The organism is Rossellomorea sp. YZS02 (assembly GCF_033963925.1).
Taxonomy (GTDB): domain Bacteria; phylum Bacillota; class Bacilli; order Bacillales; family Bacillaceae_B; genus Rossellomorea.
Window position 1 is genome coordinate 1 of record NZ_JAXBLY010000022.1, and the last position, 98,603, is coordinate 98,603.

108 protein-coding genes and 2 pseudogenes are annotated in these 98,603 nt (G+C 40.8%); 22 read left to right on the forward strand and 88 right to left on the reverse strand.

The window, feature by feature from the left end:
• Positions 1 to 99 precede the first annotated feature (99 nt).
• Together SLH55_RS19035 and SLH55_RS19040 are read right to left on the reverse strand one after the other, a co-directional pair.
• A complete protein-coding gene (locus tag SLH55_RS19035) occupies positions 100 to 672 on the reverse strand; it encodes a 3D domain-containing protein (RefSeq protein ID WP_219170049.1) in 573 nt (190 codons plus the stop codon).
• Between the two features lie 287 nt (positions 673 to 959).
• Entirely contained in the window at positions 960 to 1,772 is an 813-nt protein-coding gene (locus SLH55_RS19040) for a 3D domain-containing protein (RefSeq protein WP_219170050.1), read from the reverse strand.
• 374 nt (positions 1,773 to 2,146) lie between these two features.
• Here SLH55_RS19040 and SLH55_RS19045 point away from each other — a divergent pair, with 374 nt between their 5' ends.
• Complete coding sequence (locus tag SLH55_RS19045; RefSeq protein WP_320324245.1) at positions 2,147 to 2,302, forward strand: hypothetical protein; 156 nt, start codon at positions 2,147 to 2,149, stop codon at positions 2,300 to 2,302.
• 46 nt (positions 2,303 to 2,348) lie between these two features.
• Here the strand turns inward: SLH55_RS19045 and SLH55_RS19050 are convergent, their stop codons facing one another.
• From SLH55_RS19050 to SLH55_RS19090, 9 genes are all read right to left on the reverse strand, one after another.
• Positions 2,349 to 3,635: a globin-coupled sensor protein gene (locus SLH55_RS19050; protein WP_320324246.1), complete on the reverse strand. Its 1,287-nt coding sequence runs from the start codon at positions 3,633 to 3,635 to the stop codon at positions 2,349 to 2,351.
• 314 nt (positions 3,636 to 3,949) lie between these two features.
• Positions 3,950 to 4,693, reverse strand: coding sequence for a type I methionyl aminopeptidase (gene map / locus SLH55_RS19055; protein ID WP_219170056.1), 744 nt, complete (start codon positions 4,691 to 4,693; stop codon positions 3,950 to 3,952).
• Between the two features lie 109 nt (positions 4,694 to 4,802).
• Positions 4,803 to 6,089, reverse strand: coding sequence for a DUF2254 domain-containing protein (locus tag SLH55_RS19060; RefSeq protein ID WP_320324247.1), 1,287 nt, complete (start codon positions 6,087 to 6,089; stop codon positions 4,803 to 4,805).
• Between the two features lie 64 nt (positions 6,090 to 6,153).
• Positions 6,154 to 6,840, reverse strand: a complete 687-nt coding sequence (locus SLH55_RS19065; RefSeq protein WP_219170060.1) for an LrgB family protein — start codon at positions 6,838 to 6,840, stop codon at positions 6,154 to 6,156.
• Positions 6,824 to 7,204: a CidA/LrgA family protein gene (locus SLH55_RS19070; RefSeq protein ID WP_320324248.1), complete on the reverse strand. Its 381-nt coding sequence runs from the start codon at positions 7,202 to 7,204 to the stop codon at positions 6,824 to 6,826. The genes SLH55_RS19065 and SLH55_RS19070 overlap by 17 nt, the downstream gene beginning before the upstream one ends.
• 131 nt (positions 7,205 to 7,335) lie before the next feature.
• On the reverse strand, positions 7,336 to 7,989 hold the full coding sequence (locus SLH55_RS19075; protein ID WP_319003593.1) for a type 1 glutamine amidotransferase domain-containing protein: 654 nt from the start codon (positions 7,987 to 7,989) through the stop codon (positions 7,336 to 7,338).
• A gap of 156 nt (positions 7,990 to 8,145) precedes the next feature.
• A complete protein-coding gene (locus SLH55_RS19080) occupies positions 8,146 to 10,308 on the reverse strand; it encodes a DNA topoisomerase III (protein WP_320324249.1) in 2,163 nt (720 codons plus the stop codon).
• A gap of 132 nt (positions 10,309 to 10,440) precedes the next feature.
• Positions 10,441 to 10,884, reverse strand: coding sequence for a DUF6376 family protein (locus SLH55_RS19085; protein ID WP_219170067.1), 444 nt, complete (start codon positions 10,882 to 10,884; stop codon positions 10,441 to 10,443).
• Positions 10,885 to 11,023: 139 nt separating this feature from the next.
• The gene (locus SLH55_RS19090; protein ID WP_320324250.1) at positions 11,024 to 12,121 is read right to left on the reverse strand and encodes a Xaa-Pro peptidase family protein; all 1,098 of its coding nucleotides are present in this window, start codon (positions 12,119 to 12,121) and stop codon (positions 11,024 to 11,026) included.
• Positions 12,122 to 12,382: 261 nt separating this feature from the next.
• Here SLH55_RS19090 and SLH55_RS19095 point away from each other — a divergent pair, with 261 nt between their 5' ends.
• Complete coding sequence (locus SLH55_RS19095) at positions 12,383 to 12,478, forward strand: putative holin-like toxin (protein WP_224940763.1); 96 nt, start codon at positions 12,383 to 12,385, stop codon at positions 12,476 to 12,478.
• Between the two features lie 218 nt (positions 12,479 to 12,696).
• On the opposite strand, the gene SLH55_RS19100 is transcribed toward SLH55_RS19095, so the two are convergent.
• From SLH55_RS19100 to SLH55_RS19150, 11 genes are all read right to left on the reverse strand, one after another.
• Positions 12,697 to 13,140 (reverse strand): DUF4064 domain-containing protein, encoded by a 444-nt coding sequence (locus SLH55_RS19100; protein WP_219170069.1) that lies wholly within the window; start codon positions 13,138 to 13,140, stop codon positions 12,697 to 12,699.
• A 34-nt stretch (positions 13,141 to 13,174) separates the two neighbouring features.
• A complete protein-coding gene (locus SLH55_RS19105; protein WP_219170071.1) occupies positions 13,175 to 13,612 on the reverse strand; it encodes an NUDIX domain-containing protein in 438 nt (145 codons plus the stop codon).
• Positions 13,613 to 13,731: 119 nt separating this feature from the next.
• On the reverse strand, positions 13,732 to 14,580 hold the full coding sequence (locus tag SLH55_RS19110) for an oxidoreductase (RefSeq protein ID WP_219170073.1): 849 nt from the start codon (positions 14,578 to 14,580) through the stop codon (positions 13,732 to 13,734).
• Between the two features lie 268 nt (positions 14,581 to 14,848).
• On the reverse strand, positions 14,849 to 15,409 hold the full coding sequence (locus SLH55_RS19115) for a hypothetical protein (protein WP_219170074.1): 561 nt from the start codon (positions 15,407 to 15,409) through the stop codon (positions 14,849 to 14,851).
• A gap of 108 nt (positions 15,410 to 15,517) precedes the next feature.
• Positions 15,518 to 17,182 (reverse strand): glycerol-3-phosphate dehydrogenase/oxidase, encoded by a 1,665-nt coding sequence (locus SLH55_RS19120; RefSeq protein ID WP_219170075.1) that lies wholly within the window; start codon positions 17,180 to 17,182, stop codon positions 15,518 to 15,520.
• 168 nt (positions 17,183 to 17,350) lie between these two features.
• Complete coding sequence (gene glpK, locus SLH55_RS19125) at positions 17,351 to 18,841, reverse strand: glycerol kinase GlpK (protein ID WP_226674627.1); 1,491 nt, start codon at positions 18,839 to 18,841, stop codon at positions 17,351 to 17,353.
• An 18-nt stretch (positions 18,842 to 18,859) separates the two neighbouring features.
• Positions 18,860 to 19,690, reverse strand: coding sequence for an MIP/aquaporin family protein (locus tag SLH55_RS19130; protein WP_219170078.1), 831 nt, complete (start codon positions 19,688 to 19,690; stop codon positions 18,860 to 18,862).
• Positions 19,691 to 20,021: 331 nt separating this feature from the next.
• Positions 20,022 to 20,579, reverse strand: a complete 558-nt coding sequence (locus SLH55_RS19135; RefSeq protein WP_219170079.1) for a glycerol-3-phosphate responsive antiterminator — start codon at positions 20,577 to 20,579, stop codon at positions 20,022 to 20,024.
• 199 nt (positions 20,580 to 20,778) lie between these two features.
• Entirely contained in the window at positions 20,779 to 21,159 is a 381-nt protein-coding gene (locus tag SLH55_RS19140; protein ID WP_320324293.1) for a DUF805 domain-containing protein, read from the reverse strand.
• Positions 21,160 to 21,425: 266 nt separating this feature from the next.
• A complete protein-coding gene (locus SLH55_RS19145) occupies positions 21,426 to 22,667 on the reverse strand; it encodes an aminopeptidase (RefSeq protein ID WP_320324251.1) in 1,242 nt (413 codons plus the stop codon).
• 11 nt (positions 22,668 to 22,678) lie between these two features.
• On the reverse strand, positions 22,679 to 23,110 hold the full coding sequence (locus SLH55_RS19150) for an HIT family protein (RefSeq protein WP_219170083.1): 432 nt from the start codon (positions 23,108 to 23,110) through the stop codon (positions 22,679 to 22,681).
• A 123-nt stretch (positions 23,111 to 23,233) separates the two neighbouring features.
• On the opposite strand from SLH55_RS19150, the gene SLH55_RS19155 reads away from it, so the two are divergent.
• The gene (locus SLH55_RS19155) at positions 23,234 to 23,737 is read left to right on the forward strand and encodes a GNAT family N-acetyltransferase (protein ID WP_320324252.1); all 504 of its coding nucleotides are present in this window, start codon (positions 23,234 to 23,236) and stop codon (positions 23,735 to 23,737) included.
• A gap of 219 nt (positions 23,738 to 23,956) precedes the next feature.
• Here the strand turns inward: SLH55_RS19155 and SLH55_RS19160 are convergent, their stop codons facing one another.
• The 5 genes and pseudogenes from SLH55_RS19160 to SLH55_RS19180 all read right to left on the reverse strand — a co-directional run bounded on the left by SLH55_RS19160 (position 23,957) and on the right by SLH55_RS19180 (position 28,180).
• On the reverse strand, positions 23,957 to 24,457 hold the full coding sequence (locus tag SLH55_RS19160) for a CBO0543 family protein (RefSeq protein ID WP_219170086.1): 501 nt from the start codon (positions 24,455 to 24,457) through the stop codon (positions 23,957 to 23,959).
• An 82-nt stretch (positions 24,458 to 24,539) separates the two neighbouring features.
• Positions 24,540 to 25,556 carry a serine hydrolase domain-containing protein gene (locus SLH55_RS19165; protein ID WP_320324253.1) on the reverse strand — a complete coding sequence of 339 codons (1,017 nt, stop codon included), beginning with the start codon at positions 25,554 to 25,556 and terminating at the stop codon, positions 24,540 to 24,542.
• Entirely contained in the window at positions 25,553 to 26,098 is a 546-nt protein-coding gene (locus tag SLH55_RS19170; protein ID WP_320324254.1) for a GNAT family protein, read from the reverse strand. Before SLH55_RS19170 ends, SLH55_RS19165 begins: the two co-directional genes overlap by 4 nt.
• A gap of 15 nt (positions 26,099 to 26,113) precedes the next feature.
• Positions 26,114 to 27,016 (reverse strand): annotated as a pseudogene (locus SLH55_RS19175) (alpha/beta fold hydrolase).
• A gap of 150 nt (positions 27,017 to 27,166) precedes the next feature.
• Entirely contained in the window at positions 27,167 to 28,180 is a 1,014-nt protein-coding gene (locus SLH55_RS19180) for an LD-carboxypeptidase (protein ID WP_320324255.1), read from the reverse strand.
• 278 nt (positions 28,181 to 28,458) lie between these two features.
• Between SLH55_RS19180 and SLH55_RS19185 the strand changes: the two genes are divergently transcribed.
• Both SLH55_RS19185 and SLH55_RS19190 read left to right on the forward strand, forming a co-directional pair.
• Complete coding sequence (locus SLH55_RS19185) at positions 28,459 to 29,772, forward strand: D-alanyl-D-alanine carboxypeptidase family protein (RefSeq protein ID WP_219170092.1); 1,314 nt, start codon at positions 28,459 to 28,461, stop codon at positions 29,770 to 29,772.
• Positions 29,773 to 29,876: 104 nt separating this feature from the next.
• Complete coding sequence (locus SLH55_RS19190) at positions 29,877 to 30,269, forward strand: SET domain-containing protein (RefSeq protein WP_219170093.1); 393 nt, start codon at positions 29,877 to 29,879, stop codon at positions 30,267 to 30,269.
• A 148-nt stretch (positions 30,270 to 30,417) separates the two neighbouring features.
• On the opposite strand, the gene SLH55_RS19195 is transcribed toward SLH55_RS19190, so the two are convergent.
• The 12 genes from SLH55_RS19195 to SLH55_RS19250 all read right to left on the reverse strand — a co-directional run bounded on the left by SLH55_RS19195 (position 30,418) and on the right by SLH55_RS19250 (position 44,105).
• Positions 30,418 to 31,239 carry an EcsC family protein gene (locus SLH55_RS19195; RefSeq protein ID WP_219170094.1) on the reverse strand — a complete coding sequence of 274 codons (822 nt, stop codon included), beginning with the start codon at positions 31,237 to 31,239 and terminating at the stop codon, positions 30,418 to 30,420.
• A gap of 69 nt (positions 31,240 to 31,308) precedes the next feature.
• Entirely contained in the window at positions 31,309 to 32,577 is a 1,269-nt protein-coding gene (locus SLH55_RS19200; RefSeq protein WP_219170095.1) for a hemolysin family protein, read from the reverse strand.
• Positions 32,578 to 32,619: 42 nt separating this feature from the next.
• Positions 32,620 to 33,030, reverse strand: a complete 411-nt coding sequence (locus tag SLH55_RS19205; RefSeq protein WP_219170097.1) for a MerR family transcriptional regulator — start codon at positions 33,028 to 33,030, stop codon at positions 32,620 to 32,622.
• A gap of 104 nt (positions 33,031 to 33,134) precedes the next feature.
• Positions 33,135 to 33,614, reverse strand: coding sequence for a YjdJ family protein (locus SLH55_RS19210; RefSeq protein ID WP_320324256.1), 480 nt, complete (start codon positions 33,612 to 33,614; stop codon positions 33,135 to 33,137).
• Between the two features lie 115 nt (positions 33,615 to 33,729).
• Complete coding sequence (locus SLH55_RS19215) at positions 33,730 to 34,476, reverse strand: YdcF family protein (RefSeq protein WP_219170101.1); 747 nt, start codon at positions 34,474 to 34,476, stop codon at positions 33,730 to 33,732.
• Between the two features lie 25 nt (positions 34,477 to 34,501).
• A complete protein-coding gene (locus tag SLH55_RS19220; RefSeq protein WP_320324257.1) occupies positions 34,502 to 35,098 on the reverse strand; it encodes a nucleotidyltransferase family protein in 597 nt (198 codons plus the stop codon).
• Positions 35,099 to 35,231: 133 nt separating this feature from the next.
• Positions 35,232 to 35,396 (reverse strand): hypothetical protein, encoded by a 165-nt coding sequence (locus SLH55_RS19225; RefSeq protein ID WP_206848917.1) that lies wholly within the window; start codon positions 35,394 to 35,396, stop codon positions 35,232 to 35,234.
• A gap of 82 nt (positions 35,397 to 35,478) precedes the next feature.
• Positions 35,479 to 36,708 carry a type III PLP-dependent enzyme gene (locus SLH55_RS19230; protein WP_320324258.1) on the reverse strand — a complete coding sequence of 410 codons (1,230 nt, stop codon included), beginning with the start codon at positions 36,706 to 36,708 and terminating at the stop codon, positions 35,479 to 35,481.
• A gap of 3 nt (positions 36,709 to 36,711) precedes the next feature.
• On the reverse strand, positions 36,712 to 37,923 hold the full coding sequence (locus SLH55_RS19235; protein WP_320324259.1) for an MFS transporter: 1,212 nt from the start codon (positions 37,921 to 37,923) through the stop codon (positions 36,712 to 36,714).
• Complete coding sequence (locus tag SLH55_RS19240) at positions 37,920 to 39,896, reverse strand: IucA/IucC family protein (protein ID WP_219170104.1); 1,977 nt, start codon at positions 39,894 to 39,896, stop codon at positions 37,920 to 37,922. Before SLH55_RS19240 ends, SLH55_RS19235 begins: the two co-directional genes overlap by 4 nt.
• Positions 39,862 to 41,763, reverse strand: coding sequence for an IucA/IucC family protein (locus tag SLH55_RS19245; protein ID WP_320324260.1), 1,902 nt, complete (start codon positions 41,761 to 41,763; stop codon positions 39,862 to 39,864). Before SLH55_RS19245 ends, SLH55_RS19240 begins: the two co-directional genes overlap by 35 nt.
• Before the next feature lie 218 nt (positions 41,764 to 41,981).
• On the reverse strand, positions 41,982 to 44,105 hold the full coding sequence (locus SLH55_RS19250) for a peptidoglycan D,D-transpeptidase FtsI family protein (protein WP_219170311.1): 2,124 nt from the start codon (positions 44,103 to 44,105) through the stop codon (positions 41,982 to 41,984).
• Positions 44,106 to 44,463: 358 nt separating this feature from the next.
• Between SLH55_RS19250 and SLH55_RS19255 the strand changes: the two genes are divergently transcribed.
• Positions 44,464 to 44,859, forward strand: a complete 396-nt coding sequence (locus SLH55_RS19255) for a sporulation protein (protein ID WP_320324261.1) — start codon at positions 44,464 to 44,466, stop codon at positions 44,857 to 44,859.
• Positions 44,860 to 44,917: 58 nt separating this feature from the next.
• On the opposite strand, the gene SLH55_RS19260 is transcribed toward SLH55_RS19255, so the two are convergent.
• From SLH55_RS19260 to SLH55_RS19270, 3 genes are read right to left on the reverse strand one after another with little or no spacing between them, the layout of a single operon-like run.
• Positions 44,918 to 45,628 (reverse strand): nucleotidyltransferase domain-containing protein, encoded by a 711-nt coding sequence (locus SLH55_RS19260; RefSeq protein ID WP_320324262.1) that lies wholly within the window; start codon positions 45,626 to 45,628, stop codon positions 44,918 to 44,920.
• The gene (locus SLH55_RS19265) at positions 45,625 to 46,371 is read right to left on the reverse strand and encodes an HAD family hydrolase (protein ID WP_320324263.1); all 747 of its coding nucleotides are present in this window, start codon (positions 46,369 to 46,371) and stop codon (positions 45,625 to 45,627) included. The genes SLH55_RS19260 and SLH55_RS19265 overlap by 4 nt, the downstream gene beginning before the upstream one ends.
• Positions 46,372 to 46,425: 54 nt before the next feature.
• Positions 46,426 to 46,596, reverse strand: coding sequence for a tRNA U-34 5-methylaminomethyl-2-thiouridine biosynthesis protein (locus SLH55_RS19270; protein ID WP_219170112.1), 171 nt, complete (start codon positions 46,594 to 46,596; stop codon positions 46,426 to 46,428).
• Positions 46,597 to 46,797: 201 nt separating this feature from the next.
• Between SLH55_RS19270 and safA the strand changes: the two genes are divergently transcribed.
• Complete coding sequence (gene safA / locus SLH55_RS19275) at positions 46,798 to 47,427, forward strand: SafA/ExsA family spore coat assembly protein (RefSeq protein ID WP_219170118.1); 630 nt, start codon at positions 46,798 to 46,800, stop codon at positions 47,425 to 47,427.
• 89 nt (positions 47,428 to 47,516) lie between these two features.
• Here safA and SLH55_RS19280 read toward each other — a convergent pair whose 3' ends face one another.
• Complete coding sequence (locus tag SLH55_RS19280; RefSeq protein WP_219170120.1) at positions 47,517 to 47,702, reverse strand: hypothetical protein; 186 nt, start codon at positions 47,700 to 47,702, stop codon at positions 47,517 to 47,519.
• 132 nt (positions 47,703 to 47,834) lie between these two features.
• On the opposite strand from SLH55_RS19280, the gene SLH55_RS19285 reads away from it, so the two are divergent.
• Complete coding sequence (locus tag SLH55_RS19285) at positions 47,835 to 48,398, forward strand: transposase (RefSeq protein WP_320324264.1); 564 nt, start codon at positions 47,835 to 47,837, stop codon at positions 48,396 to 48,398.
• 5 nt (positions 48,399 to 48,403) lie between these two features.
• Positions 48,404 to 49,228, forward strand: a complete 825-nt coding sequence (locus SLH55_RS19290; RefSeq protein WP_320324294.1) for an IS3 family transposase — start codon at positions 48,404 to 48,406, stop codon at positions 49,226 to 49,228.
• 48 nt (positions 49,229 to 49,276) lie between these two features.
• Here SLH55_RS19290 and SLH55_RS19295 read toward each other — a convergent pair whose 3' ends face one another.
• Both SLH55_RS19295 and SLH55_RS19300 read right to left on the reverse strand, forming a co-directional pair.
• A complete protein-coding gene (locus SLH55_RS19295) occupies positions 49,277 to 49,912 on the reverse strand; it encodes an FMN-dependent NADH-azoreductase (protein WP_206848884.1) in 636 nt (211 codons plus the stop codon).
• A 192-nt stretch (positions 49,913 to 50,104) separates the two neighbouring features.
• Positions 50,105 to 50,530: a DUF1801 domain-containing protein gene (locus SLH55_RS19300; protein WP_320324265.1), complete on the reverse strand. Its 426-nt coding sequence runs from the start codon at positions 50,528 to 50,530 to the stop codon at positions 50,105 to 50,107.
• Between the two features lie 339 nt (positions 50,531 to 50,869).
• Between SLH55_RS19300 and SLH55_RS19305 the strand changes: the two genes are divergently transcribed.
• Together SLH55_RS19305 and SLH55_RS19310 are read left to right on the forward strand one after the other, a co-directional pair.
• Positions 50,870 to 51,007, forward strand: coding sequence for an FbpB family small basic protein (locus tag SLH55_RS19305; RefSeq protein ID WP_219170125.1), 138 nt, complete (start codon positions 50,870 to 50,872; stop codon positions 51,005 to 51,007).
• Positions 51,007 to 51,393 carry a sporulation protein gene (locus SLH55_RS19310; protein ID WP_219170127.1) on the forward strand — a complete coding sequence of 129 codons (387 nt, stop codon included), beginning with the start codon at positions 51,007 to 51,009 and terminating at the stop codon, positions 51,391 to 51,393. The genes SLH55_RS19305 and SLH55_RS19310 overlap by 1 nt, the downstream gene beginning before the upstream one ends.
• A 35-nt stretch (positions 51,394 to 51,428) precedes the next feature.
• On the opposite strand, the gene SLH55_RS19315 is transcribed toward SLH55_RS19310, so the two are convergent.
• From SLH55_RS19315 to SLH55_RS19360, 10 genes are all read right to left on the reverse strand, one after another.
• Positions 51,429 to 51,566, reverse strand: coding sequence for a hypothetical protein (locus tag SLH55_RS19315; RefSeq protein ID WP_219170128.1), 138 nt, complete (start codon positions 51,564 to 51,566; stop codon positions 51,429 to 51,431).
• Positions 51,567 to 51,590: 24 nt separating this feature from the next.
• Positions 51,591 to 51,842 (reverse strand): hypothetical protein, encoded by a 252-nt coding sequence (locus SLH55_RS19320; protein WP_320324266.1) that lies wholly within the window; start codon positions 51,840 to 51,842, stop codon positions 51,591 to 51,593.
• 52 nt (positions 51,843 to 51,894) lie between these two features.
• On the reverse strand, positions 51,895 to 52,023 hold the full coding sequence (locus SLH55_RS19325; protein ID WP_257475186.1) for a hypothetical protein: 129 nt from the start codon (positions 52,021 to 52,023) through the stop codon (positions 51,895 to 51,897).
• An 87-nt stretch (positions 52,024 to 52,110) separates the two neighbouring features.
• Positions 52,111 to 52,575 (reverse strand): GNAT family N-acetyltransferase, encoded by a 465-nt coding sequence (locus SLH55_RS19330; RefSeq protein ID WP_320324267.1) that lies wholly within the window; start codon positions 52,573 to 52,575, stop codon positions 52,111 to 52,113.
• A gap of 23 nt (positions 52,576 to 52,598) precedes the next feature.
• Positions 52,599 to 53,429 (reverse strand): alpha/beta hydrolase, encoded by an 831-nt coding sequence (locus SLH55_RS19335; protein WP_320324295.1) that lies wholly within the window; start codon positions 53,427 to 53,429, stop codon positions 52,599 to 52,601.
• Between the two features lie 53 nt (positions 53,430 to 53,482).
• Positions 53,483 to 53,677 (reverse strand): hypothetical protein, encoded by a 195-nt coding sequence (locus SLH55_RS19340; protein ID WP_219170132.1) that lies wholly within the window; start codon positions 53,675 to 53,677, stop codon positions 53,483 to 53,485.
• Between the two features lie 249 nt (positions 53,678 to 53,926).
• Positions 53,927 to 54,796, reverse strand: coding sequence for a cation diffusion facilitator family transporter (locus SLH55_RS19345; protein ID WP_308807587.1), 870 nt, complete (start codon positions 54,794 to 54,796; stop codon positions 53,927 to 53,929).
• A gap of 398 nt (positions 54,797 to 55,194) precedes the next feature.
• Positions 55,195 to 55,746: a hypothetical protein gene (locus SLH55_RS19350; RefSeq protein ID WP_320324268.1), complete on the reverse strand. Its 552-nt coding sequence runs from the start codon at positions 55,744 to 55,746 to the stop codon at positions 55,195 to 55,197.
• A gap of 362 nt (positions 55,747 to 56,108) precedes the next feature.
• Positions 56,109 to 57,791 (reverse strand): acyl-CoA dehydrogenase family protein, encoded by a 1,683-nt coding sequence (locus tag SLH55_RS19355; RefSeq protein ID WP_219170138.1) that lies wholly within the window; start codon positions 57,789 to 57,791, stop codon positions 56,109 to 56,111.
• Entirely contained in the window at positions 57,788 to 58,171 is a 384-nt protein-coding gene (locus SLH55_RS19360) for a MerR family transcriptional regulator (RefSeq protein WP_219170139.1), read from the reverse strand. Before SLH55_RS19360 ends, SLH55_RS19355 begins: the two co-directional genes overlap by 4 nt.
• A gap of 144 nt (positions 58,172 to 58,315) precedes the next feature.
• Between SLH55_RS19360 and SLH55_RS19365 the strand changes: the two genes are divergently transcribed.
• Complete coding sequence (locus SLH55_RS19365) at positions 58,316 to 59,272, forward strand: nucleoside hydrolase (RefSeq protein WP_264185986.1); 957 nt, start codon at positions 58,316 to 58,318, stop codon at positions 59,270 to 59,272.
• A gap of 140 nt (positions 59,273 to 59,412) precedes the next feature.
• On the opposite strand, the gene SLH55_RS19370 is transcribed toward SLH55_RS19365, so the two are convergent.
• Entirely contained in the window at positions 59,413 to 59,964 is a 552-nt protein-coding gene (locus SLH55_RS19370; RefSeq protein WP_219170142.1) for a 2'-5' RNA ligase family protein, read from the reverse strand.
• A gap of 239 nt (positions 59,965 to 60,203) precedes the next feature.
• Between SLH55_RS19370 and guaC the strand changes: the two genes are divergently transcribed.
• Positions 60,204 to 61,187 carry a GMP reductase gene (gene guaC, locus SLH55_RS19375; RefSeq protein ID WP_219170143.1) on the forward strand — a complete coding sequence of 328 codons (984 nt, stop codon included), beginning with the start codon at positions 60,204 to 60,206 and terminating at the stop codon, positions 61,185 to 61,187.
• A 62-nt stretch (positions 61,188 to 61,249) separates the two neighbouring features.
• On the opposite strand, the gene SLH55_RS19380 is transcribed toward guaC, so the two are convergent.
• Positions 61,250 to 61,798, reverse strand: coding sequence for an STM3941 family protein (locus SLH55_RS19380; protein ID WP_320324270.1), 549 nt, complete (start codon positions 61,796 to 61,798; stop codon positions 61,250 to 61,252).
• Positions 61,799 to 62,011: 213 nt separating this feature from the next.
• Between SLH55_RS19380 and SLH55_RS19385 the strand changes: the two genes are divergently transcribed.
• On the forward strand, positions 62,012 to 62,338 hold the full coding sequence (locus SLH55_RS19385) for a hypothetical protein (RefSeq protein WP_320324271.1): 327 nt from the start codon (positions 62,012 to 62,014) through the stop codon (positions 62,336 to 62,338).
• Positions 62,339 to 62,682: 344 nt separating this feature from the next.
• A complete protein-coding gene (locus SLH55_RS19390; protein ID WP_219170148.1) occupies positions 62,683 to 62,883 on the forward strand; it encodes a twin-arginine translocase TatA/TatE family subunit in 201 nt (66 codons plus the stop codon).
• 117 nt (positions 62,884 to 63,000) lie between these two features.
• Here the strand turns inward: SLH55_RS19390 and SLH55_RS19395 are convergent, their stop codons facing one another.
• Together SLH55_RS19395 and SLH55_RS19400 are read right to left on the reverse strand one after the other, a co-directional pair.
• A complete protein-coding gene (locus SLH55_RS19395; protein ID WP_320324272.1) occupies positions 63,001 to 63,801 on the reverse strand; it encodes a class I SAM-dependent methyltransferase in 801 nt (266 codons plus the stop codon).
• Positions 63,802 to 63,979: 178 nt separating this feature from the next.
• Positions 63,980 to 67,057, reverse strand: a complete 3,078-nt coding sequence (locus SLH55_RS19400; protein ID WP_320324273.1) for a GNAT family N-acetyltransferase — start codon at positions 67,055 to 67,057, stop codon at positions 63,980 to 63,982.
• A gap of 276 nt (positions 67,058 to 67,333) precedes the next feature.
• Between SLH55_RS19400 and SLH55_RS19405 the strand changes: the two genes are divergently transcribed.
• Positions 67,334 to 67,669 (forward strand): DUF3889 domain-containing protein, encoded by a 336-nt coding sequence (locus SLH55_RS19405; RefSeq protein ID WP_320324274.1) that lies wholly within the window; start codon positions 67,334 to 67,336, stop codon positions 67,667 to 67,669.
• A gap of 375 nt (positions 67,670 to 68,044) precedes the next feature.
• Here the strand turns inward: SLH55_RS19405 and SLH55_RS19410 are convergent, their stop codons facing one another.
• Positions 68,045 to 68,599 (reverse strand): helix-turn-helix domain-containing protein, encoded by a 555-nt coding sequence (locus SLH55_RS19410; RefSeq protein ID WP_320324275.1) that lies wholly within the window; start codon positions 68,597 to 68,599, stop codon positions 68,045 to 68,047.
• Positions 68,600 to 68,916: 317 nt separating this feature from the next.
• Between SLH55_RS19410 and SLH55_RS19415 the strand changes: the two genes are divergently transcribed.
• The gene (locus tag SLH55_RS19415; protein WP_219170157.1) at positions 68,917 to 69,744 is read left to right on the forward strand and encodes an STAS domain-containing protein; all 828 of its coding nucleotides are present in this window, start codon (positions 68,917 to 68,919) and stop codon (positions 69,742 to 69,744) included.
• A 155-nt stretch (positions 69,745 to 69,899) separates the two neighbouring features.
• Complete coding sequence (locus tag SLH55_RS19420; protein ID WP_219170159.1) at positions 69,900 to 70,904, forward strand: DUF3231 family protein; 1,005 nt, start codon at positions 69,900 to 69,902, stop codon at positions 70,902 to 70,904.
• An 81-nt stretch (positions 70,905 to 70,985) separates the two neighbouring features.
• Here the strand turns inward: SLH55_RS19420 and SLH55_RS19425 are convergent, their stop codons facing one another.
• The 20 genes from SLH55_RS19425 to SLH55_RS19520 all read right to left on the reverse strand — a co-directional run bounded on the left by SLH55_RS19425 (position 70,986) and on the right by SLH55_RS19520 (position 90,282).
• On the reverse strand, positions 70,986 to 71,771 hold the full coding sequence (locus SLH55_RS19425; RefSeq protein WP_320324276.1) for a serine hydrolase: 786 nt from the start codon (positions 71,769 to 71,771) through the stop codon (positions 70,986 to 70,988).
• 11 nt (positions 71,772 to 71,782) lie between these two features.
• Positions 71,783 to 72,787: an ABC transporter ATP-binding protein gene (locus tag SLH55_RS19430; RefSeq protein WP_219170163.1), complete on the reverse strand. Its 1,005-nt coding sequence runs from the start codon at positions 72,785 to 72,787 to the stop codon at positions 71,783 to 71,785.
• Positions 72,784 to 73,707: a C40 family peptidase gene (locus tag SLH55_RS19435; RefSeq protein WP_257475188.1), complete on the reverse strand. Its 924-nt coding sequence runs from the start codon at positions 73,705 to 73,707 to the stop codon at positions 72,784 to 72,786. The genes SLH55_RS19430 and SLH55_RS19435 overlap by 4 nt, the downstream gene beginning before the upstream one ends.
• The gene (locus tag SLH55_RS19440; protein WP_320324277.1) at positions 73,704 to 74,804 is read right to left on the reverse strand and encodes a dipeptide epimerase; all 1,101 of its coding nucleotides are present in this window, start codon (positions 74,802 to 74,804) and stop codon (positions 73,704 to 73,706) included. The genes SLH55_RS19435 and SLH55_RS19440 overlap by 4 nt, the downstream gene beginning before the upstream one ends.
• Positions 74,801 to 75,739 (reverse strand): LD-carboxypeptidase, encoded by a 939-nt coding sequence (locus SLH55_RS19445; protein ID WP_320324278.1) that lies wholly within the window; start codon positions 75,737 to 75,739, stop codon positions 74,801 to 74,803. Before SLH55_RS19445 ends, SLH55_RS19440 begins: the two co-directional genes overlap by 4 nt.
• Before the next feature lie 95 nt (positions 75,740 to 75,834).
• A complete protein-coding gene (locus tag SLH55_RS19450; RefSeq protein WP_320324279.1) occupies positions 75,835 to 77,460 on the reverse strand; it encodes a peptide ABC transporter substrate-binding protein in 1,626 nt (541 codons plus the stop codon).
• A gap of 42 nt (positions 77,461 to 77,502) precedes the next feature.
• On the reverse strand, positions 77,503 to 78,513 hold the full coding sequence (locus tag SLH55_RS19455) for an ABC transporter ATP-binding protein (RefSeq protein WP_219170169.1): 1,011 nt from the start codon (positions 78,511 to 78,513) through the stop codon (positions 77,503 to 77,505).
• A 5-nt stretch (positions 78,514 to 78,518) separates the two neighbouring features.
• Entirely contained in the window at positions 78,519 to 79,472 is a 954-nt protein-coding gene (locus tag SLH55_RS19460; RefSeq protein WP_320324280.1) for an ABC transporter permease, read from the reverse strand.
• Positions 79,472 to 80,404 (reverse strand): ABC transporter permease, encoded by a 933-nt coding sequence (locus tag SLH55_RS19465; RefSeq protein ID WP_320324281.1) that lies wholly within the window; start codon positions 80,402 to 80,404, stop codon positions 79,472 to 79,474. Before SLH55_RS19465 ends, SLH55_RS19460 begins: the two co-directional genes overlap by 1 nt.
• A gap of 14 nt (positions 80,405 to 80,418) precedes the next feature.
• Positions 80,419 to 81,243 carry a M55 family metallopeptidase gene (locus SLH55_RS19470; protein WP_219170174.1) on the reverse strand — a complete coding sequence of 275 codons (825 nt, stop codon included), beginning with the start codon at positions 81,241 to 81,243 and terminating at the stop codon, positions 80,419 to 80,421.
• Between the two features lie 895 nt (positions 81,244 to 82,138).
• Entirely contained in the window at positions 82,139 to 82,324 is a 186-nt protein-coding gene (locus tag SLH55_RS19475; RefSeq protein ID WP_219170177.1) for a hypothetical protein, read from the reverse strand.
• Between the two features lie 119 nt (positions 82,325 to 82,443).
• A complete protein-coding gene (locus SLH55_RS19480) occupies positions 82,444 to 82,980 on the reverse strand; it encodes a histidine phosphatase family protein (RefSeq protein WP_320324282.1) in 537 nt (178 codons plus the stop codon).
• Between the two features lie 67 nt (positions 82,981 to 83,047).
• Positions 83,048 to 83,179, reverse strand: coding sequence for a hypothetical protein (locus SLH55_RS19485; RefSeq protein ID WP_320324283.1), 132 nt, complete (start codon positions 83,177 to 83,179; stop codon positions 83,048 to 83,050).
• A gap of 163 nt (positions 83,180 to 83,342) precedes the next feature.
• On the reverse strand, positions 83,343 to 84,515 hold the full coding sequence (locus SLH55_RS19490) for a TraB/GumN family protein (protein WP_219170315.1): 1,173 nt from the start codon (positions 84,513 to 84,515) through the stop codon (positions 83,343 to 83,345).
• 327 nt (positions 84,516 to 84,842) lie between these two features.
• Complete coding sequence (locus SLH55_RS19495) at positions 84,843 to 85,532, reverse strand: hypothetical protein (RefSeq protein ID WP_219170186.1); 690 nt, start codon at positions 85,530 to 85,532, stop codon at positions 84,843 to 84,845.
• A gap of 199 nt (positions 85,533 to 85,731) precedes the next feature.
• Positions 85,732 to 86,805 (reverse strand): nitronate monooxygenase, encoded by a 1,074-nt coding sequence (locus SLH55_RS19500; protein WP_320324284.1) that lies wholly within the window; start codon positions 86,803 to 86,805, stop codon positions 85,732 to 85,734.
• A 134-nt stretch (positions 86,806 to 86,939) separates the two neighbouring features.
• On the reverse strand, positions 86,940 to 87,614 hold the full coding sequence (locus SLH55_RS19505) for a serine/threonine protein kinase (protein ID WP_320324285.1): 675 nt from the start codon (positions 87,612 to 87,614) through the stop codon (positions 86,940 to 86,942).
• Positions 87,615 to 87,811: 197 nt separating this feature from the next.
• The gene (locus SLH55_RS19510) at positions 87,812 to 88,087 is read right to left on the reverse strand and encodes a helix-turn-helix transcriptional regulator (protein WP_219170192.1); all 276 of its coding nucleotides are present in this window, start codon (positions 88,085 to 88,087) and stop codon (positions 87,812 to 87,814) included.
• A gap of 774 nt (positions 88,088 to 88,861) precedes the next feature.
• Positions 88,862 to 89,536, reverse strand: coding sequence for an HAD family hydrolase (locus tag SLH55_RS19515; RefSeq protein ID WP_320324286.1), 675 nt, complete (start codon positions 89,534 to 89,536; stop codon positions 88,862 to 88,864).
• A complete protein-coding gene (locus SLH55_RS19520) occupies positions 89,536 to 90,282 on the reverse strand; it encodes a class I SAM-dependent methyltransferase (protein ID WP_320324287.1) in 747 nt (248 codons plus the stop codon). Before SLH55_RS19520 ends, SLH55_RS19515 begins: the two co-directional genes overlap by 1 nt.
• Before the next feature lie 244 nt (positions 90,283 to 90,526).
• On the opposite strand from SLH55_RS19520, the gene SLH55_RS19525 reads away from it, so the two are divergent.
• Positions 90,527 to 90,709: a DUF1272 domain-containing protein gene (locus tag SLH55_RS19525; protein WP_320324288.1), complete on the forward strand. Its 183-nt coding sequence runs from the start codon at positions 90,527 to 90,529 to the stop codon at positions 90,707 to 90,709.
• Positions 90,710 to 90,840: 131 nt separating this feature from the next.
• On the opposite strand, the gene SLH55_RS19530 is transcribed toward SLH55_RS19525, so the two are convergent.
• Together SLH55_RS19530 and SLH55_RS19535 are read right to left on the reverse strand one after the other, a co-directional pair.
• On the reverse strand, positions 90,841 to 91,026 hold the full coding sequence (locus SLH55_RS19530) for a hypothetical protein (RefSeq protein ID WP_320324289.1): 186 nt from the start codon (positions 91,024 to 91,026) through the stop codon (positions 90,841 to 90,843).
• 20 nt (positions 91,027 to 91,046) lie between these two features.
• Positions 91,047 to 91,499: an NUDIX domain-containing protein gene (locus tag SLH55_RS19535; protein ID WP_219170202.1), complete on the reverse strand. Its 453-nt coding sequence runs from the start codon at positions 91,497 to 91,499 to the stop codon at positions 91,047 to 91,049.
• 233 nt (positions 91,500 to 91,732) lie between these two features.
• Between SLH55_RS19535 and SLH55_RS19540 the strand changes: the two genes are divergently transcribed.
• A complete protein-coding gene (locus SLH55_RS19540) occupies positions 91,733 to 92,776 on the forward strand; it encodes a serine hydrolase domain-containing protein (protein ID WP_320324290.1) in 1,044 nt (347 codons plus the stop codon).
• Between the two features lie 203 nt (positions 92,777 to 92,979).
• Here the strand turns inward: SLH55_RS19540 and SLH55_RS19545 are convergent, their stop codons facing one another.
• Complete coding sequence (locus SLH55_RS19545; protein WP_219170206.1) at positions 92,980 to 93,273, reverse strand: hypothetical protein; 294 nt, start codon at positions 93,271 to 93,273, stop codon at positions 92,980 to 92,982.
• 268 nt (positions 93,274 to 93,541) lie between these two features.
• On the opposite strand from SLH55_RS19545, the gene SLH55_RS19550 reads away from it, so the two are divergent.
• The gene (locus SLH55_RS19550; protein ID WP_219170208.1) at positions 93,542 to 94,027 is read left to right on the forward strand and encodes a sigma-70 family RNA polymerase sigma factor; all 486 of its coding nucleotides are present in this window, start codon (positions 93,542 to 93,544) and stop codon (positions 94,025 to 94,027) included.
• A gap of 92 nt (positions 94,028 to 94,119) precedes the next feature.
• Here the strand turns inward: SLH55_RS19550 and SLH55_RS19555 are convergent.
• The 5 genes and pseudogenes from SLH55_RS19555 to SLH55_RS19575 all read right to left on the reverse strand — a co-directional run bounded on the left by SLH55_RS19555 (position 94,120) and on the right by SLH55_RS19575 (position 97,668).
• Positions 94,120 to 94,568: pseudogene (locus tag SLH55_RS19555) on the reverse strand (GNAT family N-acetyltransferase).
• A gap of 123 nt (positions 94,569 to 94,691) precedes the next feature.
• The gene (locus SLH55_RS19560; protein ID WP_219170212.1) at positions 94,692 to 95,435 is read right to left on the reverse strand and encodes an ABC transporter permease; all 744 of its coding nucleotides are present in this window, start codon (positions 95,433 to 95,435) and stop codon (positions 94,692 to 94,694) included.
• 17 nt (positions 95,436 to 95,452) lie between these two features.
• On the reverse strand, positions 95,453 to 96,364 hold the full coding sequence (locus tag SLH55_RS19565) for an ABC transporter ATP-binding protein (RefSeq protein WP_219170214.1): 912 nt from the start codon (positions 96,362 to 96,364) through the stop codon (positions 95,453 to 95,455).
• Between the two features lie 151 nt (positions 96,365 to 96,515).
• Complete coding sequence (locus SLH55_RS19570; RefSeq protein ID WP_320324291.1) at positions 96,516 to 96,860, reverse strand: DoxX family protein; 345 nt, start codon at positions 96,858 to 96,860, stop codon at positions 96,516 to 96,518.
• 160 nt (positions 96,861 to 97,020) lie between these two features.
• Positions 97,021 to 97,668 carry a pentapeptide repeat-containing protein gene (locus SLH55_RS19575; protein WP_219170218.1) on the reverse strand — a complete coding sequence of 216 codons (648 nt, stop codon included), beginning with the start codon at positions 97,666 to 97,668 and terminating at the stop codon, positions 97,021 to 97,023.
• 206 nt (positions 97,669 to 97,874) lie between these two features.
• Between SLH55_RS19575 and SLH55_RS19580 the strand changes: the two genes are divergently transcribed.
• Positions 97,875 to 98,381 (forward strand): GNAT family N-acetyltransferase, encoded by a 507-nt coding sequence (locus tag SLH55_RS19580; protein WP_320324292.1) that lies wholly within the window; start codon positions 97,875 to 97,877, stop codon positions 98,379 to 98,381.
• Positions 98,382 to 98,603: the final 222 nt, after the last annotated feature.

The following is a 98,603-nucleotide window of genomic DNA, read 5'->3' on the forward strand; positions in this document are numbered from 1 at the left end:
AGAAGAATTTACGCAAGAAAATTAAAAAAGGTGAATTTGAGCACGCTCAAATTCACCTTTTTTTCTATTAGAGACTAGTTTTGTCCCAGCCTCTTTTACTTATTCTTTTATGATTTTCACTTTCACATCTCTGACTCCATATTGAAGTGCATCTTTTTCTTTCTCCATATAGATATCGATGCGGTTACCTTTAATGGCCCCACCTGTATCTTCCGCCCGTGCATAACCATATCCTTCAATATAAACCTTTGATCCCAACGGTATGACGCTTGGGTCGACCGCAATGACTCTGGCATCAGGGTTCTTGATTAAATCTACGCCTGTCTTGGTAATACCGATACAACCTTCACAATGGGCCGTATATGCAGTTGCTGTGATGTTTAGTTCTTTGACAACTTTATCGTCCGTATTATTTGTTGTCTTCGCTGCTTTCACTGCTTGTACGCCTTCTGCTTCATCACTTGCAGAATATCCTTCTTCTAACAATTGTTTGCGGGTTCCAACCTCATCGATTGAAACATGATATCGATTAGCGATTTCCCAAAGAATATCGCCTTCTTCTATATTATGATAATCATTGATAGCAGTCTCATCGCTCTCTGCTGATGCAGATGCAAGTCCGATTGAAAGAAAAACAGTGAAGGAAAAAATGGAAAATAATACTTTTTTCATCTTGTTAAATTCCTCCTTTTGTGATTGGTTAAGAAACCAACAGTTGAAATAGTAACATAGACTTACCTCAGGTACATAACAAACTGTTTATAAACCAATAACAATTAGATGACAGACGTCTAATATTTCCGTTATTCTGGTAATTAGGATTCATATGATGACATGTATTTCTTCTAAAGGAGAATATTGTTGACAGTGAACCCTAGTTTAATGGTTGGTGGAGGAAAAAAATGAAAGCAAATAAAAAAACCACCGAGGTTTTATCCTCAGTGGTTAATGCTTTTCTATTATTTCGTTTCAAGAATTTTTACATTAACTGTTTTTCTACCAAAATCAACTGCTTGATCTTTTGAAGGAAGGAAAACGTCAATACGGTTTCCTTTGATTGCTCCACCTGTATCTTCTGCAGTCGCGTAGCCATATCCTTCTACATATACTTTTGATCCCAGTGGAATGACATTCGGATCCACTGCAATGACTTTGGCATCAGGATTTTCTTTTAAATTCACGCCAGTTGCTGTAGTACCTGAGCATCCATCACAATTCGCCGTATATGCGGTAGCTTCTACAGTAATTTCCTTCACAGCTTGTTCTTCAGCTGCAGGTGCTGCCTGTGCTGGCTCCGCTTTCTCTGTTTCTGCTGCAGGCGCTTCAGCTTCTGGAGCTACTTCTGCTTTTTGTTCTGGAGCAGGCGCTGAGGCTGTCTCAGAAGTATGTGCAGCAGCTGAAGATGTTTTATCGTCTAAGTTGATGACTAATTCCTGTCCAGGGACAATAAGGTCACTTTCAAGTGCGTTCCAGCCAATGAGGCTATCCACAGAGATTCCATATAGAGAAGAGATTCCCCAGAGTGTATCACCTTTTTTAACCGTATAGTATTCTTTTGAAGAAACCTGGAGTTCCTGATCAGGATAGATTACGGATGAACCTAAATTGTTCCATGTCATTAGCTGATCAACTGATGTTCCATACTCTTGGGCCAGTCCCCAAAGTGTGTCGCCTTTTTTTACTTCTATGTTTTGTGCTGAAGCGCTAGCTCCACCAGACACTGCAAGTGTTGTAAATGCAGCCACAGAAATAATCGATTTTTTTAGTTTCATTGAAAAATTCCTCCTTATGTAGCTAGCGGTTTATTTATTTTTGCTAACAGGGAAAATACTAACATAGTAAAATCTCATTTCAATAACAGGAACTTTAACATCGTGCGTCAAGAATATTTCACTATTGTAATAGAAAACGTTTTCCTGTATAAACTATCATATAGAGGAATACCTTGGAAAAAATAAAGGAAAATGATTGTTGTAAAGGGTTTATATGGAATATTTGAGTGTTTTGTATCCCTATGATTTTCAACAATGAAATAAACGCTGTAAGGACAAAAAATTCGCTGATCGTGTCGATTTATTCTTAACAAGCCGATTTGTTCCATCTATACTATAGAAAGAAGTTTGATTTGTATTGGAGGAAGAGTGAATTGGATAAACCAGAAGAAGTGGTGGTACTTTATAAAGATGATCCCGACGAGCATAGTGGCCGTTGCGAATGTGGAAACAATATATTCAAATCTCGGGTGCTTGATGGTAAGTTTTATCGAAAGTGCCAAGAGTGCGGAAAAACGAAAATTGTATAATAATATGGAAGGGACACCGATTGATTTACGGTGTCCCTTTTGTTTTCTATTTGTTCATTTTCTGAATGATGGTGGACGCGAATTGAACCAAGTCGTCCGTTGTAAGATTGATTTTCCTAATGGCTTCTACTATATGATTTAACTCCGTCTGGTTTCGTTTGAACATCTCCATATAGTTCTCCATTTCCATTTGAACCGTCATGATCCCGCTTTGGACATTCCCGATTTCCCTGCGTGAGTTCTCTGTAAGGTCAGTCATATTACTTACACGGGTTGAGACAACTCCGATTTGCTTATTACTTTCGTTTACGAGCTGATGGATGGATGTGCTCAATTCTTTTGAATCCTCCGCAAGCTTTCTTACCTCTGACGCAACGACTGCAAATCCCCTTCCCTCATTACCTGCACGGGCTGCCTCGATAGACGCATTCAATGCCAGGAGATTCGTTTGCTCCGCAATCTGCTGGATTGAGTTAGAAAGCGGTGTGATCTGTTCGGCAATATTCTTGACACCTTGGATTTCTCTGAGGAGGGTTTCAATTTGTTCTGTGATGACCCCGAAGCTGTCAATCATATGGTCTGTTTGATCTTTGTTCATTTTAGAAAGCTGAAGAAGGTTTTTACTGCTTTTTTCAGTATTTTCCGATTCTGCACGGATTCTTTCCGCTTTTATCGCTGTCTCATTCAGGCTTTGTTCCGTTTGACTCAGAGATGAACCTAGTTCTGTATTCATATTGAGCATCTCCAATTGAAGGGCCTGGTTTTCCTGATGAAGTTTTTCAAGTTCGTCCATTCGGCTCTGGATGTAATATTCTGAGACGATACTCGCGTCTAAATGGATACCGTGATCAATCGCAACCAGTACAGAGGCGAGTTTGGAAGGGTCGTTTTGATATAATTCCACAATCTTTGGAATTAACAGGTGCTGAATTGTGGTATAAGTGGAAATAAACCAATCGATTGTCACTCCATTTCGATTATGGGTTTTCCCCATCCTCTCTCTCATGGCAAAATACTCATCGTCCAGCTTCCCTGAGAATAATGATTGGAAGTAGTCATGAAAGACGGCTTTTAATCGTTCCCTGCTTGAATGATTCACCGCGATTTCGACTAAGCTGGGATGCTTGTACAGGTGATCAAGGACAGTATCGAGGATAGTATCCGATAATTGGTCATAAATCGGTAGTATTTCATTCAATTCCTGTAAGTGGTGTTCTTGAAACTGCATATAATGAAGTCTTTCATTCAGTTTCTTGTCTTTGAGGACAATGGTATTTGATTCGCGAACCACAATCGGTTCTGTCTTTGGTTTTCTAGAGAATAGTACAGCCATTAGGGGGGTTCCTCCAATAATATTGTTATTTTTTGGTCAGTATGTATAATTTTTGTACAACATCAATATCTTTACTTTACCCCAACTAATTTCCTATGACAATCTTTTTGTCTGAAAAATGTAAAAAACTCTCTATTGCTTGATACTATTAGAGATTTTTAGAATTAAGAAATTTAATGCAAGTAATGAAAAGATTATTAGTACCTCTCTCCTGAATCACTTTTGTGCCAGTAGTTATACAAAACGTGTACAAAAAGGGACGGACCTTGACTCCTAGGAGTAGCTCCTAGGAATCGAGGTCCGTCCCTCACAGTTTATTCAGTTATGATGATAGGTTCGTTTTGGGTGATGATGATCGTGTGTTCGATTTGGGCGACGTGGCTGTTGTCTGGTGTGATGTAGGTCCAGCCGTCGCCTTTTTCGACTACGTTTTGAGCTTTGGTAGAGATGAACGGTTCAAATGCAATGACCATTCCTTCCTTTAATAGGGCGTTATCCCATGGGTCGAAATAATTCAGGATATGGTCCGGTTTCTCATGCAGAGAACGGCCGATGCCGTGACCGGTCAAATTCATGATAACCGTATATCCATTTTTCCTGGCTTCATTGTTTACGGCTTTTCCGATACCATTTTGTTTAGATCCGGCTCTCGCCTTTTTGAGTCCCGCCTGAAATGATTTCAATGCAGCATCACATAAATCCGTCAATTTTGGATCGCCTTCCCCTGCGACGAATGAAATGCCTGTATCTGCATAATAACCATTTTTCGAGCCTGATACATCAATATTGACAAGATCCCCGGAATGTATGACCCTTTCACCGGGAATGCCGTGGGCAACCTCTTCATTTACACTGATGCATGTAAATCCAGGGAAGTCATATTCTCCTTTTGGTCCGGATATTGCACCATTTTCCTCAAACATTCTTCCTGCAACGTCGTCCAATTCCTTCGTCGTTACTCCAGGTTTTGTCTGAGCGCGTAATTCATCCCGTATACTGGCGACGATACGCCCGATTTCTTTTAATGCCTGTAGATCTTCATCAGTTTTGACAATCATAATATCTTCCTTCTCTAATTGAATTTCCTTCCCTTACTATACAGAAAGATCCTCCATTTTTAAAGGGAAAGCCCCTGTTGTAATGAGTGAATACAAAATTGCACACCATTCATTCTTTTGGGGCTATTGGTTGATCAGGTTTCAGTGTTTCAATTTTTTCATTTAAATAATATAGATCCCATTCCTGCATTTGATCCATTTCCATCCCATGGATAACATATTTATGAAAATCGTAAACAATGTGTTTACGTTTCGTATTTACTTCTCGGTCTATCATAATAAGTGAGTCCATGATCGCCAGGATGACAGAGATATCGCCTTTTCCATAATGTACAATCTGATAATAGGTGTTATAGAGAATATGGTTGAATGAGAATAACGTCACCTTTAGACGGGGGTGTCTGTCTTCGTCGTGCATCGTTATGACGCCGTCCCGGATTAGGTGAGTTTCACTCAGGATCAGTCCTAAATATTTGATGGAATCCCTCGCTGTATTGGGATCATTTATACCTGGGGATATGGCTCTTAAGGCAACTTCAACGATTTTTTGGAGGGAATAAGCAAGGTCATACTCACCCATCCGTTCTCTGCCGATGAATATGAATGGGCTTAAATCTTCCTTATAATCATGGTGACTATGAATGTAGAAAAGGGTTTCTTCTTCTTTGACAAAATCGCCTATACCTTTGACGAAATTTATAAGAACATTATGTTCTGAAGCGGTATTCACCAATCCTGAAAAATCTATATACTGAATGAACCCTGATTGATGAGAAGGGTATTCCTTTACCTTTTCGTATTGAACCGGTATGGTTTTATACGGGTGCACTTTTTGATCTTTCTGGATGCCGTGATAATAGTCAATCACTTTCAACGCTTCTTCCTCCAAACGCTCGATCAACCGGCTGATTTGAATGGAAGTTGCAATATGGTGAATGAAGTAGGCGAAAAACGCGAGACACACAATCGCATAAAGTACACCTACAAATGCAGAAGAGACAAGGTGTTCTTCAAGGCTTTGTCTCATAAATAGAAGTGAAATGATGGAATAAATAAAGCCCCCCAGGAAAATTCCCAGCCCCCGCATCGTCGTTTTGTCTCGAACAAAATTTTGGAGAGTCCTTGGTGAGAATTGAGATGAGTAGGTCGTCAACACAACCATCACCGTGGAAAACGTAAAAGTAGTCATCGTAAGTAAGGAAGATGCAATGGCGCTTAAAACCGTTTGAGCAAGGTCGATGCTTGTCAACATCATGACAGGTAAAAAAGGTTCGACTTTATGTATCCAATAGGTATCCAAAGAGACAGTGATGATGGCTAATGCTAATGAAGCGGAACTGTAAAGAGCGGGGACGACCCAGATCCCTTTCCGGATTTTCATCAGTAATTGTTTCACAGCTGCACTCTCCTTTGATTATTAAGGGTGCGTTCCTTCATTAGCTTCTCCCTTCGACCATGTTTCAAACCAGAAGAAAAAGCAAAGGAATGACAAAGGACATGATGGTTGCCGTTAATGCCATAGCAGCACCACTTACTGCCCCCTCTCTCTCTCCTTCTTTAATAGCCTGTGCTGTACCGACCCCGTGGGAAATGACCCCGAATGGCAACCCTTTTGCAATAGGATGCTTGATGTCCATCCATTTCAGGATCGTCGGTATGATCATTGCTCCTAACATCCCCGTAACGATGACAACCGTAGGAATGATTTCGATCTTAGCCCCGATGGTATGGCCGATGTCTACAGCCACTGGGGTTGTTATCGTTTTAATTAATAAGGAGCGATTCCAGTCTGTCGGGATGTCAAACCACAAGCTGAGGCAAAAGGATACACTCATGGATAATCCACTTCCGGACAGAATGCCAATGAGGATAGGCTGAACGTTTCTCCTGAGTAATTGTCGATGTTGATATAGGGGATACGCCAGGGCCACAGTCGCAGGACCAAGTAAATAAGTGATGAAGGAAGTGTCATGTGCATATTGTTTGTATGGGATATCCAACACAAGTAATGTGACAACGATACCGATTGTACTTAAGAAGATGGGGATCGTTATTGGGCTTGGCCAACGTTTGTGAACCTTGACCCCCAAGGAAAAATATAGGAGTGTAAGGCCGATCGTAATTATGGGATTAATGAGACCTGTCATAGTTCTTTTTCTCCTTCCATCTAATAAAACGTTCTGTTGATACAGAAGTGGCCAAAAAGCCTATCAGCCCACTGGCTACTAGAATAACGACCAGTTTCCATCCAAATTCAATGAAGTAGGGCCCAAGGACGATGGCGCTAACAGATAAAGGGAGGAAAAAGAAAGAGAAATGTCGCAAGAAGAAACTCGAACCGTCCAATAATAACCGTTCATTCATTAATCCGGTTGATAATAAGAGAAATAATAACAGCATCCCGATGATGCTCCAGGGTATAGGTATGTGAAAAAGATTCGTCAACCATCTGCCTGTTTCGAAAAAAAGGCAAAGAATGGACACTTGTATGATGGCCCGAATGGCTTGCATATGTCTCTCCTCTCCAACGCCTTCTTCTCCCGATTTTATCACAAATGAAGGTCCATTGGAGGATATTGTATAGGAGAAACAAAAAGAGCATGGGTCGGCCCCATGCTCTTTCCTCATGCGATAAATCGTTTTTATAACACTTTAACAAATGCTTCCGCAGCTGACTGACTGGATTGTGGATTTTGACCGGTCACGAATTTACCGTCGGTGATCACATGATTACTCCATGCTTCTGATTTTTCAAATTGAGCACCCTGCTCCCTTAATTTTGTTTCTAATAAGAATGGCATCAGAGAGTCTAGACCTGTTTGCTGCTCCTCTTCGTTCGTGAATGCGGTTAAGCTTTTTCCCTCAACCAGCCATTTGCCATTAGATAGTTTCGTACCGACAAACCCTGCCGGTCCATGGCATACAGAACCAATCGCTTTATCATTCTCAGCAAAATGAGTAAGTGCTTTCTGAAGCTCGGGACTTTCAGGCAGGTCAAACATGGTTCCATGTCCGCCAGGCAGGAAGATACCGGAATACTCATTCACATTTAATTGCGAAAGGACCAACGTTTGATCCAGTTCCTTCGTGACCCCTTTCCATTTTTCCACTTGTTCATCATCAAGGCTGTTTGGATCCAATGGGATACGGCCACCTTTTAGACTAGCCACATCGACCCCGAAACCTTGATTGATAAATTCTTCATATGGTTCGGCGAACTCAGATAACCAAAGTCCTGTTTCGTGTTCGTCGTCAATTTTACTTTCGTTTGTTAATACCATCAGGATTTTTTTCAATGTACACCCTCCATTTGTAAGTTTCATATTTCTTATCACTCTATTGTTTTATCCATTTCACAATAAAATAAACTTTTCCGTATAACATTTCTTTTCGGTCAGAATGAAACGTAAAAAAACGACTCCATGTAAATGAAGTCGTTTTGACTGATGCATTTAGCGTACATCAAATTGAAATTGAATGTTCCTCTGTTGTGCGTCCCAGCTAAGATAAGCGGAAAATTCCTTATCCCCTTTCTTGAATCCATCGATGCGGTCGGATTTTCCCTCGGTTAGGATTTTCTTGACGATTTTTTGTGTAATCCTCTTCGATAATATCGTTTTTGAAATGGTAAAGCTGCACTTGGTCTTTTGATAATTGGAACAACCATAGAATTTCCCTTTATCTATCACGTTACCTCCACATTTTAAACAGGTGCCGATACTGGTTTTGGAAATGCGTTTTCCATTCTTTCCTCTCGTTCTTTGAATGGAATCCGTGTCCAGATCTTCGAATGTCCAAGTGGTGGATTCCTCGAGAGCATTTTGAACAAGTCGCTCATTTAATTTTTTCACTTGGGCCATGAACTCGGGTGCGGATGCTTGTCCCCTGCCGATTTCTTGCAATCGCTGTTCCCACTTGGCCGTCATTTCTGCAGATGCCAAAACATTATTACCTATGGCACGTACCAATACTTTTGCTTTGTCAGTGGGATACACTATATTTTTTTGGATTTCAATGTACTTGCGATCCTTCAGCATTGTAATGATTCCAGCACGTGTAGCTTCCGTACCGAGACCTTCTGTTTGCTTCAACACTTTTTCTAGCTCATCATTATCTATATGTTTACCTGCCGTTTTCATCAGGGTGATCAGCTGTCCTTCTGTATACCGTTTGGGGGGCTGTGTTTTCCCTTCCTTCGTATCAACCTTTTTGACTGTCCCCATCTCTAGTTCACGAACGGGAGGCAGGAGTGGTTCATCTTCTTTTTCATTTTGAATGAGAACTTTGCGCCACCCTTCCTGCAGGATTTGCTTACCCTTTGAAACAAATTCAGCCCGATTATCGACTGTCGTGGTAATGGTGGTGTAGTTCAATACGGCTTTATCATGATGGGCGGCGATAAAGCGTTTGACGACCACATCATAGATCTTCCGTTCGTCTTCTGATAAGGACGCAGGGTTTGTTACCTGTTCAGTCGGGATGATTGCGTAGTGATCCGATACTTTTGCATCATTGACGAATCTCTTATTGTTCATGAGGCTCGCGTGTGGTGTTGGAATCCATTGATCATAAGGACTGAACTGTTTCAGTTTCGTCAATATTTCAGGAAAACCTTCAGCTTCGCCTTTCGTGACATATTGTGAGTCTGATCTAGGGTAAGAGACTATCCCTTTTTGATAGAGCTTCTGTAGCACATCCAGTGTTTTCTTAGGAGAGAATTTGTACATTTTATTGATTGTTGCCTGAAGTGCTGACAGATTGAACAGTAAAGGCGGGGAAAATTCTTTTCTCTCTATGTTCATTTTGCTTACAGTCGCAGGTTTATCACGACAAAAAGCAGCGATCTTTTCGGCGAGCTCGGGAGATTGGATGCGGCTCTCTCCGTCCTTATGCCAAGTCCCCTCATAGGAGTACTCGCCCACTTGAAAGGTTGCTTTCACTTCCCAGAAAGGTTCACTCTTAAATCGATCAATTTCTTCATCCCTTCTCACGATCAAAGCAAGTGTCGGGGTCTGAACCCTGCCTGCAGAAAATACATCTGACATCCCCTGCTGCTTTAAGAGGATGCTATACACTCTGGAAGCATTCATCCCTACCAGCCAATCGGCACAGGCACGTGAATAAGCTTCAAAATAAAGGCTTCTCATCTCTCTTTCTTCCCTCAAGCTCTCGAAACCTTGAATGATGGCTTTCTCGGTAAGGGAAGAAATCCACAATCTCTTCATAGGTTTTTGCACCTTGGACATTGAGATGATATTTCGGATGATTAATTCCCCTTCACGTCCAGCATCACCTGCATGAATGATCTCTGTGACTTCCCTTTTTCTCAGAAGGTCTTTAATGACAGTGAATTGTTTCGCTTTGGACCTCTGCAGATCATAATGAAATCTGATGGGGATGATCGGAAGGTCTTCAAGTGTCCATTTCTTCCATTTGCTTTCATATTTCTCTGGTGCTTGAAGCTGAAAAAGATGTCCTACTGCCCACGTAATATAAGCACCTTTAGGGAACACACCGTTTGGATGGATTTCGATGTATCCTTGTCGTTTCCTATGGGGAAATGGCTTGGCAAGGGTTGCTCCTTGGTCGGGTTTTTCAGCTATTACGACTTTCATATCATTCTCCTGTTCCTTATTTATGATAAGTTCATTATACCATGGTTAAGAACTCTTGTTCTATACCATTCCAGTAATCTCACTTGAATTAGAAAGCAGGTGTTACGGACTTTATTTCCGCAACACCTGCTATTATTGACCTAGATTTTCTAAGTTTCCTTTTATATCTTGCAATTGTTCGAATGTATTCACAATTTCAAGGTTCTGAAGCTCGGAAAGTTGAATTTCGCCTTTATTAATTTCGGCCAATGCCCGATTGATCCCCTCCATCCCTTGTTGATTATACACCTCCACTTTTTGGTGGATGTCTTTTGCCAGTTTGGGAGGGTTTAGCTCGTTCACTTCGTTGATTTCATCTTTCATATCCAGGAGCCTTGTTTTAAGCTCCGGTATGTTCGATGAATCAGTAGCTGCCTTTTCTATCAGAGCTGGTAGGTCATTAGCGAATTGATCAGCCTCATTCAGATAATCGGTCATCTCATCAACATAGGTTAAACTGTTGTTTGCTTCTTCAAGAATGCCGCAACCTGTCAACGACATGAAGCTGAAAGCAATAAGTATCAGTAATTTTTTCATATATAAGTTTCCTCCCTGTACGTTTCCTTCCCTTGAATATACGTATCAGTTATGGAAAAGTTTCAGTGCTATTGTCTGATGGTCTAGAAAAATAAAAAAGAAGGCTTCCGCGTATACGTTAGCCTTCTTTTAATGCTGCTTATTCGATAATTTGCAGTTCTTTTGGATAATTGGTTAAGGTGACATAGCCGTCGTTGGTGATGAGAACGTCATCTTCTATTCGCACACCGCCGATTTCAGGTACGTATATACCAGGTTCGATCGTATAGGTCATCCCTTCTTTCAATATGCCGTCATTCAAATGACTCATAGAAGGAAACTCATGGACATTGATTCCTAATCCATGCCCGATGCGATGGGGGAAGTAATCTCCGTAGCCTGCATCGGTGATGATATCACGGGCGATTTGATCCAGGTCTCCAATTCGATTACCGGGCTTACTCGCTTCTAGAGATGCAAGCTCTGCTTTCAGGACGGTGTCGTAGATTTCCTTTTGTTTATCCGATACGGATTTATAAGCAACTGTCCGGGTGATGTCTGACGTGTATCCTTCCAGAACAACCCCAAGATCAAAGAGGACAAGATCTCCTGCTCTTAACTTTCGTTCCCCCGGGTTTCCGTGTGGGTCCCCAGCCTTTTCACCGAAAAGAACCATTGTAGAGAACGACATTTCACGAATGCCTTTCTTCTTAAGTTCATACTCGATCTTAGCAAGGACCTCCATTTCCGTTACACCTTCCTGAAGGGCACTTACACCTACCTCTACCCCGAAGTCAGCCATTTTTGCAGCACGGCGCATGATTTCGATCTCTTTTTCATCTTTTACTAAACGCATCTGGTTTAATTTGTCTTCGACATTCACGATTTGGGGTGCATCAAAGATGTTTAGGAATGCTTGACTGCGACCGTAAGTTACAACTTCGTTCTCGAAAGCAACCCTGCTTCCCGGTATGCTTCTTGATTGAATGGCTTCTTTAATGAATTCCCAAGGGTTTTCATGGTCAGAGTAGCCAATCACTTCATGGCTCCACCCTGCGTCTTTAATTTGACGTACTTCCATTCCTGGTAAGACAACAAATGGTTCGGCTTCCGGAAATACGAATAGTCCCATTAATCGCTCATGTGGATCAGTGTGGAAATTCGTTAAGTAAAATACGTTTTCAGTTGAATTGATAAATGCTGCGTCAATTTTTTCTTCTTTTAACCAATTTTCCAGTTGTTCTATACGTTGTTTCATGCTTTACTCCTCCTTGAGTGATCGTGATGTTATGTAATCGTTTCATATGAGCATATCTATGCTAACATATTTCGGGGAAAGTTTGAAATGTCTAGTTTCTCGGAGTGAACTCAAGTGAAGTGTTTCTGTTTATTTTGATTGGGAGAAGCTTTTCCTACCTCCTGCCTATAAATGAGGGAGAGTGATTGTGTTATAATTTTCAGTATACAGTGAATGTAGGGTGGGAGTGGCCACTTCCTTGTAAAGGAGGTGGTGCTTATAGTGACAACGTACGAGGCGTTAACGCTGATGATTACCTTTGGCTCTTTAATTGTCTCCATCATTGCCATAGTTATTTCGAATGACAAAAAGAAATAACCCCACCCTCATGAAGCGCCTAAACTTTGAAGGGTAGAGTTATATTCCTTTCTTTATTGGGCCACTGCTTTCCTTGCAGTTTGCTGTGTAGCAGGAGACGCTGGTTGCCGCCAGTGTCTCTTGTTTTTTTGTTTCATTATCTCTTCTTTTAAGATAATATAAATCCGGTTGGAAAGCAAGATGAGGGCAGGATTTGAAATAATCCCGGGCTCTATTGATTAATAAACCGGATCTGTCTTCTTAGGTTTACGAACGAAAGCCATGATGCCCGCGACTAAGAACAGCAGGCCGGGAATGAATCCGAATCCGACTGTTCCAAGACCGATGATTAGTGCTGCAATGATAAACATGATACCTGATAGAACAGGCTTTCTATTCTTAACAATGGTTAGGACGGCAATAATCCCGATGATGGATGCAATAATGCCCAATATGACCAAGTAAGATCCCATTGATTCTGCTGCCTCCATGATAGAATTCATATCTCCTGCTGTCATCCCGGATTCCTGAAGATTCGGATCACTTTGCATTCCCTCTTCGATTTGGGACATCACGTCAGGACTCTGCATCCCCATGTTCAATACAATTCCAATGATGGAAAATAAAGCGGATAAAACAATCCCTATTACTCCCATGACGACTTCTCCAGTACGTTTTACCATTCTAGTCTCTCCTTAATGTATAGTTTTCTATAGTCTATTTAGCTAATACATCTTTATTCCCTGTCGCATTATGCTTTTTACACATATAAGCTTCAAGGATCGATTCATCTTCAGGAAAGCACAGGGGTAGATTCTTTAACTCGGAAAGTGAAATCCAATCGATTTTATGTATTAATTGATCGGGGTCTTGAATAGTTGGATACCCTCCGATAAGATGCGCTTCATAATAGTGAATCTTTGTCTTAATGCTTCCTTCGTTGCCCCACTTTGTATAGAGGTGTTGTCCAACTTCAACCACGTAGCCGGTTTCCTCACACACTTCCCGCTTACAGCATTCCCTTAAGGATTCCCCTGTTTCAAGTCCACCTGAAGGAACAGACCACCGCTTCTCTTCCTCTTCTTTTCCCTGTAATACCATTAATAAACGCCCTTCTTTCATGCAAAGAGCCGATGCCCCCATCCAATCGTACATCCATTCACCTCGTTTCACATGTCAAGATAATCGTACCCTTAGCATATTCGCCTTTTTGACAATTTTCTCCTTCCTAAGGATAAAATTCTTTATATTCAGACAAGTAGACCCTTATTGTTTCAGTTTCGCATGCGTAGTTTTTTAAGGACGATCTTCTCAATGATTCCCCAAGGGAGGATGGTTTTCATTAGGAGGGTGAATCTAATTCCTTTTCCTGCGGGGTTTCTGAATGTGCTGATTTTATCCTGGGCAAGTTTTCCCACAATGGAAGAAACCTCATTTGGGTTCCCTAGTGAATCTAACCCGCGTTCCATTTCTTTATTGATTTCTTTCATATAAAAATAGTAAGGGGAATGCTTCTCCAATGAACGCGAAGTGATTTTTTTTCCTGATGTCCATATATTCGTCCGATAAGATCCAGGCTCAATGAGATGTACGTCAATTCCGAAGGGTTTAAGCTCCAATCTGAGGCTTTCACTGTACCCTTCAAGGGCATATTTCGAGGAAACATATGGACTTAGTCCAGGGAATCCGATCATTCCGCTGATGCTGCTCATATTAATGATCTTACCTTTACCTTGGTTTCTCATATAGGGAAGTACAAGTTGAGTCATACTCATAACACCGAATACATTCGTCTCGAATTGCTCCCTGTATTCATCGATGCTTATCTCTTCGGCAAATCCCCCGACTGCATAGCCCGCATTATTCACCAGGAGGTCTACTCTCCCTACTTCTGAAAGGAACGATGAAAACTCCCCTAAAGACGCTTCAGAAGTTACGTCCAATGCGTGAATATGGATGAATGGTTCCACGCCTAACCCCTTAGCTTGAGTCATTAATTCCTCTTTTTTATCTGGATCCCTCATAGTCGCGATCACTGTAAACCCAATCTGCGCAAGTTCCAAGGTTGTCAGTAATCCGAAGCCGCTGTTGGATCCAGTAATTACGGCAATTTTTTTCCCCATGTGTACTCCCCCTTTTTTCTATCAGTATATCAATTTCATAGCACTCACTTTAACGATATTCTTAAGAAAACAAAAAAAGGCTGGCTTCATCCCATTGAAGCCAGCCTTTAGACGAGGAGTCGTGTCAATTTCTATTATAAATTTACAGCTTTATCGGCTCACATACAACTGTAATCAGATGTGATGAGTAGGCGTCTAAAGAAATGGATGGCAGGCTTTAGGCGATTTCAGCTTCCTTTCGTATGTTTCTATAATTGTAAGCATAATTTTATTTAGCCCGCGTTGATGCCACGATCTTCCCTTCCTTCGAATAGAAGTTCAGTCTCGGAACAAAAAAACGATCTTCAAATGTTTCTATTTGGATAAAAAAGTCCTGTTGGGGCAAGTTTACTCGTTTGAATTCAATATTCTGACGATAGGTAAAGTAGTCTGCACCGAGCTCTTTTCTATTACCATAAACAATAAATTGACCATTATTCAGGAAACTGCTTCCGACCGTTGGTTGAGGGCTATCATCAAATTGTTCAAGTTCATAAAAGGGAAGAAGCTTCATTTTTCGATAATGAACCAATCCGATCTTCTTTCCTTTATTTTTAATAGTATAGGTATACAGGAGAAGGTATTGCCCGCCGGCTTCTTTCTTCAATACCACATGTAGGTCATCGTAGGATGAGGTGTATTCTGACTGTTTGAAATGTTCGCTTATCCTGCTCTTTGTGGTGATCATATCGCTTTTTTCAATAAAGAGCGTAAACGTTGTTGCAAGAATCGAAGATAAAAGTATAGAGATGAACACTCTTCCTTTGCGTATCTTTTTTTCTTCTTCCATTATTCTTCCCTCCCATTCCAGCCATAAAATGATATCCCTATTTTATCATTTAGGGAGGGATTCAGACTGTTTGCATAGAAAAAACGGCAGAAATTCTGCCGTTTCTTCTTATGCCTGTAAATCAACCGGTACCACTGCATTTTTTAATTCATTATTTAAGTCTTTGCTATATCGTGCTTTCTGTTCTTCATTCCAATTCAACAACTTCGACATGATTTCGATGACAGGTTCTTTCCATTTTTCTACCCATTCACGATCAAAGAATAAAGCACCTGTTCGTCGAATGAAGAAGTCAACAGGGGTGGCTGCCATTTCTTCCTGAATGGCATAGATAAGCTGCGCGTATAAATATGGGGGCACGGACATTTCATCAGTGGTGCCACTATAAGCATGAGCCAGTTTGAATAACTGGTCTACGTTTGAACCGTACATGCCGGCAAGCTTTTTCCCTTCTTCCTCAGTTAATCCATATTGAATGGCTTCTCCTGCTTTTTGATCGATGAAGGATTGGAAGTTTTTCGATCCTCCGAAATGACCACCTGAAATCGGCATATGCTTCGTTGAAGAAGCCGGGAACTTCTGTTTATTTTCTTCTTTTAATCTTGCAGAAACAAGGTCAACGACATGTTCCCCCATTTTCCGGTAACCTGTCAATTTACCTCCTGCAATGGTAATGAGGCCGCTTTCCGCTTCCCAAACCTCATCTTTCCGTGAGATCTCTGAAGGGTCTTTACCTTTTTCAAATATCAGTGGGCGCACACCTGCCCAGCTGGATTCTACATCCTCTTTCCCGACTGATACGTCAGGGAACATAAAGTGGATGGCGTTCAAAATATAATCCCTGTCTTCCGATGTCATATGAGGAGAGGCTTTCTCCGAGTCAAAGAATGTGTCAGTAGTCCCTACATATGCCTTCCCGTCACGTGGGATCGCAAATACCATGCGTCCATCGGGGGTGTCGAAATAAACGGCCTGTTGAAGAGGGAATTTGCTCTGATCGATGACTAGATGAACCCCCTTTGTCAGACGGAGTTGTTTGTTATTAGTGCTGTAATCCTTTCCACGGACATCATCCACCCATGGCCCTGCTGCATTGACGATTTTAGATCCGCGGATTTCAATCAGTTCCCCAGTCACCAGGTCTTCTGCTTCGATTCCTACTACTTTCTTATTGTCATAGAGGAAACGTTGGGATTTGGTATAGTTTAAGACTGTTGCCCCATGTGCGACTGCCTCTTTCATGACCTCGATGGTTAAACGGGCATCATCGGTACGATACTCAACGTAGTAGCCGCCGCCTTTTAATCCATCCTTCTTGACGAGGGGCTCTTTTGTCAACGTTTCCGAGACAGATAGCATGGACCGTCTTTCGCTTCTCTTTACACCGGCAAGGTAGTCATATACTTTCAATCCGATTGATGTACTGAATTTACCGAAAGTCCCTCCTTTATGAAGAGGCAACAGCATCCATTCAGGAGTGGTGACATGTGGGCCGTTTTCGTATACAATTTCACGCTCTTTCCCTACTTCTGCCACCATTTTCACTTCGAATTGTTTTAAATAACGTAATCCACCGTGAACCAGTTTGGTTGATCGGCTGGACGTTCCAGCTGCGAAATCCTGCATTTCGACGAGGGCAACCTTCATTCCGCGCTTGGATGCATCAAGTGCGATCCCAGCCCCGGTAATTCCTCCACCAATTATGATCAAGTCGAAATGGTTCTGGGACAATGTATGTTTTACTTCTCGTCTTGCAGTACTTGAAAATGTCATAGTTTAAGTTCCTCCTACGGATTATTAAAATCGTTTATACTTTACTGTTTATCCATAAAAAAAGAGACCGAAACAAACATCATGACTGTAATGTGCCATAATGAATGCTCGGTCTCTCTTGGTCTCTAACCGTTTATTAACTTGTAATCATTATATCATAGGATTCTATTATTTGAAAGCCATAGCTGCTTTTACTGCTTTCTTCCATCCACCATACAGTTCTTCCTGAGTTTTCGCGTCCATTTCAGGTTCGAATTGTTTATCTTTATTCCACTGCTTGGAGATTTCTTCGCGGTCTTTCCAGAAACCGACGGCAAGTCCTGCCAGGTAAGCAGCACCGAGAGCAGTCGTTTCATTAACTACTGGGCGTTCGACCGGTACAGATAACAGATCACTCTGGAATTGCATTAAGAAATCATTCTTGACGGCCCCTCCGTCGACTCTGAGTTTCTTGAGGGAAATCCCGGAATCTGCTTCCATCGCTGTCAACACATCTTTTGTTTGATAAGCAAGGGATTCGAGAGTCGCTCTAACAAAATGTTCTTTTGAAGTCCCGCGGGTCAGTCCAAAAACAGCTCCTCGTACATCACTATCCCAATAAGGAGTACCCAATCCTACAAATGCTGGAACGACATATACTCCATCGGTTGAGTCCACTTTCTCTGCATAATCCTGGCTGTCCTTAGCATCTTTCAGCATTCGCAAACCATCGCGAAGCCACTGTATAGCGGAACCGGCGACGAAAATGCTTCCTTCAAGAGCATATTCCACTTTCCCGTCTATTCCCCATGCAAGGGTCGTTAATAGACCATTTTCAGATTTAACAGCCTTTTCACCAGTGTTCATAAGCATGAAACAACCTGTTCCGTACGTGTTCTTGGCCATTCCCTTCTCATAACATGCCTGTCCGAATAACGCAGCCTGCTGATCCCCCGCTGCACCCGCAATCGGGATCTCCCTTCCAAAGAAATGATACGGGACCGTTTTCCCGTACACTTCAGATGAGGGACGGACCTCTGGAAGCATACTTGCCGGTACTCCAAGAATATTAAGAAGCTCTTCATCCCATTTCAAATCATGGATATTGTACATAAGAGTACGGGAAGCGTTGGAATAATCCGTCACGTGTGCGGTTCCTCCTGACATTTTCCAAATCAGCCAGGTGTCGATCGTTCCAAACAGCAGCTTGCCTTCTTCCGCTTTCTCTTTGGCACCTTCAACATTATCGAGGATCCATTTTACCTTCGTACCTGAGAAATAAGCATCAATCAGTAATCCTGTTTTATCACGAAAAGTTTCGTTCAATCCTTGAGATTTTAATTCTTCGCAGATCCCGGCTGTTTGCCGGGACTGCCACACAATCGCATTATAAACCGGATCACCGGTCTCTTTATCCCATACAACAGTCGTTTCACGCTGATTTGTAATACCTATCCCCTCAATCTGGTCAGGTTTTACACTGGATTCAGATAAAACGCTTGCAATAACGGCCAGGATAGATCCCCAAATTTCATTTGCGCTGTGTTCCACCCAGCCCGGTTTCGGAAAATACTGTGTAAACTCCTTTTGTGCAGTATGAACGATTTCCCCTTTTTTATTGAAAAGAATCGCTCTTGAGCTTGTTGTTCCTTGATCCAAAGATAAAATGAATTTTTCCATTGATAATCCCTCCAAAGATTAATTTTCGGTTGATAATTGATGCACTTTTTTTGCTAAACTTGTCTTTCTGTCACTTGCATAAGCAAGTCCAAGGACGGCAAGTGTGATGATCAGAACGATCCAGAAGCTTGCAGTGACTTGTCCAATGAAGATCGCTTTATAAAATACTCCACCGAATGATCCACCGAGTACCGGGCCGACTACCGGAATCCATGAATACCCCCAGTTTGATGGTCCCTTTCCAGGAATCGGAAGCAGGAAGTGTGCAATACGCGGTCCAAGATCACGGGCTGGATTGATGGCGTAGCCGGTAGTCCCACCAAGTGAGATCCCGATTGCGATAATAAGGAAACCGACAATAAATGGATTTAATCCGTCTGTAAAGGTATTCGCCCCTATAGATAATAATCCTACTACCAACACAAAAGTTCCAATGATTTCACTCAATAAATTTGAAAAATAATGTGGTATGGCAGGACCTGTAGCGAAAACGCCTAATTTAACACCTGGATCCTTTGTTGCGTGCCAATGAGGCAGAAAGTGTAAATATGTGATGGATGCCCCTATAATTGCCCCGATCATTTGAGCAAGGATGTATTTCGGTACATCATTCCATGGGAAATCACCGTTAAAGGCAAGACCCAATGTGACAGCTGGATTTAAATGAGCGCCGCTGAACTTCCCGACGGCATACACACTCATGGCCACACCTAATCCCCATCCGAATGTAATGACGATCCACCCGGCGTTATAAGCAAATGACTTCTTCAAATTCACATTGGCACAAACCCCGGCACCAAAAATTATCAGCAGCGCTGTACCAACCACTTCTCCTAAAAATGCGTTCATGTAACATCCCTCGTTTCACTTTGATATAGTCCTGTTTTAAGTGACATCTGAAAAATACGTCTGCGGCAGTTGTCACGAACCGCATCCATGTGCAGCAATGCTGGATCGAGGCTTTTCAGCACGTTTACCCTATATTTGCAGGATATAATCGCAACATATACCTTTGGAAGCTAAAAACAGAACAAGTTGGATTAAAAACAAAAAGACTCACGGAATATGCCCAATGGTACAGGCACTTCACGTGAGTCTCTTCGTCTCTTTCACAACGTATTAACTTGTGAATTATGTTACTCCATTATGAAAGCGGTGTCAATGGATTTTCATGATTTATTTATCTGTCAAAATGTTTCCATAGGACACGGTCCGACGTTGTGATAGCCGTAGCTCCTGCGTCAAGGGCAGCTTCCACTTCTTCCACCGTGTCAATCAGACCGCCTGCAAAGATGGGTTTACCGGTTTTGTTGCCGATCTCTTTTATGATCTTAGGGACGACCCCGGGGAGTACTTCTATGAAATCCGGATCCGTTTTCTGAATTAGTTCAATGCTGCGATTCATGGCACTGGAATCTATGACAAACATCCGCTGTGTGGCAAAGACTCCTTTTTGCCTTGCTTTTTTTATTACGTTTCCTTTTGTGGATATGATCCCATAGGGCTTGATCTCCTGGCAGACATATTCAGCGGCATATTCATCACTTGCGAGACCATGAATGAGATCCAGATGTAAAAACATTTTGCGATTCTCTTTACGGGCATATTCAAATACGCTTTTCAGCATTCCGACATGAAGATCAAGAAACACCCCGTATTGGAAAGAGGTTTCGAGCATTTTATCAAAATCCTTCATGGATCGTATGGCTGGCAGAATCCTTTGACCTTCAAAACTCACTTTCTTTCACTCCTTAGTACATATTCTAAGTATGGTTTTTCACAAGGAGAAATTATACCATAGTTGCATTGGCATGGTTTCAAAGATGTATATATAGATTTTACCACAATATGTAATTACAGTAGGGGAAGTTAGCAGAATTTAAGTTTAGTGAAATGAAGAAAGAGAACCTACATGGTAGGTTCTCCGTGTTTTGGACCTAAGTCGTGACCGTGACATTTTCAAAATGCTTAGGAGTAGGTCCGTATTCATTGCTGCCATGATCACTGTCAAAGCACATAAAGACCAGGAGTACAATAGGTCCTGCTATTGGAACGAAAACAATGAAGTACCAAGCACCGCTTCTTCCTGTATCATGGAGCCGCCGTACAGTGACAGCCAAAGAGGGTACAATGACAGCTAATGAATAAATAACGTATACGACTAAAAAAATGGTACCAGTGGAGTCAATAATATTTGCTGTAAAACTCAGAACGAACATGATAATAAAATTAAAGAGTGAAAATATCCAAAATTCCTTTCTTCTCGCCCTTCCAGTAAAATCTGCGTACTTCCTAAAGGCTTCTAAGTACCAATGCATAATGACATCTCTCCTTCTCTCAGTAGGAATTTCATCTGAAGTATTATTTACATATAATTGAATCATTTCCAATTTACCTCATTTTTTCGGAGGGTAAACCTGATTTTTCCATTTTTGTATAGAATATAGAATAATGAAAGTCCCCGTCACGATAAATGACAGGGACTTTCATTATTCAGGGTATAAAGCAACTTTTTCACAGTGCAATCATTCAGACTAAATACAGATTGTTTATCGTATATTCAGCATTCACCTTTCATGTCTATCTATATGGCCCAATTTCCTTTTCGGAAAATAGGTATTTTTCTTCCATCCCGGCAAATTCCATCAATATCCATGCTTTCTGAACCGATCATAAAGTCTTCATGCACCACACTTTCATTAAGTCCCTTTTCCTCCCGTTCCTCGTCGGATAGGATGTTCCCATCCTTAATGCAAGTAGGGTAAGAAGATCCGATCGCTAAATGATTTGATGCATTCTCATCAAATAGGGTATTGAAAAAAAGAACACCTGAGTTTGAGATCGGTGATTGATGGGGAACTAGCGCCACTTCACCCAGGTAGGCTGCCCCCTCATCGGTATCGATTAATTTCTTTAAGATTTCTTCCCCTTCTTCAGCCGACACATCTGTAATTTTCCCGTCAACAAACGTAAGTGTGAAGCCTTCAATCACATTTCCATTGTAGGCGAGTGGTTTGGTGCTGGTGACCATTCCATTCACACCCGTTCTCACAGGCACGGTATACACCTCTTCTGTCGGCATATTGGCTATGAAATTGGTACCCAGAGGTGTCTTACTTGCACCGGTAAGCCAGATGTGATCCTCATGCAGCTCGATTGAAAGGTCCGTCCCTATATCAGAATAATGAAGGCTCCGAAGACATAGGGAATTGAGTTGGGCCGCTTTATCTGAAAGGGTTTGAATATGGGTTTTCCAAGCGGAAATGGGATCCGGTTGGTCGATTCGAACCGATGTGAAAATCCTTTCCCACAGACGTGGGACTCTATCAGGCTGCGGTAGTTCCGGAAATACTTTATCAGCCCATTTCTCAGAAGGGATGGCGACGATCGACCAGCTGATTTCGTCCTTTTCGATCGCTTCATAAAACCGATCGAGGGCATCTCCACTGGCTTTCTCGTAATTAAGGATTCGGTCAGGTTCGATTCCTTTTAGGAGATCCGGGTCATTAGCTTCTATTTGCAGAAACGCTCCTTTAACGTCCACCACCCATTCATGAGCAGTAGCCAGCCAGCTTGGATATTCATAGAAGACATCTTCTGGTGCCAGTTCATAATGGGTTCTCATAATTTCCTCATCGTACCATTGGACATGTACATTTCTTGCCCCGGCAAGATAGGCTTCTTTCACAACGATACGCACAAAATCTTCTGTTCCGAGCGGTGCAGAGATCCAAAGGGGTTGATCGGCTTGTACGTTTACTCCGACCTTGATGGCAAGCTCGGCATATTTTTTTACTTTATCTTCAAAGTCTTTATGTAGGGTCATTCTGAATTCTCCTATTCCAGTATTCTATTGATGTGAATTTTCATTTTTTTCAACGTTTCTTCCAGTGTTTCGAATGGTTCTTCGATCTCGGCATTACCAAAGAATAATTCACCAAATCGGTCTGCTTCTTCATTTCGTGGTATGACATGCATATGATAATGAGTCAATTCATTGTATATTCCCCCATTCTGGCAGATTGTCACTCCATTTGGATGATATAAGTCATGAATGGCTGTCGATACGAGTTGTGAGGCCTTGATTATCGAGAGGCTCACTTCTGGCTCCATTTCGTTTACCTCCACCCTATGTTTCTTAGGAAGGATCAGTGTATGCCCCGGGTGATGTGGAGCATGATCCAACAAGCAGATGACATGCTCATCTTCGTAAACGGTGTATACTTTCTCTTCCCCATTGGCAAGCTTGCAGCCAAGGCAATCGTTCATGAGAGTTCCTCCGATCGTCATTATTTTAAAGGTATTTTCTTTGGAGGTGTCGAATCCTGTTGAATAAAGAAAATAATAGTTTCCCTTTATCATATCATGTAATGGAAGGAAGGTCAGAAAATATTGGAAATCATATTATTAAACGAAACTCATGCTGAGGACTATTGGAGCCTTAGGCTTGAAATGCTAAAACAGAGCCCTGAAAGCTTTGGCAGCAGTTATGAAGAGGCATTGAAACGCAAGAATCCAATTGAGAGGATAGCCGAAAGACTTTCTTATGAAGGTAGCTTTACATTTGGCTGCTTCTCAGGGAATCAACTGGTAGGGACAGTAACAATGGTCCGGGAAGAGGGACTAAAAATGAATCATAAAGCTTCCATCTACGCTATGTATGTTACCCCTTCGCACAGGGGGAAAGGATTGGCCAGGGGATTGATGGAAGCGGCTGTCAACCTTGCAAAGAAAACAAATGGAATCGAACAGCTATTGATCACCGTGGTTACGACCAATCAAACAGCAAGGGGACTTTACCATTCTTGTGGGTTCAAGCCATATGGTACAGAAAAGAGAGCATTGAAACAAAATGGGGAATATTTTGATGAAGAGTTGATGGTATTGTTTTTATAGCCTTCCATCTAAGTTCTTTCATTGTAAAAGGCTGTTTTAGCAAAGAGTGTTGCTATTCATATACATACGAAGATTTGCGAATGCTCTGTCTTATAGGGTGTGGTGCAGGAGTCGAGCACCTGTAGCGGAAATCAACCGCCACTCGCTACAGCCAACAACGGTTACAAAAACAGCCTTGTAAAAAAACGGTGGGTCTTCAACTGAAGGTCCACCGTTTTTTCACCATACTTGATAATCAAAACTGTTTAGAAGAAAAACAATTACTAATACTGATAGTATCAATGCCCGGATAGGGTTTTTATGATGGAGACGGAGCAACGGAAACATAATACAATAGAAAAGTACAGTCCACCACAGGTTCCACCCTTCAAAATACTCAATTGAATCGGTCTGAAAGGCTGCCCATTCAATTAATATGGCAACACCTATGTATTTCAAATAATAAACGATCTTGATTCTCCATTCTTCCGGGTAATGACTCAGGAATAGAACGACGAGGCAAGGATATGCCACCATTGTATAGAGCGTATCGGTCACAAACATATTGATAAAAAATCCGTTTAGTTCCCACACAGCTTTTACCGTATAACTGAGATATTGATAAAACAAATTGAAAAACCCAAAATAATAGATAGTAGGAAGGAATTCCCTCCACCTGCTCCAAGATCCCCATTTCAAGGAACATAGAAAGATCGATAACATAACGACAATATGAAACATGGGATCCCCCCAGAGTACGAGACCATTTATAAGTCATAGTGTACCCGTTCATATGGAAAAATATTACCAAATGAGATGTAGATCAGCAGAATAGATCAGATACTTTGTTGCTGAACTCTCTTAAATAATCAAGATAGTTCTCTCCGCCGTAGTTGTAACGTTTATTATACATCTTCACCACGACAACGTTTGATGATGGAAGAACAAGGAGGGTTGGGCCGGTGACACCGAGTATCTGATAAGAGCCCCGTGGTACACGCTCACCTAATTCACTTGATAACCTTGGAATTCCCTGCACAAACCAGAAAAGCCCGTTATCTGGGAGGGAAGCATTTCTGTATTCTTCGTTCTGTACAGAGGTACACATCTCGATTATTTCAGCTGGAACAACCTGTTCTCCGTTCACCCTGCCTCTTTCAAGATGCAGTTGTCCCCAAAGGGCAAATTCACGAGGGCTAACGAATAGATTCTTATCCTTCCCATCATTTGATGTTCCAAGTCCTGAAAGCGGTGGCTCATCTTTTTTCCCTATAATGTTCACAAGTCTTTCATCAGCACTTGTCCTCCAGCCGGTTTCTTTCAAACCTATCTTTGAAAATACTCTCTCTTCCAATAGCTGTGGGAAACCCTTCCCATATATTCGATGAATCAATTCAGTCATGATATCGACCCCGATGTTTCGATAAGCCCAATATGTTCCTGCTTTGAATTCTCGAAACAAATGTCCGTGTATATCCACATCAAGACCGTGAGAATGGGTTACAAGGTGGCGGATGGTAACATCCTTTACCAGGTTGGTATCCAGCTCCGGCATATATTTCAAAATCGGATCGTCTAAAGTATGTATATGTTTATCATACAAAGCTATGGAAATGGCGAGTGCTAAATAACTTTTCCGGGCAGATGCCACATTGAATTGTGAATCCGCCCGCACGTACCTTGCGTTCTTTTCGTGAGAGTGCTTTCCGCTGTAGTGTTCCAATACTACCCGATTATCCTTGAGAATATAGAGCGCTGAAGCTGAGCTTCCGTTTTTCTCTTTGATATCTTCCACCCATAAAACCAGATCGTCTACTCCTTGCCTGTATGGCTGAGTCACTTCTTAGTCCATTCATCGGCCAGCATGCCATAAACAACATGATCTACATAATGATCATAAAGCCACTCTCTCTGCCTCAGTTTCCCTTCTTCAGTAAAGCCCAGCCTTTCGGGTATTGCTCGGCTCCTGTGGTTGAATTCTGCAGCGGCTATTTCAACTTTATTCATTTTATAATAGTCGAATGCGTAATTCGTCAATCCTTTTGCAACGGTCGTCATAATCCCGTTCCCCTGATAACCCTCACCAAGCCAATAACCAATATATGCAACTTTGTTGGCCCAATTCAATTCATTGAAACCAGCTATACCTACAATTTCTTTTTCGTAAACGATGGCTGTTGTCAAACTCTTATTATCTGCAAAGCCTTTTCGGGTAGCCTTAATGAATTCCTTTGAATCTTCCGGTGTCTTAGAGTAATCGACCCAAGGGAGCCATTCTCGTAAATATGATCGCGATCCATCTGTCAGTTCAAAAAGACGATCTGCATCCTGGATATCCAATAACCTTAATTCAAGTTTGTCATTTAGTTTGTATGTAAACATGTTTATTTCTCCTTATCATTTATTTGTGGGGCTTTTAACCTTCAGGAATTTTTTCACCACTTCAGAAAAGCGGTCCGCTTCCTCGTAGTGAGGAGTGTGACCACTTTTATTAAAATGGATCACTGTTCCGTTTTGGGCGTCCCTTTAAAAAGTTTTTATGTGCTCGTCACATGTGACAGGATCATATTCTCCTGTTATGAGGAGCATGGGATTTTCGATATGTTGTATTTTTCCCAGGAAGTTCGAGAAAATCTTGCCTTCTTCTCTAAGAAGTTGGTAGTGAAAATCAGAACGGTCGTAGAATGTGTCCCACTCTTCATCTGAATAAGTAGAATAGTAGTCTGTAAGATTATTAAAATTATGTGTATAGATCTCCATTCGATTTTCACCAAGTTTGTCACTAAGCTGCATATAGATTTCAGTGAATTTCCTCGGAGAAAGATCCTCTTCCACCAAATGCATCGCTTTCGCTTGTAGGTCAGGCTGATTATGCTTACCGAACAAATAGGGCGTCTTCCTGAGAAGTCCCTTGGAAGTCAGTGTAAAGTCAAAAGTAGGACATTCAAAGATGATCCTCTCGATGGAGTCCGGATACAGGGATGCGTAAGCGAGGGCAAGAAAACCACCGAATGAATGCCCAAGCAAAGACCATCGCTTTATACCCAACTCGATCCTAAGAGCTTCACAGTCTTCAACAAGATCCCAAAAGCCAAAGGATTCTTTTTACTGAATGGCTTCGGAACGACAGCCCCCCCGTTGGTCGATGGCAACAAGAAATAAATCCTTACTCAGTCTCTCACGCTGATGAAAGGAGAAATCATAACAGCTCTCCCCCGGTCCTCCGTGTAAATATAATAGTGCAGGGTTTAATGTTGACCCGTATGTTTCAACATGAAGACCCTTCCCCCGAATGGTCATGATATTTGCTTTCAATGAATTAGTAACTCCTTTGTTTATCATTTCCCCTATTCCTATTCGATTGTATGAGTGTAATATCCTTTGATCGGTTTGTGCTGTACGTGTTTGGTAATGTCACTCAATCAGCTATAGAACAGTGTGAAGGTTGGATTATTTAAAGGTTTGTGTAATCCGGCCTTTTCCATCCTTCACTTCCACTTCCCCATATGCCCCATTAATGAAAGTGATTTGAGGAGGCTGATGTCCGCAGTCGATATCATATACAACTGGTATTTGGAATTCGTTTTCAAGTTCTTGGTAAACATCTTCTGCTGTGTAGTCATTCACTGGAGTATTAGCGGCACTTCTCCCAAATAGCAGCCCGGAAGAATGGTCCAACCATCCAGCAAGTTTCATCTGTACAAGAGTGCGGCGTAAATCAGCCGAATTGATCTCACAGTTTTCAAAATACCAAATGATAGGTTCATCTACGATATGTTTCTTTCTGAAAGAAGTCACATCTCCGTATGGAGTACCGATAAGGTTTCTTATCACATCGATACAGCCTCCGAGGAATCGGCCATTCATTTCGACATCCTCATCTCTTATGGTCTTCCAGACCGTAGTGTCCGTTAAATGAAATACATATGGTGAAGGCTGATCATGCTTCCATTCTTTTTGAAACTTCTGAGATGAAAATTGGGTTACAGAAGAGTCTTTTTTTGTCGAAAGGACATTTTCCCATTTCTTCGTCGTAGGATCCGTATCCTCTCCTCTTAAATCGATGAGGTTGGTCCCGTGTGCAGTGGCAATCCCTGTCTTTAAAGTAATGGCAAGTAAGAGGGCACTGATATCGGAATATCCAAGCACCCACTTAGGCTTGATTTGTTCATAATCGATTAACTCGAGAATTTCTATGAGGAGTTCTCCTCCCCATGGCGGAGCGATGAGCGAAATCGAGTCGTCCTGGAGCATGCGATTTAATTCGGCTGCTCTCTCGTCTGCGGGGGCAGACTTTGCCTTGTGCTGCTTCCAGACGGTTTCACCACACTCTATACCGTATCCCTTTTCTTCCATTCTCCTCATGGCTTGCTTCAGTAATTCGTGCAGCTCATGAGGCACACCTGACGAAGGTGCCGTAACTCCCACAGTTGAATCCCTCTTAAGCAATGGATATGTGATCATCTCTCTATCCCCTCCCAACGGTTAATTTACATGATTTTACCAGATTGATAGAACTCACACAAGAATTATTTTCCAGCACTTGAGGGACGGACCTTCTTACATTAGATTATGGTAAACTCCATTGGTGTATGGAAGGTCCGTCCCTAATAATAAGGGCACCACAGTTTTTTACAATAATATGAACGATTTGAAACGGTTCAAGTGATTTGGGGTGTATTCCAGGTTTGTGTGGTAAAATGATGTGGTTGTGTAAAATTGGTTTTTTGGAGGTTTGTGGTTTGAATAAGAAAACGGTAAAGCAAAGCCTGTCGGTTTTGTTGATATCATTCATGGCTGTGACGCCTTTTCAGCAAACGGCGCATGGTAAATCAACTTTGGATATTCAGGCGGATGCTGCTATATTAGTTGAAGCAGATACAGGAAAGATTGTTTATAGCGAACATGAAGATAAGCCGCTGGGTATTGCCAGCATGACGAAAATGATGACGGAATACCTGGTGTTAGAAGCGATTGACGAAGGAAAGATAAAGTGGGATCAAACGTATAAAGTAAGCGATAAAGTATATCAATTAGCCAATGCCCCGGGATTGAGCAACGTCCCCTTAAGGGCTGATGAAGAGTACACAGTGAGAGAACTATATGATGCAATGGTCATAAAATCCGGAAATGGTGCAGCCATCGCACTATCAGAAGTGGTGGCAGGATCAGAAGGTAAATTTGTTAAATTGATGAATGCTAAGGCGAAGGAACTCGGCTTTGAACATTATCAATTTGTCAATGCTTCCGGTCTCAGCAACTACGACATGCTGGGCATGTACCCAGAAGGTACGGGTGAAGATGATGAAAATATGGTTTCAGCAGAAGATATGGCTACACTTGCTTACTACCTCATCCATGATTTTCCGGAAGTTTTGGAAACATCCAGTCTCTCCTCTAAAGTATTCAGGCCTGGTACGAGTGAAGAACTGGTCATGAAGAATACAAATGGTCTATTAAAAGGAAAGTCTTACTATTATAAAGGAGCTGACGGACTGAAAACAGGCACGACCCCCTTCGCTGGTTCAACCTTCACAGGTACGGCGGAACGAAACGGGGTCCGCTATATTTCCGTCATTCTGGATGCGAAGGATGAGTTCGGGCAACCGAGCAGTGCAGAGCGATTCATTCAATCGAGGGAACTCCTCGACTATGGTTTCAAAGAATTTAAGAGCATAACCTATAGTTTGGATGACATCGAAACGAAAAAGGACCACACACTTCCGGTTCCAAACGGCAAGGATCAAACGGTGTCCATAAAGATAGACAAGCCTCTCTCCATCCGCCTTTCAGATCAGGAGAAAGATAAGGTGAAAACAGCACTGGAGCTTGATGATACGAAAGTCAACAAAGATGGCTCCCTTAAAGCACCTATCGAAAAAGGAGAGAAAATCGGGCAGTTGATCATCGAACCCGGGGAAGATGCAGAATACATCTTCGATCAGAAGAAAGTACCTTACAAGTTGGATGTTTATGCTGCCGAATCAGTGAAAAAAGCCAGCTGGTTTGTAAGAAGTGCCCGCAGCATTCAGGATTTTTTTGGTAATCTTTTGTAAACAGTTAATCCTCAAACATCATGATGTAAAAGATTTAGTGTTGCTTTTCTTTCCGGTTCGTGTCAAGCTTAGCTAAGTCAAGGATTTAGAAAGTAGGTGGCATAATGATCGAAGTGAAACTATCGTCTCTCAGCGACGGAGATCTTAATCGTGGAGTATTTGCAAAAAGGGATATAGCCAAAGGGGAACTGGTTCATGAAGCACCGGTCATCCCATACCCCAATGAGGAACATGAACATATCGAGAAAACATTCCTCGCGGATTATGTATTCGAATATGGAATCAATCACACAGCACTCTTATTAGGATATGGAATGCTGTTTAACCATTCATATACGCCGAATACCGTTTATGAAATCAATTTTGATAATCATACATTCGACTTTTATGCCTATAAAGACATTCAAGCCGGAGAAGAACTGCTTATTAATTATAACGGCGAAGTGGATAATGATGATCCACTTTGGTTTAATAAAGATAAGGCTGAAGAAGAATAAAGAAAAGGGATCTCCAATTGGAGGTCCCTTTTTCTTTGTCATCCGATAGAAATGTAGCTGAGTCATAGAGAGGGACGGACCTCTGATTACTCTCTATAATTGAATGAAAACCTGCGTCAAACCTGAATTCTGCGTGAATAAGGTATGGTTAATTTGAGGTCCGTCCCTCTTCCAGCTTTGTGAGGATCCTTCTTTTACGGTAGAGCATGCGGCCGGTTTCTCCTATGTCTGTAATCATGGATTTGTTGATGAAGGATCCGAACAGGATTCCGGCAATGGGAATCATTTGAAAGAGTTTTTTCCAACCAAAGTTGTCACGGAAGCTGATCATTACTTCCCGCCATCCCTGCAGCTGGGACAGGGTTTGCTCTCTTTTATCGCTATTCTCCCCGTTGAAATCCTCGAGTTCATGTAGGATGGCTTGTTTACCTACGATATCCGATGAAACGAATTGGAGGCATTTGATGATGAAAATGCGCTCTTCTTGATCATTCGGGTCATACCCGTAACACAAGGCTATTTCTTGAAGTGTTTTAAGTGATATTCCCAAAATGAATGGGATGTCGATACTTAATGTAAGAAATCCACCGATACCTGTCGTCGCTCCCTGAGTCATCGCAACCTTTTTTCTCCTATGCACAATTCCTTCGCTCACTTCATCCATATATGTGAGTGGCAGGGTATTAATTTTATTCACTGTCAAATCCAGATCTCCTGTTTTATTGAGATATCGGTTCAATACTTCCTTCTCATTTGTCAGGTGACTCCCGCCTTTTTGTATGTAACTCCCTATTTCATCCAGTGCTTGCCCGATTTTATTATGTACCATTTGGGGAGTGATCCGATCAAGGATCATAAATGGAATCCTGCCCAGTCTTTCCCAGAACCACAAACCCTTTTGGTCATCAGCCCATTTATTGACGATTTCAAGTTCTTTTAAAAGGGCCTCTCTCGTTTCTTCTGGATGCATGTTAAAGCTCCCCCTCTCGTTTTAAGTAAAAAAATAACAGGCGTCTAAGCCTGTCATTTTATGAGTATATTAAACCAGGTCTCCGGTTTTTTCATCTAGAATTTCAACTTTAATAGTCCGTACCCGGCGGTTATCCACCTCTTCAACGCTCACCTTTAAGTTTTCATAATCGAAGCTGTCACCTTCTGATGGAAGGTCTTCAAAGCTTTCAACGACCCATCCACCAAGCGTATGATAAGAACTTTCAGGCTCTGGTACATCGAGTAACTCTGTAAATTCATCCAATTGATATTGGGAATCGAATCTATATTCATTGTCACTGATTTTCTTCATGGAATGAGTTTTCTCATCTTGCTCATCCCAGATCTCACCTACAATCTCTTCCAGTATGTCTTCAAGGGTGATGATTCCGGTAGTTCCACCAAACTCATCCACCACAATCGCCATGTGCACGTTGTTTTTTTGAAGCTTAGTAAGAAGAGATGAGATTTTAACAGATTCAAATATAAACATCGGCTCACGAATCAATTCCCGGATGTTCACTTCACCAAACTTAATCAAGTGAGTAAAGAACTCTTTTTCCGAGAGGATTCCAATAATATTATCGATATGATCCTCATAAACCGGAATCCGTGAAAAGCGTTCTTCAAAGAACATTTCTTTGATTTCTTCAATCGGTTGGTTCACTTCCACGGCCTTGACGTCGATTCGCGGCGTCAGTACCTCGGTTGCAAGGATCTCATCAAAGTCCATGGAGCGGTGAATCAATTCCCGTTCTTCTTTATCAATGACTCCTTCTTCTTCACTAATATCAAGCATTACTTTTAACTCTTCCTCTGTGACTGACGGCATCTCGTGATCCTTCGAGAAGAACTTCGATACCAACTCCTTCAATTTGATAAAGAAGAAATTGATCGGTGTGAGGACCTTTATTAAGAAGAAAAGCACACCGGATATGGTCAGGGAGTAGGTTTCAGCGTTTTCTTTTGCCAATGACTTCGGGAGGATCTCACCGAAAATCAGAATTAACAGCGTCATGACGAATGTACTGATGACAAGTCCCGTGTTCCCTCCGAAAATATCAGTTGCAAGCTTGGCTGAAATACTTGCTGCAGCGATGTTCACGATGTTGTTCCCAACCAATATCGTTGACAGAGCTTTATCAAAGTTCTCAGCAATATAATGTGCTTTGATGCTTCCTCTTCTTCCTTCACTTACAAAGTTCTTAAGTCTGATCTTGTTGACACTTGAGTATGCCGTTTCCGCCGATGAGAAAAAGGCAGATAAAAGGATCAATGCTCCTAATAATACTAATGAATTCAGTGGTATATCGTCCAAAAAAAAGTCACTCTCCTGTAGTTGTTTATCTATTATGCTGGATTAACCAGAAAAAACCATTAGGGTCTGGAATAAGGCCAAGGCCTGGGGGGAGACCTGTTTCAATACTCGCTTGCGGTCCTCTGCCCCCAATGTTTCCATTGCCTGTAACACTTCATGCAATTCATTATGCAAATGCTTCATTTCATTTCGTATATGTTTGACCTGCTTTTCAAGGACGGATTGATCCACCTGTTTGGATTTCAGGAGTATAATACGATCTTTGATTTCATGCAGGGTCATATTCATCTTTTGACACTGTTCAATCAGCTTCAAGTCATTCAAAGTCTCTTCATGATAATAACGATAATTATTGTTTGATCGGTCGCATTTTAATAGACCCATTTTCGTATAATAATCAATGGTCCGCTTGGACACTTTGCTTAGTTTGGATAGCTCGCCTATTCGATACACATTCCCAAGTTATCACCTCTAGAGTAGTATACTTTATTTTAATAAAACCGTACAGTTAAACGTTACGGTTTTTATATATAATAAAAATATGCATCTCATAACTGTCACTGGTGTGAGAAATGTTTATCTCTGTGCAGTGGTAATAAGTGAATGATACCAGATAGTATGATCATTAGTAGACCAACCGAAAGAAACAACCAGGTTAATAGATTTCCACCTGCTGTGGGAGATGTAGAAAGTGTGAATGATAACCCAAGTTCAATCAATCCAAAAAGGACCAGCAAGATACGGATTCCAGTTCTGCTAAATATCCGGATCCCGATCAAAACAATTAAATAGCTGGCGCTTATGATCATAAAAGCTGGAAAAAGTGGTGAAAACTTAGCAGCATATATAAAGAAGTCAAGATCTGATATATCATTGGATCCACCAACGCTGCCGTGCATCCATTCACTGATCGGAGCCGAATACCTCCATTCCCACGGGTCTTCAAGTAATGCACTCCCCTCATACCAGGAAACCATAGACGAAAAAACCAGTACAATCAACCCAACACCCAATTGTGACCAATACCTAATTGACATAACCTGCTCCTCCCTTTTGAGGGACGGACCTCAAAAAATGCTAATATTCAGAATAAAAAACGTGTAATATCAAGGGTTTTCCTCTGATTGATGACGTCGGATTAAGGTCCGTCCCTCAATCCAGCATCATGTTCACTACCGCAAAGTATTCTCTTATCATGTAGTTGGTTGTTATGTACAGGGGGGATTGACTGCCCAGTCCGGTACAGTTCATGCTTAGTTCATCACCGATTTTCTGCGCACGAAAGATGTGGTAATCGCTTGTGACGATGACGAGTTTTTTATTGTGTAGCCCCTCTTGTTTTAGAATGAGCTTGGCATTCCTGAGATTTTCATAAGTAGTGGTTGATGTTTTGTCATAAAGTATACGATCTTCCTTTATGCCCCGGGCTATCAGGTATGAACCCATTGCTTCCGCTTCAGGGATCGACTCACCGGGACCCTGTCCACCCGAAACGACGACCGGGACATTTTCATGGATTTCAAGCAAATCGGCTCCCTTGTCCAATCTTTCCCTCAATGTATTGGAGAGCTCTCTCCCCTTCAACCCCGCCCCAAGAATGATGACGGCATCTGGCGCATCTTCCTTTATGTGATGTGATTGGAAGGCTGTTTTCAAGAGAATGGCTTCAATAATACTAAAGGATAGAATAAATAGAAGGAACACGGTGTAAATGGTTCGACTTGCCATTTTATAACGTTTATTCCCTGTGTTTTTATAAGCTGTGTGTAATACCATGATCATCATACCGACTTGTGATAAGATAGCTATAAAAATCAGCCCGAATGTGACACCGCTGAAAAAGACTAAAATCATCAATGCGCAAATCAAAACTATCTCAGATAGTATAATCTTCTTCATCCCGTCTCCTTTCAAAATAGTCATTTTACCTTTCACTATCATTCAACCGTTCCCCATTGATTCCATATATGATCACTTTGGGCCATTTTTTATTCCATTCCTTTTCCCGCAACCTTCGTTCATAAATGGCGGCTAACGTTTCTTTTTCTTTGAAAGGAGGTGTGGGCATTATTCTAAGTGCCAGTAGATCTTCCAGCCCCCATGGTGCAGCCAGAATAAGTTCATCTTCCTCGTTTAGTTTCATTGCAATTGATGTAGCTGTTTCTGGAAAACGGGATACCGCATCAATAGTAGATTTATATGGGGCTTCTCCATTAAGAATATGCATCCTTGCCTGGTTTTTTACAGACCAGGGTTCTGTTGGTTTCAACCTGTTCAATCTTGATTCAAGAAGCTTTTCAATATCTTCGTCAACATTGTAAGGATCATAATATACGACATCTATATCCGGTAAGTGTGTGTTATTTGAATATCCATGCATTGTATCCCACACCTTTGACCTAACAAAACCGGCACAGACCCACCAGTCCGGCAGATGTAAGGTTTTGGCGGCTTCAACGATGCTCATCATCCAAGCATCATTTTTCACTAAATTGATAATATCCTGTTCCGAATTGATCATTTTATCCCTCTTTTTTACTGTTTCGCATTAGCTTATTTTACCATATGATCCAAATTAAGAGGGCTTTAAACTTAGATTCATCCCATATTATTTATAAAAAAAACATGCCAGGAATACTCCCTGGCATGTTCTCCTATTGACCTCCATGAAACCAGCTGCTCGCCTTTACGCGCTCTTCTTCCTGGAGCTGTCTTTCATGTTGATTTCCTGCTTCGAATGTATTCTGAGAAAATTTACGTCTGAGAATTCCGCTTATGATTCCAAATCCAACAGCAATGCCTATGATCCACCACAGCATTCTACTCACTCCTGTCTTTAGGAAAATTCACCTTTACTATATATACGAATGAAAGTTGGAATAAGTTTCAAATTAACTTACCTTAATTCTGGAAATCTCTTCTTTCCAAGGATGAATCCAGGTAATGAAAGGCAGGATGTGAGTGAGACAGGAAATCATGATGTGAAATGGTCCATCCATACGCTCCGGCCATCGGAAAAATGATCAGGTCCCCTGCACATAATCTTTCGACATACGCCTGTCGAATCAAAATGTCATTGGGAGTACACAATTCCCCGGCAACCGTTACATTCTTTCCCTTGATCCCTGGTCGCGGAAGTGGTTCGTCAAACCACTTCTCCACGGGATAAATCGTATGAGGGTGGGACATTTTCCACGCGGCCGGAAGGCGTAAATGATGTGTCCCTCCTCTTATCAAGGCAAAATGCTCTCCGTGATTTTTCTTAATATCCATTACTTCTGCCACATAATATCCGCAGTGAGCTACCATATAACGCCCAAGCTCCAGTATCAGTCGCAGCCCCTCATGAGTAAATGTATCTTCCATTTGATACAACCCACTGGAGAACGTTTCCCAATCAAATGGATTCTCCGGTTGATGATAGTTTACCCCTATGCCTCCGCCTGCATTTAATGTAGTGGCAGAAGTTAGTGAAAACTGGGCCTTCCACCCTAACATCCTATCTCTGCAAAATGAGATGAATTTCAGGTGATCAAGGGCATCCAGGTTATTACTCATCGCATGAAAGTGAAATCCTTTTACTTCAAGATAAGGGTATTCTACAAGCTTCCTCAATAGAGTTGGAATCACATCTTCTTCAATTCCAAACTGTGTAGGCACACCTGTCATTCGGTGTGAACTGTTTGCCACATGATAGGTGCTGTTTACACGAATGAGCACTGAAAGCTTCTTTCCTTCCATTGAACCCAACCGATTTAGCCTCTGCATATCTCTTTCGCTCTCGATATTCACGGTCTGAAGTTTCCCCTTAGAAAGATACTCCAACTCCTTATCCTTTTTGGCAGGTGCCCCAAAGATAATAGGCTTATCTGACAGACTCAAGACCTTTACAATTTCCCCTTCAGAAGCTGTATCAAATCCATCGATGTCCTTCTCCAGTGCCTGAAGAATGGATGGGTCGGGATTCGCTTTAACAGCATAATACAGGGAGCAGTATCCCGGCAACGTCTCCCTAATGTGCTGAACATGATTTTTTAATGCATGTATATCATAAATATAGGCACAAATCGGCTCTTTCTTCCTTATCTTCAGAAGCGAAGGAAGAAAGGCCATGACAGTTTTAGAAATCATACTTTACTCCTTCCACAAATATCGATTACTGCGGACGATGAGGATGGTAAACAGAATTGTCCCCAGTCCCATTGAAAGTCCGGCAACATATGCATCAAATGAGCTTGCAATCCAGCCAATAAAAAGGGACCCAAGGGGAATGTAGCCACGGTCCATGAGGGCGATGCTCAAGACCCTGCCTCTATATTCCCCATCCACCTTTATTTGGATCATGATCCTGCTCAATGTCCGGTAATACTGACTGGTGAATCCTATAAGAAACATGAGTCCTGCTGATGCTAAATAAAATCCGCTAAAGGTGGTAAAAAGGACAAGGCTTGTCCCAAAAGCCAAAGTTGATACTATAAGCCATCTTCCTCCCATGACCGGTTGCCGAAATGCAAGGAGTCCTGTTGCTGTAATCGCCCCTAAAGATGATATGGAAAGCAAGAAACCAAACCCGGCAGAACCAAGATTCATCAGCTCTTTAGAAAAAATAGGGAGCATGGTCGTATAAGGGAATCCGAATATCATGGGGGCGATGGCCACGAGTAAGACAGCGAGAATGCCAGGTTGGCCAATTATGTATTGAATGGTGTCTTTTATGGACTTACTCTCACGCTTTTTTCCCTGCTCTGTATTTTCTTGGTCACCGGGAACCGTCAATAGGGTAAATATGACCAATAATGTACCTGCTGATACCCACAGCATGATGTTACTGGCAGCAAAATATCCCAAAAGTACTCCGGCAAATGCCGGTCCAACCATCCTGGCCACATTGATACTGGTTGTTTGCAGGGTTATGGCGCTCCCGAGCATACTCCCTGGTACGAGGTCTGCCAACCAGGCATTTCTGATCGGCACTTCAAAGCTCATTAACACGGACCGGACAGTAATAGCGGATAATAATAATATGAACGACGCTTGCTCTCCGATGATGAACGCAATAAAAAGAGTCGATACCAGCATTCCACTGTATATGACGAGAAGAGATTGCCTTCGATTATATTTGTCAGCCACCCCACCTGCATACAAGGAAAAAAGGAAAACAGGGATCAGCCTGCACGCATTCAAGATCCCAAGGGATAGTGGTGAATGGGTCCACTCGTACACAATCCAGTTCAGAATGGTCAAGTCCATCCAGTCCGAGCATCGTACGAAGAAACTGCCGTATAAAAATCTTCGAAAGGGTGGTGATTTCAGTGCAAACTGTTGCTGAGCAGGATAATCATTCAATGTAAACCAGCTTCTTTTCCTAATGGATTTTCCACATCAGCATAAAGATAGCCTGCGCTTGGTCTCAATCTCATCTTCGTCAATGCTTTGTGGTTTACTTTTTTATGATATAAAAATTGACGATCTTCTATCACATTTACTGGAACTTCATGGGACAGGGAGGAAAAAATGTCGTCACAAGCCTCTTTGACCAACGTCCAGAATTCCCCTTCAAATACGCCTGACGCTTCTACAAGTAGACGGATAATCTCTCCTAAATGATTCTGGAAGATTGTATAGTGCGCTTTTGAATACATTTCTTCCTTATTTTCAGTCAACGTGATACTTTCAGGGTAAAACTTCGGATACATTCCTCTTTCTTCTAATCGCCTCTTGTAAATTCTTGCCCCACCCCAATCCCTGAAATAGAATCGAACCGGCTTCCCTTTTTTAAAAACAGGGATACTATTCTGAAGATGTCCTTCTAGTGCAACACCATATTTTGTTAGCAGTGTTAGATAGCCTGGAAGTGTGACAGATAAATAGTCCTTAAAGAAGAATCGTGCGCCTTTTCCCATGGTCAGGTTACGATTCGCGCAGTATTCTGTGAGAAGCTCGGCAAGAATCGTATCTTCAGAAAAAGGAGAGGTTGCATACAAGCTATTCCCAGTGATCATGACCTCATCTTCTTTCAATTCATCCTCCCTGTTTTCTCTTACAACCACGGTCAGATTTCTTTTTTGTTCACTGTCATCTGAAATGAATGAGTATCCGGCGATTTCATCTAGTGGTAAAAAGGTTGATAACTCTGCCTCATTGCTTAGCACTTCACCCACTAAAGTACTGAAAACGGTGCTGTTTAGAGCTGTTTGAGTGGAAATCGACCTTACCGTGGACGTCATCTGACTGTTAACGGCCAATTTCACAAATCGATTGGATTGTGTAATGGGCATGACTGTTCGAAAGGACGATGTAGCATGACATTCAACGCTGATTGAATCAATAGGTACGATGATCCCCTTTTCAATTTCATTCTCGTATAAACTATATAAGGCATGATGAAATTGCCATTCATGAACGGGCATGAGTTGGAACAGTTCAGGAGCCAGATCGTTCTCTTCCATGAATTCATGGTAACGCGGAATAACTTCTTCAAACGTCTTTTCAATTACATACGGTTCTGATTCGGTGAATTCTATCCATTCTTTTCGGATCGCCAAAAAGCAAATTTTGTACGTTTGCCTGAATTCCGGGGAATATTTAGCCACATCTTCAGGACTCATTCCCATTTTGGTTTTTGAACCGGGATGCAAATGGTGACCTTCAACGCTCATCTGCTCGAAGAATGCGAGAGAACTCCACGCGGGTTCTACCTTCTTCATATTTTGGATGTACTGGAATGTGGAATGATAGTGGGATAATTGAGAGTCCGCCCTAAGCTTCTCTTTCCAGTGCGATTCTGCGGCGTAGCTGAGTGTTTGATTTGCTGTACCATTGTCAAGTTCACGAACCAGTGCCTTTCCTTCTTCAGTCAGACCCAGAAGGTTCATTAGCTCACTTGCCGTTTGAATACTACGATGGGATTCACGTGATATCCACACGATGTCTCCTTCTAGTGTGACTCGTTGAAAGGCGAGTTCGGATTTAATGGGAAATAAGATCATATACTCACCGAAGGATTTCATTCTGTATGAAATCCCTTCTTTTAATTCAACATTCTGCAGCTGGTGAAGGAAAGGCTCCCATTGTTTGTACACTTTTAACAGACTTGTGACATATACAGATCCTATTTTCTTAATTTGTACAGAATCGCTGTATAGTGAGTTTACGTTTTCTCTTAAGAGGGAAGCGGCCAATTTATGGAGTATCGCCTGTCGTCCTTTTTTTATATTCTGTTTAAAGTGTGTAACCAAATGCGGTTGCCTTTCTTCCAGGTAGCTCATACATTTTAATTCATCTTCAAGCCAGTTGATTTTTGCAGATAGTAACTTCATCAGTATTCCCCTTTCGCGTTAATGGATTGGGAGCGCTAATATATACGTTTTCCGTAAATGCATTAGAAAGACGCATCTTTATCAGTGATTTTAAGTAAGTGACAGGACCGAAGATTTCCTGTTCGAATTGAGATGCATTCTTGCAGTGGGCTGCATCTTCTTTTATAGAATCAATTGTAGATTGGATGACTTCCGCAACCTGTTCCCACAGAAGTCCTTCGGAAAGTCCGGTATCCTTTATAATTCCTACGATGATTTCTCCTAAATGGTTGTGCAGGACTGCATGTGAGAACATTTTATATAGATCAACAGCTTCTGTAGTAAGTAAGTTTGTTTTATTACTGATTCTTCCGTCTTGGCACTGTACTGGAAGGCGATTTTTTAATATTCTAATCCCTCCGTTGTCACGAATCATCAATGTTTTTGGACAATCGTTTTCAAAGATCATGATGGCATTTTGAAGATGGGCTTCCAGACTGACCCCATATTTTATGATTAAATGAATAAGTCCCGGAATAAGTGTATTGGAGTACTCATGAATAAAACGGACTGCAGCTGCTTCCACAGAAACATTTCTTTCTATTGACCATTTTTCAATGATTTCAAGTGAAAGTACCTTTCCCGACACTGGTGAAGTGTTAATTAGAGCGGCTCCTGGAACAGCTATTTGTCCTTTCTCCAGTTTCTTTTCAGGATTTTCCCTGATAAGAGCGGACAAGTTTTTTTCTAGATTGATAGATGTTTCTATCCGATGAGAACGATAATGCCCCCCGCCACATTCTGATAAAAAATGTATCTTCTCCTTAATTTCCGGATCGTGAATACAAACGATATTCAACAGTTCCGAGATTATAGGACCATTCCATACCGATGTAGGAGAAACGATTCTCTTTGCACTGGTCATTTGAACATTTAATGCTGTCTTCAAATGGTGATGTCTCCGGTTATGGGGTGCTAAAGAACGAAACGAAATGAGCGGCTGTGAAGGGATGGTCATGTCAATTGGAATAAGCAGTCCCTGTATCAACTCTTCCTTAAAATAACACTTTACAATATGCTCGAATTGCCAAGGGTGGACTGGGATGATTTCGTAGTCTTTTAGATCTTTCTGTAACTCTTTGAATTGTCTCTTCATTCCAATTTCAATGGCAGGATATTCTTTCAATAAAATCTCTGTCATGGTCGGTCCACCTTTTACAGTGCTGAATGACGAAATATCTTTATGAATGGCGACAGGGTGGACGTTTACCTCTCCCTTCCATTCTGGAGCATATTTCATCACTTCTTCCCCTGTTAATCCCAGCCTGGTTTTCGAACATGGATGGAGTGTGTGGCCTTCAATGACCGATTGCTCCAGGAAAACAAGCGGACTGAACTCAGGGTTCGAAGACTGTCGGTGCAGGTACTCAAATGTCCCTATACCTGAGTAAAGGTCCTTCTGCAGCTCCTCTGCCGCTAATGCCAATGCGTCATTTTTCACACTGTCCTCCAGTTCATTTATAAGAAGTTCTAATTGTCGGGAATCTACTTTAGGGAAAAGTTCTTTGATTAACTGTGTCGGTGTATGTATTTGGGTAATAGACCCTTCTTTTTTAACAGTAATTCTCCCTCCGATATCCAACTGTCCAAGGAAGTAGGAATTTTCTATCGGTACGGTGATCTTGACGTTTTTCACTGGTGTGATGTAGATGAGCTTTACATTTTCTTCTGTGGTTTCATAGGTGTATTGAATGAGTCCTTCCCGTATCATGGCCTGCATTAATTTATTGAGGATACGAGTTTCTGATTGTTTTAGTTTTTCATTAGCTAGTTTTTGAATCCTATTGTACTCATCTTGTTCTGAATGGCACCCAGTAGATAAAGTCATATCTATTCCTCCTTTTGATGAGAATCATTTTCAATTACAAAGTTTAATTGAAAATGATTCTCATTGTCAATCTAAAATACGGAAATAAGGAAGAAAGTCCTTTAAAGGGTCATATGTTTACTGTGATTCTGCCCTTCATGTTATGATGATGAAATACTAATAAGAACCCCATGACAAAATAAAAGAGCAGCCCTTGGTTCAAAAGGGCTGCTCTTTCATTATTCCTCTGTCGTTTCTTGATCTTCAAGCTGATCTGCATTGCGAACTTTCTCTTCGGTTGAAGAGTTGAAGTATCCGTCTTTTTCGTATTGTTTTTTCAGTTCGAAGTATTTGTCCATCGCTCTTTTAGCGATTGTTTTATTAACGTAAGGATCTTTGTCTTGATGTGAATAAGGCAGGACTACTGAGAAAGCCACTTCTGGGTTGTCGTATGGTGCATAGCCGATTAAGGTTGTGTTGTAGGTATCGTATTGTCTTTTCTCCTCTGGACTATAGTAAAATGCTTCCGCAGTACCGGACTTAGCTGCTGCATCGTATGGTGCGTTTCTAAAATTATTTGCAGTACCTTGGCTCCCATGTGCAACCTTATAAAATCCTCTCTGCACTTGCTGAATTTGTCTTTCCGTTGCATCGATCCGATTTAAAACCTTAGCATCATTTTCGTAAATCAAAGGTCCAACTTTGTCCCTTTCCTGGCTTGGTTCCCTAATTTCCTTCATTAAATGAGGTTCCATTCTGAAACCTCCATTAGCGATTGTTGATGCATATTGTACAAGTTGCATGGGTGTATATAAATCATATTGGCCAATGGCAAAATCCATTAACTTACCTGGCTCTCTTTCTGTCCCTTTTAACCCTTCGACTTCACCAGGGAGATCAATGCCCGTCTTTACTCCAAGTCCAAACTGACTATAGTAATTTCGCATGGTATCAAAAGCTTTTGGATCCATATCAATTGGCTGATCCTTCCTGTATACACCTCCAGCGATTTTTATAGCTGTTTTAAACATGTATGCGTTCGAAGAAATTTCAAGGGCATCGATGTCATTTAAGTACATTGGCCCTCTAGAAAGGTTAAACCATGATCTTTTAACCGGAGTGCCCTTTATTGCGATCGCTTCATCATACAAAACATCCCCAACATTCAACGCTCCGGTCATATATCCCGTCAATACAGTAGCACCCTTTACAGCAGACCCTACCCCATATTCAGAAGTATACGTTCCTAAAGCATAGTCCTGTAATTCAGTCTTTCCATTCTCATCCTTACCGTATTTCTTTCCAACCATTGAAAGAATTTCACCTGTATGGGGATCCATCATGACGACAAATGCCCGATCAAGAAAAGGAGATTCCCAATATTGGGATGCTTGTTTACTGAGTTCTTCTTCAACAATTTTTTCCAGTTCTTTTTGCAACTTTAAGTCAATGGTCAAAACGACGTCTTTTCCGCTATGTCCCTCGCTTACGAGCTGAGTGTCCAGGACACTCCCGTTTTTCGTAATATATTCGATTTCTTCTTTTTGCCCTTTAAGGACATTTTCATACTCAGACTCAAAATAGCTCGTTCCTACCCGGTCATTCAAAGCATAGCCCTGAGCCTTATAAGCTGTTACGAGTTCGCTAGGCAGACCTTGTTGAGAGGTGGAAACCCTTCCCAGAATCGTCCGCAACGTACTGTCATTCACATACTTCCGTTCCCAATCGGTCGTAACGTTAACGCCGGGCATTTCCGACAAACGTTCACTCACCCTCGCCATCTCCTCCATAGATACATCCTTATTCTTAATGATCTGAGGACTGAGGGCATATCCCGTATTGAACTCACGGAAAATCGCCAATACTTCTTTTTCCTGATCAGAGAATGACTCAATATCCTTTTTCGTGATTCTCTCTAACTGCATTTCGTAAATCTTTTTGTTTCTGTCATCCTCTGCAAGATCTTCATCATCTTCCAGCTTCTTTATTTCTTCTTTGGTAACCAGTTTTTCGGCTTCATCTGGATGTGTGAGGAGCCAGAAATCCTGGCGATCACGATCGGTGATTTTTTCTGTATCCATTTCAATCAGTTCAGCCAATTTCTCTGCTACCTTCAGCATATCTTTAGGTTTGGTCGTTTGTGTTCTTGTGTACGTAATGGCATTCAATGGAACGTTGTCGACGATGACATTTCGATATCGGTCGTAAATTTTCCCTCTCGGAGGTGTTCCATTATGGGATTTCACATTTTCGGTTCTTGCGACTTCTGCTTCATAATGGTTTCCCTGCACGATTTGCACAATCCCAAGACGAAGAATCAGAAGTGAAAATAGAAAAAAGACCGAAATAAACAGTAAATTCATTCTCAATGGGACATGGGTTTTTTTCTTTTTCTTCTTATCCTTCAATTTTAATAACCCCTTTTAAGCTCGTATTTTACCAAAATATGATAATGTTCTAGTCCTATTTTATAGAATTTTCGACTATTTTTCTACCTCTATATGGAACAAATTCCATTTAATTTACTACAGGTGTGTTGTAGTTAGATACAGGAATTGTGGAGTGAAGGCTAACAGAACGAAACGCAAAATATGTCGAAGGAGGAATATAGACAAATGGGGTTTCTTTCTTTTAGAATATAATCGTAGATTAGGTGCAGATAATTGAAACCAAAGATCTCCATAATACGTAGAATTGGTAACTAGATGAATGAGAGGTTGAATGGCTGTTATGTTTAGTAAACTGATGTGCAGATTCGGTATCGGGGCAACAAAGATTGATTTAGTATTGAATAAAAAGGAGTTCCGCCCAGGTGATGTCATCAAGGGTGAATATGAACTTACCGGAGGAAGGGTCGAACAGAAATTAAAGAGGATCGAAACAGACCTCCTTCAGTATAATCACTCCATCGATCGTTCATCTGTTCTTCACCAAAATACCATATTAAGTTCATCCACCATGAAAGCAAACGAACAACGGTCCATTCACTTTTCGTGCAGACTTTCAGATACGTTCCCGCCGAGCAGTGAAACACTTTCCTATAAGTTTGTCACACGCCTGGTCTTCGATGATGGTGTGAACAGTGTGGATCATGATGAGTTTCAAATTTTGATATAATGATCGTGCAGAAAAAGCCCTTCAATTTCCAGAAGGGCTTTTTGATATTGAATCAAGTTTATTTCTTACCCATTGAAAATCCTTCAAACAATCTGCCACCATGGCCATCGAGTACGGTATCAACCAATTTCACAATGGCGTTCTTTTCGTCCTTTCGATAGAATTGCTCGAAAGCGTGTACATATTCGCTGGCGAATTGCAGATCATATTCCTTCAATGCTCGAATGATCCATTTTGAAGATCCAACCCAATGACCATTCGTTCTTAGCACAAATTCATGAAGCAATTCGCCTATTGTATTGGCAATGCATAAACTTTCGCCCCGATTCGTTGATCCAATGAAGTCATCTAGAGCATCTGTTAGAAAATACCTCTTCCTTTCAATGGTTTCTAAAGACCAGCTTGGAGGTCCGTCCCTCAATAATGAGTTCGCCTCTTGTTTGAGTGCTGTGATGACAGGATGTTTGATGAGGGGAATGCCCTCTGCTACCATTCTTGGCAGTGATGGTCTAGCCCTCTCACAGTCAGATTGAAAATATTGACGGATGGTTTGCTGATTGTGTACGAAAACTTCTATCGGCCAACCGAATTCGATAAGGGATTCGCGGTATTCAGAGGGGATCTGTTCATGGATGACGACAATATCGAGATCTGATGTGGATGTCTCTTCTCCCCTTACAACACTCCCTGCGAGAATGGCGGCTTGACTCGTTGGGAAGTGTGATTCGATGAATTCCTTGGCTGCATCAATCGCTGTTGGTCTTTTCATCTTAGCCACTCTTTTCTGTAGATTAATTCTTCCATAGCCAGCAAATGTTTTACTGTATAAGACGGATATACACTTCCTGGACATTCATAGTCATGTTTATTAATCCAAATTGTATCCATTCCAATGGAATCTGCCCCGGAAATATCAGTGAAATAGTTGTCACCAATAAAGAGGGCCTTGCATGCTTCTACTCTAAACAGTTCCAGTGCATGTTCAAATATTTCTATTTGCGGCTTGGCGAAACCTATCGGCTCGGAAACAATGATCGCGGTGTCGGGGAAGATATCGTCTAGGCCAAGTCGCTTAACCTTTTCGTAAGCATTAAATACCGTCCCATTTGTGACGATCCCCACTTTTACATACTTTGATACATCAGAAAGGAAACGGTGAGTTCTGGTTTGAGGTTGTATCTGCTGTATATATGAAATCTGGAAAGTTTTAACCATCTGCTGTAGAAGTTCGGGTGTGCCGTCTATGTTTATATTGAAATCCCTCAAAGTATTCTCAAACCTCATGGAGGAGAATCTCTCAAAGCTAATTTCATTAGAGGCAAATTTGGGCCACAAATTATGATTGTGCGTAGTGAATATTCGCAAAAATTCAGCTGAATTAAGTTTGGATATCAAGGGGAATTTAGCAATGGTATTTATAACTCCCCTTTCATATGCTTCTGAGTGATCGAATAACGTATCATCCAGATCAAATAAGAATACTTCATAGCCATTAAGCCATAGAGGTTTCATGAAAGTTCTCTTCCTTTATCCATCTATAGATATGTGATTTGAATGCTACAGTATTCATAGAGACTCTGTAATATCTTCTTTCTCCTTCCTCCGTCCTATGCTGTATCCAACAACGATACCCAGGATTAAGATAAAAAGATAATCTGTTTCAAAACCGTTCGTGAAGAAGCCGCTAATGCCCCAACCTAGAATGGCACCGAATGTCAATAATAAAATGGACTTCACATAACGCACTCCTTTCAAATCAGTCCAACTTTAGTTTCTTATATTATACCAATTATGACCATAATTTGGATGAGTTCATGATAAAAAAGTAACCGTCTGACTCGCTAGAAATATTTACTATGTTCTGATTTAATGGGTTTTTTATACTGGTGGTAACAACTACCTGTTTAAAAGTTTACAGAATTATATTTCAATAGAACTATGAAAACTATTAAACTTTTATTTATCTCATTGTTGTCTGTCACTTTAGTCTTTGGTTTTGGTAATTCATCCAAGGTTTCCGCTGCAGGAACTTACCAGGTTACATATGGGGATACGATGTGGAAGATTGCCGTTAAGAATCAGGTGGGTGTTTCTGAATTAATCACAGCTAACCCCCAGATCAGTAATCCAAATATGATTTACCCTGGTCAAAGCTTGAATATTCCAGGTGTAAATTCCACTGCTCAAAACTATACATATGAAGTGGTGAAATTGGTCAATGTGGAACGTTCAAAAGTCGGTCTCCCTCCTCTAAAGGAAAACTGGGAGTTATCCAGGGTGGCGAGGTACAAATCTGAAGACATGATTAATAAGAACTACTTCAGTCACACTTCCCCGACGTACGGATCTCCATTCCAAATGATGAAAGATTTCGGCATTTCTTATCAAGCAGCAGGAGAAAACATCGCTGCCGGTCAGAGAACACCTGCAGAAGTTGTAGAGGCCTGGATGAATAGCGAAGGTCATAGAAAAAATATCCTTTCCCCGACATATACTGAAATCGGAGTTGGGTATGTGAAAGGTGGATCGTACGGTCATTATTGGACTCAAATGTTTATTAAAAGGTAAATATTCCAAAGAATAAAATCCTTTTACTTCATAAAATGACTCTGGTATCGAAACCAGGGTCATTTTTTTAATGAGAACTCTACATATGATTAATATATGGATTGGTCGATTTCAAGAATGATTGTAAAACTACCAGGATATGTAGGGATAACCTCTTGTACATAAACCGAATGAGTTCCCGTTTCTTCCCTTTTTCTTAAAACAATTCCTTGTAACAATTCCGACAGTGACTCTTCCTTACTAATGTTGATATCCATAAACACTTGATCTTTCACATACTCACCTCCCTTGTATGTTTACGGGTGAACGTCTGGTGAAGTTTCATTTTTTGAAAAATAAAAAAGAGAGCCAACACGGTATCGACCCCCAAAAGTTAGAGTAGAAAACTAACTTTTGGGGGTGTTTTTATGGCTAAATATAGTGAGGAATTTAAACTGAAACTTGTCACCGAGTATCTGGATGGCCATCTTGGATATAATTCATTGGCGAAAAAATATAACCTACCCTCTAAGACACCACTACAAGATTGGGTAAGAGCTTATAAAACACAAGGAATAGAAGGTATAAAGCGAAGAGAAATAAACAAAGCGTACTCTGTTCAATTTAAATTAGATACGATACTATTTATGTCAGAGACAGGCGCTTCTTATCAGGAAACTGCGGAACAATTTAAGCTGAACAATCCTTCATTAATTCATTCTTGGACGAAAATATTTAATGAACAAGGAGTAGATGGCCTGAAACCTAAATTAAAGGGGAGACCTTCTATGTCTAAGAAACCTAGTAAATCGGAGAAGAAGGAAGAGAAAAAGGTAACACGCGAAGAGGAATTAGAACGCGAGAATGAATTACTAAGATTGGAAAATGCGTACCTAAAAAAGTTGAGAGCTTTTCGGGAGAATCCGAATGCCTTCCGCGAAAAGCACAAGCCAAGCTCGCATTCGAACTCAAAGAAGAAGGATTCCGATTAAAAGATATTTTCCAAGTAATAGGGATTCCCGAAGCAACCTACCACTATCATGTGAAGGGTTTTGACAAAGAGGATTCGAATACAGAATTAAAAGAACTCATTACTTCCTTATTTAAAAAATTTCATGAACGTTATGGATATAAAAGGATTACGAAGGAATTAAAGAAATTAGGTCATCATATCAATCATAAAAAAGTATATCGTATTATGCGAGACCTCGGATTGAAATGTGTAAAATTCATGCGGAAATCCCGTAAATACAATTCGTATAAGGGGAACGTTGGAAAAGTAGCGAAGAACCGATTATCACGCTGGTTTAACACGCATGTCCCTCTACAAAAATTAGTAACTGACATCACAGAATTTAAATGTCTTGACGAAGAGAAGTTATATTTAAATCCCATTCTTGACCTCTATAATGGAGAAATCATCGCGTACGGAATCAGGAAACGTCCCACGTTAGATCTAGTCATGGAACCTTTACATGAAACGATAGAAATAATAAGAAATCACGAAATCTATCGAACCACCATACATTCTGATCAAGGCTGGCATTACCAGCACAATCAATGGGTGAAGACATTAAAAAAGAATAAGGTATTCCAAAGCATGTCACGGAAAGCTACATGCGCAGACAACGCTGTAATGGAAAACTTTTTTGGTGTTTTGAAGCAGGAAATGTATTATGGAGAAAAATTAGTTACCTTTGAGGATTTAAGAAGCCGGATTGAAGAATATATCCACTGGTACAATCATGAACGTTCAAAAGAAAAATTGGATGGACTAAGTCCAGTCGAATACCGAACTCAGTCCATCCAATCAGCTGCATAACAAAACTCTAACTTTTGGGGTTAGCCACCCACGCTGGCTCTCTTTCTATTAAAACGTTTGAGCTAAATCCTTTGCTCTTGCAATCGCATTTTCTTTGATTTCATCTGCTTTATCAGGCATTGCAGCATGTCCTTCAACGAACAATCCTTCAAATGAAGGGACGCCGTAAAATTGCATCATCACTTCAAGGTAGCGGTGGCCCATTTCCATCGCGGCAGCCGGTCCCTCTGAATAAATTCCTCCACGTGCTTGTATGTGTAGAGCCTTCTTGTCCGTCAGAAGCCCTACAGGACCCTGTTCTGTATATTTAAAGGCTTTGCCAGCAACGGATACAGAGTCAATATAAGCTTTCATGACAGGTGGGAATGAGAAATTCCAAAATGGTGTAACGAAGATATATTTGTCCGCCTCAACAAACTGATCGGACAATTCACCCAGTCTTCCCACTTTTGCTTGTTCTTCTTGTGACAGTTCTTCAAAACCATTACCTGATTGTAATTTACCCCATCCACTGAATACATCTGCATCGATATGTGGAATGTTCTCCTTATATAAGTCAACATTAACAATTTCATGCGTAGGGTTTGCTTCCTTATAAGAATCAATAAATGCCTTTCCTACAGCCATACTATAAGACTGTGTGTCATCGTGGGGATGAGCTGTAATATATAAAACCTTTGTCATGTAAATCGTCCCTTTCTAAATGTGAAATTCTACTACTCCAGTCTTTGATTGCCACCGTATATCTCGAAATGGAATAGTTTTAATTCAAGATTAATAATATAGGATATTATCGATTAATACAAATCTAAAGCTTACACTAATAAAAAATAAGGAATTAGTCTCATAAGATGGAGACTGATTCCTTATAAAATGCTAATGATTTTCGGTATAGATCGTTTGCAGGTAGGTTACTGATTGAAGGATCAATTGCTTTAAAACAGATTCATCTATATCTGCCATTTTGTTTATGTATACACAAGCTTTTCCCGATGTATGTTTTCCAAAAGTATCTAAAAGTTTTTCCCTATTCGGGTCACCAGTGGCAAAATAAAGGCTTATCTTCGCTTTACGGGGTGAAAACCCCACCAGTGGCGCATCCCCCTCGTGGCCGGTCTTATATTTGTAGTGATATGAACCGAATCCAATAATACTTGGTCCCCACATCTTCGCGTCGTATCCGGTGGTTTCACTAAAAATATCAAGAAGTCTATATGCGTCTTCCTTTTTTCTCGGATTGTCAATCCTCTCAATAAATTCAAGTACACTATTATCATTTTCTTTCGTTTTCAATTCATACATTTGAGCATCTCCTTTTCATTGACATCATTACTCACTACTTCGCTTTTTTCGTTGTGGATTCCTGCATGGGATATGACTTTTCTTAGTACACCATTTCCATTGACAACCAACATAGTATGAAGTATGATTGTCTCATAATTTAATATTCTCCTAAAGGGGAGTAGCTGTAACAATAAAGTCGTCATTACAGAGTGTACACTCTCGGCTTTATTGACAACAATGTTGTTAGCGAGACCTTTACCAGTTGGTGAAGGCTTATATATGTTCATTAAAGACCTTTACCGCAACCGGTAGAGGTCTTTTTCTTTATCACTTCACTTTGAAAGGAAGTAGTGGAACATGAAAAAATTAAAAACAAACCTCTCGCAACTAATAGAACAAAACAAAGAAGAAATTTTGAGCGATCAACAAGAATTAGATAAAATCGAGAAAAAAATAGACATGAAATATACTTCTACCAATAAGGAGAATGCCTAATGATTTTGCGGAAATACATGACCCTCTTCGGTATAGGTTCGGCTAAAATTGATTTGGTCTTACCCAAATCGTCATTTAAACAAGGAGAACTTTTGCATGGGTATTTCTTTTTAGAGGGCGGAATCATTGAACAAAAACTGAAGCGTGTAGAATGTGATTTGGTTATGATCGATAGAAATGGGAAGGAAGAAAAATGCATTGATTCGACTACTGTATTAAAATCGGACATCATTCGTGCGGAAGAACGAAATAAACTTTCCTTTACCTACCGTATACCCGGTAAACTCCCTTCTTTTGAATCAGGATCACGGTTTCTGTTCAAGACCAAGCTGACATTTGACCAGGGGGTTGAAAGCGTGGATGAGGATTACATCTCAATTGTATAAAGAAAAGGCTCGCAGACAGCTGCGAGCCTTTTCAGTCATGCATTTTTATTTTTCAGGTCCTCGAGTAGTGAAATGATTCTTTCATTCTGTTCAATCATCGTTTGGTTCTGTTTCCGGAACTTAGTAAAATCAAATGAAAAGATTAGAAGGAAAATAGCTAAAACAATACCCATTCATCTTTCCCCTCCTTTTTAATACTATATTTTTCTTTCAAAGTGTTCTTGTATCCAGACCTTAATGGATAATATACAAAATACAATGCCACTAACCAAAAATAACGCGACAAATAGATTATCAAAAAGTGATGGCATATCCGGTACCGTCGGCCATTCCCCTCCTCCCACTCTTTGTGCCGCCCAGAAGATGTAGGCGCTCATTCTTTCGAGCGTATAAAGTGTTCCGCTGACAATAAGAAAGGCAGAACCTATTATGAGAAGTGTACGGTCCATGTCAATGCTCCTTTTGTTTAAAATAAATTAATTACATCTCTAATGGCAACCACTACTTTCTTTTCCTTATTAATATGTAAAGGGATACGATGAATAGAATGAGAATGATGGTAAAGATTTCTGCATTCCCTATAAAGAAATAACTGTCTTCATAAGTGTATGTTCCCTTTTGATCTGTCATTAGAAATTCCTCCTTGCCATTGATCTGTCATTAGAAATTCCTCCTTGCCGTAGAAGAAGGCACCTTACAATCGGGTGTCTTTTTCTCTTAGAGCAGTTTGGACATTAGCACATTCGTTACTTCATATCCTGAATTTTGGTACAAGGAACGGGCTATTTTGTTGTGGCCGAATACGTGAAGAGAAATTTTTGAAAGTCCCATTTCCCGTGCAAACGAATCAAGTGCCAATAAGGCTGCCTTCCCGTATCCTAATCCTCTTTTGCTCTCAAGGACTTTTATGTCATAGATGAAAATTTCTTTTTGTTCTTCTTTCACATGAACCCATAAGGTCCCTACTTTATCCTGGTTCTCTTCATGATATAATGTGAATAAGTGGTGATTGATCGTTTGAAGTCCATCCGGTAATAATGTATTGAACTCCTCTTCTGCTTGTGACAAAGCAGATTCTTCTTTAAAATTGCCTGCTTTGGTTTTTTCTTCTGCATATTCCTTTATGGAATCCTTTCTCCAATCACCGTATTCGGTTTCTGTCATAGGTCTTAATTGAATCATTTTTTTGTGTTCCTCCTCTGTCTTTATTTCCACCGTATGTTTATCTCATTTACTACAACATCCGGCCGGTCCCAATGAAGAAGGTGAGTCGTTCCTGGAATACATTTTACTTCCCCGTGGGTCTTTTCCTTGAAAATGGCAGCCGTTTTTATCCGTTTTGCTTCCATGCTTTGTGGGAGAGTCGCCCTTAATAACAAAACAGGAGCTTTTACTTTGTGGTAAATTTCCTCTGCCTCATCCTTATGCATGGCACGAATAAAATGAGCGGCTGTTTCCCCGCGGGCATGCCAATAATATCTTTGATTTTGATAAAGGCAAAGATCCTTTGCTGCTTCGAGTTTCTTAGAAGACCAGTGTAATGTTTCGCTCTGGACGAGTGCGAGAAAGTCTTCCCATGTTTCCCAGACCTGTTCAAAGTCTTGTTCATAATAAGCAACTTCATCCTCAACCGTCTGTTCCGAATGACGTTTACCTTGATAGCCTCCATCAATCAAGATGCAATCCTTAACCTTCTCGGGATATTTGGCAGCATAAAAGAGAGCTGCGAAGCTACCCCATGAATGTGATAAGAAATAAAAAGAGTTTAATTGAAGTAAATTCACTACCTCTTCCAGCCAATCGGCGATGTTCTCCATTTCATAATGTTGAGCATGGGCAAACGGGTAGGTCTTTCCATGACCCGGTGCATCAATGGAAATAATCCTGAACTCTTCCCGTAAATCATATGCGATGTCAATAAAGCTGAGTCCTGTACTTCCCAAGCCGTGAAGACAGAAAATAATGGGTTTATCCGGATTTCCCCATTCAGTTACGTGTATGTGTTGATCTCGATTAAGAATAAAATATCGTTTAATGGTGTTCATCTCCTATGTATACTGACTTTCAATGAAGAATTAGGAGGGACGGCTCATTCCCCTCCACCACCACCGCAATCTCCTCCATCAAATCCACTGTCGCAGCCTGCTTGATCTTGGTTTCCATCATAGGAGCCAACGTAACCCCCATCTCCATTTCGATAGTCCCGTTTTGAAGAGCTTGATAGATTAAGAGCCATAATGGTTATAATAATCGGCACTAACAATATGATTATCAATCCTGTCATGTTCATCACCTCTTACTAATCTATACGTATAATGGAAGGATTGGTTTCAATTATTCTTCTAGTTTACCATTATCATCCAAGCTATTCACCCATTGCATGAAGGTTTTTTATATAGACCCACCCGTAAATTCACCATTTTAGAATGGGTTTCTTTCAAAAAAAAAGGACCCGAATTTGGGTCCTTCTTTAAGGAGAGTAGCAATTAACTCAATGTTTTGATGAAACCATGAATCATGAATTGTGTTAACATTAATTCGGTTCGACATGAACATGGACGTCATAGACTTCGTGCTTATCCTTCAACTCACCCTCAACCTCACTCGATATATCATGTGCCTCTTTAATATCCAGAGTAGATCTAACCAGGATCACCACATCTACAACCGTATTATTCCCGTAATTTCTTGCCCGTATATCTTTTACGCCTTTCACCCCAGGGAGATCGAGGACCGTTTTCTCATAAGATTGTATAAGCTCTTCATCGAACCCGTCCGTTAGGTAATGAGAGGCTTCCATAAAAATGTTCCAAGCGGTTTTACAGATCAGAAGGCCGACAATGACTGCTGTAAGAGGGTCTAACCAAGGAAAAGAGAATTGAGATCCAAGAATGCCGATAACGGCACCAATGCTCACCCATGCATCTGAAAGGTTATCTTTAGCTGCAGCCATAAGGGATTGACTATTGATTTTCTGTGCTAATTTTTTGTTGTACCTATATACAAGGTACATGACTATCGCTGCACCTATGCCGGTCCAAGCGGAAAGTAGGTCCGGGGATTGCGTCTTTCCATCAAAAACAGACTGTATGGCATTGTACAATACCTGGATACCTACGACCATCATGATAAACGAAGCTATCAAAGAAGCCACGCTCTCCGCTTTCCAATGACCGTATGGATGATCATGATCTGCGGGCTTCCTCGAATATCTAAGGCCAATCAGTACGGCAACGGAAGCAACGATATCTGTCGCATTGTTCAGACCATCTGCTCTTAAAGCTTCAGAGCCGGCAGATGTGCCGATAAAAAATTTCATAATAGCTAATATGATATAAGCAATGATGCTAATGATTGCCCCACGCTCACCCAGCTTTAACTGATCATATTTTTCTTGATTCACCATTCATATCCTCCACACCTTTTATGTACTTGAATATCATAGCAACCCATCCCAATGTGGGTCTATAGCAACCTTCTTTAGTGAAGCAATCTTAATAAGCAGCAGTTAACAATGTTTCCTGGAGCAAACTTTTATGAAGGCATAAAAAATAGGACTGTTTAGTCAGTCCTTTGAGAATATAGATACTATCACGATTTTTGACTCATTTAGCCTATGTGTAAAGCAAGCCTGGATCAAATACATTTGATCCAGGCTTGCTTTACACATAGGCTACTTTTCAGCTTAGCTGAAAAGCGGGAGAAACCGGGGTTTCTCCCGAATGAGTCAAAAATCTGGGTGTAGCCTCTAATTGGAAATCTAAATCAAGTCTTTTTTAGAATGCTAACCGTTTTCCCCTATCAATCTACAATATCGGCTGCAAAGCTTGGCTTAGTCAAACCAGCTTCTTCGTAAACAGCGGCCATTTTCTCTTCAAATGACGCAAATTGCTCATCCGACTCTGCGTATTCTGCGTTTGCTTCGTCTGAAAGGTTGGCAGCTCTAGTTTCATATGATTTTGCAAGGTCATCAAGTGCACCTTGTATCTCTTCTTTCTTGGCATCGAGAGCAGCCGGTACTTCAAGTGCATGCACATCTTCTGCTACTTTTTTAGCCGCTGCCTCGGCATCGGTCTTCATCTTTGCAATCTCTTCAGCACTTGGCTTTTCTTCCTCTTTTGCCTTGGCTGTTTCAAATGCGTAGATAGCAGAGTCATTTGCATTCACTGTATCGATGATTTCCATTTGATAGTCTAATAGAGCGGTTTTCATATCCATCTCATCCGACTTTGCTGATTCCTCTGTTGCTTCAGGCTCTGTTTCTTTTTCTTCTGTACTACCTTCATCGCTACTGCACGCAGCGATAAATAAACTCATAGATAGCAAGAAAAAGGGTAACATCAATTTTTTCATCTACAATTCCTCCCCATTCATTCGTTCCTACAATTACATATATTACCTTATTCTCTTTTATTTGTAAACAAATGGATATCGTTTTGTCTTAATTGTAAATTTTCCCCGAAGCAAACAATAGAAATTCCCGTGCAATGACCGTCTAAAAGGTATTCACTATCATATATGTATGGAATTCAGTATTTTGGTAACGATGGATAATAACATATTGCATAATAGGAGGTGTATCTCTTGGTGACGAAAGAATGTCCTTGTGAACGCTGTACGTGCAAGACGAAAAAAGAATGTGATTGTCCATGCTGCTGTGAAAAATAAAAAGAAATCCCTGGACTTAAATGAATACCGGGGATTTCTTTTTTTATTTATACCTTTACTTTCACCCCGACGATTTCGTCGAAGTATTGTACAGATTTCATTTCTTCATCCATCCATTCTGTTTGTTTCCATGTTTGCTCGATAAAGACTTCAGCAATCATACGTTTTCTCTCTGTACCAAAGGTATGGGCATCTTTAAGTGCGATTACACTTTCGAAAATACGTACCATAAGCTCTGCGATTCTCTTTGCATGATACGTTTGTGTATCGTGATGGGCCGTCTCAACCACCGTCAATAGTTGTTCCAGTTTCGCGATTCCTTTGGTTAAGGGAACAGCGAATGAGGTGAATTCTTCTGGCATAAGAGATAGCTCTTCTTTCATTTCGGCTAGAAAGTATTCATGAGCACGATATTTATTCATTAACCTTAGAACTTCAAGCCCTAAGATATTTGCTGTACCTTCCCACACAGTCAATACCTGGGCATCCCTGAGTAAACGTGGAAGAACGAAGTCCTCGATGTAGCCATTTCCCCCGTGCATTTCGATCGCTTCGTGAGAGAAATGAATGGCCTGTTCTGCTGACTCTTTTTTCAGAATGGCTATAAGCAGGCGGTTTAGTACGGATTCTTCTTCTGTGGAAGGAATATCATCGGATACGACACGATTGAACAAATCTACGAGATGAAATACCGCACTTGTTTCCACTTCCTGTTTGGCAGCGAGGCGGGTCAAGGTTTCTTTTACCATTGGATACTGAGATAACGGGTGCCCGAATGCTTCACGGTAGAAAGCATAATTTCGCGCTTCAAGGTAGGCTCTTCTCATGATGCCGATGGAGGCAATGGCATTACAAACCCGTGATAAATTCAATGCTTCCATCATATAGTAGATACCCCGGTCCGGTTCACCGACTAGATAAGCTTCAGCTCCCTTGAATTCTACTTCTGCAGATGGAACAGCCCGTACACCCAATTTATCTTTTAACCTGCGAATGTGGATGCCGTTAAGCGAACCGTCATCGTTTCTCCATGGAACAGCGAATAAGCTCAGACCCTTTGATCCGCTGCCTGACCCTTCTATACGGGCCAATACCATCGTCACCCCACACATACCTGCATTCGAGGCGAAATATTTTTCACCCCATAGGCGATAGTTGGTTCCATGTGGGATGGCTTTTGTATCGTTAGCGCCAACATCAGAGCCTCCCTGCCTTTCAGTTAAGAAGGTCGCCCCCTCATATAATTCGATCTCTCCAGTTGATAGGATATGAGGAAGGAACCTTTCTTTCAGCTCACGAGAAGCATATTTTTCAAGAAGGAGGGCTGTCGCCATGGAAAGAGTGACAGGACAATAGAAACCTGGCTCTGTTTGAGATAACAAATATCCCTGAGCATAGGAAAATACATAATTTCCTTTACGTCCAAGCTCAGGAATGTTTTTATGAATATAGCCGACAATCCCTTTATTGTAGGTCTGTTCAACTGTTTTCTTGTAACCTTCATTCACCCAAACTTCAGAAATTTCTTCCCCTAACCGGTTGTACTTAATGAGCTTGGGCTGGCCTTCACGATCCGTGTGGACGGCTCGCTCATCGATTTCACCGGCACAAAGTTTACCGAATTCGTTTAGTGATCGATCAGCCCAGGCGAAAAAATCTTTGTCCAAGTAGCATCGGAGTATTTCTTTTAGATGTGGATCTTCCGTATAAAAATTTTCGATTCTTTTCATTCTATCTCTCCTGAATATTGTAATTTTTTAATGAATTCGTCCCTAAGGGTTTCCATTTCAAATTTCATATCCTCCAGTTCCTGAATGAAATGGGTCACCTCCTTTATTCGCATGTTTCCATACTGTATTGTTCGTTCCAGTTGCTTTCTTCCACTTCGATCCTGATCAAATAGTTGAATCATTTCTCTAATTTCCTCTAAAGTAAAGCCGAAGCGTTTTCCCCTGAAGATTAATTTTAACCTGGTAACGTCTCGTTTTGAGTACAGGCGTCTACCTGAATCACTCCTGTCTGGATGCAATAATTCAAGTTCTTCATAATAACGGATAGTTCGCGTGGTTACATTGAAATCCTTCGCTAACTGCGAAATGCTGTAGTTCATTTGAATCAAGCCTTTTTGTGAAAATTTTGATATTTATATTTTAACATTGACGTTGACGTAAAGTTCAACTGCTTTCTAAAAAAGTTTATTCATAAACAGAACACCCTTTTCCATATACTAGTGAAAAATACGGCGGTGAGAGTCTTGGTTAAGGTATTGTTATTTGCCGATATTGGAATTGATGATACAATTGCGCTCATCTTTTCTTATCTCAGTGAAGATATTGATCTGGTTGGTATTGTGGCGGATTATGGAAATGTACCGAGAGCACGTGCTGTTACGAGCGCTCATTATTTGATGGAATCATTGAATCTTAAAGATCAAATTCCAATTATAGGGGGAGCCGAGGTTCCTATGACAGCTGAGCAGCCAAAATACTTTCCCGAAATACATGGTGAATATGGACTGGGTCCTATCAAACCTTTAGCATATGAAGGAGAAATCGAAAACTTTTTTGAGATTACCAGATTAATTGAGAAATATGGTAATGAACTTATCATTGTGAATGTGGGAAGACTTACTTCGCTTGCCAACATGTTCATCCTTTATCAAAGTCTTATGAATAAAGTAAAGAAGATTTATATTATGGGCGGGGCATTCTGGGTACCAGGAAACGTGACGGCGGTGTCAGAAGCGAATTTTCACTCTGATCCGATTGCAGTAAAAATCGTGACGACATATGCAAAGAATCTTACCATCATCCCGCTGAATGTTACTGATCATGCTATTGTGACACCCGATATGGTGAATTACATCCATCATAAAGGACGTACCCAATTGGTCAAGCCCCTGTTAGATTATTATTATGCGTTTTATAAAAATAGGAATCCGTCTATAAAAGGCAGTCCGGTCCACGATGCGATAACCATCATGGCAACAATATGCGAGGATATGTTTTCATTTCGAGAACTGCCTGTTCATATCGTCACCTCGAGCACAGGTATCCATCGGGGACAGAGCATAGCCGATATCAGGCCATATATTCAGTTCGAAGAAAAAGCAAATAAGCACCGAATCGCCTTTTCCTTTGATTATGGATTGTTCTTCAAGAGGTTTATGACGGTGATGACTGGAGAATCGTTCGAGGAAAATAATAAATAATATCAGTTCAGCTCTGACCCTTCCTTTAATGTGGACGTTGCAAGAGTCTTCCCGTCAATGATTAATGATTAAATATGTCTCTACACCAAAACACCAATTGGCGTAAAGGAACATGCTTTGGGTGTTTCTGAATTTAAGATTTATCTTTTTAAAGATTGTGAAAATACAATAGGTGCATCCACACAATCCTTGGAATCGTCAACTAATTCAATTAGAGCTATATCGGTAATCTCTGCCTCAATCTTGTATCCGCGCTCTAAGCAATGTTGGAATCCATCCGCTAATTTCTCCGGGCTAAGCTTATTTGCCAATGTGCAATGAGGTATCCAATTACCAGGAAGATAGAGTGGATTTGCAGACTCATTGAAGGTTTGAAAGTGATCGTGATGATAAGTGTGAAAATCCAGGAGTTCCCTCGTAACAGTCGGAGAAAGAAAAAGGGTGCCGAAATTTAGAAATGAACCTACTGTATTAAACACAACCTTAAGTGCTCGATCATCTTGATAAAACATTTTTAACGATTTTATATATTCTTCTTTATTTAGATCGGTATAACTACCAATTGTAAGATGAGGGCGGGCATCGTTGATTTCTTCTTCATAATAAGAAATATCCTTAGCCCTGAGTTCTTTCCAAATTTCCCTGATCCGCTCTTCCGTTGCGTCATCGAATAAAGCAATTACCCAATACATAGTAAACCACCTTTCATAATATACGTATTTATTCATCTGCCACTTCCTTACACTGTAACACAGTCTCATACTTGATTGACTTGATGTAAACGCTTAATGATCTTAAGCATGAATATTTTTATCCTCTGAAGAGATTTATTAAAAACCTTTGACATCGATAAGAATATGATGTAAATTACCTTATGGACGAACATTTATAAAATAAACAAACTTTAATATTCGTGTTTAGGGGTGTAATAATGGAAAATGTATTTGATTACGAAGATATTCAATTAATTCCTGCGAAGTGTGTGGTTAACAGCCGTTCTGAATGTGATACGAGTGTAACCCTTGGTGGACACACGTTTAAATTGCCTGTAGTCCCTGCTAATATGCAAACCATTATTGATGAAAAAATCGCAGTCTACTTGGCTGAAAATAATTATTTCTATATCATGCATCGTTTTGAACCGGAGAAACGTATATCATTTATTAAGGATATGAAGTCCCGTGGGTTGATTTCTTCTATTTCTGTAGGTGTAAAGGAAGATGAATATGCCTTCGTTGAGCAGCTGGCGGAAGAAAAACTGATTCCGGATTACATCACGATCGATATCGCCCATGGACATTCCAATGCTGTCATCAGCATGATCCAGCATATCAAAAAACACGTACCCGATAGCTTTGTTATTGCCGGAAACGTCGGTACACCTGAGGCAGTAAGAGAATTGGAACATGCAGGTGCCGATGCTACCAAGGTTGGAATCGGACCGGGTAAAGTGTGCATTACAAAGATCAAAACAGGCTTTGGTACAGGTGGATGGCAGCTGGCTGCATTGAGATGGTGTGCTAAAGCAGCTACTAAACCAATCATTGCTGATGGTGGTATCCGTACCCATGGTGACGTTGCAAAATCCATCCGATTTGGAGCGACCATGGTGATGATCGGATCCTTATTTGCCGGCCATGAAGAATCTCCAGGTGAAACCATTGAAAAAGACGGAAAACTCTTCAAAGAATACTTCGGATCAGCTTCAGAATTTCAAAAAGGTGAAAAGAAGAATGTTGAAGGAAAGAAAATGTATGTTGAGCATAAAGGATCTTTAGAGCATACCCTTATCGAAATGGAACAGGATCTACAATCCTCAATTTCCTATGCAGGAGGAACGAAGCTTGAGTCAATCCGTACAGTGGATTATGTTGTCGTCAAGAATTCGATCTTTAACGGTGATAAGGTATACTAAAGGAGAAAGGTTGAAAGGTGGGCATTGATTGCTCACCTTTTTTCATTTTATATTTTTTATGATCATGAGTTTGTAGCAGATACACCTTCATCAGTAACCATTTTTGAGTGAGGGATACGCTTATTCAATTCTCCAAGCAAACCTTTTGGATCTTTAAGATTGCCCTGAACAATATTATATTGGGGGTACCCCATTTTCACATTCATCTTAGACATTCGTTTCAGCTTATCGGGCATTTTATCCCGGTACTTCTCTTCATCAATCAGAACGAGGCCAATAAAAGCATTACGGTAAATTTTATAAGGTATATAGCCCTCTATATCTTCCCACTTGATATGAACTGGTTCGTCCGGCAGTACATACAAAATGAGATGATCCTGCGTCATGCTGACATGAGGAGCATCGTGTGAGATCTTCTTAAAGATCAGAATACTACAAAAGAGAAAAAACACCCCTCCCAACACAACGACTGCCCCTATCAGATAATTGACATCTACAAAGAAAAACTCATACGATAAAAACACACACAAGAAAACAAACATAATGCTCCCTGCCGCTATCAATCCCAACTTCCACTTGGATTCATGAAAATGAACAACTTTCTCTTCCATCATTAATCCCCCTTCCATAAATATACATATTCAATCCTTTATACCCCCATTTCCAATCAGTAAACCCCTCCCACCTGGAGGGACGGACCTCCAATAGGATAAATCTAGGGAAATTCGCTACTCTTACGGAGGTCCGTCCCTCAGAATTTTTATAGACAACGGGTGAAATATGGCTATAATTAAATTTGATATTATCATGGGAGGTGAAGGTCTATGGCGAGATTTGTGTTGATGATGCTGTTCTGTTTGACGTTTGTATCGAATCCGGTTCAACAGCAATCACATCAATCTTTCTCAACCAATTTTGATAAAGAGGCAACTATTTCAGCTCATCTGTATTTGACAGACGCCTCGATGATTGTCGATGCGGTGCCTTCCCTTGTTCACAAACAAGAGGGTATCCCCCAAAGTAAAATCACCCTTCCCCCTGACTTGCATTTTGAGTTGAAGCCATTCCAGCGAACTTCAATTTGTCTTGAGATTTATCCGGATTCATTTGGCTTCCTTGAAGTGGTCAGGACCCATTCCAATTACCTCTGAACCTTACATTCATAAATCATTCTTGAAGATCACTTTTTTCAGTGGGAAAAAAATTTATTTTTCTTGCATCTATCCATAGTGGAGGCTACTCAATATGAAAGATTATGATTATCGTAAGGAAACCATAGCTTGTTATGTCTTTTGTTCCCTATTCCTGGTATGCTTTTTCGGGCTTATTGAGATCTCTGCAGAAATCAGTGGCCAAAGGATTTTCTCTTATTTCCCGCGATTCTCCTGGGACATGATGATTAAATGGGAAGATATCGTAGAAATATTCGACTTAAAATAAGATCCATCATTCAAAGTGATCTTAAACGACACTACTAAAAAGCGAGGAAATATAAATGAATCTTGGTTTCGGTGAAATAGCGATTATTTTGTTTGTGGCACTCTTGTTCTTTGGACCTAGCAAACTCCCTGAACTTGGAAAAGCAGCAGGCACGTCCCTAAGAGAGTTCAAAAAGGCCGTAAGTGGATTAATGGACGAAGATGAACAGAATAAAGAAGAAGAGAACGACAATATAAGAAAGAATAATCAAAGCTAATTAGGGAGAAATATCAATGGGGGACGGACCTTTAAAAATGGAGAAAATAGTCTTCTTTTTGTCCATTTGGAGGTCCGTCCCTCATTATAAATCCCTTCATATGTATTTAAGACCGATTCATCTTTTCTGCGAAATAATCGTGAATAAGCCTGGTACCTTATCTTCAATTCCCGTAGGTGCATCTGATGGGAATGCCCATCTTATGCCTTGTTCCTCTACTAATTGAAGGATGTGCAAGTCTGAGCGGGCAAGAGATGTGATGATTTCCCCCAAAGTCCACCTGCGGATCTTGTTCTTTTTTGAATGAGTCTTGTCATCCGGCTTTAATAACTTCCGAAAGGCAACGTCCACTTCACTCTCTCCATTATTAAAATAGTCTCCTGCCGCTACCATTTTACTATCATCAACCTCTAATAACTTTGATACTAGTGGATGATAATCCCTCAAGATGAAAGTCCCGCCTTTTATTAGTATGTTTCTGACCATTTCAAACACTGGTGCTAAATCAATAAAATAGTGAAGAACTCCAAGTTCCAGTATGACGATATCAAAGTTCTTAAAGCTTTCTTTCAAAGGAACTTCCAACAAATCGGATACGATATAATGAATGTTCACACCTGCCGCTTCGGCTAATTCCATGGCATATCGCCTATTTTCACTCGAAATATCAACCACGGTGACCTCTGCCCCCAATAATGCAAATGATACGGCTTTATTTCCCTTTGATCCTAATAAATTCGCAATCCTCTTTCCTTTAACATCTCCCGTAATCGTCAAATATTCCGAAACTTTTCGACTGGGATCCCCAGAGAGTGTCACTGCATAATCCTTTGGCAATCCATACCGATTCACCCATGCCTGGTAAGCACCATCATTCCATCCTGCCTTATTTATCTTACTAAGCTCACTCTGATTCAAATTCTCGCCACCTCTCAGGCAATTTGTTCAGGGACGGACCTTCAAACTTCCCGCATTTCCATAGAAAACCCCATTAGATCAAGCTTTATTACTCTAAACTGGCCAACCTTTGGAGGTCCGTCCCTCCATCATAATTGGAAAAACGCGAACCTGCGGGGAATGCGGGTTCGCGTGGGGGTTATCTGAATTGTATGTTGTGTAATGTTCTGATGCTGTTTGTATCCTTGATTTCTCCATAGAAGAGAATAGTTGGTTCGATTTTGATGGTTTCTCCATCAGCTGCAGACCATTCGCTTGTGGAAGCCACTAGGAGTGCATCCTGATTTACATAAGCTTCAGATTGCTTTCTATTAGTAGGGTGGATGAACGAGATGGTTTCCTCATGCTCATCGCAGCCCAATACCGCATACGGTGAATCTCTTAAAACGAACTCTTCCGTTCCTGCATAGTATTTATGGAACACTCCTTCAGTAGGAAGGCTTACGTAACTGGATTGTAAAGTCTCTCCTGTCTTGAAGAAAGCATCTAAATCCAGAAGTTCCTTCACTATCGTCTGTCCGGAGTTCTGAAGGATCTCAGCACAGACAGCAAGAACAGGCACTTCAGGAAGAGTCAAAGCGTATTGACGCAGTGTGACCCCTATCATCTTGTCGTGCTTACTGAACGCTGTTGATATACAGATTCCACTCCATTGATGCCCTAAACGATCTACTCTAGTCACCTGTTCAATCGTCGTCTCCTCTTTCAACAGAGAATAGGCACTGATTGATTGGAAGGAGTAGGCAATACCTCCTCCCCATGGATTCCACCATGCACGGGGACCGGGTTTTGGATATTGATGATCGAGTGCTTCATTACCTTGTAGTTTCAATGAATAGATTCCAGGAAAATAATTGGCACACGCTTGAAATGAAATCACACCATTATCAACAACCCAGTTGTCATCTTTTTGCTCGATGGTTACTTCTTTAACTCCATATACGAATTGAAGGGAATCAACCTTTGCCAATTGATTGGTGGAAACAAATTCTCCAGAAACCATCTTTACACCAGGCGAAGAATGTGTAAGTTGAAGATCCAACTGAGTAACTCCCTGGTCTTTCTGAACATCTTTCAGGATGGTATCATTTCCGTTTTGTACAGTGAATGTTCCATGGATATATGGGGTCATCAATGATCTGAAACAGAAATTTATCACTTCATTAACTGGTGAAACTGCATCCCCTTTTGCTTTCTCAAATGCATACAGTGGTAATTCCTGCAGCTCACTTTCTTCGTATCCAAGGAATTCACGCCATTTCGACCAGTGATTGGATGTATTGATCCCTACTTGAATGGGACCTAGGCAGATCTCTTCATTTGGTCTAAGATTTTCCACCTGATATTCCAGAGCAAATCGCCAATCATCTTTTCTCCCAAGGGCTTGTGATGGCCACGCTAAAGAGATTGATTCACCCTTTGAAGATTCGATAAACAACCACCTCTCTGAAATGGCTTTATCATCAATGTATTCCATGAAGGGGACAAGTGATTCAGTACCGATCAAGATCCCATCGTTCTGAGGGATCGCTATGCCTTCAAAACTGAAAAAGGCAGGTTGTATCAAAGAAAGTCGTTCTTTCTCCATCGTCCCCTTGTTCACTATTTCATGCTTGATTTCAACCAATCCATCTCCATACATTTTGAAATACGTATTGAGTAGAATAGAATCGAACGACTCTGAAAGGAGTGATGTCTTAATCACCAGAGCTTCCGGCAATTCAATAAACTCAACGGATGAAGCTTCTTTCTTTGCGAACTCATCACTATAAGGTTTTCCTAACTTAGGTGTAAAAAAGGAAATGGGATCCCGAGAGAGCACAGTGGATCCTATTTTGACGGTGTGATTTCTTTTTTCAATTTCCACATAGTGTGGTCCATTGAATCCAATCCAATGCTCGTCTGTTTCCCCACCAAATTTTGCACCGTATCCAGGGAGTGCTATTCTGAGTAATGTTGTAAAAGTAGCACGTCTTCCATTCTCCCATTCAACTGTAACCCCAATTTCTTCTGAAAGAAAACCATTCTTTATAAGCTCTGCAGAAATAGGGACGGAAACCTTCCCAAATCCTGCTATCCGCTCCATCACTTCAGGGTTTTCCCAGGATACCACTTTATTCTGAGGCAGCTTGACGGTCCAAATCGTATTTTCTCCTACCTGACTTTCAATATCAAGATAAATAGTCCCCTTGCTTTGGGGCTTCCAATTCTTTTTTAACGATCTCAAGTGAAGTTTGCCAGCCTGTTTAGGAAATACACCCATTTTCAAAGAAACAGTTTTTTTATTTATCTCAATCTCTGCCCCTACAGTTGGATGGGTTTTCCATGGGCTTGGTTCATTCGCGGGCATGGAGACCCTTGCCGGTACATCCTTTACCCATTTATTTTCCAACAAGAAGGTATCTTCTAAATCATGCTTTATAATGGATGAAGATGCACCTTTTATGGAAACCTCAACAGGTTCCTTGCTTCGATTCACCACATGATAGGTTAGAATATGATCTTGATTTTCCAATAGCTTGAACTCAGGCAGATTCATTTCCACTAATATATCCTGTGTTTCAATCAAGCGAATACCTCGACCCGTTCGCTCAAATTGGATGCGAACGAATTCATCCCCGGCTTCCCACTTATACTCATAATAGGTATGATCGTTCACCTTTAACGCATCCGGTTTAATTTCTATCACACGCTGACTGGTTTCATACCAGTCATGGTTGTTGAAAAATGGCTTTAGAAGATCAATCTGAAGCACCGACGGAATGAAATTCATTAAGTGAACGGCATCATCACGCTCTTCCCAGAAAAACCCGCATTTTTTATAAAGTGGCACGGCTTTTGTATTTCCCGGCCATGTAAATAAATCAAGCCTGGGCCATTGCAATTCAACTGTTTTTTCAATCGCTTTTAAGACGAGTTTTTTTCCGATTTTCATTCCTTGAAATGCGGGATGTACATTTAATAAGGGAATGTACAGAGCTCCTTCATCTTCACGATATTCGGAAAGTCCGCAATAACCTGCTACTTCTTCACCGACCATTGCTAAAAATAAATGTAGATTTGTGGAATTGGCTTCCTTGTCCTTTACATCCTGTTCGGTTGTGATAGTAGAATCCCCACCCCAGTTCTCGCGGCTTTCATTCCACATTTTAGCAATTCCTTTAGCTAAACCTTCGTGATATTCTACGATCTTCACTTGCTCCAAAGTTGTTTTCATAATTTCCTCCTACGCTAAGTTTTGAGTGAAAGAACCTCATAATCATTGTTATTTTGAATTGCATAGACGATTGGAATCATCGTCATCGCCTCCTTTCATTTTGTTGGAAAGATTTTCTTCCCACATCCACAGTTTAAGATTTTATGATCATTAAGTAAAGAATATTCTAACTACACGAAAGATTTTTACTCCTTTAGCAATACTATCGAAAATGGGTAATAGGAATAATTTTATGTCTGCAAGACAACCCTACAAGATAAAAAGAGGGTAATCTTAATGAAAATGATTCGACTTGTTACAATCGTTCTTTGTATGATTTTTATTACAAACCTCGTAATCAGTGATGGTGCACTCCTTCATGCCCAACAGGAGATACCTTCATATGCAAAGTGGGGTAGTCTTGCAGTGAGGAAAACGAAAGAAAGATATCCTGATGCATCTATTGTAGATTATCTTCATATAGGAAAGGAATATGGAACAAAAGTTTCGACTGAGAAGTTTAAGCTTTGGTTAAAGCGAGACGGGAAAGAATTTGGTGTATTTGTAGATATTAAATTCGAAACAGACAGCGAGAAACTGATTGATATAAACTACAGAGAAACAGACCGATAACTACAAAAAAGAGGCTGGGACATAACTAAATCTATACACTCTGAAGACGAACAATGAGATTGCGCGTACACCGCTGCCCGATTCCGTGCAAGACTTCGCTTTCCTCGGGCGGAAGGCGAGCCTCCTCACAGCTGTCGCTCCTGTGGGGTCTCACCTATTCCGCTTTTCCCGCAGGAGTCTTCGTCTTGAACTCCAATCAACAGCTAGAACCTGCTTAATACATGGATTAAAAAATTAAAATCCGAACGAGTTAGATTTTTATCAAATCACTCGTTCGGATTTTAATTTATCTGAAACCATTTTGTCCCAGCCTCTTCTGTTTTCATACGATGGATTCTCTATACAAGTAATTTAAAAAGAAATGTACATTAACGGCTAATTCCCTTCAAGTACATTATCCGGTCTATTGTTATGTATTTCAGTGGAGGCGGTGGCCACACCAATGATGGTACCCTCTTCATTCAACAAGGGATGTGCATATACATTATAAGCGATTTCTCCAGAGGATAAGGGAATGGAAATCACTCGGCTGATGGGCGTCTCTCGATCCAAAACATCTTGTTTAAGCTCCATCAGCGCACGGTTTCCGTCATTTTCACTAAGCTCCAGGTCTGTTTTCCCGATATGGTCTTCCGGAATAAGATCCGGAGTATTGAAGATCCAGGTATATCGTAATTGGGTATCACAATGAGCAAGTATGACAGGAGCATTCTTTAAGGCAATGGAAAATGGATTTTCCTCCAGATTAAAACTCGATGCGTGAAAGTCAAGGACTTCACCCAGCTTGATGGTTACCTCAGGACTCGGCTTTCGGATTCCACTCTCAATTTGGGCGTAGTAGGATCTTTCTATAAAGGCTTTTGAGGCCACTTCCTGCTGTGTCATTTTTTTTCGCTTTCTTAACTTAATAAGCCAAGTTCTTTTTTTCAACCCTCATCCCCCCTTCTATATCTAAATGGCAGAAAAGCAAATGTATGCTTCATTCATGAAAGTGTCTAAACAGACACTTTTACAAGTGGGAATATTCGATATAATAGAATTGTAGGAATATTTTTAATAAACTTCTTATACCATTTCATTTATTGACCTCTTTTTGAGATATCCTTACTTCCCCATATAGCATCAAAACTTTCGTACCCTTTATTAAAAATCATAACATAGAATCCAGCGTTACCTCTATTCTTTTTTCCAAATATATTTACATAAGTTGACGACTTGCAGAGTTGATTTCAGAAGGAGGATATCATATGACAACGAAGGCCGTTCAGGGTAATGACAAGTATCTTGATTTCATTAATCGTATCAATGAAACAAAATCAGGAGTGATTCAGGAAAGATCGACCAACGACCCTTCTTATTCTAATACTGTTTCTGGTTCACTTAGAAAATGGAGGGGCGATTGCATAGAGGTGTTGGCTAATTCATTGGAAAAGCCAAATGCACACGATGCCGTCATCGAAAAATGGGCATGTTCTTCTGTGACTCTTTTCAAGCAGTTAGACGTTTCGCTTGAAGTTGCAATTAGTGATATACAGTACTTTCGCAATGAAATCGGAGCAGTGATAAAATCAGAAGCTATCGTGAAAGAACTGTTAATAGATTCCTTTTATGACCTGATTTCTCGCTTTCACTCTGGAGTGGATCAGGCCATTTTCAGGATTTCAATCGCCTTTAATCACCCGCTTTCGGATTCGATCAGCAGAGAACTGTCCATACCCATCGTGAAGGTGACTGATTCGATTGCCATTTTGCCCCTTATCGGAGACATTGATACACAACGTACAAAGGACTTAATGGAACGGGCTCTAACTAAAGGATCTGCCTTAAGGCTGCAATATCTCATCATAGATTTATCAGGTGTAAATGTAGTCGATACGATGGTGGCAGATCAGTTATTTAAAATAGTGGCTGCCCTCAAGTTAACAGGAATTCAAGCAATCCTGACAGGAATAAGACCAGAGATTGCACAAACAATGGTGAATCTTGGCATTTTCATCAACCACATCCCGACTTTTGCGAGTCTTCATACAGCATTGATTCATTTGCAGAAATTCAAAAGCTCCCTTGGTCATTAAGGGGGTTTTTACTTTTTGTCGTAACAATACGCTCAATAGTTCTAAGCTCGAGAATAATTTCTGCCGTACTTCGAAAAAATAAAGATAGAATTTCCCCTGTATCAGCTTTCACCTCAAAGTGTGGGGGAGTAAAATGAGCGTAAAGGATGAAATGTATGAGTGAAAAGAAGAAGGCCTTAAGTTCAAGTGAGCTTGCTACATTATGGATGACATATCAACAAAAAACCATGATTCAACGAATATTGGAGTATTTTATAGAAAAGGCCCATGATGAAGAGGCAAAAGAAATTCTTTTGTACACTCACTCTAATGTAAAAGATTATATTGGCAGACTTATCGGTTTATTCGAGAATGAAGGATGCGTCATCCCAATCGGTTTTACCGAGGAAGATGTCAATATAGGCGTACCTAAGCTCTTTGATCACAAATTTGACATTATGTTTTTAAGAAATCTAAAAGCCACCAGTATGGGATTACACACTCTGCATCTCAATATGTCCTATAGAAAGGATCTTATCCTGTTATACAAAGAGTTAACCGGATTCACTCAAACGGTTTATGAGAAATGTATGGATTACCTACGAGAAAAGGATGTATTACCAGGGCCTCCTGCTGTGACGGTTCCGAAGTCGATTGAATTCGCACAAAGCCCGAATTATATGGCAGGTTTTAATATTTTTTCGGATAAAAGGACTTTGAATACTGTTGAAGTAGCTTATCTTTATTTTGGAATTGAAACAAATACGCTGGGAATGCAGATGATGACAGGGTTTGCTCAAGCAGCAACCGAACCCGAAGTAAAGAAATACTTCATTAAAGGGAAAGAATTATCAAAGAAAATCGTTAGTGACTATACCCATGTCTTGATGCAAAGTGATATCCACGCCCCTTCCACTTCTGGAGCGAAAGCCACAGATTCCACCGTTTCACCATTTTCAGATAAACTTATGATGTATTGCACATCCCTCTTCACCAATTTCGGTTTAGGGAGTAATGCACTGGGTACTGCTTTCAGTTTACGCAGCGATTTACCGGTCAAGCTTGCTGTAACTGCAAAGGACATACTGGCTTATGGACATGAAGGTGGCAAAATCATGGCTAAAAATGGATGGATGGAGCAACCCCCGAGTATGGAGGACCGGAATAAACTGTTTAAGTAGCATTTGCCATAAAGTCCTGATCAACAAATAATACGTTTAAAGCAGATGCTCCGCCTATAATGAGGACGGTGCACCTGCTTTTTAATTTGTATCTCTTATTAAAAAATCGTATATGAACTTTCCAATCTTTGCGATCGTACCTTTTCCAGATTCATTATCTTCTAGTTCATCAATTAATACTGCTATGTATGCGTGTTTGTTTCCATACTTCAGTATACCGCAATCGTGCTCGACACCTGGGAGCTCCCCTGTTTTGTTTGCCACAAATACCATTTCCTGGTCCATCAGTGAAGGTAGTTTATCTTTAAATTGTTGGTGATGTAGAATATTCAGCATTTTCCCACGGCTATTGAAACTGTAATTTGGACTTTTGTCGATCAGCTTTAAGCATGTAAGAATGTCCATTGCGGAAGTATGGTTATTGTATCCCTGCTCTATTGCTTGAAAATCCATGAACTTCCTCAGTAGCTTCGTCTGCTTTAAGTTCAAAGAATCGCATAGCCCCTGTATGGCACTTGAACCAAGACAGTCAATAAGAAAATTTGATGCTGTGTTATCTGATACGATGATCATAAGAGTGAGAAGATCTTCAATGTTCAAAGATATTTCCTCAGAAAGTGATGCAAGGACACCTGCCCCTCCGACTCTTCCTTCTATAGGGATTGAAACTTTATCAAGAAGGGAGATCTTCCCTTCTTCTGCCTGGCGGAAACCCTCCAGTAAAATGGGAATCTTGATCAAACTCGCTGCAGGATAAGATTGATGACCATTGATTTGAATAAATTGGGTTGGGAGTTCGACGGCGACACTGACTCTTCCATTGGAACACATAACGACATCCCGTATGTTTTGTTCTAAAGAATTCATCATAAATATCTTTATTTCGTTACTGCCACTTCAGCAGGATCTCCTACAATTTTCTTATCGTAAAGGTGACAGGCAACAAAATGTTTTTCCTCCACTTCCTGCCATTCAGGTTTATGAGTGGCACAAGTTTCCATGGCTGCAGGACAGCGCGTCCTGAAAACGCAGCCACTGGGCGGATTGATTGGACTTGGGATTTCTCCCTGAATGATCATCCGTTCCCGTGCATCCTCTACATCCGGATCAGGAATTGGAATGGCAGAAAGCAATGCCTGGGTGTATGGGTGAAGAGGTTTTTTATATAGCTCCTTGCTTTCAGTCAGTTCAACAATATGTCCTAAATACATAACACCGATACGATTACTGATATGTTTGACCATTGAAAGGTCATGTGCAATAAATAAAAAGGTCAATCCTTTATCTCTTTGAAGTTTAGTCAATAGATTTACAATTTGAGCCTGGACTGATACATCTAGTGCAGAAATCGGTTCATCTGCAATAATAAAGTCAGGATTTAGCGCAAGTGCCCGTGCAATCCCAATTCTTTGACGCTGTCCCCCGCTGAATTCGTGTGGGTAGCGATTTGCGTGATCGCGATTTAGCCCCACATCTTCCAAGAGCTGATAAATCCGATTCATCTGCTCTTTTTTATCATTATATAAATTGTGTGCTTCCATCGGTTCAGCTATGATTTCCCTAACCGTCGACCGGGGATTGAGTGATGCATATGGATCCTGGAATATCATCTGCATGTTCCGGTAAAATGACAGCTTTTCCTTTTCCGAGAGGGCATGGACATCCTTGCCGTTATACAGCACTTGACCTTCCGTGCGGTCATATAGTCCGATAATGGTTCGTCCGGTAGTGGATTTTCCACATCCTGATTCACCCACCAATCCAAAGGTCTCCCCCTTGTAAATATCAAATGAAATACGATCCACTGCTTTCAAGGTTTTTCCTTTATCCAGCTGAAAGTATTTTTTTAATTCTTTTACTTCGAGTAACTTCTGATTCGTCATGATGATTCCCCCTCTTCTACCCAGTAACGTCTGGCCACGCACAGCTCTTTTTCGTAATAAGTGCCTTTCAATGACAAAATCTCAATCGATTTACCCGTATTTGGCGAATGAATCATTTTATCGTCTCCGTAATATATGGCTACGTGATGTATACTCCCTTTTCCTTCCTCATAAGCAAAAAACAACAGGTCTCCAGGCAATAAACGATCCAGGGGTACATCCGTACCATTTCTCGCCTGATCATTTGCGTCACGGGGAATCAGGTATCCTTGGGCTTTACACATCGTGTAGCTGAAACCAGAGCAATCAAACCCGAAGCTTGACATCCCTCCCCATAGGTAGGGAAGGTTAAGAAAAGATTCTCCTGAAGTGACAATATCCGCACCACTTCCTTTTCGATCGTTGACTTTGTTATTGGATATCATCACATCTGCTTGTTTTACGAATCGGGTACCTATCGGTGTCTCTACTTCAATTGACTCATCATGCTCTTTCACAACCGGCAAAATGGTTTGAAAGCTTAGTTTTAGTTCAGCCTCGTTATTTTTGTTAATTAAGTCCGCGAATTCGCTGATTATTATAGCATAAGAATCAGAAGGAGAGAGCTCACCTGGTGTAAGCTGAGCACTTGGAATCCAACCGGGATATCCGCGCTTGTCTTTAGAGGAAGGCTGATCTGGAATAATGACATGGGACCACCCTTTCCGCTCTTCCGTAACGAGTACTTCCTGTCCGAATAACGCTTGAGATTGTATACGGTTTTCATCACAGAGTGCCAATCGACTTTCATGTGTTAAAGTCTCCAACCATTTTGATATCTTGACAGGATTCACAACGGCAGGTTCATCTACCTCACGTACCGAATCAGGATTGGTCCATACGGTCGCAACAGGTACGGCTATAAGTGCTTTAGTCGTCAATTTCCTTCCCCCTTGATTGATACTGATACTCGTTCTATTCCAAGGCCGGAACTTTTCGGCATGGAAATCTTTCTTCCGTTGTACACTATTCCCCCCACAACAATATCTTCTGCCAGCATAAGTGGAGCATCAAAATCAAATCGTGTGACATTCTTCCTGCTCGCGGCAAAGTGAGCAGCGGCAGTTATCCCCAAGCGTGTCTCAATCATACTCCCCACCATGCATTCGACACCGAACAATTCTGCCATATCGCTTATCTTCTGAGCCCGATAAATCCCACCGGCTTTCATGAGCTTAATGTTGATCAAATCCGCGCTCCTGGTTTCTAACACTTCGAAGGCTTGATGTGGGGAGAAGACACTTTCATCTGCCATAATAAGTGTTTCGACTTCATCCGTTACTCTTTTCAACCCTCTGATATCATGCGCAGGCACAGGCTGCTCGACTAATTCAATTTGGAGGTCAAGGTCTTCCATTTTTCGTATTGCTTTTACAGCTGCTTTAGATTCCCATCCTTGATTGGCATCCAATCGGATTTTGATATCATATCCTATACGTTCACGAATTCGCTGGATCCTTTTGATATCTGTAGAGATATCATCTTTACCGACTTTTATCTTCAATACGTCAAATCCCTTTTTTACATAGGTGGCTGCGTCCTCAGCCATCTCCTTCGCACTATTCACACTTACTGTGTAATCCGTCTCTAGCTCCTGCCGATATCCCCCAAGGAACTGATAGAGTGGTAAATTACATCTTTGTGCCAAGCAATCATATATGGCCATGTCCACAGCTGCCTTTGCGCTTGAATTATGTACAATTAAAGAATGGAGTTGTTGAAATATATATTCGTAGTTCAACAGACTTTTACCCAACAATGCGGGTTTGATCACTTGTTGTATGGCAGACTCTATGCTTGATAGGCTATCACCCGTAATCACCACGGTCGGGGGTGCCTCACCCCAGCCGATGATCCCGTTGTCACATATTAATTTTACGACGACGGCTTCTGCCACTTCCACCGTCCTCAATGCAGTCTTGAATGGGGTGTGTAATGGGACCGCAGTCCTGAATGTCTCAAGCTGATGAATATTCATTCATTACCACCCCCGCGAACTCCGGTTTCAATCGTAAACGTATGGTCCCGTGTATCCAGCTTTCCTATGCTGCCTACCGGAATGGCAATACTTGGGGATGAATGCCCGATATGAAAACCTTTTAGTACGGGCTTACCTGCACTTGCAATGTGTTCCATCAGTACCTCATCAAGAGTCAGGGAACGTTCAGGTTTCTCAGGTACACAGTTCTTGAAGTCACCGATGATAATCCCGGAAGCTTCATTGAATTTATTAGCCATTTTTAACTGATTCACCATTCGATCCACTTTATATGGTTCTTCATCAATATCCTCAATAAATAGAAGTTTTCCTTTTGTATTTACTTCAAAAGGTGTTCCCAAGGTGCTGACCAATAGAGTGAGGTTCCCTCCGATGACGGGACCGTTTGCTACTCCTTCTACGACCGTTTCAAGTTTGGATTTCTCATACGTATAGACTATGTCTTCTGTATGGAAAAGCTGCTGAAACGAATCCTTTGAGGCGTTGTGAACGTCAGAGAGTCCGATGTCAGAACTTAACATCGGTCCATGGAAGGTGACAAGACCGGTTTGTTGGTGAATGGCAGTATGTAAAAAAGTAATATCACTATATCCCCAAAAAATTTTCGGATTTTGGCGTATCAATTCGAAATTTAATTTTGAAACGATTCGGCCTGTACCAAAACCTCCGCATGCACAAAAAATGGCTTTCACGTCTTGATCTTCAAACATTCTATGAATATCTTCTATTCGATCACTGTCTTCACCTGCCAGGTAACCATACTTCTTATCTACAGAATTTCCTATTTTAACGATTAATCCCAATTCTTCTTCAAGAAAACGTAATGCTTTTTGTAAAGGTTCAGTTTTCGGAGGGCTTGCAGGAGCGATGACTCCAACCAGATCTCCTTTATTCAGTTTCGCAGGTTTCTTCATGACACATACCGGACCCCTTTCGTAGAAAAAGAGGGAGTGGACGCGCGGCCAAAAGTGCGGCTTTGGGTCCCTCCACTCATCCTGTTTTCAATCCACTATTTTTTATCTGCCCATTTTAATTCCATATAGCCGACAGGGTGACGGACGATACCTGATACATCTTCATTTTGAAGGTACACATGATTATAGAAATGTATCGGAATGATCGGCATTTCATCCATCAGGATTTTCTCCGCCTCATACATCATGTCAAATCGCTTCGCTTCATCGGCTTCATTCATCGCTTGTTTGATTAGGGTGTCATATTTTTCGTTACTCCAGCCTGTACGGTTCATGGAATGCCCTGTTTGGAAATTTTCAAGGAAGTTGATCGGATCTGCGTAGTCTGCTAAGAATGAGCTACGTGATAATTGGAATTTCAAAGCCTTCTGTTCATCCTGGAATACGTTCCATTCCATATTGGCTAATTTAACGTCAACATCTAAGTTTTCCTTGAACATTTGTTGAAGAGCTTCAGCAATTTTTTGATGAGTATCACTTGTGCTGTATGTTAAAGTGACTTCCGGAAGTTTATCGTATCCTTCCTCTTCCATCCCTTTTTTCAAGAGAGCTTTTGCTTCTTCCACATCTGTTTTCACCAAATCTCCATTTGCTTCACGGAAGTCCTTCCCAGAAGGGTCTTTAAACCCTTTTGACACAAATCCGTAAGCTGCTTTTTCTTTGTTCTTGGTAACAAAGTCAACCATTTGTTGCTGATCCACCGCCATGGCGAATGCTTTACGGATGTTTTGATTTTGGAAAGGCTCTTTTTCTAAATTGAAACGATAGAAGTACGTTCCAGCCTGGTCTTCTACATTTACTTTGCCTTCTTCGAATAACTGTTTACTTAAATCCGCCGGTACGTCAGCTGTATCAAGTTCACCGGTTTTGTATAATTGATAATCCGTATTTGTATCGTTTACCATAGCCCAGTGAATTTTATCTAATTTCACTGAATCTTTATCCCAATATTGATCATTCTTTTCCATGACGAAGTGGCTGTCATGTTCCCATTCAGTCAGTTTGAACGGTCCATTAGCGACGAAACTATCCGCTTCGGCAAACCATTCCGGATTTTCTGTAGCAACCTTTTCGTTGATGGGGAAAAATGCCGGATTCGCAATCACGCTTAAGAAATACGCTTGAGGACTTGTCAGTGTAACCTCGAATGTTTTCTCATCCTTCGCCACTACTTTCACATCCTCGGCTGATCCCTTTCCTGTGTTGAATGCCTCTCCACCTTCGATGAAGTATCCAAGGAAAGCAGCCGGAGAACCTGTGTCCGGATTTAAAAGGCGTTTCCAGGCGAATACGAAATCCCCGGCTGTGACATCATCACCATTAGACCATTTGGCATTGTCCCTAATGTGGAAGGTATACACTTTGCCATCTTCCGAGACGTCCCACTTTTCAGCCATGGCCGCTTCAGGTTCGTGATTGGCATTTAGTCGGGTCATCCCTTCCATTAAGTTGTTCAATGCAGTCCATGAATAGGAATCAAAGCCGATCGGTGGATCAAACGATGTGGGCTCTGCCCCGTTGTTCAAATGAAGTACTTTGCCTTCTTCTTTTTTCTTGCTGTCTCCACTACTTGATTCACTGCCTGCGTCTTTCGTGGCCGTACAGGCAGCCATCACGAACAGGAGCATTCCCACTAGAAGAACGGATATTACTTTTTTCATGATTTTCCCCCTCTTTCACTATTTATCTATCAAACAATCAGCTTATCGAATCGTTAAACTGACCGTTGAAAGCATTTCCTTGGCTCTTTTATCCTGTAGCCAGCAGTCCACATGATGTTCTTTTGATATCTGCGTTTTGACGGGATACACACGGTCGCATACTTCCATCGCCATTTCACATCTTGGAACAAAAGGGCATCCGATAGGCGGTGAGAAGAGATCAGGCGGTGAACCTGGAATCGGAATCAGGTCTTCCCCATCAAGATCAAGCCTTGGTACCGATCTCAGTAATCCTTGAGTATACGGGTGTTGGGAGTGATAAAAGATTTCTCTTCTGTTCCCTTCCTCTACTATTTTCCCTGCATACATGACGGCTATTCGATCCGCAACTTGTGCCACGACTCCTAAATCATGTGTGATCAGAATAATGGAGACACCTGTCTTTTTCTGGACTTCTTTGAATAATTCCAGTATTTGAGCCTGAATGGTAACATCCAGGGCAGTTGTAGGCTCATCGGCAATCAATACATCCGGTTCGCATACGAGTGACATGGCGATCACGATCCGCTGCCGCATCCCCCCGCTGAATTGATGTGGATACTGCTTTAACCTCTCTTCGGGATTCGGAATACTGACGAGTTTCAGCATGTCAATCGCTTTTAGTTTAGCCTGTTTTTTGGAAACATCGTTGTGCTGCAGAATCCCCTCCATGATTTGATCGCCAATGGTCAGGGTCGGATTGAGTGCTGTCATGGGATCCTGAAAGATCATGGAAATATCCGCTCCACGTACCTTTCTCATTTGGGCTTCTGATTTGCCCAAGAGATCCTCTCCCTTAAACAAGATCTTTCCTTCTGTTATACGACCTGGTGGATTCGGTATCAGTCTCATGATACTCTGTGATGTGACACTCTTTCCACAGCCCGACTCCCCTACAATCGCCAGGGTTTCACCTTTATGTAAATCAAAACTTACACCCCTGACCGCCTTTACCTCTCCCCCATATGTCGTGAATGAGACGTGGAGATCCTGCACAGATAAAATTTCGCTCATGATGATTACCTCCTTAGTTTCGGATCAAGTGCATCCTGTAATCCGTCACCCAACACATTGAATGAAAACATCGTCAATGAAATGAATAGTGCCGGGAAGAATAAACGCCACCAGTAACCTGATAGAATCGTAGATAAACCGTCATTTGCCATCACGCCCCAGCTAGCATAGGGTGCCTGAATTCCAAGGCCAAGAAAACTTAGGAAAGCTTCCGCAAAAATAGCACTTGGAACAGTCAGTGTCATCTGTACAATGATCGGTCCCATGGTATTAGGTAGGAGGTTCTTTCGAATAATCCTCGCCGTTTTCGTTCCGAACGTTTTAGAAGCTAAGATAAATTCGTAATTCTTTATCTGGAGTACCTGTCCCCTTACAATTCTCGCCATACCGATCCATCCAGTTACCGTCAGGGCAACGATGATGGTCAAGAGGCCCGGACCCATGACCACCATTAAGAGAATGACGACAAGCAAATAAGGTAATCCGTATAAAATTTCCACAATTCGCATCATGACATTATCCGTTTTACCACCTTTATACCCTGCAATGCCACCATAGACAATCCCAATCACAAAATCGATAAGTGCTGCCATGAATCCAACAAATAGGGATATACGTGCGCCATACCAGGTTCGGGTAAAAACATCTCTCCCCATATCATCTGTACCAAACCAGTGTTCACCAGAAGGTGGCAGGTTTTGGTTGGAGAGTGTTTGCTTCGTTACATCGTGTGGAGAAATGATGGGTCCGATGACTGCCATCACAACTAATCCGGTTAAGAATACCAACCCAAGCATAGCGAGCTTATTTTTCATTAGACGGTTCCAGGCATCCTGCCAATAGGAAAGACTCGGTCTCACCACCGCTTCCGCATCAGTTTCATTTCTCTTCTTCGGTGTAAACCATTCATCCTTGACGTCTGAAGTAACGAGTGGCTCTTGTTGTTGTGGAATCCCCATTATTTCGCCTCCTTCTTATGTAGCTTAATCCGCGGATCCAGGAAACCATATGCCAAATCGACTAAGAACAACATGATTATGAGAAACGCACTATAAAATACAGTCGTTCCCATGATGACGGGATAATCACGCTGATTGATGCTCTCAACGAAATACTTACCCATTCCTGGAATGGCAAAGATTTGTTCAATGACGAAAGTACCCGTTAATATCCCTGCGGCCAGGGTTCCAAGTACCGTGACAACCGGAAGCAATGCATTTCTTAAAGCGTGTTTCACTACAATCTTCACTGGTGACAATCCTTTAGCACGTGCTGTCCTAATATAATCCTGTGTCAACACTTCCAACATGCTTGAGCGCGTGAGACGGGCAATGATTGCCATTGGTCCCGTTGCTAATGCGAGTGTAGGAAGAATCATATGTCGCCAGCTTGTCCATGTGGCAACAGGAAGGATCCCCCACGTGACCGCCACTTGTTGAATCAATAAAGTCGCCATTACGAAGTTCGGGATTGAAATTCCAAGGACCGCAAATGTCATCGCCATATAGTCGATGATTCCATTATGTCTAAGGGCCGCGAGCACCCCCAGCATAATGCCGGAAAGAACTGCAATCACGAGGGTTGTCATCCCCAGTTCAAATGAAATTGGAAATCCCCTTCCCAACAAATCGTTCACTGTTTGGGATGGCTGAGTGATAGAAGGGCCAAAGTCCAATGAAATAAGTGATTTTAAATATAGAAAATATTGAACCATCAATGGCTCATTCAAGTGATAATGAGCTTCTAGATTTTGTTGCACCATCTCACTTGTATTTCTTTCTTCATTAAACGGGGAACCCGGTATGGCATGCATCAGGAAAAACGTTAATGTGACAATCAGCCATAGGGTAATGACCATGGCCAAAAGCCTCTTCAATAAATATGTACTCATTGTTCTCACACTTTCTAACAGAATGTTGTTCTCATCGCGAGCTCAGTCATGACAAGCATGGCTCTATAGGCTTCAAGGATATCCTTAGCAGCAAATCTCACCGTCGTTGTCCCTGTTTCATGTACGGTTCCCGGCATAAGACTCGCCCACTCCGCCTGTCCATAATTGGCAAACTCAATCCGTAAAATAGGATGTTCAGGCGGAGTGAGTGGTTGTACATTTCCCTTATTATGTATTGCTTCTTCCGTTCTTTTCATTAATAGTCGTCTTGATTTTTCCGGCGTGAGACTTTTTGCAACAGAACGGGAAATGGTTTCCTTTACGACTGCGGTCGTCACATTGGGGATCAATGATTCTGCCTCCAGTGCTGCCTGATCGTCCCCGGCAACCATTAACACAGGTACTCCATAGTACCCGGCAACGTATGCATTAAATCCCATTTCACCAACTGCCACATCATTGATATACATGTGTCGGACACCGAATATCATGGAATGGGACATTACCCCTTTCATGGAAGCCCTGGCATGATAACCAACGAAAAAAGCACCATCAAACGTTTCATCCAGTCCTTGAACCATGGAATATGGTTTCACTCCACCAGATATCAACTTCGTTTCAGGGTGCAGCCTCTCAATCAACAGATTATTCATTTGTGAGTGACTATCATTCACAAGTACTTCTTTGCAACCTGAATCAAAGGCTGCAGTTACAACGGCGTTCGCTTCATCGGTCATAATGATTCTTCCACGTTCATAATTATGCTTATTCGATGACACATGAGTATGATCCACAAGACCCGTAATACCTTCCATATCAACGGACATATAGACGTTCATAAATCGCACCTCCTTTCATGGGTATTATTTATTAAATTTTCTTAATATTATAATTATTAATTCGGGTGATTTCAACATTTTTTTGAATAAAAAGGAATATATTCCTATTCTCATAAAATAAGGAATATTGAATCATGGTTTATTTCATTCATTAGGATCTTTCTCTGTCCAGGAAGGAAAAGTAGTTAATTAGAATCATCAATTCTGATTGAGATTAATAATGTGATGGATTTTATAATGAAAATCACACCGCGCTCTTTTGTTCGGGGGCATGTCATATTTCATTGAATTTAAGTATTTGACGGAGGACATATGACATATAGATATTATGTTGATATATTCGAATGTATTTAGTCAAAATGAAACTCTCAGTATAATTTTCATTACCAAATTGATTGATGACAAGAAGCATTTTAATTACGGTTTGCTGATAACCTAACTTTCCCTATTTAAAATATCACCACGTTAGCCTGTACTTAAGCTATAATAAGAAAAAGACCTGGAGAATTCATCTCTCCAGGTCTTCAACTTGGTACATGTATATTAGCTTATTTTATTCAACAATTTTTCTGAGTGCTGAGAGCCCATTTCTGCCACTAAATCAAGTAATTCTGCTTTCGTTGTCTCATCTAGGCCTTTATAAATAAGGAAAGCTTGTGTTGCATCAGAAGTAATTAACTTTCTGTATAACTTTGAGATTCTTTTACTCCTGTGGGTGTCCATTAGATCCTCCTCTATAAATCCTTTCTGTTATTATAATAAATATAGGCTTGTTTTTTCAATATATTCTTCAAAAATTAATTATGTAACAAAAATGAATCAATCCTATTACTAAACGAATTTAGGTCAACCTTGGAGGAGAAAATAATTTTCTTAGACCTTTACACGTAGGTGATTATCTTAAAGATAAATCAGGTGATAACGTTCCGAATTCGAGTGCTTCAAGGATAATTTCCTCAGAGAATCCTGTGTACTGAGAAAGCATTTGAATCGTAATCTTCTGAGAAGTACGGGAAGCCTGGTTTCTTGCCATATATGTTTGATACAAAACAATGGAGTATCTGTCATGTATATTGAGCAACGATCGTCACAGCTCCTATTATTTTCTCCTCACAAGGTCGCGGGTAAAGGTTAATTACTATTTACCCAAAGTTTCATTTTGAAAACGTGGCTGTTCAGTTACATTTTTATCGCTTACGTTCAGCTTCTTACATGCAATTCATACTGCTTAAATTCTCCATTATTGGATGAGAATCTTAAGATATTTTGATCCTTTGGAATGCCATGAAAGTACGCACCGATTGCACCGGTTGTACACCTGTGACCGGAAATCAATATATGTTTATCTTCCGCTCCATGGAGCGCTGTCAATTCTTCCATGAAGTGTAAAACCCTTGTCATGTAACTCTCAGCATCCTCCACTCCATCATAGCACGATGAATCCGGCAATGGACCATTCATGATCACCTCGCTTTTTATCAGGCCATCCGCCTCGCCTAAATCATAAACATCTAGTCTTGTATCAACCTTGCACGACATAGCTGTAACAATTTCAGCCGTTTGAATGGCTCTTTCCTGTGGAGAAGAAAAGACGTAATCGAAGTTGATATGACTTAGTTGGTGTTTTAAATCCTGAGCTTGTCTGAGTCCTGCTTCATTTAATGGGAGACCATTTCTGCCTTGGAGTCTACCTTCTTTGTTTCTATCGGTTTGGCCGTGTCTAATAACGTATATCATGTAGATCCTCCTTTCATTTGTATCGATTCAACTAATCAAACTGTTCCATTGAGCTGATGAATCTGTTTTATTGATCCTTCTTCCTCTTATGTACCTCGATTTGGATGACCAGATACGAAATTCCCAAAAACCCCACAATTCCAAATACTCCTGCGATGATTCCTTGAACTGAAGAAGTGAAGATTGTCATTCCCAGCATGATGCTTAATCCTACGAATAGAAGAAATAACCAATGGCCGTATCGATTGACAAACTCTGTGATTATAATCCCCTCCCAAAACTATGGATACTTCCATTTTAGCATAATATTCCAATTTACCCCCAAAAAAATAAGCCATCCAGAAGGATAACTTATTTTTCCCCTATAAATTTTCAAGAAATAATCTTACTACGTCTGCCCCACCAATGACTGTTCCCAATGTACTTCCTAAATTTGCAAGTACGACAATGAGAAGGATTCGGGTTACTTTGTTTCTCCAGAATCCCTTAATGCTCAGTACATCCTCAGGCAGAGAATCAAAATCACCGACATTGGGCCTGCGGAAATAGGCTTGAACGAACCCTGCAAACCAACCGGCTGCTAGAAGAGGATTCAATGATGTAATGGGTGCTGCTACAAATGCCGTTACAATGGCTAAGGGATGTCCCAGTCCGATCGCTACTCCAAGGGCAGAGAACCCGCCGTTCCACAAAATCCAGCTGATTCCCTGCTGAATCCCTGCATCGGGGTTTGAGATGAACGTATAGGCTATGACGGCCAGGATCATGACAGGGATGGCCCACCCGATGACTTTTGGCCAATTAGATTTAGTTGGACGTTCATTCAATTTATCCAGATTATGCTCTTTATAGATTTCTCTAGAGATACCTGGTACATGTGCTGCCCCAAGTACTGCGACAATCTTATTTCCTGGAGCGTCTTTGATTTTCTGTGCCAGGTATTGATCCCGTTCATCGATTAAGGGTGTTTTCAACTTAGGAAACACTTGTGTGAATTCATTCAGCATTGAATCAAGCATATCCTGGGATTTGATTTTTTCCAGTTCTTCCTCTGTAATTGTATCATTGCTAAAGATACTGTATACAATCTGGGTCAGTAGCTTGGCCTTCCCGCTGAAACCTACACTGCTCCATATCCGGGAAAATGTCACCTGGATGTTCCGGTCAGCAAGGACGAGTTCCGCATTTAATTCTTTCGCGGATTCGATGCCCTGAATCATTTCCTGTCCCGGTTTGATGCCGAATTGTTTGGCCATCCGGCGTTGGAATGAACCAATGGCAAGATTCATGAGGAGCAGAGTGGATTTCTTATCTTTGATCACTTGAAAAATATCAGTATCTCTCCACTTATCACCTTCGACAATTGATTGATACCTTGGTTCGTCCAGCTCAACACAAACCGTGTCCGGTTTCTCGTCTTCTATCACATCTTTTACCTGTTCCGCACTCTGTCGTGACACATGAGCGGTCCCGATTAGGATGTATTCCTTCCCATCCATATGTATTCTGGTAATATTCTTTTCGTTTTCTGTCATCATCGTGTACCTTCCTTTAGTTCCGCTGACTTTCAATAACAATCTACCTCATAATGATAAACTAGTTTTGGCAAAATTTAAATAAATTCTGTTCATAATCATGAAAGATCTTGATTTTTTACGATGATTTCATATGTTGCGGAATGATCAAGATTGGTTTTGGGAGTATTTTTTTCTACCCGACTTATAGGGGATCCGTTTAGCATATTGGATAGAGAAATTCGGATATATGATATATACAATGATCAGTCGATCAAAAGTGATGATACATACTTCATTCAGTGAACTGGAAAAAAGTAGAGTGCCAGAAACAACACTCTACCCCTACTAATATTTCTTTTCAATTCTTTCTTGTAACGTTTCTATTTTTTCTGGAAGTACATACAGGTATTCAATCAGACCTTCCAATAATTCCATAAGTAGGCCAGCTGTTTCATCATCTATCTCCCGTTCCAATTCAAGCATCTCGTAGAAAGCAGACTTGGGATGGACTAAATGGCTGAGGGCCTGGATCGGCTTTGATAGATCAACATTTTTCGGAAGCTGATCGAATTGTTCCGACAAAGATTGCCCTGTGGATTGATCACCATTGAAATTCTTCAGTACACTCTCCAGTACCCGCTTAGACATAACGGCTGTAGCAGAGTTATCCTTCGACTGGCTGACGTTTAATGCGGATCGAAATGATCTGACGAGGTCCTGTGGGATCCGTTTATTCCCCTGGATCTGATCCAAGGGTCCGTTCGTGGCTAAAGGATCATAAATATAAAGACCGGCTTCCTCTCTTGTATGAATCGAATCGTCATTCAACATAATAACGAAAACGGCCGGTTTCTTACATTCCGAACAGTTGGCCTCTGCGAACAACCCAGTCTTATTCACTTGATAGAAATTGGCTTTCAACACAAATTCACTGGTCTTAGAGCAACTTGGACATTGACTTTTAACTTTCTTAGGAACTTTTTGATAACCGTACTGAATGTGTGACAGTACGGATCCAGGTAAAATTTCTCTCATGTGAACCTCCTAGAAAATGCAGCTCGACAAATGGAATTTTCATTATTTAGAATTTTTCAGTTAAATAAAAAAGCGCTTACCTTATATCAAAATTATACCTTTGCTAGAAAGTATTACAAGGTTAAATATTTGGAAAAGAAGATTTGTGAAAATGGGACTAATGATGAGATTAGAGTGGTGAAATCATCAAAATAACAGTTTATCTGTGCAACTTATGTAGTCCTTCTTCCACTTCTTTTACCATGGAATCAATCAGCTCATGTACATAAACATCTTTACTGAGTCGTGGGCTTTGACCTGACCATAAAGACATTAATTCTTTGTTATGCAGATTGCCGGCTTCCTTTCTAATTTCTTTAGTCAATTCGTTTTGAATAGGGTACGGAAGGAATTGACTCTCATACTCCTTCATCGTTCTTGTAAATGTGTTTGAAAGGCCCCTGGCCGGTTTACCGCTGAATGCAGATGTGACCGTTGTGCTTGTCTCTTCAGCTTCTAAAATGGCTCTTTTGTGGATGGCATTTGCTCCACTTTCTTTCATGGTTAGAAAGGCGGTTCCCATTTGAACTCCTTTTGCACCCAAAGCGAGAGCGGCTATCATACCTCTTCCATCCATAACTCCGCCTGCTGCAATAACCGGTAGTTTCACAGCATCCACTACCTGTGGAATCAGGGAGAATGTCCCAATCATTGATTCTTCATAAGCACCAAGAAATGTACCTCTATGCCCACCTGCTTCACTCCCTTGTGCCACGATCACATCCACTCCACACTCTTGATTGATTAACGCTTCCTTTACTGATGTAGCAGTTCCGATGACTTTGATTCCTTCTTTCTTCAACTCTTTTACAATTTCCTTTGAAGGAATTCCAAAGGTAAAGCTGCAGACTGGCACTCTTTCATTAATGATGGATTCAATTTGTTTTTCAAAATCTGCTTGATTTATAGTGAATTGGCCATCAATCAATAAATTCATTTCTTTTTTGAAGGGGTCCAGTATTTTTTGCATGCTGTTCACTTGTTCTTCTCGGCATTCCGGTTTCTCGGGTATGAAAAGGTTTACACCAAAAGGTAAGTCTGTTTGTTTTTTTACTTGTTTTAGCGCCTCTTTAAGGTCGGCGACAGGCATATACCCTGCTCCAAGCGTCCCAAGCCCGCCCGAATTCGAGACAGAGGAAACCAGGCGCGGGGTGGTGACCCCTCCAGCCATTCCAGCTTGGATGATGGGATATTTTGTCCCCAGACTCTTACTTACATCGTTTTGATACCACATATTCTCCCCTCCAGTTATCTAATCTTAGATAAATTATGTCAAACGGAAGCTGTTTGTACAACTGATTCAAATGTAACTCTTCTCTTCTCCAAAAAAAACGTCCAAAGCAATGAACGCTTTGAACACTTTCCATCCTATTTAAATGAAGTAAATTTGGATACTTTTTTCATAAATTCCTCATACGATCCAAAGTGCTTATTCCAAGAGTTGTACCATTTCCGTATCGTTTCCAATAACCAAAATGGTAAGGCTCTTCCCTCAATAAGGTCATAATGGTCTTCATAAGCTTTTTTCAAGTGCTCCCATCTGAAATCATTTCCAGGATGTACATACTCTGATACATCAATGATCTTCGCTCTCCCATTTTGCAATAAAATGTTTTTTAAATGGATATCACGGGGATTTAGTCCTCGCTCACGAACATAATGTCTCGCCGCTTCGACATCCTGAACCACTTGAAATGGAATCGGGATACCCTGCAACAGACAGTCAAAGAGTGTTGGTCCTTCTTCATAACTTAATACTAGTAATGTATCATAAGCTGCATAGCAGGTAGAGAAAAAAGGAGAATCCCCGATGGTTTGATAAACGTTTTCTTCTATTTTTATTTTGGATCTCTTATCTTCAGCATACAATTTGAACGCGAAGTTAGGTACATTAATAGATTGAAAGACCGCCGCATCTGTCCCGACTCCCACGCATCGTAATGTTTCATCGCCACCATGGATTGTGACAGGTTCATTATTTGCATTAGAAGACACGGTCAATTGAGTTAAAGATGATAGAGCGACTTCCCAATTATTATCCATAGGCTCTCCCTTCGTCCAATTGAACTCTTTTAAAGGTATGATTGGAGATCGTACCTTATTCAGGATAATATAGCATCTGCCCGTTCCACATTTCAACTCTAAGCCGTCGACATATTATATTCAGTTTTAAACCTCTGGTAGAATATCCCAGTTTTAAATATTTGAGGCTATGGCTTATACTGCTTTGACTAGTCTTATCATTCGTCCAAAAGATTCGTCAGTCGAGTGATATGAACTCCCAACGCTTCGAATATTCCCCTGCAAGTGACATCACTAACCCTTTCCCTGCACCCTTCAAGTCTTTTGATGGTCTGCGTGCATACATTTGCTTTCGATGCTAACTCTTCTTGAGTCAGTTGAGATTTCACTCGAAACAAATAAACAATCTCACCCATTTGAAGTTCGTTAATAGTTGAATCCTTCTTTGTTAAGCAAGCATTAATGGAGTTGCATAATTTCTTCATGTCATTCATAGATAGACCCCTCCAACATTTGGCAAAATGGTATTTACTAAATATAAAGAAATTTCTTCATATTAGCAAGGGGAAGATATCAACAGTTTCTATTTGCACTATATGGTCCTAATCATAATATGTAATGGTAAGTTTAAAGGACGGAATATGAGACTTTTGAATGAAGATAAGAGACTCAAGGGGAAAGCTTCTCTCGTTAGTGAAGCATAGCGTATTTGTTATAAAATTCATTAGTCATAAAAAACAAAAAAAAGCATCTGATTAGATGCTTTTTCTTTCAATCTACGCTCGATCATAATGCAAGGAACAAATCCCATCTCAGGGAATAATACACAGTGCCTATTCCAACAAACACTACGATCAGGCCGATAATGTTCTCTATGAACTTTTCAGGTAACTTAATAAATTTAAGTACCGTATATATTAGTGTAGTCAACGATATGGTAACTAGTGAAACAATCGCTATATTAATAGCGACGGTTTTTACTGGTTCTGTAAATAAATCACTGAATTCAAACAAAGTGGACCCTCCTGATTTTATTCAATTACCTAGGCTGAATATGTAGTATCAAGAAGACTATTATACTAGAAATTCCGTAGAATGAATAGTAGCATATCGTTCTAAATCAGTCTTTCATAATAATCAAAAAATACGAAAGATTATTATCATCCCCCTTTTCAATTCACTTGATCAGCTGACAGAGTAAAATTTATTGACTGTCTCTCCTAACCATTTAAAGGACACATGTTTATAAATTTTTCTACCAGAAATAGTCAACGTGATGACTGAAGTGCCTTAATAAAGGATGGTAAGTCAGCTAAATCATCAATCACACCATCTGCATGCTTTGCATCTATCCAATGGGCATCCTTCTTCCAAACACCTTTCATCCCTGCCTTCTGGGCACCATACACATCATACTCGGGATGGTCTCCGATAAAGATGCATTCTTGAGGTTCTACTTGTAATCTTTCTACTGCCCGTTTAAAAATTTCAGTATCGGGCTTTTTTATACCTTCCCACTCGGAGACAAGTATTTCTTGAAAGTAAGGTTTTATTTTGAGGGCAAGGATATTGTCCATCTGAAATCGTCCATACCCATTCGTGATCATCCCCAATCGGATTCCTTCCGCTTTTAATTCATCCAACATGGTAAGTATATGAGGAAAAGGGATACAGCTGTATTTAAATCGTTCTATGTAATCGTCGAGAAATGCTTCAGATGTTAACTTAGGAATCGAAAACTCCTCAATAAGCTGTTTATATACTTTGTCTTTCCATACGTATCCCCTTTGATCTAGTTCGATGAATCTGGATATATATACATTTTTCGGAATATGATGAAGGCAATGGTAAAGGCGTTCATACTGATCAGTGATGAATGCCTTTACAGACGCATCCCTATTTAACAGCGTTCCATCCAGGTCGAATATGGCAGCTTTTATCATCAGATCCGCATTCCCTTCCTGGCTTTCACAATTAAAGTAGTTGGTAAATAGCTTGCTTTATCAAAGCTATACCATCTATTGGAATGCCTCTCAACATCCACTTGGGATAAACGCACCTCTTCAATCACGTTTTCGATCAAGAAGCCTTTCTTGATGAGCGTGTTCAGATAGGTACTGACTTTGAACTGCTGCATGATGGCAGGATGCGTCCACGCCTCATGGTCATAGGGTCCTTCACTATGATAGGGTTGGCTGAAGATGAGGTTTCTTCCTGTTTGTTGAATACGATTATATAAAGGGTGCTCCCAGCTGAATACGAAGATGCCGCCATCCTTTAGGTATGAATATACATTGGATAGGGTTTGATCCAGGTCTGTCGTCCAACCCAAGGCGTAAATGGAATAGACAATGTCAAAATGATTCTCGGGTATTCCTGGATTCTCTTCCATTGGTGCTTCAAACAAGGTCACATCATCATCTGACAATAATTCTTTAGCTGCCTTGATTTGGCTGTGAGATAAATCCAATCCCCACATCTCCGAGGCGTGATTGTCCCTCATATATTTTAGTGAATGCCCACTACCACAGCCGATATCCAATACCCTTTTTCCTTTTATATCCCCAAGCAGCTGTAGCTCATCTTCAGTTGGTGCAAGTGGACCGTATTCCGGCAGGGGATTTCTACCGTAGAAACGTGGCGCGACTTCATCCCAGCTTTTTTTATTAACCGATAGTGATTGGTTCAAACTTCCTTCCCCTTTCTGATCATTAGCAGTTTTTCATCATTAAAGCAGAAACCATGTACACTTGTAACACGTGAGATTTCGGGAATGAATGATTCCTGTTTCCATGTTATTTTCACTCTCGATTTCCCCCATATGATATATTTTCCGCCATTTTTCCCTCAAAGGAGTGACTTTACCATATATCCACTATATTAACGCATTTTAGAATATAATGGAAAGAGATTGATAGAAAGGAAGGTTACCTATGGGATTAGAAATGAAGACCAATTGTGAGACGTGTGGGAGGAGCTTGAATGACCATGCGTACATTTGTGTCCATGAGTGTACTTATTGTGAAGGCTGCACTGCTAAATATGATTCTATCTGTCCGAATTGCAATGGGGAATTGGCCAGAAGACCCAAACCGCCTGCCGGTATGGAACACTGAGGAAGGTAGCATCCGGGGTTGAGGGGCTTTGGTACAAAACACTTGGAAACGCAGGTTTTGAAGGCTGTATGAGTTCGAATGTTATAAGGATCTTATGGCTCTGAGATAGTTCTCAGAGCCATAAGATCTATTCAGGCTTTACTATTCTTTTCTTTATTCAAAAATCTGTGTAGCAAAAGCCCGGTCACTATTGTTGAAACAGTTAAAGTACACGCACTCAAGACAGCATTGAAACTGTAGTCTTGTTCAATGCCATCTAAAATACTAGAGTAAATGCCTGCCATTATTCCTGTTAAGATAAGCGTATGAATACGCAACGATTATCCCCCTCTTTATCCTAGTTGATATCTCCGAGATAAACCTTCGACCTTCTTCCGACTATATATGAAGCTATTTCTTTAGGATATAATCTATAATTCTTCAGTGCATCCAAATCAATCCACTCCACCCCTACTTGGTGACTATCTGGATTCGATGGAGCATGATGATCGCTCCATTCATGGAGAAATGTACATTTAAAATAGAATTCTACTTGATGTAAGTTGAAGTCGAAAGCCGCATGCTCATGGTTTTTACCGATATACTCCCTTATATGTACCAGCTCCCCTACTGCCACGACTTCCCCTGTCTCCTCTATGCATTCTCTAATTAATGCTTCATGAAGTGTTTCACCTTTTTCCTGTCCCCCACCGGGAAAGAGATAGAAAATACCATCATCATCTTTATTTTTAGTCAGAAGTATTTTGTTATTTTGGATAATGATGGCTTTTGCTGAATTGCGGATTGACATTGATTATTTTCCCTTCTATTTCGCATATTTGTTCATATGTATAGAACATGCTATTCTGAGATTCTTTGAAAGGCATGCGTGTGACTGGACGAACTTATGCCACTGCATGGTTTCACCGCTCACCAGAACGCACTTAATAACTTTCTATACTAATCTTGAAAAATCCTGCTTAAGCTGGAAGCTCATCTTCTTAAAGGCAGGTAGGATATCTATAGCTCGAAAGGATGATTTCTTTGATTGATCTCACTATAATTGAAAAAACAGTCGAAAATCTGCGTAAAGCATACCAGCTGCCTGGTATTTCAGTCTGCTTGACTGATTCTTCTGGAGAAGACTATATTATGGCAGCAGGCGTTAAAGGATATGTCCAAAATACATTGTTAAATCCTTTCGATCATCAACGTATTGGTACTTTAACAAAAATGTTTACTAGTACATTGATCTTGAAATTACAAGAAGAAGGCCTTCTTTCACTTGAACAATCCGTCGAATCCATCCTTCCCGGTATCCTGAAAGAAGGCAGAAGGATATCCGTTCGTCAATTGCTTCAGCATAGATCGGGCTTAAAGGATTATCTAAGGATGGATGTCGCAGGTACGAAATGCATTGAACATGAGGTCTCAAGTCTGAATGACTTCTTCCCCCCTCAAAGTCTTATAAGACTGATCGCCCATCATACTCTGGAATTTGATCCCGGTACTAAATATAAGGACTCCCAAACAGATTATATCCTTCTTGGAATGGTCATAGAGAAATGTACAGGCATGAAGATTGAAGAAGCAGTCAGCCAATGGATTATTCAACCGCTTCAACTGAATAGGACATACTTCCCGATAAAGAATGATCTAAAGTTCCCCTTTGCAACAGGGCACTCGAATGCCACCCCGGACTTGTCTGACATATCTGATGATTTGAAAGACATTACAGATCTCAATGTTTCCATCATGTGGACTGCCGGTGCTCTTATTTCAAACCCTGCAGAAATTCAAACATTCATGAAGGCCCTGTTCACTGGCACCCTCTTATCACAAGAATCACTTGAACAAATGCTGGCTGTTCATCAGACGGATGTTCCCGGTCAATATTACGGTTTGGGAATTGCCAAGTACACGTTTGATAAAGGAATATCTGCTTACGGTCATCATGGATTGATTCATGGGTATGAATCTGTGACACTTTATTTTCCTGAACATGAAATATTCACGACGGTTATTGTGAATCAAATGCCGGTGGGAGTTGTAACACTTGCACACCAGTTATTTCAGGAGGTTCTTTAAAAAGAAGTTCGTGCAGGAGTGAAAACGTTCAATGATGGGCGTTTTCTTCTCCTTATTTTGCCTGAGACATTGATTGAAAGAGTCTGCCCTCCCGCTATGCCTAAAGAATGGTTATAGCCCTATCAATTCCTATTTGTTTAAAGTTTACATAATAATATTATGGTTATTCATCTTGTCAATGAACTCAGAACTTATTAGAGGAATTATTTATGTTTTTTAATTTGTTCATGGATTTTTTCTAATTCCTCAAGTGATAATGTGCCTAAAGAAGCTTTAATCTCATTTTCGAGCTTTTTTTTGTTTCTTTTGCGGTAACCCTCCCACCATTCCCGCAGGTCTTCAGTATTCGTAAGGAGGTAGTCAATATCGATTTCTTCAATTTCATCATCGGAAAGATAGTGAAGGACCGCTGCTAACATTTGTTCCAGCTTTTCGATAGTTTCATTCTGCTGTACTTGTTCATTTTCGGATTTAATAGAAGTAGAACTCTTTGTCATTTTTCACCCTCCTTGGAGTATGTCTTTCATTATAGTATTGCCTAATTCCCAACCATTTTTACTAATTAAGGAAAATAGCTAATATGTTTCCTCATTATAGGTCTATTTTGTTATTTCCCCTTCAGAAACAGCTGAAATGCCATAAAGTTTTAATGATGTAGTGGCTCTCTAACTAAAATTAACCTCGTTTGTTCACCACCCTTTTTCTTTGTATGGTTAACCTACCTAGGAATACAAAGAACGGCGCGCCGGTCAGAAGGAAAGTATATTGGAGAAATTTGAGGAGCTACATTTGCAATATGACCGGATGATTCATAAAATTATTCATTCATTGCACATCTATAAAAATAAATCGGAGTACTATCAAACCGGCCTCATCGCCCTATGGGAGGCTTATCAGAATTTTGATCCCGAGAAAGGAGCTTTTCCTGCGTACGCATACTCATTTGTACGTGGCAGAATTCTGTCGCAGTTAACAAGTGATAATCTAAATGAAGAAAAGAACATTTTCAAAGAAACGGAATTCTTTAACATGATAGAAGATGATCATATAAATGGAGGATTAGCAGAAGAATTGTTGTTCAGCTATTGTGAAGGTCTGACGGTGAATCAGAGAAAATGGGTAAGATATACGTGTATGCATATGCTTACAATCAGTGAAATTGCAGAGGTGGAGAATGTATCCCTATCTGCTGTGAAAAAGTGGCGGAAAGGAGCGAAAGATAAGCTTAAAGGAATGTTAGAGGTGAAATAAACATTTATATGTTTGATGAACTTATAGGAATGTAAATCTTTGAAGGGCCAAATGAAGAACTTGGCCCATTCCATTTCTATCATTTTGTTAAACTACATTTCTTTAATTACGGCCATTTCCCTGCCAAATCGGTCACCGTGATCGACAAATCCAAGACTTCTATATAAGTGATGTGCACCCAGATTATCAGGGTGATATCCTACAACGATTCTATTCACGTCGAGTGACTCTTTCATTTCTATTAACATTAAATCTGTTGCCGCTTTTCCGATTCCTCTACCCTGATGGCTTTCATCAACCATTATTCGGTATACCCAATGACCGTCCAGTTCTTCTGGTACAGTATTGAACATAAGGAAGCCAACAACCATACTATCAAAATAGATGGCAAAAGGTTTAATGTGGTCTCGAATTTAGATTGGGCAATGGATATGGAATTAGGTTCAATGAATGGCAGCTGCTCTGTTGACAACTTGAGCTGACAGCATTCATACCAATTTTCTTTATTTAGTTCTTGAATTCTTACTCTATTCTCTTTCAATCGGTTTCCCCTTTCAAACAATGCAAATTCGGATGGAATGTTCAGATAATTGAATTATACCATAAATTTCAAAAAGGGAAGCGTTTTCACTAGTTTTAGAGAAGGTATTCGCTTTTCCCGATATTAGCTTTTTGATGAACGAAGAAACCGTGGATATCGAGCGATGGCAATCATTCCACCTACTGCTCCGGAGAATATCAGGATAGAAATATTGAAAAAAACGTCAGCCACAGATCCACCCTCGAGAATGATTTCCTTATATCCTTCAATTGCCCAGTACTGAGGCAAAACCTTACTGATCGATTGCATAAATTCAGGCATCAGCTCCACTGGCAGCCATAACCCTCCAAGCATTGCACCTCCGAGTGCGACGATCTGTGTCATGGCAATGCCCATGTTCTCCGTTTTCACCAACACTGAGAGGGCCATGCCCCACCCCGTTACAATGAAAGCCAAAGATAAGGAAATGGAAATCAGTGCAAGGGGATCCCCTAGTGGGAGATCATAAACGACGACGCCAAAACAGAATAATACTGCTATCTGTATCAAGACGATCATCATAAAGGGAATCCACTTTCCTATAAAATAGTCCTTGATAGGCAGTGGTGTACTGGCGATCCTTGCGACCATTCCTTTATCCCGATCCTTTACGAATCCGATGACCATGGAAATCATAATATAAAATGCGAACATGATCGTATATCCTGGGATGATCTGGGTCACAACTTCTTTATAACTTGTATTCTCATCTCCCGAAAAGATGGAAACAAAGGCGATAATGAAGACGATCGGCAAAATAAATGTCCAAAACCACAAGCCTTTATCCTGTACATTCTTCTTTAATTCCATTTTTGCAATTGCCCACATGTGCATTCCTCCCTGTATTACGAATCACGAAGCTGTGTTCCTGTTAGATCAAAAAAGATATCCTCCAGTTTTGGCTGATATAATTCCAGCCTTCTTGGAAGGATGTTTTGGCTCCGGAAATCCACAATCAGGTTTTCCAGTGCAACAAGTGGATCAACACTATGTAGCAGAAATCCATTTCCTTTAGATTCGAGCTCACCGTGGACAGATAGACTTGATTCATTTAATCCTTCCCCCGAAATAAACAAGGATGGTCGATTGTATTTCTGCAACAGTTCATCCATTGAGCCGCTTTCAACCAGCGTTCCCTTATCAATCAGAGCAATGCTGTCACAAAGGTGCTCTACTTCCTCCATGTAGTGACTGGAGTAGATAATGGTGCTACCCTTTTCTTTTAACTCATGAATGATTGAAAATATTGAATTTCTTGATTGTGGATCAATTCCAACAGTCGGCTCATCCATTATGATAATAGAAGGATTATGGAGTAATGCGCATCCAATATTCAACCGGCGCTTCATCCCACCTGAGAAGGTACTGACCTTATCTTTCTTGCGTTCATATAATCCGATCTGTTTCAACACATTCTCACAACGGTCCTGTAATTCTTTTCCTTTAAGTCCATAAAGGCTCCCGAAATACCTTAAGTTATCTTTGGCAGTCAGTGTTTCCTCCAGACAAATATCCTGAGGTATGTACCCAATAAGTTTTTTCACTTTTATTCTATCTTTCATAACAGAGTGTCCTTTGACGATGATATCCCCTTCAAAATTTTGTAATACTCCGGATAAAATTTTCATTAAGGTGGATTTCCCTGCTCCGTTGGGACCTACAAGTCCAAAACATGTGCCTTCCGGGATTGTTAGACCGATATTTTGCAGCGCTTGGATAGCTTCATACTGCTTACTTACATTTACAATCTCAATCATGAATAAACCTCCTCCATCACATTGGCGCTAATATATCGTACGAATTTGAATTGGAAATAGTTTCACTTAATGTAAAGAAATTAAAGAAAAAGGAGTGGCAGCCGGGCATCCACTCCTTTTGCCATATATAATTTACTCCTATCTGGTGAATTTACTTAACTAAATACAATAATATAAAGGCAAGGATCCCCAGAAGGACAATCATAGATGTATCTTTGAATCCATCTTTTACACGAATATGGGCCAGCATTCCACCGATTGCTGTTACACCGAGAATGAGAGAACCAGTGACGATGTACGTTTCATTCCAGTAACCAAGGACCAATAATGCAGCACCCGATAATTCCACTAAACCAGTGACGATCCGAAACCATTGAGGTAATCGTAAATGCTCAAATACTCCTCGTTGCACGCTTGACCTGGTTAGTTTTCCTACTGCAGCCATCAAAAACATGGCGGCCAAAAATCCTTGTAAAACCCAGATGAAGATGGTCATGGTGTTTCCCCCTTCGAATTGAAAGCAGTGGGCCCTGATACATAAGTATGTTTGATTGGATCATTTTATACATATGAACAATGGATTCATTTGCCCTCCTTGAAATATTCTTGCCATCTTAAAAGCGTGCAGAGCTTATCAGCTCTGCACGCTTTACAACCTACTCTTTAACTTTCAATCCTAATAAGCCTGCAAACCCAATCGCCTGCTCAGGGGAAATTTCACATCCGGAAAGCCTATCAAGGGCAACATTTATCCGGGTAAACCTGCAGGTGCTAATATCAATTCCTTTAAGGTCAGTCTGGGTAAAATCAATTTCATTCAGATCACATCGATCAAAGCTCACTTTCAGGAGCTCACAGTCAGAGTAGTTTGCATTTTGCAAGGAGGTTTGGTTAAATTTCACCTTTTTCATTCGAGCGTCAACAAAGTCACTCATATTAGCCAAACATTCATCAAAATGTACATTTCCTAAATTCGCACCGGAAAAATCAATCCCCATTAATTTGCATTCACTGAAGCGGACCCGATGGATGATTCCCTCACATAAGTTTGCATTCGACAGGTCGCAATTTTCAAAGACGACATCTGTCATATCAATTCGAGGAAATGATGCACCTGCGAAAGAAACATTTTTAAACGTCACTTTAGATAGTACAAGTTGGTCGATATGTTCCTGATCCAACCTCGCATTTTCTACCGTACAATTCGATAGAAAGGGATCTTCATCATAATAGATATCATGGAAATTTGCTGTATCTTGGCGCGCTGGAATTTTTGGATCCTCTATTTTAAATGTATATCCCATTTTTACACCTCTATCCTGATCATTTAGTATAAAGAAACTATAGCATGAAGAAAAAAGAAAACTAGTCTTGGATTTTTTTCAGGGGTGTGTCTCGCGCTGAAATCACTTAACAAGCAGAATTGGTCGTGGCTTTCCAAAGTATGATTTCCCATGCGCAATGTTTCGAGTTAAAATAAGAAAGGAGAATATAAAGTGAGGTGTTCCACATGAAGGTAATAGAAACATCGCGACTAGTCTTGAGATGGGTAGAGCCTACTGATGCCGCATTTATCATGAGATTATTAAATGAACCTGGATGGCTTAAATTCATTGGGGACAAAGGTATTCGCACAATGGATGATGCGTTGAATTATATCGAGAATGGTCCACGGGCCATGTATGAACGGGAAGGATTTGGTTTGTTCCTGGTGGAGCGCAAGGATGATCACATCCCTATCGGTTTATGTGGGTTGATTAAACGTGATGGCCTTGAAGATGTTGATATCGGCTTTGCATTTCTAATGGAGTATCAATCTCAAGGATATGCATTTGAAGCAGCCAGCGCTACAATGGATCTTGCAAAAGAAAGAGGAATGGAACGGATCGTAGCGATTACCACCAAAGATAATCATTCTTCTTCTAAACTTCTTGAAAAGTTGGATATGAAACTGGAGGGGTATGTGATACTTCCGAATGATACAGAAGAGCTCAAAAAGTACATATTGGACTTGTAAATAAACCGGAACCATCACCCTAAGAACCACCAAAGAATTTGATGGTTAGTGCTGTATTAACAAACTCTATGAGTGAAGCAATAATACCCCAGTTGCAACTCCAGGTTGCAGTTCTCTCTACTTTATTAAATGCTGTTTATATAAACATTGTTGCTTTTGGATGTAGCGAGTGGCGGTTGATTTCCGCTACAGGTGCTCGCTTTCCGCGGGGCTGGCGGTGAG

Coding starts and splice junctions, on each gene's coding strand:
- SLH55_RS19295 (WP_206848884.1), bottom strand. CDS start 49,912: ATGACAAAGGTTTTATATATTACAGCTCATCCCCACGATGACACACAG.
- SLH55_RS19460 (WP_320324280.1), bottom strand. CDS start 79,472: ATGGGGATTCCACAACAACAAGAGCCACTCGTTACTTCAGACGTCAAG.
- SLH55_RS19575 (WP_219170218.1), bottom strand. CDS start 97,668: ATGGGATATACATTTAAAATAGAGGATCCAAAAATTCCAGCGCGCCAA.
- SLH55_RS19145 (WP_320324251.1), bottom strand. CDS start 22,667: ATGACCCTACATAAAGACTTTGAAGATAAAGTAAAAAAATATGCCGAG.
- SLH55_RS19070 (WP_320324248.1), bottom strand. CDS start 7,204: ATGCAAGCCATTCGGGCCATCATACAAGTGTCCATTCTTTGCCTTTTT.
- SLH55_RS19385 (WP_320324271.1), top strand. CDS start 62,012: ATGGCGAGATTTGTGTTGATGATGCTGTTCTGTTTGACGTTTGTATCG.
- SLH55_RS19110 (WP_219170073.1), bottom strand. CDS start 14,580: ATGGGGAAAAAAATTGCCGTAATTACTGGATCCAACAGCGGCTTCGGA.
- SLH55_RS19500 (WP_320324284.1), bottom strand. CDS start 86,805: ATGTGGTATCAAAACGATGTAAGTAAGAGTCTGGGGACAAAATATCCC.
- SLH55_RS19225 (WP_206848917.1), bottom strand. CDS start 35,396: ATGCTGTGGTGGATCATAGGCATTGCTGTTGGATTTGGAATCATAAGC.
- SLH55_RS19170 (WP_320324254.1), bottom strand. CDS start 26,098: ATGTTTACATACAAACTAAATGACAAACTTGAATTAAGGTTATTGGAT.
- SLH55_RS19495 (WP_219170186.1), bottom strand. CDS start 85,532: ATGAGAGAAATTTTACCTGGATCCGTACTGTCACACATTCAGTACGGT.
- SLH55_RS19130 (WP_219170078.1), bottom strand. CDS start 19,690: ATGAACGCATTTTTAGGAGAAGTGGTTGGTACAGCGCTGCTGATAATT.
- SLH55_RS19490 (WP_219170315.1), bottom strand. CDS start 84,515: ATGACAGAAAACGAAAAGAATATTACCAGAATACATATGGATGGGAAG.
- SLH55_RS19315 (WP_219170128.1), bottom strand. CDS start 51,566: ATGGGTATTGTTTTAGCTATTTTCCTTCTAATCTTTTCATTTGATTTT.
- SLH55_RS19535 (WP_219170202.1), bottom strand. CDS start 91,499: ATGTCAATCCGCAATTCAGCAAAAGCCATCATTATCCAAAATAACAAA.
- SLH55_RS19445 (WP_320324278.1), bottom strand. CDS start 75,739: ATGAAGAAACCTGCGAAACTGAATAAAGGAGATCTGGTTGGAGTCATC.
- SLH55_RS19040 (WP_219170050.1), bottom strand. CDS start 1,772: ATGAAACTAAAAAAATCGATTATTTCTGTGGCTGCATTTACAACACTT.
- SLH55_RS19265 (WP_320324263.1), bottom strand. CDS start 46,371: ATGAAACCTCTATGGCTTAATGGCTATGAAGTATTCTTATTTGATCTG.
- SLH55_RS19320 (WP_320324266.1), bottom strand. CDS start 51,842: ATGGACCGTACACTTCTCATAATAGGTTCTGCCTTTCTTATTGTCAGC.
- SLH55_RS19485 (WP_320324283.1), bottom strand. CDS start 83,179: ATGCTGGGAATGACAATCTTCACTTCTTCAGTTCAAGGAATCATCGCA.
- SLH55_RS19440 (WP_320324277.1), bottom strand. CDS start 74,804: ATGAATATTCATCAGCTTGAGACATTCAGGACTGCGGTCCCATTACAC.
- SLH55_RS19405 (WP_320324274.1), top strand. CDS start 67,334: ATGAAAATGATTCGACTTGTTACAATCGTTCTTTGTATGATTTTTATT.
- SLH55_RS19330 (WP_320324267.1), bottom strand. CDS start 52,575: ATGATTCAATTAAGACCTATGACAGAAACCGAATACGGTGATTGGAGA.
- SLH55_RS19420 (WP_219170159.1), top strand. CDS start 69,900: ATGAGTGAAAAGAAGAAGGCCTTAAGTTCAAGTGAGCTTGCTACATTA.
- SLH55_RS19240 (WP_219170104.1), bottom strand. CDS start 39,896: ATGAAGTTACTATCTGCAAAAATCAACTGGCTTGAAGATGAATTAAAA.
- SLH55_RS19390 (WP_219170148.1), top strand. CDS start 62,683: ATGAATCTTGGTTTCGGTGAAATAGCGATTATTTTGTTTGTGGCACTC.
- SLH55_RS19120 (WP_219170075.1), bottom strand. CDS start 17,182: ATGACATTTTCAAGTACTGCAAGACGAGAAGTAAAACATACATTGTCC.
- SLH55_RS19350 (WP_320324268.1), bottom strand. CDS start 55,746: ATGAAAAAATTGATGTTACCCTTTTTCTTGCTATCTATGAGTTTATTT.
- SLH55_RS19300 (WP_320324265.1), bottom strand. CDS start 50,530: ATGTATGAATTGAAAACGAAAGAAAATGATAATAGTGTACTTGAATTT.
- SLH55_RS19160 (WP_219170086.1), bottom strand. CDS start 24,457: ATGTTTCATATTGTCGTTATGTTATCGATCTTTCTATGTTCCTTGAAA.
- SLH55_RS19035 (WP_219170049.1), bottom strand. CDS start 672: ATGAAAAAAGTATTATTTTCCATTTTTTCCTTCACTGTTTTTCTTTCA.
- SLH55_RS19425 (WP_320324276.1), bottom strand. CDS start 71,771: ATGAATTCTTTAGAACAAAACATACGGGATGTCGTTATGTGTTCCAAT.
- SLH55_RS19230 (WP_320324258.1), bottom strand. CDS start 36,708: ATGATTTCTAAAACTGTCATGGCCTTTCTTCCTTCGCTTCTGAAGATA.
- SLH55_RS19355 (WP_219170138.1), bottom strand. CDS start 57,791: ATGAAAAGAATCGAAAATTTTTATACGGAAGATCCACATCTAAAAGAA.
- SLH55_RS19525 (WP_320324288.1), top strand. CDS start 90,527: ATGGGATTAGAAATGAAGACCAATTGTGAGACGTGTGGGAGGAGCTTG.
- SLH55_RS19505 (WP_320324285.1), bottom strand. CDS start 87,614: ATGGATAATAATTGGGAAGTCGCTCTATCATCTTTAACTCAATTGACC.
- SLH55_RS19260 (WP_320324262.1), bottom strand. CDS start 45,628: ATGAAAAGACCAACAGCGATTGATGCAGCCAAGGAATTCATCGAATCA.
- SLH55_RS19285 (WP_320324264.1), top strand. CDS start 47,835: ATGGCTAAATATAGTGAGGAATTTAAACTGAAACTTGTCACCGAGTAT.
- SLH55_RS19580 (WP_320324292.1), top strand. CDS start 97,875: ATGAAGGTAATAGAAACATCGCGACTAGTCTTGAGATGGGTAGAGCCT.
- SLH55_RS19370 (WP_219170142.1), bottom strand. CDS start 59,964: ATGTATTGGGTAATTGCTTTATTCGATGACGCAACGGAAGAGCGGATC.
- SLH55_RS19195 (WP_219170094.1), bottom strand. CDS start 31,239: ATGCATCCAGAAGAAACGAGAGAGGCCCTTTTAAAAGAACTTGAAATC.
- SLH55_RS19190 (WP_219170093.1), top strand. CDS start 29,877: ATGATCGAAGTGAAACTATCGTCTCTCAGCGACGGAGATCTTAATCGT.
- guaC (WP_219170143.1), top strand. CDS start 60,204: ATGGAAAATGTATTTGATTACGAAGATATTCAATTAATTCCTGCGAAG.
- SLH55_RS19080 (WP_320324249.1), bottom strand. CDS start 10,308: ATGAAAGTCGTAATAGCTGAAAAACCCGACCAAGGAGCAACCCTTGCC.
- SLH55_RS19560 (WP_219170212.1), bottom strand. CDS start 95,435: ATGTGGGCAATTGCAAAAATGGAATTAAAGAAGAATGTACAGGATAAA.
- SLH55_RS19210 (WP_320324256.1), bottom strand. CDS start 33,614: ATGTCAATTAGGTATTGGTCACAATTGGGTGTTGGGTTGATTGTACTG.
- SLH55_RS19220 (WP_320324257.1), bottom strand. CDS start 35,098: ATGATCAATTCGGAACAGGATATTATCAATTTAGTGAAAAATGATGCT.
- SLH55_RS19050 (WP_320324246.1), bottom strand. CDS start 3,635: ATGGCTGTACTATTCTCTAGAAAACCAAAGACAGAACCGATTGTGGTT.
- SLH55_RS19250 (WP_219170311.1), bottom strand. CDS start 44,105: ATGAATTTACTGTTTATTTCGGTCTTTTTTCTATTTTCACTTCTGATT.
- SLH55_RS19100 (WP_219170069.1), bottom strand. CDS start 13,140: ATGGTAAAACGTACTGGAGAAGTCGTCATGGGAGTAATAGGGATTGTT.
- SLH55_RS19245 (WP_320324260.1), bottom strand. CDS start 41,763: ATGACTTTATCTACTGGGTGCCATTCAGAACAAGATGAGTACAATAGG.
- SLH55_RS19450 (WP_320324279.1), bottom strand. CDS start 77,460: ATGAAAAAAGTAATATCCGTTCTTCTAGTGGGAATGCTCCTGTTCGTG.
- SLH55_RS19215 (WP_219170101.1), bottom strand. CDS start 34,476: ATGAAGAAGATTATACTATCTGAGATAGTTTTGATTTGCGCATTGATG.
- SLH55_RS19565 (WP_219170214.1), bottom strand. CDS start 96,364: ATGATTGAGATTGTAAATGTAAGTAAGCAGTATGAAGCTATCCAAGCG.
- SLH55_RS19430 (WP_219170163.1), bottom strand. CDS start 72,787: ATGACGAATCAGAAGTTACTCGAAGTAAAAGAATTAAAAAAATACTTT.
- SLH55_RS19255 (WP_320324261.1), top strand. CDS start 44,464: ATGGCTGTTATGTTTAGTAAACTGATGTGCAGATTCGGTATCGGGGCA.
- SLH55_RS19360 (WP_219170139.1), bottom strand. CDS start 58,171: ATGAACTACAGCATTTCGCAGTTAGCGAAGGATTTCAATGTAACCACG.
- SLH55_RS19085 (WP_219170067.1), bottom strand. CDS start 10,884: ATGAAAAAATTACTGATACTTATTGCTTTCAGCTTCATGTCGTTGACA.
- SLH55_RS19305 (WP_219170125.1), top strand. CDS start 50,870: ATGAAAAAATTAAAAACAAACCTCTCGCAACTAATAGAACAAAACAAA.
- SLH55_RS19105 (WP_219170071.1), bottom strand. CDS start 13,612: ATGTACGATTGGATGGGGGCATCGGCTCTTTGCATGAAAGAAGGGCGT.
- SLH55_RS19465 (WP_320324281.1), bottom strand. CDS start 80,404: ATGAGTACATATTTATTGAAGAGGCTTTTGGCCATGGTCATTACCCTA.
- SLH55_RS19455 (WP_219170169.1), bottom strand. CDS start 78,513: ATGAGCGAAATTTTATCTGTGCAGGATCTCCACGTCTCATTCACGACA.
- SLH55_RS19380 (WP_320324270.1), bottom strand. CDS start 61,798: ATGGAAGAGAAAGTTGTTCATTTTCATGAATCCAAGTGGAAGTTGGGA.
- SLH55_RS19140 (WP_320324293.1), bottom strand. CDS start 21,159: ATGCATTGGTACTTAGAAGCCTTTAGGAAGTACGCAGATTTTACTGGA.
- glpK (WP_226674627.1), bottom strand. CDS start 18,841: ATGGAAAAATTCATTTTATCTTTGGATCAAGGAACAACAAGCTCAAGA.
- map (WP_219170056.1), bottom strand. CDS start 4,693: ATGATTGTCAAAACTGATGAAGATCTACAGGCATTAAAAGAAATCGGG.
- SLH55_RS19090 (WP_320324250.1), bottom strand. CDS start 12,121: ATGAAACAACGTATAGAACAACTGGAAAATTGGTTAAAAGAAGAAAAA.
- safA (WP_219170118.1), top strand. CDS start 46,798: ATGAAAACTATTAAACTTTTATTTATCTCATTGTTGTCTGTCACTTTA.
- SLH55_RS19480 (WP_320324282.1), bottom strand. CDS start 82,980: ATGATATACGTTATTAGACACGGCCAAACCGATAGAAACAAAGAAGGT.
- SLH55_RS19340 (WP_219170132.1), bottom strand. CDS start 53,677: ATGACAGGATTGATAATCATATTGTTAGTGCCGATTATTATAACCATT.
- SLH55_RS19400 (WP_320324273.1), bottom strand. CDS start 67,057: ATGAAAACAACTTTGGAGCAAGTGAAGATCGTAGAATATCACGAAGGT.
- SLH55_RS19515 (WP_320324286.1), bottom strand. CDS start 89,536: ATGATAAAAGCTGCCATATTCGACCTGGATGGAACGCTGTTAAATAGG.
- SLH55_RS19065 (WP_219170060.1), bottom strand. CDS start 6,840: ATGACAGGTCTCATTAATCCCATAATTACGATCGGCCTTACACTCCTA.
- SLH55_RS19310 (WP_219170127.1), top strand. CDS start 51,007: ATGATTTTGCGGAAATACATGACCCTCTTCGGTATAGGTTCGGCTAAA.
- SLH55_RS19150 (WP_219170083.1), bottom strand. CDS start 23,110: ATGAACGATTGCCTTGGCTGCAAGCTTGCCAATGGGGAAGAGAAAGTA.
- SLH55_RS19470 (WP_219170174.1), bottom strand. CDS start 81,243: ATGAACGTCTATATGTCCGTTGATATGGAAGGTATTACGGGTCTTGTG.
- SLH55_RS19180 (WP_320324255.1), bottom strand. CDS start 28,180: ATGATCACATATCCATTGCTTAAGAGGGATTCAACTGTGGGAGTTACG.
- SLH55_RS19415 (WP_219170157.1), top strand. CDS start 68,917: ATGACAACGAAGGCCGTTCAGGGTAATGACAAGTATCTTGATTTCATT.
- SLH55_RS19115 (WP_219170074.1), bottom strand. CDS start 15,409: ATGGAAGAAGAAAAAAAGATACGCAAAGGAAGAGTGTTCATCTCTATA.
- SLH55_RS19545 (WP_219170206.1), bottom strand. CDS start 93,273: ATGACAAAGAGTTCTACTTCTATTAAATCCGAAAATGAACAAGTACAG.
- SLH55_RS19325 (WP_257475186.1), bottom strand. CDS start 52,023: ATGACAGATCAAAAGGGAACATACACTTATGAAGACAGTTATTTCTTT.
- SLH55_RS19570 (WP_320324291.1), bottom strand. CDS start 96,860: ATGACCATCTTCATCTGGGTTTTACAAGGATTTTTGGCCGCCATGTTT.
- SLH55_RS19510 (WP_219170192.1), bottom strand. CDS start 88,087: ATGAATGACATGAAGAAATTATGCAACTCCATTAATGCTTGCTTAACA.